The sequence below is a fragment of the Actinotignum vesiculae genome, from assembly GCF_051267215.1.
GTDB lineage: Bacteria > Actinomycetota > Actinomycetes > Actinomycetales > Actinomycetaceae > Actinotignum > Actinotignum schaalii.
The window spans coordinates 1-115,343 of the sequence record NZ_JBOZGG010000005.1; the positions used below are offsets into that span (position 1 = coordinate 1).

Annotated in this window: 81 protein-coding genes, 1 other RNA gene and 3 pseudogenes (1 of these 85 running past the window's edge); 26 read left to right on the top strand and 59 right to left on the bottom strand. The window is 62.2% G+C overall.

Annotated features, from left to right (window positions below):
- Positions 1 to 621: 621 nt before the first annotated feature.
- Positions 622 to 1,047, top strand: a complete 426-nt coding sequence (locus ACRQHG_RS03775) for a DoxX family protein (RefSeq protein WP_435719589.1) — start codon at positions 622 to 624, stop codon at positions 1,045 to 1,047.
- Between the two features lie 239 nt (positions 1,048 to 1,286).
- On the opposite strand, the gene ACRQHG_RS03780 is transcribed toward ACRQHG_RS03775, so the two are convergent.
- Positions 1,287 to 2,363 carry an inositol-3-phosphate synthase gene (locus ACRQHG_RS03780; RefSeq protein WP_435713682.1) on the bottom strand — a complete coding sequence of 359 codons (1,077 nt, stop codon included), beginning with the start codon at positions 2,361 to 2,363 and terminating at the stop codon, positions 1,287 to 1,289.
- A 292-nt stretch (positions 2,364 to 2,655) separates the two neighbouring features.
- Entirely contained in the window at positions 2,656 to 3,675 is a 1,020-nt protein-coding gene (locus ACRQHG_RS03785) for a Cna B-type domain-containing protein (protein ID WP_435713211.1), read from the bottom strand.
- Between the two features lie 240 nt (positions 3,676 to 3,915).
- On the opposite strand from ACRQHG_RS03785, the gene ACRQHG_RS03790 reads away from it, so the two are divergent.
- From ACRQHG_RS03790 to ACRQHG_RS03815, 6 genes are all read left to right on the top strand, one after another.
- Complete coding sequence (locus ACRQHG_RS03790; RefSeq protein WP_435713212.1) at positions 3,916 to 4,962, top strand: hypothetical protein; 1,047 nt, start codon at positions 3,916 to 3,918, stop codon at positions 4,960 to 4,962.
- 121 nt (positions 4,963 to 5,083) lie between these two features.
- A complete protein-coding gene (locus tag ACRQHG_RS03795; protein WP_435713213.1) occupies positions 5,084 to 6,052 on the top strand; it encodes a YxiH-YxzG fusion protein in 969 nt (322 codons plus the stop codon).
- Positions 6,053 to 6,312: 260 nt separating this feature from the next.
- Positions 6,313 to 6,686, top strand: a transfer-messenger RNA (tmRNA) gene (gene ssrA, locus ACRQHG_RS03800).
- Between the two features lie 91 nt (positions 6,687 to 6,777).
- Positions 6,778 to 7,119: a helix-turn-helix domain-containing protein gene (locus ACRQHG_RS03805; protein WP_435713214.1), complete on the top strand. Its 342-nt coding sequence runs from the start codon at positions 6,778 to 6,780 to the stop codon at positions 7,117 to 7,119.
- Positions 7,116 to 7,979, top strand: coding sequence for an ImmA/IrrE family metallo-endopeptidase (locus ACRQHG_RS03810; RefSeq protein ID WP_435713215.1), 864 nt, complete (start codon positions 7,116 to 7,118; stop codon positions 7,977 to 7,979). The genes ACRQHG_RS03805 and ACRQHG_RS03810 overlap by 4 nt, the downstream gene beginning before the upstream one ends.
- A gap of 194 nt (positions 7,980 to 8,173) precedes the next feature.
- On the top strand, positions 8,174 to 8,656 hold the full coding sequence (locus ACRQHG_RS03815) for a hypothetical protein (protein ID WP_435713216.1): 483 nt from the start codon (positions 8,174 to 8,176) through the stop codon (positions 8,654 to 8,656).
- An 84-nt stretch (positions 8,657 to 8,740) separates the two neighbouring features.
- On the opposite strand, the gene smpB is transcribed toward ACRQHG_RS03815, so the two are convergent.
- The 13 genes and pseudogenes from smpB to ACRQHG_RS03880 all read right to left on the bottom strand — a co-directional run bounded on the left by smpB (position 8,741) and on the right by ACRQHG_RS03880 (position 19,213).
- Positions 8,741 to 9,271, bottom strand: a complete 531-nt coding sequence (gene smpB / locus ACRQHG_RS03820; protein WP_026429507.1) for an SsrA-binding protein SmpB — start codon at positions 9,269 to 9,271, stop codon at positions 8,741 to 8,743.
- 15 nt (positions 9,272 to 9,286) lie between these two features.
- Positions 9,287 to 10,069: a hypothetical protein gene (locus ACRQHG_RS03825; RefSeq protein WP_435713217.1), complete on the bottom strand. Its 783-nt coding sequence runs from the start codon at positions 10,067 to 10,069 to the stop codon at positions 9,287 to 9,289.
- Positions 10,070 to 10,151: 82 nt separating this feature from the next.
- Positions 10,152 to 11,468: a murein hydrolase activator EnvC family protein gene (locus ACRQHG_RS03830; RefSeq protein ID WP_435713218.1), complete on the bottom strand. Its 1,317-nt coding sequence runs from the start codon at positions 11,466 to 11,468 to the stop codon at positions 10,152 to 10,154.
- A gap of 62 nt (positions 11,469 to 11,530) precedes the next feature.
- Complete coding sequence (gene ftsX / locus ACRQHG_RS03835) at positions 11,531 to 12,445, bottom strand: permease-like cell division protein FtsX (protein WP_435719591.1); 915 nt, start codon at positions 12,443 to 12,445, stop codon at positions 11,531 to 11,533.
- Positions 12,445 to 13,137 (bottom strand): cell division ATP-binding protein FtsE, encoded by a 693-nt coding sequence (gene ftsE, locus ACRQHG_RS03840; RefSeq protein WP_026429511.1) that lies wholly within the window; start codon positions 13,135 to 13,137, stop codon positions 12,445 to 12,447. Before ftsE ends, ftsX begins: the two co-directional genes overlap by 1 nt.
- A gap of 222 nt (positions 13,138 to 13,359) precedes the next feature.
- Positions 13,360 to 14,478, bottom strand: a pseudogene (gene prfB / locus ACRQHG_RS03845) (peptide chain release factor 2); the annotation flags it as partial.
- A 9-nt stretch (positions 14,479 to 14,487) separates the two neighbouring features.
- Positions 14,488 to 14,919, bottom strand: a complete 432-nt coding sequence (locus ACRQHG_RS03850; RefSeq protein WP_435710874.1) for a hypothetical protein — start codon at positions 14,917 to 14,919, stop codon at positions 14,488 to 14,490.
- 32 nt (positions 14,920 to 14,951) lie between these two features.
- On the bottom strand, positions 14,952 to 15,392 hold the full coding sequence (locus ACRQHG_RS03855) for a hypothetical protein (protein ID WP_435710876.1): 441 nt from the start codon (positions 15,390 to 15,392) through the stop codon (positions 14,952 to 14,954).
- Positions 15,389 to 15,823, bottom strand: a complete 435-nt coding sequence (locus tag ACRQHG_RS03860; protein WP_435713219.1) for a hypothetical protein — start codon at positions 15,821 to 15,823, stop codon at positions 15,389 to 15,391. The genes ACRQHG_RS03855 and ACRQHG_RS03860 overlap by 4 nt, the downstream gene beginning before the upstream one ends.
- Positions 15,820 to 16,032: a hypothetical protein gene (locus tag ACRQHG_RS03865; protein WP_435710880.1), complete on the bottom strand. Its 213-nt coding sequence runs from the start codon at positions 16,030 to 16,032 to the stop codon at positions 15,820 to 15,822. The genes ACRQHG_RS03860 and ACRQHG_RS03865 overlap by 4 nt, the downstream gene beginning before the upstream one ends.
- Positions 16,033 to 16,071: 39 nt before the next feature.
- Positions 16,072 to 16,965: a type II secretion system F family protein gene (locus ACRQHG_RS03870; protein ID WP_435719592.1), complete on the bottom strand. Its 894-nt coding sequence runs from the start codon at positions 16,963 to 16,965 to the stop codon at positions 16,072 to 16,074.
- A 14-nt stretch (positions 16,966 to 16,979) separates the two neighbouring features.
- Positions 16,980 to 18,005, bottom strand: coding sequence for a type II secretion system F family protein (locus tag ACRQHG_RS03875; protein WP_435713221.1), 1,026 nt, complete (start codon positions 18,003 to 18,005; stop codon positions 16,980 to 16,982).
- Positions 18,006 to 18,007: 2 nt separating this feature from the next.
- Positions 18,008 to 19,213: a TadA family conjugal transfer-associated ATPase gene (locus ACRQHG_RS03880; RefSeq protein ID WP_435719593.1), complete on the bottom strand. Its 1,206-nt coding sequence runs from the start codon at positions 19,211 to 19,213 to the stop codon at positions 18,008 to 18,010.
- Between the two features lie 197 nt (positions 19,214 to 19,410).
- Between ACRQHG_RS03880 and ACRQHG_RS03885 the strand changes: the two genes are divergently transcribed.
- Complete coding sequence (locus tag ACRQHG_RS03885; protein WP_435713223.1) at positions 19,411 to 20,469, top strand: phosphotransferase; 1,059 nt, start codon at positions 19,411 to 19,413, stop codon at positions 20,467 to 20,469.
- On the opposite strand, the gene ACRQHG_RS03890 is transcribed toward ACRQHG_RS03885, so the two are convergent.
- On the bottom strand, positions 20,417 to 24,247 hold the full coding sequence (locus ACRQHG_RS03890; RefSeq protein ID WP_435713224.1) for an ATP-dependent helicase: 3,831 nt from the start codon (positions 24,245 to 24,247) through the stop codon (positions 20,417 to 20,419). The genes ACRQHG_RS03885 and ACRQHG_RS03890 overlap by 53 nt on opposite strands.
- Positions 24,244 to 27,732, bottom strand: a complete 3,489-nt coding sequence (locus tag ACRQHG_RS03895; protein WP_435719594.1) for a PD-(D/E)XK nuclease family protein — start codon at positions 27,730 to 27,732, stop codon at positions 24,244 to 24,246. The genes ACRQHG_RS03890 and ACRQHG_RS03895 overlap by 4 nt, the downstream gene beginning before the upstream one ends.
- A gap of 196 nt (positions 27,733 to 27,928) precedes the next feature.
- Between ACRQHG_RS03895 and ACRQHG_RS03900 the strand changes: the two genes are divergently transcribed.
- Positions 27,929 to 28,153: a DUF3107 domain-containing protein gene (locus tag ACRQHG_RS03900; RefSeq protein WP_087070621.1), complete on the top strand. Its 225-nt coding sequence runs from the start codon at positions 27,929 to 27,931 to the stop codon at positions 28,151 to 28,153.
- A gap of 260 nt (positions 28,154 to 28,413) precedes the next feature.
- On the top strand, positions 28,414 to 30,105 hold the full coding sequence (locus ACRQHG_RS03905) for a DEAD/DEAH box helicase (protein ID WP_435713226.1): 1,692 nt from the start codon (positions 28,414 to 28,416) through the stop codon (positions 30,103 to 30,105).
- Between the two features lie 85 nt (positions 30,106 to 30,190).
- Here ACRQHG_RS03905 and ACRQHG_RS03910 read toward each other — a convergent pair whose 3' ends face one another.
- Together ACRQHG_RS03910 and ACRQHG_RS03915 are read right to left on the bottom strand one after the other, a co-directional pair.
- On the bottom strand, positions 30,191 to 30,817 hold the full coding sequence (locus ACRQHG_RS03910) for a MarC family protein (RefSeq protein ID WP_026429521.1): 627 nt from the start codon (positions 30,815 to 30,817) through the stop codon (positions 30,191 to 30,193).
- Positions 30,818 to 31,033: 216 nt separating this feature from the next.
- A complete protein-coding gene (locus ACRQHG_RS03915) occupies positions 31,034 to 31,873 on the bottom strand; it encodes a PHP domain-containing protein (RefSeq protein WP_435713227.1) in 840 nt (279 codons plus the stop codon).
- A gap of 150 nt (positions 31,874 to 32,023) precedes the next feature.
- On the opposite strand from ACRQHG_RS03915, the gene ACRQHG_RS03920 reads away from it, so the two are divergent.
- From ACRQHG_RS03920 to ACRQHG_RS03940, 5 genes are all read left to right on the top strand, one after another.
- Positions 32,024 to 33,550 (top strand): aminopeptidase P family protein, encoded by a 1,527-nt coding sequence (locus ACRQHG_RS03920; RefSeq protein ID WP_435713250.1) that lies wholly within the window; start codon positions 32,024 to 32,026, stop codon positions 33,548 to 33,550.
- On the top strand, positions 33,550 to 34,839 hold the full coding sequence (locus tag ACRQHG_RS03925) for a magnesium transporter MgtE N-terminal domain-containing protein (protein ID WP_435713228.1): 1,290 nt from the start codon (positions 33,550 to 33,552) through the stop codon (positions 34,837 to 34,839). The genes ACRQHG_RS03920 and ACRQHG_RS03925 overlap by 1 nt, the downstream gene beginning before the upstream one ends.
- The gene (locus tag ACRQHG_RS03930) at positions 34,832 to 35,473 is read left to right on the top strand and encodes a DUF1003 domain-containing protein (protein ID WP_026429524.1); all 642 of its coding nucleotides are present in this window, start codon (positions 34,832 to 34,834) and stop codon (positions 35,471 to 35,473) included. Before ACRQHG_RS03925 ends, ACRQHG_RS03930 begins: the two co-directional genes overlap by 8 nt.
- Positions 35,460 to 36,617 carry an Mrp/NBP35 family ATP-binding protein gene (locus ACRQHG_RS03935; RefSeq protein ID WP_435713229.1) on the top strand — a complete coding sequence of 386 codons (1,158 nt, stop codon included), beginning with the start codon at positions 35,460 to 35,462 and terminating at the stop codon, positions 36,615 to 36,617. Before ACRQHG_RS03930 ends, ACRQHG_RS03935 begins: the two co-directional genes overlap by 14 nt.
- Before the next feature lie 155 nt (positions 36,618 to 36,772).
- Positions 36,773 to 37,396 carry an O-methyltransferase gene (locus tag ACRQHG_RS03940; RefSeq protein ID WP_284889137.1) on the top strand — a complete coding sequence of 208 codons (624 nt, stop codon included), beginning with the start codon at positions 36,773 to 36,775 and terminating at the stop codon, positions 37,394 to 37,396.
- 217 nt (positions 37,397 to 37,613) lie between these two features.
- Here the strand turns inward: ACRQHG_RS03940 and ACRQHG_RS03945 are convergent, their stop codons facing one another.
- The 9 genes from ACRQHG_RS03945 to ACRQHG_RS03985 all read right to left on the bottom strand — a co-directional run bounded on the left by ACRQHG_RS03945 (position 37,614) and on the right by ACRQHG_RS03985 (position 46,885).
- A complete protein-coding gene (locus tag ACRQHG_RS03945; RefSeq protein ID WP_016442993.1) occupies positions 37,614 to 37,781 on the bottom strand; it encodes a DUF3117 domain-containing protein in 168 nt (55 codons plus the stop codon).
- Between the two features lie 55 nt (positions 37,782 to 37,836).
- Positions 37,837 to 38,619 carry an LOG family protein gene (locus ACRQHG_RS03950; RefSeq protein ID WP_026429527.1) on the bottom strand — a complete coding sequence of 261 codons (783 nt, stop codon included), beginning with the start codon at positions 38,617 to 38,619 and terminating at the stop codon, positions 37,837 to 37,839.
- Positions 38,620 to 38,677: 58 nt separating this feature from the next.
- The gene (locus ACRQHG_RS03955; protein WP_435713230.1) at positions 38,678 to 39,817 is read right to left on the bottom strand and encodes a mannose-1-phosphate guanylyltransferase; all 1,140 of its coding nucleotides are present in this window, start codon (positions 39,815 to 39,817) and stop codon (positions 38,678 to 38,680) included.
- Positions 39,818 to 39,819: 2 nt separating this feature from the next.
- Positions 39,820 to 41,118: a YihY/virulence factor BrkB family protein gene (locus ACRQHG_RS03960; protein WP_435713231.1), complete on the bottom strand. Its 1,299-nt coding sequence runs from the start codon at positions 41,116 to 41,118 to the stop codon at positions 39,820 to 39,822.
- 58 nt (positions 41,119 to 41,176) lie between these two features.
- Positions 41,177 to 42,013: an exodeoxyribonuclease III gene (locus ACRQHG_RS03965; RefSeq protein WP_435719595.1), complete on the bottom strand. Its 837-nt coding sequence runs from the start codon at positions 42,011 to 42,013 to the stop codon at positions 41,177 to 41,179.
- Position 42,014: 1 nt separating this feature from the next.
- Positions 42,015 to 43,034, bottom strand: a complete 1,020-nt coding sequence (locus ACRQHG_RS03970) for a bifunctional methylenetetrahydrofolate dehydrogenase/methenyltetrahydrofolate cyclohydrolase (protein ID WP_435713233.1) — start codon at positions 43,032 to 43,034, stop codon at positions 42,015 to 42,017.
- Entirely contained in the window at positions 43,034 to 44,440 is a 1,407-nt protein-coding gene (gene glyA, locus ACRQHG_RS03975; protein ID WP_435713234.1) for a serine hydroxymethyltransferase, read from the bottom strand. The genes ACRQHG_RS03970 and glyA overlap by 1 nt, the downstream gene beginning before the upstream one ends.
- 221 nt (positions 44,441 to 44,661) lie before the next feature.
- Positions 44,662 to 46,134: an amino acid permease gene (locus ACRQHG_RS03980; RefSeq protein WP_435719596.1), complete on the bottom strand. Its 1,473-nt coding sequence runs from the start codon at positions 46,132 to 46,134 to the stop codon at positions 44,662 to 44,664.
- Positions 46,135 to 46,363: 229 nt separating this feature from the next.
- The gene (locus ACRQHG_RS03985; protein WP_435713236.1) at positions 46,364 to 46,885 is read right to left on the bottom strand and encodes a holo-ACP synthase; all 522 of its coding nucleotides are present in this window, start codon (positions 46,883 to 46,885) and stop codon (positions 46,364 to 46,366) included.
- A gap of 190 nt (positions 46,886 to 47,075) precedes the next feature.
- On the opposite strand from ACRQHG_RS03985, the gene ACRQHG_RS03990 reads away from it, so the two are divergent.
- Positions 47,076 to 48,509, top strand: a complete 1,434-nt coding sequence (locus tag ACRQHG_RS03990; RefSeq protein WP_435713237.1) for a purine-cytosine permease family protein — start codon at positions 47,076 to 47,078, stop codon at positions 48,507 to 48,509.
- A gap of 113 nt (positions 48,510 to 48,622) precedes the next feature.
- On the opposite strand, the gene ACRQHG_RS03995 is transcribed toward ACRQHG_RS03990, so the two are convergent.
- Genes ACRQHG_RS03995 through ACRQHG_RS04015 form a run of 5 tightly spaced genes read right to left on the bottom strand, consistent with a single transcriptional unit; the run spans position 48,623 to position 57,710 of the window.
- The gene (locus ACRQHG_RS03995) at positions 48,623 to 49,816 is read right to left on the bottom strand and encodes a TIGR02679 domain-containing protein (RefSeq protein WP_435713238.1); all 1,194 of its coding nucleotides are present in this window, start codon (positions 49,814 to 49,816) and stop codon (positions 48,623 to 48,625) included.
- Entirely contained in the window at positions 49,813 to 54,006 is a 4,194-nt protein-coding gene (locus tag ACRQHG_RS04000) for a TIGR02680 family protein (RefSeq protein WP_435719597.1), read from the bottom strand. Before ACRQHG_RS04000 ends, ACRQHG_RS03995 begins: the two co-directional genes overlap by 4 nt.
- Before the next feature lie 15 nt (positions 54,007 to 54,021).
- Positions 54,022 to 55,161: a DUF2398 family protein gene (locus ACRQHG_RS04005; protein WP_435713240.1), complete on the bottom strand. Its 1,140-nt coding sequence runs from the start codon at positions 55,159 to 55,161 to the stop codon at positions 54,022 to 54,024.
- On the bottom strand, positions 55,158 to 56,669 hold the full coding sequence (locus ACRQHG_RS04010; RefSeq protein WP_435717801.1) for a DUF2397 domain-containing protein: 1,512 nt from the start codon (positions 56,667 to 56,669) through the stop codon (positions 55,158 to 55,160). The genes ACRQHG_RS04005 and ACRQHG_RS04010 overlap by 4 nt, the downstream gene beginning before the upstream one ends.
- An 18-nt stretch (positions 56,670 to 56,687) precedes the next feature.
- Positions 56,688 to 57,710 (bottom strand): variant leucine-rich repeat-containing protein, encoded by a 1,023-nt coding sequence (locus ACRQHG_RS04015; protein ID WP_435713242.1) that lies wholly within the window; start codon positions 57,708 to 57,710, stop codon positions 56,688 to 56,690.
- 214 nt (positions 57,711 to 57,924) lie between these two features.
- Here ACRQHG_RS04015 and ACRQHG_RS04020 point away from each other — a divergent pair, with 214 nt between their 5' ends.
- Positions 57,925 to 59,685 (top strand): zinc ribbon domain-containing protein, encoded by a 1,761-nt coding sequence (locus tag ACRQHG_RS04020; RefSeq protein WP_435713243.1) that lies wholly within the window; start codon positions 57,925 to 57,927, stop codon positions 59,683 to 59,685.
- A 254-nt stretch (positions 59,686 to 59,939) separates the two neighbouring features.
- On the opposite strand, the gene ACRQHG_RS04025 is transcribed toward ACRQHG_RS04020, so the two are convergent.
- From ACRQHG_RS04025 to ACRQHG_RS04045, 5 genes are all read right to left on the bottom strand, one after another.
- Positions 59,940 to 61,043 carry a DNA glycosylase AlkZ-like family protein gene (locus tag ACRQHG_RS04025; RefSeq protein ID WP_435713244.1) on the bottom strand — a complete coding sequence of 368 codons (1,104 nt, stop codon included), beginning with the start codon at positions 61,041 to 61,043 and terminating at the stop codon, positions 59,940 to 59,942.
- A 200-nt stretch (positions 61,044 to 61,243) separates the two neighbouring features.
- Positions 61,244 to 70,333, bottom strand: a complete 9,090-nt coding sequence (locus ACRQHG_RS04030) for a fatty acid synthase subunit beta domain-containing protein (RefSeq protein WP_435713245.1) — start codon at positions 70,331 to 70,333, stop codon at positions 61,244 to 61,246.
- Between the two features lie 153 nt (positions 70,334 to 70,486).
- Positions 70,487 to 72,091 carry an acyl-CoA carboxylase subunit beta gene (locus tag ACRQHG_RS04035; protein WP_435719598.1) on the bottom strand — a complete coding sequence of 535 codons (1,605 nt, stop codon included), beginning with the start codon at positions 72,089 to 72,091 and terminating at the stop codon, positions 70,487 to 70,489.
- 116 nt (positions 72,092 to 72,207) lie between these two features.
- The gene (locus ACRQHG_RS04040) at positions 72,208 to 73,962 is read right to left on the bottom strand and encodes an acetyl/propionyl/methylcrotonyl-CoA carboxylase subunit alpha (RefSeq protein WP_435713251.1); all 1,755 of its coding nucleotides are present in this window, start codon (positions 73,960 to 73,962) and stop codon (positions 72,208 to 72,210) included.
- 2 nt (positions 73,963 to 73,964) lie between these two features.
- The gene (locus ACRQHG_RS04045; RefSeq protein ID WP_435719599.1) at positions 73,965 to 74,948 is read right to left on the bottom strand and encodes a biotin--[acetyl-CoA-carboxylase] ligase; all 984 of its coding nucleotides are present in this window, start codon (positions 74,946 to 74,948) and stop codon (positions 73,965 to 73,967) included.
- 285 nt (positions 74,949 to 75,233) lie between these two features.
- On the opposite strand from ACRQHG_RS04045, the gene ACRQHG_RS04050 reads away from it, so the two are divergent.
- Genes ACRQHG_RS04050 through ACRQHG_RS04060 form a run of 3 tightly spaced genes read left to right on the top strand, consistent with a single transcriptional unit; the run spans position 75,234 to position 77,844 of the window.
- Positions 75,234 to 76,145, top strand: coding sequence for an ABC transporter substrate-binding protein (locus ACRQHG_RS04050; RefSeq protein WP_435710890.1), 912 nt, complete (start codon positions 75,234 to 75,236; stop codon positions 76,143 to 76,145).
- Positions 76,145 to 77,011 carry an amino acid ABC transporter permease gene (locus ACRQHG_RS04055; RefSeq protein ID WP_435710891.1) on the top strand — a complete coding sequence of 289 codons (867 nt, stop codon included), beginning with the start codon at positions 76,145 to 76,147 and terminating at the stop codon, positions 77,009 to 77,011. Before ACRQHG_RS04050 ends, ACRQHG_RS04055 begins: the two co-directional genes overlap by 1 nt.
- Positions 77,012 to 77,019: 8 nt before the next feature.
- Positions 77,020 to 77,844, top strand: a complete 825-nt coding sequence (locus tag ACRQHG_RS04060) for an amino acid ABC transporter ATP-binding protein (RefSeq protein WP_435710893.1) — start codon at positions 77,020 to 77,022, stop codon at positions 77,842 to 77,844.
- A gap of 140 nt (positions 77,845 to 77,984) precedes the next feature.
- Here the strand turns inward: ACRQHG_RS04060 and pgi are convergent, their stop codons facing one another.
- Positions 77,985 to 79,640 (bottom strand): glucose-6-phosphate isomerase, encoded by a 1,656-nt coding sequence (pgi, locus tag ACRQHG_RS04065; RefSeq protein WP_435710895.1) that lies wholly within the window; start codon positions 79,638 to 79,640, stop codon positions 77,985 to 77,987.
- Positions 79,641 to 79,869: 229 nt separating this feature from the next.
- On the opposite strand from pgi, the gene ACRQHG_RS04070 reads away from it, so the two are divergent.
- Positions 79,870 to 82,137, top strand: a complete 2,268-nt coding sequence (locus ACRQHG_RS04070; protein WP_435710897.1) for a 6-phosphofructokinase — start codon at positions 79,870 to 79,872, stop codon at positions 82,135 to 82,137.
- A gap of 142 nt (positions 82,138 to 82,279) precedes the next feature.
- Here the strand turns inward: ACRQHG_RS04070 and ACRQHG_RS04075 are convergent, their stop codons facing one another.
- The 15 genes and pseudogenes from ACRQHG_RS04075 to trpD form a co-directional block, all read right to left on the bottom strand.
- The gene (locus ACRQHG_RS04075) at positions 82,280 to 82,921 is read right to left on the bottom strand and encodes a hypothetical protein (protein ID WP_435710899.1); all 642 of its coding nucleotides are present in this window, start codon (positions 82,919 to 82,921) and stop codon (positions 82,280 to 82,282) included.
- A complete protein-coding gene (locus ACRQHG_RS04080; protein ID WP_435710900.1) occupies positions 82,899 to 83,141 on the bottom strand; it encodes a hypothetical protein in 243 nt (80 codons plus the stop codon). The genes ACRQHG_RS04075 and ACRQHG_RS04080 overlap by 23 nt, the downstream gene beginning before the upstream one ends.
- A 140-nt stretch (positions 83,142 to 83,281) precedes the next feature.
- Positions 83,282 to 84,232 carry a LysR family transcriptional regulator gene (locus ACRQHG_RS04085; protein ID WP_435710901.1) on the bottom strand — a complete coding sequence of 317 codons (951 nt, stop codon included), beginning with the start codon at positions 84,230 to 84,232 and terminating at the stop codon, positions 83,282 to 83,284.
- Between the two features lie 117 nt (positions 84,233 to 84,349).
- A complete protein-coding gene (locus tag ACRQHG_RS04090; RefSeq protein ID WP_435719600.1) occupies positions 84,350 to 85,510 on the bottom strand; it encodes a class C sortase in 1,161 nt (386 codons plus the stop codon).
- Positions 85,511 to 85,687: 177 nt separating this feature from the next.
- Positions 85,688 to 87,247: a SpaH/EbpB family LPXTG-anchored major pilin gene (locus ACRQHG_RS04095; protein WP_435710904.1), complete on the bottom strand. Its 1,560-nt coding sequence runs from the start codon at positions 87,245 to 87,247 to the stop codon at positions 85,688 to 85,690.
- A gap of 255 nt (positions 87,248 to 87,502) precedes the next feature.
- A complete protein-coding gene (locus ACRQHG_RS04100) occupies positions 87,503 to 90,394 on the bottom strand; it encodes a hypothetical protein (RefSeq protein WP_435710948.1) in 2,892 nt (963 codons plus the stop codon).
- A 45-nt stretch (positions 90,395 to 90,439) separates the two neighbouring features.
- Positions 90,440 to 91,342, bottom strand: a pseudogene (locus tag ACRQHG_RS04105) (BspA family leucine-rich repeat surface protein); the annotation flags it as partial.
- Between the two features lie 835 nt (positions 91,343 to 92,177).
- Entirely contained in the window at positions 92,178 to 93,503 is a 1,326-nt protein-coding gene (locus tag ACRQHG_RS04110; RefSeq protein WP_284903543.1) for a hemolysin family protein, read from the bottom strand.
- 141 nt (positions 93,504 to 93,644) lie between these two features.
- On the bottom strand, positions 93,645 to 93,914 hold the full coding sequence (locus ACRQHG_RS04115) for a DUF3017 domain-containing protein (RefSeq protein ID WP_026428220.1): 270 nt from the start codon (positions 93,912 to 93,914) through the stop codon (positions 93,645 to 93,647).
- A gap of 95 nt (positions 93,915 to 94,009) precedes the next feature.
- The gene (locus ACRQHG_RS04120; protein ID WP_435710905.1) at positions 94,010 to 95,413 is read right to left on the bottom strand and encodes an alpha/beta hydrolase; all 1,404 of its coding nucleotides are present in this window, start codon (positions 95,411 to 95,413) and stop codon (positions 94,010 to 94,012) included.
- A gap of 67 nt (positions 95,414 to 95,480) precedes the next feature.
- A complete protein-coding gene (locus ACRQHG_RS04125) occupies positions 95,481 to 96,920 on the bottom strand; it encodes a cell division protein PerM (protein ID WP_435710906.1) in 1,440 nt (479 codons plus the stop codon).
- Positions 96,921 to 97,053: 133 nt separating this feature from the next.
- Positions 97,054 to 97,851: a tryptophan synthase subunit alpha gene (gene trpA, locus ACRQHG_RS04130; RefSeq protein WP_435710908.1), complete on the bottom strand. Its 798-nt coding sequence runs from the start codon at positions 97,849 to 97,851 to the stop codon at positions 97,054 to 97,056.
- The gene (trpB, locus tag ACRQHG_RS04135; protein WP_435710910.1) at positions 97,844 to 99,091 is read right to left on the bottom strand and encodes a tryptophan synthase subunit beta; all 1,248 of its coding nucleotides are present in this window, start codon (positions 99,089 to 99,091) and stop codon (positions 97,844 to 97,846) included. The genes trpA and trpB overlap by 8 nt, the downstream gene beginning before the upstream one ends.
- Before the next feature lie 2 nt (positions 99,092 to 99,093).
- Positions 99,094 to 99,972, bottom strand: coding sequence for an indole-3-glycerol phosphate synthase TrpC (gene trpC, locus ACRQHG_RS04140; RefSeq protein ID WP_435710911.1), 879 nt, complete (start codon positions 99,970 to 99,972; stop codon positions 99,094 to 99,096).
- A complete protein-coding gene (gene trpD, locus ACRQHG_RS04145; protein WP_435710912.1) occupies positions 99,965 to 100,984 on the bottom strand; it encodes an anthranilate phosphoribosyltransferase in 1,020 nt (339 codons plus the stop codon). The genes trpC and trpD overlap by 8 nt, the downstream gene beginning before the upstream one ends.
- A gap of 665 nt (positions 100,985 to 101,649) precedes the next feature.
- Between trpD and ACRQHG_RS04150 the strand changes: the two genes are divergently transcribed.
- Genes ACRQHG_RS04150 through ACRQHG_RS04165 form a run of 4 tightly spaced genes read left to right on the top strand, consistent with a single transcriptional unit; the run spans position 101,650 to position 105,371 of the window.
- Positions 101,650 to 102,615 (top strand): metal ABC transporter substrate-binding protein, encoded by a 966-nt coding sequence (locus tag ACRQHG_RS04150; protein ID WP_435710914.1) that lies wholly within the window; start codon positions 101,650 to 101,652, stop codon positions 102,613 to 102,615.
- Between the two features lie 9 nt (positions 102,616 to 102,624).
- Entirely contained in the window at positions 102,625 to 103,368 is a 744-nt protein-coding gene (locus ACRQHG_RS04155) for a metal ABC transporter ATP-binding protein (protein ID WP_435710916.1), read from the top strand.
- 12 nt (positions 103,369 to 103,380) lie between these two features.
- The gene (locus tag ACRQHG_RS04160; RefSeq protein WP_435710918.1) at positions 103,381 to 104,418 is read left to right on the top strand and encodes a metal ABC transporter permease; all 1,038 of its coding nucleotides are present in this window, start codon (positions 103,381 to 103,383) and stop codon (positions 104,416 to 104,418) included.
- Complete coding sequence (locus ACRQHG_RS04165; RefSeq protein ID WP_435719602.1) at positions 104,415 to 105,371, top strand: metal ABC transporter permease; 957 nt, start codon at positions 104,415 to 104,417, stop codon at positions 105,369 to 105,371. Before ACRQHG_RS04160 ends, ACRQHG_RS04165 begins: the two co-directional genes overlap by 4 nt.
- Here ACRQHG_RS04165 and ACRQHG_RS04170 read toward each other — a convergent pair.
- The gene (locus ACRQHG_RS04170) at positions 105,319 to 107,934 is read right to left on the bottom strand and encodes a UvrD-helicase domain-containing protein (protein ID WP_435710920.1); all 2,616 of its coding nucleotides are present in this window, start codon (positions 107,932 to 107,934) and stop codon (positions 105,319 to 105,321) included. The two genes, ACRQHG_RS04165 and ACRQHG_RS04170, sit on opposite strands and share 53 nt — an antisense overlap.
- Before the next feature lie 162 nt (positions 107,935 to 108,096).
- Positions 108,097 to 109,476 carry an aldehyde dehydrogenase family protein gene (locus ACRQHG_RS04175; RefSeq protein ID WP_435710922.1) on the bottom strand — a complete coding sequence of 460 codons (1,380 nt, stop codon included), beginning with the start codon at positions 109,474 to 109,476 and terminating at the stop codon, positions 108,097 to 108,099.
- Positions 109,477 to 109,561: 85 nt separating this feature from the next.
- Between ACRQHG_RS04175 and ACRQHG_RS04180 the strand changes: the two genes are divergently transcribed.
- The gene (locus ACRQHG_RS04180; RefSeq protein WP_435710924.1) at positions 109,562 to 110,404 is read left to right on the top strand and encodes a DUF981 family protein; all 843 of its coding nucleotides are present in this window, start codon (positions 109,562 to 109,564) and stop codon (positions 110,402 to 110,404) included.
- A 183-nt stretch (positions 110,405 to 110,587) separates the two neighbouring features.
- On the opposite strand, the gene pflA is transcribed toward ACRQHG_RS04180, so the two are convergent.
- The 3 genes and pseudogenes from pflA to guaA form a co-directional block, all read right to left on the bottom strand.
- Positions 110,588 to 111,466 (bottom strand): pyruvate formate-lyase-activating protein, encoded by an 879-nt coding sequence (gene pflA / locus ACRQHG_RS04185; RefSeq protein WP_051278118.1) that lies wholly within the window; start codon positions 111,464 to 111,466, stop codon positions 110,588 to 110,590.
- Positions 111,467 to 111,469: 3 nt separating this feature from the next.
- Positions 111,470 to 113,860: pseudogene (pflB, locus tag ACRQHG_RS04190) on the bottom strand (formate C-acetyltransferase).
- 420 nt (positions 113,861 to 114,280) lie between these two features.
- Positions 114,281 to 115,343 carry the 3' portion of a glutamine-hydrolyzing GMP synthase gene (gene guaA / locus ACRQHG_RS04195; RefSeq protein WP_016443034.1) on the bottom strand. It continues 515 nt past the right edge of the window, so 1,063 of the gene's 1,578 nt are visible here — the last part of the coding sequence; its start codon lies beyond the right edge, outside the window; its stop codon occupies positions 114,281 to 114,283.

The following is a 115,343-nucleotide window of genomic DNA, read 5'->3' on the forward strand; positions in this document are numbered from 1 at the left end:
TCTTGTTTCACGGTAGTCATTCTGGTTTATCTCCTAGGTGGTTTTCACCCTCACACACAAACCATTAGACACTCTCTGCGGCCACGATCGTTGCAACCGTTGCCGGTATCGCCCGAAAATTCACGCTCATCCTGTCCATTACACGAAGGATTGATCACCGGAAGTGGTTGATCAGCCCGCCGTATAACTAATAGTTATCAATCGCCTTAACAAGCTACGGGAGGAACTACCTACTGTCCAGTAAGGTGAAACGTGATTCATCTCCGCCAAAGTTCCCAGACGGCTCCCAGCCTGAAAATATTTTGCAAATCTTTACACTTGGAAAATTGGCGTACTATGGCGCTAAAAATCCCCGAAAATGGCACCCCCCCCCCCGCATTTTTTCACGCCACCGTAGCACGGCCCCTTCTAGGACCCTAGACCTAAATTGTTGATTTGAAATAAATTTTCACAGATTAGTAAAGAACTTTATGTTATGAGCACCACACGAAAATTGACGAAAAGTACGCAATGTGTCCATGGTTGTCTAGCGACAAATTTGGCGAGGTAAGCGGCGCCAATTCGTCGCGCTTGTTCGCGAAATAATTGAATACAGCCTCATACCAGGTCTACGATCAAGTTATGTCACGCAAAGATCCCCAGCTCCTTACCGGCCTCCTCACCGGCATGGGAGCCCTGCACTTCATCGCTCCCGAGCCCTTCGATTCCATCATCCCGCCCCAGCTTCCCGGCGAGCCGCGAGCCTATACGTTGGCCTCCGGGGTCGCGGAAATGGTGACGGCCGGACTCATTGCGCACCGCCGCACCCGCAAGCTCGGCGGCGCGGCGGCCATCGCACTGTTCCTCGCCGTTTTCCCGGCGAATATCTACATGGCCTACCAGTGGCGGAATAAGCCCTGGCCGCTCAAGGCGATTGCTTATGGCCGGCTCCCCCTCCAGGCTGTGCTTATTAAGCAGGGGTGGAATCTTATGAAGATCGCTGAGGCGGAAGCTGGCGCCAAGGCTCATGCGAACGCGAAGGCGGATTCCGCGGCGACGAATCACTAAAGAAACGGTGGTGGCGCGAGTGGCCATGGGCCGGTGAGCTGCGGCGTCGTACCTACCTGCGCAGACGCGAGCTGTGCGAAAATTATTGCACAACTGTAAACAACGTGGCGGCCGTTCCTTGTAGGGGAAACGGCCGCCACGTTTGTTGAGATGAAATGCCGGGATGCCGGCAACGCCGGGGCGCTGAGGCGGGCCCGGCTCTGTAGCGGTTAGACAGGCTTAGCGCTATCTAGCCGGGCTTAGCGCTCCACTTCCCCGCGGATGAAGGCTTCCACCGCCGCGCGGGCTTCCTCATCGGGGCGCTGCTGCGCCGGCGACTTCATGAAATAGGAGCTGGCGGAGAGTAGCGGGCCGCCGATGCCGCGGTCGAGGGCGATCTTGGCGGCGCGGATTGCGTCGATGACCACGCCGGCTGAATTCGGGGAATCCCAGACCTCGAGCTTGTATTCCAGCTTGACCGGAATATCGCCGAAATTGCGGCCTTCCAGGCGCACGAAAGCGAATTTGCGGTCCTCGAGCCAGGGCACCCAATCGGAGGGACCCACGTGGATATCGTGCGGGTCGAGGTGCTGGGTGATATTGCTGGTGACCGCCTGGGTTTTGGAAATCTTCTTCGACTCCAGGCGCGAGCGCTGCAACATATTCTTGAAGTCCATATTGCCGCCCACATTGAGCTGGTAGGTGTGATCGAGGGAAATGCCGCGCTCCTCGAAAAGGCGGGCGAGCACCCGGTGGGTAATGGTCGCGCCGATCTGGCTCTTAATATCATCGCCCACAATCGGTACGCCCGCGTCCGTGAACTTCTGGGCCCACTCCGGGTTGGAAGCAATGAAGACCGGCATGCAATTAATCAGGGCGACGCCAGCATCGAGGGCGGCCTGCGCGTAGAACTTCGCGGCCTCTTCGGAGCCGACCGGGAGGTAGGAGACCAGCACATCGGCCCGCGATTCCTTGAGCGCAGCCACCACGTCAACGGGTTCAGCATCGGATTCTGTAATAGTGGCGCGGTAGTACTCCCCCAGGCCATCGAGCGTGGGCCCGCGCAGCACCTCCACACCGGTAGGTGCCACATCACAGATTTTAATTGTGTTATTTTCACTAGCGTTGATCGCGGTGGCCAGGTCAGCGCCGACTTTCTTGGCATCGACATCGAAGGCCGCGACGAACTCGATATCTCGAATATGGTAATCGCCAAATACCACGTGCATAAGGCCCGGGACCGTTTCGCTTTCAGATGCGCCGTGGTAGTAAGTCACGCCCTGCACCAGCGAGGACGCACAATTACCTACTCCCACAATGGCAACGCGAATCGACATACGGTTACTCCTTTGTAGTTATTGATGAAACGTGATTGTTTTTTCAGCCATCGGTGCGGCGGGCGCCGCGGTGAGCGAGACTGAACGGGGCACCTGTTCCCCCCATCACCAAGCCACTATGGCACTTAAATGTGCATTTGTGAAGAGACCTTGCGGGTGGATGTGGTTGAGTCGCGCGCGTGAGGTGGCGTAGGCGCGCGCGGGGATTCGCGGGTGTACGGGAAGTGGGGGGGCGACTTTTTGGCGTCGCCGCCCCACGATGAGTCACATTACTGTGCCGAGTCCGCGGCGCTTAGCTGCGCCGTCGTACCACCATCACTCCTCCCGCTGCCAGGCACGCGAGACCTGCCAGCGTCACGGCCGGGCCGGCCAGGGACGTTCCCGTTTTCACGAGCCGCTCGCGCGGCGTGGGCGTGGTTGTGGGAGTAGGAGTTTGCGAGGATGTTGGCGGTGTTGTTACGGGTGGAGTCGTTGCCGGCGGCGTCGGCGGAGTCGTTTCCGGAACCGACGGAGTCGGGGTCGGCGTGGGAGTGGGCGGCACGATAGAGTTCGTCACCACGAACCCGTCCGTCATATTGCCCGTCACGGCCGAGGTATACCCCTCAACGGCAACTTCCGCGATCTCGTAATTAATGAGATAACCACCCGCGCATTTATCCACTTCAGCGAAGGTGGCCGTCCAGCCTTCCGCTTCACCAACAGTCTTACGGGCGACTTCCTTGCCATCACCGAGCAGAACGAAAGTGATGTTCTCCGGGCGGGTCTGCTTAGCATTATCGTTATCTTGCCAGGCCTTCGTTGCCGAGACATCGGTGGCCAGGGTATTCGTGAACTTGAGGGTGCCATCCGGATTCATGCCCACATCGCTGCGGTACCCGGGCGTGGGAATTTCGGTGATATTGTACTCAACCTCGTTATCTCTCCAGGTAGGGCCGGCAAGCTCGTACCGGGGAACACTAAAAGTAAAATTCCAGTCGTCAACCGTTGAGGGATAATTGATGACCTCGAATTGGTCCTTGCTCGCCTCGTAGCGCGGATTGATCCAGATTTGTTCACTACGATCCTGATAGACCTTGAAGACCGCGTACTTGATCGTTTCCTTCGGCACGTCCGTGAGCAGATTGCCTTCGGCATCGCGCGTGAACTGCGTTCCCCACAGCTCCAGAGTGATGAAATCCGGGTGTTCCTTGGCCGGGCACTCTATCCGCGCGGCCGGACTATCGGCCGGTTGCGCTTGCGCGGAGGATGCGATCCCCAGCAAAGCCAGAAGGAGCGCTACCGCTGCAGCACCGAGTTTTCGCATATACGTCATCTTCGTCCTCCCTTCATCAGCTCAGCCATACCCGGGGCGCAGGACATCATCATCGCCGCATTCCGGTCGCGAAAAGGCGTGTTTTCTTGTTTTCGCGCGGCTGCTTGTCTCATCCTCGCTCATCGAAAACGTGACGTGCGGGCTCTAAGTCCCGCACTTTAAAAACGACGACGCAGCCACCTCCCCCACCAGCACATATGCCACGATGGCGCGGAAAAATTGATTATGAGAAACTGGAGTATGTCCGAAGAAATACGCGTCATCACGCCTAAATATCAAGCCACGCTGGAACCGCCGGTTATCGGAGCTGCGCTTGTGGAGGCATCTATTAGCTACGATGGATTACCGGTGGCGATCTGGAGCACTGCTGAGGACTTGCGTAAGTTTTTCGGGCGGTCAAACGGCGGTTGCACCGCCAACGCATATGTCGATGGAGTCGTTGACGCCCTGCTAACAAGGCATAATGCCGAGGGCAAGGTTATCCAGAAAACACCAATTTTCCGATTTCCCGTCTGTTTCCCCAGTATCCAATCCTTACCTTCGGGAGCTTTTCTTATTATCGGAGGACGATGCTGGTGGTCTGCAGAGGAGAACCGTACCGGCCACAATGCGTTCATCTACGACTTCGAAGGCAAGCTGATTAGAAGCGGAACTGTTGGGGATGCAATATACAAGGTTCAAGCGCTGAGCGATGGAACCTTCTGGACCAGCTACTTCGACGAAGGCATAGGCGACAACCTTGGTTGGGATCCACAGTTTCCAAGCAACGCGTCCAATCTGCGCTCTCGTGAACCATTTGAGGTCACCGGCCTCATTCATTGGAATAGCGAACTGGAACCGATATGGGTTTATCCCACCATGGAAGAACTACGCCCGCAATTCGGTGATCGAGGCGCTTTCTACGCAACGATGTTCCACATATCCTCCATGAATTTTGACGTGGATCAGACGGTCGTTCTTCCAAGTACATCGTGTTCCATCATTACTATTGAAAATCACGAAATTACCAGATACGTCGACACCCAAGGAGAATTCGAGGGGGTACCCGGCGTGGCAATCTCCGGTGACCGCGTCCTTATTTGGTCCTGGCGTGGTAAACCGATTATCACACTCATTGATATCAGCGACGGGTACCGAGTAGTTGAGACCTGCGAGCTACGTTATCCGAAGGAATTCGATACCGACTCGTTCTCATCTTCGAATTACGTCGGACCTACCATCCACGATATTGATGAGGATGGCGTCTGGATAACCCTGGATATCAACGACGTGTGGCCGGATGAGTAGCGTGAGCGGTGCGGCGTCGTCGTACCTTAGCGTGAAAAAGTGAAGCGAGGGAAAGGCTGAAGAAATGCGCGTTATCACGCCCCGGTACCAAGCAACTCTGCAACCGCCAGTTAAGGACGCTGTGCTTGTCCAAGCATCCATTAGTTATCACGGGTTGCCGGTGGTGATCTGGAGCGATGAAGAGGGATACGCGCGGTTCTTTGAACGTAACGAGAATTTTCCGCGGGTTTTCGTTTCCGAAGAAGCGGACGCAATTTTCGCGCTGCACAATGCTGATGGGACCATGCGCATCGCATCGGCACCCGTCGATCTGCCCGTTTCCGTTCCCTGTATCCAATACTTGCCTGACGGTACGTTCCTTGCCGTCGGCGCGCGATGCCGGTGGTCCAGCGACCGGCATGAAGCCACGCACAACGCCTACATCTATACAGTGGACGGGGAACTGGTGCGATCCGGCGTGCTCGGCGATGGTATCCAAGATGTTCAGGCCCTCAGCGATGGCAGCATCTGGACAAGTTATTTCGATGAAGGAATTCTTGATAACTTCGGCTGGGATTTCGGAGTCCGCGGGGAGAAAAGCGGCGAGGCGGAGAACCTCGCGATTGGATTTTGTGGGCTCTGCCGCTGGAATAGCGAGCTGAAAGCCGAATGGCTGTATCCTGACCGGCACGATGTGGAACCGGAGTTCGGTGAGGAGCTGGCCCGCCTGACCTTTATTGCCGATTGCTATGCCATGAATTGCACCGAAGAGCAGACGGTTATTTGCCCCTACTCAGACTTCCCGCTGGTTACGATCGCAGGGGATCGGATTACGCGGATTATTGATACCCGCAAGGAAATACCGCGGCTGAGAGGTTTGGCAGTTTCGGGAAATCACGTGTTGGCCTACGGCGATTACCGCGAACCTATCTGCGCCTTTGCGGATACGAGCAACGGCTATCACGAAATCACCCGCTGCCAGGTACAACACGCGGACGATGCCACGCTTCCGTATTATCCCGCCGGGTCCCGCGGTTCCGCCATCCACTTCATCGACAGCCTGCATCGGTGGTTTGTGCTGGATGTGGATGAGGTGTGGGTGGAAGCGTGAGGCTGGCCTGAGAATACTCCTGTGGCTAGTGTCGGAGCCGAGTTCGATTCCCGGCATCTCCGCCTAACGCTGCTCCCCTCTCCAACACATCTACGTTAACAATTTAAAAATAGGTACAGATTCATACTCCGAAATAGAATTCGGATCTCATTACATAGCAGCGGGAATAGCGCATGCGGCGCCGTCGTTGTAGACTAGTGAATCCACCGCGTTACTGGCGTTGAATGCCGTGCGGGTGGAACTGTTTGATAACAGCATACGGGGATGATCGGTTTCGACGGCGGTAGTTAGTCGGAGGGAAGCGGGCCGAGGATGTAGAGTCACCTCGATAACGCTCTCTGCAACCTATAGGTGCCAAGAACAAGAGCACCGATTTCGCCCTCGCTGCCTAAGCTAAGCGACCTGCGAAATCTGCTGAACTAGGTGTGCTTTCCGCCTAGACCTCAGCATCGTTGAGAAAGCCACTGGTGAGTACGTTTGCTACGGGCGTGCTCGCGACACCAACATAGATAGGTTCGTCAGGGCCTGGTTCGTGTGGAACCCTGGAGCCGAAAACAACTATCAACGAACTGCGCCCGGAGAATACTCCTTTGGCTATCGTCGGACCCGGGTTCGATTCCCGGCATCTCCACTTATGATGAGCACCCGCTCCGATTTTTCGGCGCGGGTGCTTACTTTTGCACGGAGGTTCTTGTAGAATCAGATTGTGGGGAGAGTGATTCAGTATGAGCGCTAATGAAGCTTGGATCGGCCAGCGTATTGCCGCCGCGCGTGCGTGCGTGGGAATGTCGCAGCGCGATTTAGCTGCAAGTTCGGGCCTGTCCCAATCCACAATCCACCGGATAGAGGCGGGGGAACGCCCGGCAGCTCTCATTGAGCTTTCCCTTATTGCTGATGCCTGCGGAGTTCTGGTTGATCATCTACGGGGTACGGACTCAATTCAGAGTGAGGTCCGTTATGCCGGCCGTACGGACACCGCGGGCGCTGAGGGTCTCTATGATTACCTTGTCTACGCTCTTGGTCTTGCCCGGCGCCTTGACGATATTGGAATTCCGGAGGCGGCATGAGCAACGAAGAAATTGCCCGGAAAGCTGCTGCGCAATTCCGCCAGGAACACGATTTAGGATCCGCACCGATTCTCAGCGTGACCCAGCTACTTGAACGCGTTATGAACGTTGGTGTCGCGTTTGTTGTTGGTGCCGCGCCTGGTCACGGGATGGTGGTGGACTGGGAAAATAAGCGGCTTGTTGCGGTGGGTTGTACGGATCAGCCCATGCAGCTACGTTCTACGCTTGCTCATGAACTTGGCCATCTGTGGCTAGGGCATCTTAACCGCCACATGAGCACTTCACAGGAATGGGGCACAGGTACTCCGCGGGAGGATCAGGCAGATGCTTTCGCTCGGCATTTCCTTATGCCAGCAGAAGCTGTAGCTGATGTCATGCAGGAAAAAGAACCCACTCTAGCTGTGTTATCGGATCTTGTTCACAGCTACCTGGTTTCGCCGGCGGACGCTGCCGTGCAGCTTCGTGAGAGTGGTGTTATCGACCAGAGTACATGTGAAGAATGGAGGGATATTCCCGCACCTTCACTTGCCGCGCAATTTGGATGGTTGTCCGAATACAAGCTCCTCGCTGCGCTGGCAGAACAACCACGCGCTCCTCAGAAACTTCTTGCTCGAGCGATTGAAGGCTATCGATGGGGTGCCATTGGCCCGGCCGCTATCGCGCGCCTGACGGGCAGAAATGATTACCACGTTCTGCTTAAAGAGTTGCGAGCAGCTGGAATCACTCCTGTTGAGATGCCGGATGTTACGGCTACTGCCCCTCACGATACCGGGGCGGAATTAACTGCTGAGGAATTGGCCCTTTTGACAGGTGAATCAGGCCGCACCACCCGGGAGCCGGCGATCTCAACGGGCGGATAGTTGCGATGTATATTCTCGACACGGGGCCGATGTAAGCAGCGGTCAAAAAGTAGCCCAATTCCGACGGCCGATCACTCCTTAAGTTCTGGAGCTCTCTGCCTGTGTGCCAAAAGAATAAGCGCACCGGGCCGAGGCGGAATACTGCGGGACTTGTAGCACCGCCCAGCTCAGGGAACCACAACTAAAATCAGAGTGTGAAACGGCAGATTATCTTAACCATGATCGCCGCCCTCGCTCTCACTGCGTGCGGCACCACTAGCAAGTCCAAAGAATCAGCACCAACGCCAACCCCGACTCCCGCAACAACAGCCACATTCAATAAATACAAGGGTAAAAGCCTCGAGGTGAGCATCATCGATAAAACACCTTTTGGCAACTCGAAAAATAATGGGGACGGCACCTGCACTCTGCTCGAGAACGTCGATATCGGTGTATACGAGCAAAGTGATACAAATCGGAATAACGTAATTGCCTTCGGTAGCGCCCCAGCGGGAACCCTGGGCGAGCTTCGGGATAATTTCTGCGCGTATTCGCCAATTCTCACCCTGCCCGCGAAAAGCTGGAACAATGGCGACGCATGGTTCATCGACTACATCACGCCAAGTAAAACCTTCATAAAAGCAATGCATGCGGATCGCACCGTCCGACTGGTCATCTCAGCGAACGGGCTGCGTTAGGTCAGGATGCTGCGCCTTCACAGGGCGACTTCACCAACCCCAAGATGCGCAGCTTCAAGCTGTGCCACTCATTGCAAGGAAACGCTACCGCACCAACCCTTCGCGGCGCCGGGCGGCAGACATCGCCCGCTGCGCCTCCCGGTCCGCTTCGCGCCGGCGGATCGTCTCGCGCTTATCCCATTCCTGCTTGCCCTTGGCCACCGCGATTTCCAGCTTGGCCAGCCCGCGCACGAAATACAGCTCGAGGGGCACAATCGTATAGCCCTTCGCCTCGACCGCGCGCGCCAGCTTCTCGATCTCGGATTTGTGCAGCAGCAGGCGCCGCTTGCGGGTGGGTGCGTGATTCGTCCACGTCCCCATCGCGTAAATCGGGATATTAATCCCGTGCGCGTACACCTGCCCGCGATCCACCTCAATCCAGCCGTCCACCAGCGAGGCCCGGCCCATGCGCAGCGCCTTCACCTCGGTCCCGGATAGCGACATCCCCGCCTCAAAGGTGTCCTCAATGAAATAATCGTGGCGCGCTTTCTTATTGCGCGCGATCACCTGATGCGCATCGGCCGCCGCTTTCGCCTGCTGGGCCGCGCTCAGCTTTCCTTCTTTTTTCTTCGCCACGCGGGCTTCTCCGTTCTAATCCTTGAGTTCGCGCTGATCCGTGATGAGGAACCACACAAAAATCAGGGTTCCGGACAGCAGCACCACCGCCGGCGCGCTCACGTCCAGCAGATGATCGGTGAAGAACGACGGCGCAGCTGCCGCATCGGTATTCACCGTCAAGGTGATAATCAATCCAATAACAAAAGTAGTCACGCCGGTAGCTACCCCGGCTACCGCGATCCCCCGCCGCGTGGCAATCGTATTAATCATGCGGCGTACCATCGCCAGCACAATGAGCGCCGCGAAACCAACCGCGAAAAGCAACGTTCCCACCGCGTAAGGCGAATCGGTAATAGCAGCCCGATCCCACACAAACCAGGCGAGCACCAATCCCAGCACCCCTGTGAGCACCTCGTAGGCGGTTGCCTTGCGCTGCCCACGCGCGTAGCGCTTCTCCAATTGCCGGCGCGAATACTCGCTCACATCAGTTTTCTGCTTCTTCTTCGCCGGCACGGATGCTTCCGCGGAGGTCGGAGCACCTGCGCCCTCGCCAGCCGGAACTGCCTTCTCGGTTTCCCTGGGTTTGGTAGCGGCACCGGGCTGAGCAACCGCCCCGTCCGCCCCAGCCGCCCCGTCCGCCCCAGCCGCCCCGTCCACTCCGGGCTGAGCAACCGCTCCGGCCGGTTTCTCTGTTCCAGATGAGCTGCCCGGCCGTTGCGGCGTCGTCGTACTAGAAACGCCCGGCGCGGTGTCACGTACGGTTGAGGCTGCGTCGGTGGTGGGAGCGGGATCGGTTGAGCCGTGTGCTTGTGTCATGACATCCTCTTCGTCAACTTCGCGTCAGGCCGCTCCTGGCGCCGGGCCATTTGGCCGCGCGAGGCGAGCGGGTAGCGCCGCGCTATTCGTAGAATCCGGGCAGGGACATCGGGTCGATGACCACGCCGTCCTGCCACACCTCAAAGTGTACGTGGCAACCGGTGACCATGCCCGTCATGCCGGTCCAGCCGATCACATCGCCCTGGCCCACGCTCTGCCCCACGGACACATTGAAACCGGAGAGGTGGTTATACACCACCACGTAGGACGAGCCGTTGATATAGCCGAGGTTGAGGATGACCTGGTTGCCGTGCGTGCCGTTGCCGGAGGCCGGGCGCACCGCCGCCACCACCCCGGCGGCCGCCGCGTATTGCGGATTACCGCAGGCCGAACGCAAGTCCACGCCCTCGTGCATCCACCAGCCGCCGTCGAAGGGATAGACCCGCATCCCGAAGGGCGAAGTCACGTAAAGCGGGGCCGGCACGGGCGGAATGAGCGCACCCGAAGCTGCCGGGGGCGCCGCCGGGGCACCTCCCCCGCCACCGCCCTGAGCTGCCGCTTCCGCGGCGCGCCGCCGGTTTTCTTCGTCAATGCGGGCGATCTGCGCGGCGGTATCATCGCGGGCCGCGTTCATGGCCGACAGCGAGTTCTGGAATTCCCCGCGCCGGGCCTCCAAAGCCTGGGATTGCTGGGTGACGGAAGCTTCCAGGTCCGCGAGCTCCTTGGTGCGGGCCGCGGCCTGCGCTTCCTTCGTTTTCTTTTCCGCCACCGCGGCATCGGCCTGGCTCTTGAGCTGGGAGATCTCCCCCTGCACTGCCTTTTGCCGCTGGGCGCGGGTCCGGTTCGCGGCCGTGGTTTGGGTGACGTCGGTGAGAGTTTGGGATTGCACCCGGGTGATCGCCTGGTTTGCGGACAGCGCATTGAAGAAATCCGCGCTCGATTTCGCGCCGATCAGGAGCTCCACGGTGGAAACCCGATTATCGCCGCGATATTCGGAACGCGCAATCTCGCCGAGGTTATCGCGCGTTTCGCTCAGTTTCTTCTCCCCCTGGGCAATCGAGGTGGTGATGGAATCGAGCTCCCCCTCGGCCGCATCCAGGCGCGCACCGATCTTTTCCTGTTCGCGCTGGGCTGCTGCGGCGTCGTTCTGCGCCTGCAATAACGCGGCCTGCGCCCCGGGGACCTGCGCCTGCGTTTCTTGCAACTTGAGGTAGACGTTCTGCAAATCCACGTCCACGCCCTCGAGGGAGGAACGCAGATTCTCAATTTCAGCTTCCTGCTGTTCTTGCTGGCGGACGAGGTCATCGCGGTCATCGGCACGCGCCGGCGTCGCTAACCCGGCAAGGCCCAGCGCCCCCGCAGCCAGCGCTCCCAACCATCGTCTGCTCCCGATTCTCACCGGTTCACCTTTCCTATCCGTATGCGGTACGACGACGCCGCGGCGCCGTCGCCCCACGTTCACTACACGCGCGCGTACCTGCGCAAAGCGATCCAGGATGCCAGGCCGGACACCACAACCGAACCGATGAGCAGCCAGGGCGCTACCTGGAGGGCTTCGCTGACGCCGATCACGCGAATCCACGGCAGCGATTGGGAAATCCAGTCCTCGAGCAGGAATTTCGCTGCCAGCCACAGCCCGCCGACCGCGAAAACTGCGCCGACGAGCGAGGCGATAATTCCTTCAAGGATGAAGGGCAGCTCAATGAAGAAATTCGAGGCGCCCACGTAGCGCATAATCCCCGTTTCGTTACGCCGCGACATTGCCGAGAGGCGGATCGTGGTGGGGATGAGGAGGAGCGCGGTGAGGATCATGACCGCGGCCAGCCCGCCGGCAATCGCGGTGAAGCGGTTGAGGGTGGCGAAGACCGGCTCGATTTGTTCGCGCTGGTCGTACACGCTCTGCACTCCGGGGCGGTTGCCGAGGTCTTCCACGAGGACCTGGTACTTTTCCGGGTCGTGTAATTTGACGCGGAAGGAGACCTGCATCTGGTCGGCGGTCACCGTGTCACGCCACACCGAATCGCCCATTTGTTCGCGGTAGTTCGCGAAGGCTTCTTCTTTGGTTTCGAATTCGTAGCGCTCCACCTGGGAGGCGAGCGGTTCGGTGGTCAGGGCGGTATCGATGGCCTTGATTTGTTCCTCGGTGGCTTCGTTACCGGCGCAGGGTTCGGTGGCGTCATTCGCCGCGCACATAAACACCGAGACTTCCACCTGGCTATACCAATCGGCACGCAGGTGGCTGATCTGGGTTTGGAGCAGCGCCGCCGCACCCACGAAAAGCAGGGAAACGAAAGTGACGAGGGAAACCGAGGCAGCCATCGCCTTGTTATTGATAAGTCCCTTGAATGTTTGGGACAGGACGAAACGACTGCGCATTAGTGTTGCCCTCCTCCGTACTGGCCGCGATCCTGATCGCGGACGATCACGCCGTTGGCCAGCTCAATAACGCGTTTACGCATCTGATTGACGACGGTGGCATCATGGGTGGCCATGACCACCGTGGTTCCCGAGCGGTTGATGCGATCCAGGAGGCGCATAATCGACAGCCCGGTATTTTGATCCAGGTTGCCGGTCGGTTCGTCGGCGAGGAGGATTTCGGGGCGATTGACCATGGCGCGGGCGATGGCCACGCGCTGCTGTTCCCCGCCCGAAAGTTCGTTCATGCGGCGACGTTCCTTGCCGTCCAGGCCCACCATTTCCAGCACTTCCGGCACTTCGGTGCGGATGCGGTGGCGGGGCGCGCCGATGACCTGGAGCGCGAGCGCCACGTTATCGTGCACGTTCTTATCGGGAAGGAGCCGGAAATCTTGGAACACCGTGCCGATGCGGCGCCGCAGGAAGGGAACGCGCCGCTGGGAAACAGTGGCGAGATCCTTGCCGAGCACCTCGATTTTTCCGGATGTTGGCCGTTCGGCAACGTTGATGAGCGAAAGCATCGTTGATTTTCCCGAACCGGAGGGGCCCACGAGGAAAACGAATTCGCCGCGGTCAATATCCGCGCTCACCGAGTCCAGCGCGGGTTTCGCGCCCTTCTGGTAGAGCTTCGTCACCTTGGTAAATGTGATCATAAACTTGCCCTTAGATTACTACTATCGTGCTTTACCCTACGGAACAGGCCGTAAAATCGCGCGGGACGCGCCGCGTACCCGGGGAAATTCATGCGTTTTCTCCCCCGCTTTCCCCACTTAGTCACCGGTTTTGTCGCCTGCCTTGTCGGTGGTCTTTTCGCTGGTCTTGCTGCCGGTTTTATCGCTGCTCTTTTCGCTCGCTTTTTCTCCGGCTTTTTCGCCGGCTTTTTCGCCGGTGGCGCGCCAGCGGATACCGGCGTCAATGAAGCCGTCAATATCGCCGTCGAAAATCGCGTCGGTATTCCCCGATTCGTACCCGGTGCGCAGATCCTTGACCATCTGGTAGGGCTGGAGCACGTAGGAACGCATCTGGTCGCCCCACGAGGCTTTGATATCTCCGCGCAATTCTTTCTTTTCGCGCGCTTCCTCTTCCTGCTTGAGGAGGAGCAGGCGCGATTGCAGAACCCGCATCGCGGCAGCGCGGTTTTGGATCTGCGATTTCTCATCCTGCATGGAGACCACAATCCCGGTGGGAAGGTGGGTGATACGCACCGCGGAATCGGTGGTATTCACGGACTGGCCGCCCGGCCCGGAAGAACGGAACACATCGATACGAATATCGGTATCGGGAATATCGATATGGTCGGTTTGTTCGATCAGCGGAATAACTTCGACGGCGGCGAAGGAGGTCTGGCGCCGCCCCTGGTTATCGAAAGGCGAGATACGCACCAACCGGTGGGTCCCGGCTTCCACCGAGAGCGTGCCGTATGCGTAGGGAGCGCTCACCTCAAAGGTGGTTGATTTCAGCCCGGCTTCTTCCGCGTAGGAGGTATCGAGCACCTTGGTGGCGTAGCCGCTGCGTTCAGCCCAGCGCAGGTACATGCGCTGAAGCATCTGCGCGAAATCGGCCGCGTCCACTCCCCCGGCCCCGGAACGAATCGTCACCACCGCATCGCGCTCATCGTATTTGCCGGAGAGCAGGGTGCGGATCTGGAGTTCTTCCAGCGCCTTTTCGGTGCTCGTCATCTCTTCGCCGAGCGCTTCGTAGAGTTCCCGAGCCGAAGCCGGATCCGAGAGTTCTTCTTCCTGCGCGATTTCAAGGAGCGCACCGGCATCGTCAATACGGGTGCGCATTTTCTCGAGTTTCTCCAGTTCGCTTTGTGCGTGGGAGAGTTTCGAGGTGACCTCTTGGGCGCGGGCGGTATCATCCCAGAGCCCGGGCGCGGAGGATTCTTCCGTCAGCGCGGCGATACGCGCGGTGAGGCCCTCCACATCGGTCACCGCTTCGATTTGGTGAAAAACACTGCGCAGATGGTCAAGACGTTCGGAAAAATCACTCACGGCATAAGGCTACCTCAGGTCAAGGCGCGCCCGGGCCTGCGCACGTATCGGCACGGGAAGGTCCAGTACCGGAAGCCGCACCGTTTTTTCCAGGGCGACGACGACGCCGGCGCTATCCGCGCCGGTATCTGGCAGCACGCGCTCCGCGGGGAACGTTGCGGCGGCGAGCTGGCGCACGATGGCCGGGCTGGGATGGCAATCGCTCAGGGGAGCGCTGCTGAAATAGCATTCTCGCGTGATCTCTTGGCTGATCGCGAGCGCGGCCGAATCGGCCTGCCCCTGGAGTACGTGCCGGGCGGTGAGGACGGTGGCGAGGTAGATGAAGCCTAAGCACAGCACGGCACTGAGCGCCCAGGTTCCCAGGCCTAGGATGAAGATATTGCCGCGTTCCCGGGGTGCTGCTTGTGTCTGCAGTGCCGGAGATTTCGCCAGGGCGTTCACGGCCGTGCCTCTCGAAAACGGTCCACGGTTGTTCACGGCCGCGCCTCTCGGAAACGATCCACGGTTGTTGATGCGCTCTGCTCGATAAGAACAGTGCGCCGGAAATAAACGAGCGGAACCGAGACCTCGACCGTGACGGTGACGCGCTCGCCCGGGCTTAGGCACGGGTGTGCGGAGCAGGAGATCCGCGGGGGCGCGCCGCTTAGGCCGGCGCCGCTAACCGCAGCATCGCTCACCGCGGCGTGGACAACCGCCCGTGCTCGCGCTGTTCCGCTGGCCGTGTTGTCCGCAGTTGCGAAACTGCGGGCTGCTTCCTGGGCTGCCTGCGCGGCGACCGCTCGGGCGCGGGTAATCCCGGTGCTTTCCACGGTAAACATGAGGAGCGGGAGAACAAGCACAATAAGGACCGCGAGGGCTTCCAAGGTGCCGTTTCCCTTTTCGCGGATGCTTCGGTGGTTCACCTGGTTTTTCATAACCGTACTTCTTTCGCGGGTGGTGGGTGGGCGTGCGCCCCGCGAGCGGTGAGGACGTGTGCGTGGGCTCGCAGCCCTACCCGGCTGGTTCCTAAGAGGGAGGAATATGTTCCCGTGATCTCGACTCGTAGGAAGTCCTCTTCCCCGATCCGGATCATGCTCGCGCTGGCTGTGCACTGACAGGAGGGTAGGCGCGCGGTGATGTCTGCGGTGGCCTGCGTGGCTATCTCGGGCAGGCTGAGCTGGCGTACCGCTCCCGCGCGCGCAGCCCGCGCCGCACAATCACGTACCTGTTCGATAGCAAAGACGCGGGCTCCGAGAACCGCGAGTGCCAGGGCAGCGAGGACCACCACCCCGGCGAGGAGGCAGAAATCAACGACTGAACTGCCGCGTTCGGAAGTGGGAGCAAAGGGACCACGTGCCGGTGTCATGAAAAACTCGAGATGCGTTCGATGGCGGTGGAGAAGAGATTCGTGAGGGCCGGGCCGGCTACTGCCCAGATAGCGAGCACCAGGCCGACGGTCATGAGGGTGACAAGTACCCAGCCGGGCACGTCCCCGCGTTCGCCGGAATCCGGAGCGGTCCACGTTGCGGTTGGTAAATCAGGGCGGATAAGCGCGCCGTGCGTACTCACTGGCATGAATGTTCCTTTCGCTAGATGGTTGGTTGTGGCGATGGTTTATGGGGAGTTCAAGGGAAGGAAGGTGAGTCGGGCCAGGCCCGGGTAGAGGGCGATGACCACGATGAAGGGCAGGATAAGGAAAACAACGGGGATCATCATGAGGATTTCGCGGCGGCCTCCGCGTTCGAGGAGTTGGCGGCGCGCGTAATCTCGTGCTTCTTCGGCTTGTACCCGCAAGGTGTCTGCGAGTGGGGAACCGTGGACGATTGCGGCAAGCAAGGCTTCACAGAGGCTTTGCAAGGCAGGGTTGCGTATCCGGTCGTTGAGGCGGCGCAGGGCCGTCGTGAGTGGGTCTCCGGCATAGACATCCCCGAGGGTTCGCCGCAGTTCTTTTCCCAAGGCTCCGCCGGCGAAGCTCGCAACGTATTCGATAGCTCCCACGATGCTGGTGCCCGCCCCCACCGCGATGCTCAGGAGGTGGGCAATATCGGGAAGTTCAGCGGTGATAGCACTGTCGCGGCGGCGTAGGCGCGCGGTGAGCTGAGAGTCCACAGCGAGGATGGCACCGATGAGGAAAAGCACGGGGCAGGCGGCCGCGAGCGCCGCGGGTAATCCGCGGGCGAGGCAGGCTAGCCCGAGCGCGATACCGGCTGCTCCGGCGAGTACTCCCGCGCGTAATTGGGCAAACCGGAAGTCTGCGACGTCGCCCTCCCCTAAACGGTGGAGGCGGCCCGTGACCGATGCGTGAGTGGAACCGAATTTTTCCGCGCCGCGCAGCATCATTCTGATGACGCGATGAGGCAGGCGCGGGCGGGCACCGCCCAGGTAGGGCGCGATGCGTGAGACCAGTGCGGGGCCTGGCCAGAGCCACCACCAGCCCAGGAGTACGAGGCCAGCCGCGGTGATGCTCCCGGTAAGTGCGGGAACAAGTGCGGGAAGGGTAAGAAGCATAGGAGCGGTCCCTTCTATACTGCGGCGCGGCGGGCGCGACTGGGACGGGGTGGCGAGGACAGGCTGGTCGACGGGCCGGCCGTTGCGGCCGCCGGCACAGTAGTCAGTGAGGATCCCGGTGATACTCCTGGTGAGGCTCCCGGTGATGTTTCCGGTGAGCCGGCCAGGACTCGTTGCTCTTCGGGGAGTCGGCCGAGGCGGAGCATGAGCCCGTAGGCGAGCAGTGTGGCGCCCAGGCCAACCAACAGGATGAGGGTGCCGGTTGGCGAGGTGAAGGCGTCCATCGTGCCTGGCCTGGTGGAGAGCAGGAGGAGAACGAGCCACGGGGCGAGTGCTGCCACCCGGGCCGCATTGACGGTCCATGATTGCCGGGCGAGGAGTTCGCCCCGGGCCCGGTTTTCTGCTCGCAGGGAGAGCGCGAGGGATTCCAGGACGCGAGGTAGATCGCGGCCGCCGTGGCGCACCGCGAGCCGAAGAATTTCGAGGACCCGGTCCGATACCGGATCGTGGAAGGAATCTTTGAGGCGGGTCAAGGATGCATCAAAACTTCCGGTTGTTTCTAGGTGGGTGGCGAAGGAACGCAGCGCAGGAGGTGCGTCTGGCCGGGTGGCGAGATAGAGAAGAGCTTCGGGGATAGTACGCCCGGCCCGGAGGGAGGACAGCAGCTTATCGATGCGGTCGGGCCAGGCAAGGCGCTGCGTATCCCGCGCTTTCCTACCGGCGTGACGGGAATGCCAGAACGGCAGCCAGAGCCCTACTACTCCCCCGGCGGCGGCGAGGAAAGGATGCCCGGTACCGAGCACGGCAGCTAAGGTCAGGCCGAGACCGCAGCAGATACTTATCCCGAGCTGGCGCCAGGAAATTGCGGCGCGAGCCGACCCGAGGCGCCCCGGTTGTCCCGGCCAGCGCGGGCCGTCCGGCGAGTGCGAGCCGCGCATCCTGCGCGGGCGATCCGAACTGCACACCTCCGCCGAACTGGATAGAGCACGAATAACCGTGAGGATTCCGGTGGTGAGTAAAGCTCCAACGATCAATCCCATGATCAGCTCACCGCCCGGGTAAGAATGCTTCCATCTGGCCCAAGGCCCATGACCTCCAGGATTTGAGCGACCCTGCGCTGCCCGCTGGCCGCCCGGGTTACGTGGATGACGAGGTTAATGGTGGCGGCAACGGTGGGCGTCACGAAGCTTGGCGTGATGTTTTCGCCGGCGAGGAGCGGGAGAATCTCCAATTTCGTGAGGGCTTCCCGCGCGCTATTGGCGTGAATAGTGCAGGCCCCGGGAATGCCCGCATTGAGGGCCACAAGAAGATCGAAGGCTTCCGCCCCGCGTACTTCTCCGATAACGATGCGGTCCGGGCGCATACGTAGGCTTTCGCGCACGAGGTCGCGGAGCGTCACCGCGCCGCGCCCTTCCAGGGACGGCGGGCGCGTTTGCATCGCAATAACGTCGGGAAGGTCAATGCCCAGCTCAAAAACTTCTTCAGCGCTGATAAGCCGTTCGGTTGGCGCTATCCCGCCGAGGAGCGCACGCAGGAGGGTGGTTTTACCGGCCCCGGTTGATCCCGATACCAAAATATTGCGCCCGGCGCTCATGGCTGCACTCAGGTAGTCTGCCTGCGCTCCTTCCAGCATCTGCACATTCACCAGATCGCTGAGCTTGCGGGCCCGGACCGTGTATTTTCTGATATTGATCGCCCAGTGTCGCGCGGTGATATCGGGGATGGCCACGTGGAGGCGTTCCCCGGTGGGCAGCTGGGCATCAACAAACGGGGTAGAGAGGTCCAGGCGCCGCCCGGAGGCATAGAGCATCCGCTCCACCAAGGTGTGGATCTCACTTTCTGCCATCGTGAGATCAATACGAGTGGAAACACCGGAGCGGGCCACAAATATTTTATCCGGGGCATTGATCCAGATTTCTTCGACCTGCGGGTCGTCGAAGAATTCTTGTAACGGTCCGTACCCGCTCAACTGGGAGATGAGGTGGGAGCGTACGCTCTCCGTATCCGCCAAGGCTGCGTGGTCCCCGCGCACTGATTCGTCATTAAAAGTGGTGAGGGTTTCTCCCACGATGGTTTCCAAGAAGGCGGCGTCACGGCGCGGATCAATTCCGCGGTGTCGAATCGTTTCCCGCACACGTTCTTCTATGCCCTGCCGGCTAGCGGAAGCAGCGCGATATGCACGGCTGGCCAGGTGCGGTGGGCGAGCCGAGGCGAGGCCCGCGGGCCGGGGATATGCCGTGTCGTGCATGGCACCTCCTTTGAATATTGGGGTGGTGATCGTGGTGAGCTGCTCTCACTTTAGGGTCTCCCGCGTCCAGGAAAAGCACCTAGCCGGCTGGCTGTGGATAGGGGATGCGTTTCGCGATCATGTGGATAGTTCCGGCAGCCGGTCTATATCCGGGGTGTAGGCAAGCACGTGGCTACGTTTTCGGATAAATTGAGGGGGTGACTACTTCTCCGCTCTATCTTGCTGCGCTTGCCGTCGGGGCTCTCGGCGTCGAGATTGTCTCCACGCGCCAACCGTTTGTTGAGACGGAAGATTTTGTTTCCGGGTGCGTCCTTGATTCTCAGGGGCGCCACTGGATGGTCAAAGTTCCTCAGAATGGCACGGCGGCGACGTCGTTAGAAGCCGAAGCGGCTCTGGCTCCCCAGCTTTTGGAGGAATTGCGGGCCGGGCGCCTGCCTTTCGATATTATGCGGCCGGCCGGTTTTGTCGATGCTGATACCGGGGGTCGCGCGGTGGTCTACCCGGAGCCTTTTGGGCGGGCCCTGGTTTTCGAAGCTCTTGGTGAGGAAGAAGTGCGGGAGATGGGACGCACTCTTGCCGCGATTCACAGCATTGACCCGGATGTGGTGGCTCGTTCTGGGTTGCCTGTCTATACGGCTGGGCAGTGGCGCGCGCGGGTGCGGGCCGAGCTGGAGGCAGCCGATCAGGAAACGTCCCTTCCCACGATTTTGCGCCAGCGCTGGATGGATGTGCTGGATAGTGACGAGGTGTGGGATTTTGAAGAAACGGTTGTCCACGGTGATGTAGCTTCCGATAATTTCTTGTGGTCGAACGGCTCGGTTGCGAGCGTGCTCGGTTTCGGTGAGGCGCACGTGGGCGATCCGGCCCGCGATTTAGCGGCGATGCTTGTTCTTGATGATGAACAGTGGCCGAGTTTTATTACTTCTTATGAGAATGCGCGCTCGGTTGAGCTGAGGGAAGCGGATTACACCCGTATTATTTTCACGTCGGAGTTCGCGATTATTCGCTGGCTCATGTACGGGATTCGTACGGGCAGCATGGAGATTAGGAACGACGCCGTCCAGATGCTCGGCGCGCTGGCCGAGGACGTACGTGAGGCCCCGGATTTGCTCCCCGCTCCCCCGGCATCGGAGCCGGCTTTCACTGAAAGTGCTTCCGATGCCGAGGCGAGCGGTGCGGATGAGCTGACCGGGGAGACCGCGGTTACTGCTCCTGATTGGGCAGACCCGCACGAAGCAGAATTTCCTCCTCGCTGAGCTTTCCCGCCCGTAGTTCTTCAGCCCTATTTCCCCGCAGGTAGACGAAGGACGCGTCAATATCCGCGAGGGGGATGCCGTGCGCCCGGGACCAGGCAAGCCGGTAGAGGGCAAGCTGGAGCTCCCGAGCAGCTTTCGTTTCCCCGTAGGGGCGCCGCCCGGATTTCCAGTCCACGATAGTCACCGGGGCACGCCCGGGTACCTGTGAGGTGTCGAAAACAGCGTCGAGTGCGCAGTGGACAACATGCCCCCCGATGACCACGCCGAGTTGCTGCTCGATGGCGAGCGGCGGATAGCTGGCCCATTCGGATGCTTCGTAATTCTCATACATACGCGCGATTTCTTCTGCGCTGAGAACGGGATCATACTCGAGGGGATCCTCGCTATCAATATTGAGCACGGCGGCGCTCGCGTAACTATCAGCGATTTTTTCGTGCAGGATCGTCCCCAAACGGGCAGCTCGCGAGGGCTGGCGGGGAACCGGGCGGCGTTTATTGAGCAGATATTCTTCGCGGTGTTCAGCCCGGTAAACCAGCTCGGTGGCGGTGTAATGCCCGCCGGCCTCGGTGTACTCGGATGTTTCGGCTTGCTGTTTGCGTGCGATGAGCCGGCCGATGACCTGGGTGAGTTCGGCGCGCTGGTCAGCGTCGAGAGTTTCCGCTTCGATAGGGAGGCTGCGGGCCAGGTCACGCGGCCAGGCAAGCAGGTCGGGCGCTTCGAAATAATGCGGTACCGGTTCGAGGGCCGGCGGGTACACAACGTCTTCCCCGAAAATATCGACGAGCTCATCCACGCTCAAGCTGTCCGGTGCTATATCCGGGAATTCTTCCGGCAGCTGCACGGAGGAAACCGTGGCAGGCGAGGCAGCCAGCACCAGCTCCCCGCGGGCGGCAGCTTCCCGCACCGCGCTCAGGAAGCACGAGGGCTGCCGCGTTTCAACGCCGAGTGCGTTATCACTCCCATCTGCCGTGGTTTCGGCAGCGTTTTTCTTCGCTTGCTTTTCTGCTTTCTGTACCCGGCCGGACACATCTTTATCATCTTGGAAACAGTATCCGGCCAGTAGGAGCTCCCGGGTGGAACGGGTAAAGGCCACGTAGGCGAGGCGCCGCATTTCTTCGCTTTCGTGGTACGCCAATTCGTCGAGGAACCGCGCGTAGGTATTCGCGACGGTGATTTTATCGAGGTCGCGCGCACCGGCCAGCGTGAATTGGGGTAGGTACGGATAGTCGGTACGCAGGGGGTACGGGAACATACCGGTATTGCGCGGCCAGGCTTTCACTCCTTCGGTCACTTCGGAGAATTGGCCTTTCACGAGTTCAGGTACGACGACGAGGTCACGCCATTCCAAACCTTTGGCAGCATGGACGGTCATCAGTTGGATAACCCCGGGGGTAACGTCGACCGCGCTCTCCACCCGCGGAATATCTGCCCCGGATTCTTCTTCCCCGCCGTGTTCTTCGGTTTCCACCACATCGAGCCATTCCACGAATTCGCGCATACCACGCTGGCTATCACCGTGCGCATAGGTGCGGGCCAGGGAGATGAATTGGTCGATGGAGGTACGGACCCGCTGCCCGCCTTCACTGCGGGTAGCAGCCGCGGTATCGAGGCCGAGGAGGTGGACGGCCCGATCAATCTGATCGCCCAAAGAGTTATGCAAACCTGAACGCAAGGATGCGAGCATGGCATTCAAGCATCGCAAGCGCTCCCAGCCAATGCCGGAGAATTCGACGCGCGCGGATCGGGCTGCCTGCCTGAGCTCAGCTTCGCCCGTTCCCTCCAACTCCGGCGTATCCGCGTGCTCACCAGGGGTGCTTGGGGTGCTTGCCAGGAGCATAAGCGCGTGGAGTGCCTCGCCCAGATTGGCTTCGTCACGACTGTTGAGAAGGGGTTGCTCGGTGGCCGATGCACCCTCTGCGCCAGGCTCGCCCTCGTGGCCTGGGGCGGCGTCGTCGTTAATAAAACTGGCACGCACGTCGCTATCGACTTTGGTGACCGCCACGGCCGCGTAGCGACGCGCCCAGCGTGAAAGCGCGCGGATATCCGCCACCCCAATATTCCAGTGGGCAAGTAGGCGCGCGAGGAGGTCGCCGCGGGCCGGGTTGGCGGCCAGGCCGAGGGCGGCCCGCAGGGTAATGATTTCCGGGCGCGCCACCAGCGATTCCCCACCCACGATCTCAAATGCGAGGGGCTGGGGCACTGTGCTTCCGGGGTGAGCAGCAGATTCTCTGGCAAGCTGACTGTTGAGTTCGCGCAGGGCGGCGGCCATCATATCGATATAGGAGCGTTTGCGGCACAGGACGGCGATCTCGGCCCCGCGCGGTGCTTCACCGCGAGCGCGCCGTTCTTCGTTTTCCGCGGCTACCCGCTCGCGTACCGCGAAAATATGCCGGGCGATGCTCCGGTAGGAGTCTTCGCGCAGCAGGGTACGGATTTCGCTGACGCGCCCGGCTCCCGCTCCGGGCCGTTCCCGCAGCCGCAGCGGCGCGATATCGGCACTATCCCCCGCGCTCCCCGCCGTTCCCGCGCTTGTTGGGGCGGGCCTGAATTCGGGTGGGAAATTCGGGTGGTCGCGATCTTCGCGTAGGAACGTATCCCGTTCTAAGGGAGTGGCGACGGCGTTGCCTGCCGCGAGCACGGCTCTATCGTTACGGAAAGCGGTGGAGAGCTGGAGTTTCTCTACGTGCCCGAAAATGCGGGTGGTGTGGCGTGCGAAGTTGGTGAGGGCGGCGGCGCTGGCGCCTCGCCACCCGTAGATGGCCTGGTTCGGGTCGCCTACCGCGGTGATCGATAGGAAACCGTCGCGTTTCGCGGTAAGGGCGCTGAGGAGGAATTGTGCCTGGTTTTCGTCGGTGTCTTGGTATTCGTCGAGCAGGATGAGGCGATACCGGGAGGAGATTTCCTTGGCGATTTGGGGATAGCGGGTCATGATACGCCCGGCGATGGCGACCTGGTCGGCGAATTCGGTGACGTTGAGTTCTTTTTTGAGCTGCAGGTAGGACTCCACTAGCCCGAGCACGACTTGTTGCTGTTTGGGTACTGCCGCTCCCCCTTTCAAATTGGTGAATTTCTTGGAGGCATCCGGGTACCAGCAGCGTGCGCTCATGATGCGTGTTGAGTCGGCACATAGCGTTTCCAGGGCGTGATCTTGGGCGGTGAGGAAAGCGCGGGCTTCTGCTAGCTCTACGCCATTGGTGAGGATTCCTTGGGCGAAAGTGAGGGCATCGTTGATGAGGCTGGAGCGGCTGCGTTCGGCCAGGACCGCGGTACTAGCGCTGCTGGGCAGGGCGCTAACGACCTGGTCCATGAGCTGGACGCGTTCGGCATCCGTGATGAGGCGGGCGGTGGGATCAGCTCCGACCAGCATGCCGTAGGCTCCGGCTATGTCATTCGCAAAAGAGTTGTAGGTGGATATGACGGGACGGCGCATGGCGCTTCCCGCGTTGCTTCCTTCCGGGGCGAGGAGGCCGAGTTTTTCCAAGCTGGTGTTAACTCGTTCAGCTAGTTCCCCGGCGGCTTTCCGGGTGAAGGTGAGTCCGAGGACTTCATCCGGGCTCACGTTGCCGCAGGCCAGGTGGTAGGCGATCCGGTCCACCATGGTTTTTGTTTTACCTGATCCGGCTCCGGCAACCACGAGGATGGCTGGGGCCGTGGAGGTGATGACCCGGCGTTGTTCCGCGGTGGGTGGGTGTTCTTGGCCGGCGAGGATGCGGTCTAAAGCGGCATCGGGTTCCACTGGCGCCTGCGCTTCAACGTATTCGTGGGGGGTGGGTGTCATGAGAAGATCCGTCCTTCTTGCGTGAGGGGACTAATGGATTGAACCCGGTCATTGGCTTCTTCCAAACTGGGAGAGACCGGTACGAAGCCGCTCACCGCGATCTGGGCGGCGCTGCGCACCCGATCTTCCGCGCGAGCTGCGCTCCCCTCATCAAGAGGTGCCTGGGTGAGAACGGAGGGGCTGTGCTGTTTCTTCAAGAAATTATGCGGGTGGACGTACACGAGTTCCGCACCGGCAGCCGTGTGTTTTTCGTTGAGTGCCCACTGGTAGACCTGGAGCTGGGCGTGGTCCTCCGCTTGTGCCTCGCTGGGCTTATATTTTCCGGTTTTCAGGTCAATGACCCGGGCTCCTTCCCCGCGGTTGACGAGGCGGTCAATGGAGCCGGATACCCGTACGGGCGGGGTGCCGGGTAGCTCGCGGCTAATCCGATGTTCCACGCCTAGCAAGGTGTCCTCCCGGTGGGAATCAAGATAGATATAGAGGTTATCGACCATGTCACTGGCTTGATCGAAGAGGAGTTTGTCGTAATGGGAAGGAGTTTCGGACAGTTTTTCAGGCCAGAGCTCTACCAGACGGGCGTGCATCTGCTCCTGATTTGGTTCCTCGGCGAATTCTTCCGCGATACGGTGCACTAGGGTCCCGATGGAGGCGCTTTCGGTGCCTTCTTCCGAGCGCAGGCCCACCGCGGAACAGAATCCGTCAAGCGGGCAGGCAAGAAGGGATTCCACCGCTGAGGGACTCACGTAGACCGGGCCGGGTACCGCTGCCTCGGTTGAGGTGGCGAGTTCATCCATCCAGGTGTGCGGATCCGCCGCGCTAAATCCGGCGCTGCGCATTTTCTCCAACGCGGCCCGTGCGAAATCGCTGGATTCTCCCCCGGCACGTAGTGCCCGGCGCAGTACCCCAACGGTTTCCTCACTGCTGAGGAGCGCGGGTGGGATCGGTTGGGCAACGAGGGGACGGTGCCCGAGAGGAAGGGTGATACCCCAGCGTGGATCGCTCAGTGAGCGCACGGTACGTGGAAGATTGGGACCGCTCCTCAAAGCTCCCACTCCGGCACCTGCACCTACGCCCGCGCCTGCACTAGTACTTGTTCCGGCTGAATTTTCCGAGATATCAAAACCGAGCAGGGGGAAGAATCGCGAGGGGGTATCTCCCATACTGTCCGTGGTGGTCACGAGGAGACTGCACCGGGCCCGCGTGACCGCGAAATGTAATTGGCGTAGTTCATCAGCGATGACCGCAGACGTGGAATCACGATAGACCACACTGCCTGCGCTAGCCGCGGTTCCTGCACTAGCCGAATCGCTTGCACCAATCGCAGTGCCTGCATCAACCCCGGTGCCCGAACTGGCCCCACCGGCGAACCTTCCGGTCACAAGTTCACTAAGAAGTCCGGTACCCGTGAGGGCATCACGCGGGCGCGGATTAGGCCATACGCCATCCACCACGTGCATGAGGACAATATGATCCCATTCGCGCCCTTGAGCTCCCGCGGGAGTGAGGAGGGAAACGCTATCGGCTTCCGCCCCGCCCCGAGCGATGGAATCTTCGGGGAGTTCTTGGGAGCTCACTTCTTCCAGGAGAGTATCCACCGTGACAGCCGGGTCACGATCCGCCATGCGTTGCGCCACCCGGAAGAGGGAAATAACCGCATCGAGATTCCGGTTGGCCCGATCCGCATCCGGGCCGTGCCCGAGGGCTAATTGTTGCCATTCTTCGGATTTTCCAGCTCCCTCCCACGCGGCCCACAGCACTTCTTCCGCTTGCATGGCGCAGGCCTCCCCCGCTTCCCGAATTCGGGCGAGCAGAGCGCGCAGGGGTTCGAGTTCCGCTGCGGTGGGCCCACCGCCACCCAGGACTGCCCCGGTGAGAAGCTCCGCTTCACTGCCACGCTGCCCGGAGAGGAGAGCTTGGGCGCGCAGCCACCGGCCTACCCTTTTGATTTCGAGGGGGTCCATTCCGATGATGGGTGAGGCGAGTAATGCCGGGATATCAACGCCCTCAGGGGTGGCGAAGGCGTGCGGGCCGCTGGTGAAAGCAGCGCGGATGAGATCAAAGAGTGCGGCGACTGCCGGTTCGCGATGCAGGGGCTCATCACTAGCCAGAGGCGCTACCGGTATGCCGCGCCGCACGAGTGCATCGCGGATCCGCCCGTGTTCACTGCGCGCGCGGGTAAATACCGCCATCTGCGCGTAGGGAGCACCGGTGCGCAGGTGTACTTCTTCCAGGTAGGAAGCCACGTAGGCAATTTCTTCTTCCATGTGTGCGAAGCTGGCTCCGCGCAGTGCATCACTCCACGGATCGGTTGGCCCGCCGGGCAGTTGATCGGATATACGCGAACTTGACGCTTCTGCATCCACCCTGGCACCGTCACCATTACCACTGGTATGACCGCTGCCATGATCCGGGAGCGCTGGCCCGGCAGCGCGGTGGGCATGCACGCCCCCACCCACCGGGAGGGCCTGCTCAATGCGTTGGGCTTGGCTAATAAGGGCGGGGCCGCCGCGATGCCGCACATTGAGGTAAACAAGATCTGCATCCAAGCCGCGCGGAGCCGGATAAGCAAGATCGCCCGGGAGGGAATGCACCCCGCCGCGGAAGCCCTGAACCGCGCTATCGGGATCACCGGCCACGATGATCCGGGTTCCCTGATCACGCATCACCCGCAAGAGGGGAAGCATGGAACGCGGAGCATTCTGGGCATCATCAACAAGGACCATTGCCCAGCGCGGGCGCGGCACCGGGACCGTACGACCCGCTGCCGCCAGGTGTTCTTCCCACTCCGAGAGCATATGGGTAGCCGCACCGACGAGCTGGCTGTGATCAAGACGATCCGGGCTAGCGGCCGAACCGGCCAGCGCATCCCCCAAAGTGCGCACCTCATCGTACCGGCGCATAAGCGCGCCGGCCAGGCGCCACATCTGTGCTTGGAGTTCGGGCACGCTCCCGTTTTCTGCCCAGGCTTCCAGCTGGCTAGCATCCAGACCGAGTTCGCGAGCGCGAGTGATAAGGTTGCGTAGCTCTTGGCGTAATCCGGGAAGATCACGCACATCCTCGGTAACAAAATCGGGGAAATGGATGCCCGAGTATTCATCACTAAGAATCTCACGCACGATGCGATCCTCATCAGGACCAGAGATCAATTCGGGGTTTTCCCGCCCCAATGCTTGGGCATAGCGCTGCACAATGGCGTAGGCGAAAGCAGAAAGAGTGCGAACCTCCAGATTTTCGGGCCGCACCCCGGCCGCCAAGGTGAGCAGGTGTTGGAGGCGCGCTGCGGCCCGCCGATCCTGGGTGATGACCGCAATATTTCCTTCCTGAAGAGCCGCGCGGGCAATATGGGCGAGGACGGTGGTTTTCCCGCTTCCGGGCGCGCCAATAATGCTCAGTGTGCCCGGGGCTAATCCGCCCGCGGACCGTGCCAGAGCCGCGCTGACCGCTGCCTCTTGTGAGGCATCGAGTTGTTCGACGATCCTGTCCACCACGATCCTTTCTTCGCAGGTGCGTTGTTAGGATTAACCATACGAGAGGCTTACGACAAAATTTTTTGTCGTAAGGGGCCGCTACTGTGGAGGCATCGCAAACGCTACTGTGAATGCATCGCGAAGATGAGCTATCCGGCTCTCTCGCGGCGGTGCCCTACGGCTCCGCATCCCTAGAGTATTCAAGGAGAAACATATGGAAATCGTTATTGGTTTTCGTGAAACTACCCGTGATCTGATTTTGGAAACGGATGCCTCGGTTGAGGAATTGCGCGCGCTTGTCGATGCCAGCCTGGGTGGAGAAGGCAAGCCTCTGCGCATTACCGCGAAGAAGAACCGTGAGGTAACCATTCCCGCTGATGCTATTGCTTTCGTGGAAATCCGCGAACAGGATACCCGCCGGGTTGGCTTCGGTCTCTAGGAAATTCGTGGTGCGCGGGAGGTCGCAGCGGAATGGTCGGGTTAGTGCCGTAGAATAGCCGGGAGCCTGGAGGCCGTGTACACCGCCTCCAGGCGTGATTGATATGTGTAGCTGCCCGGTCGCTGGGGATTGTCGCGATCGGCTGCTACCTCGGGTGGTGTGCTCGGTCGCCGGTGCGCAATCGGCTGATGTGGCATATATCGCAACTGCTGCACCCACCCCTAGCTCGTGCGCGCAAGCGCACGCAGAAAGGACAGCATATGGCTTCCGGAGTGATTGATTCCTCCCGCGCTCATGAACCCACCGACACCTCCCCCGCCGCTGATATCACCGGCACAGGTGAAGGCCTCGAAACCAAGTCTTTCGCAGATTTCGGCGTTTCCGAACCCATCGTTCGTGCCCTGGAAGAGCACGGCATTACCCACCCCTTCCCGATCCAGGCCCTCACTCTTCCCGTCGCCCTGACCGGGCACGACATTATCGGGCAGGCAAAAACCGGCACCGGGAAAACTCTCGGTTTCGGTATCCCGCTCCTCGAAGTATCGATAGGCCCGGGAGAAGAAGGTTGGGAGAATATCCCGCCGGCAGATCAGGGTAAACCCCAGGCACTCGTCGTGCTTCCTACCCGCGAGCTGGCCAAACAGGTTGCTTTGGAGCTGCGTAACGCCGCCGCCCACCGCGCCTTGCGTATCGTCGATATTTACGGTGGGCGTGCCTATGAACCCCAGCAAGAAGCCCTGGCTAAGGGCGTTGAAATCGTGGTGGGCACCCCGGGCCGCATCATTGACCTCATGAAACATGGCACCCTCGTGCTCAGCCGGGTTCGCACCGTGGTCCTCGATGAGGCCGATGAAATGCTCGACCTCGGTTTTTTGGACGACGTCGAAAAAATCCTCTCCGCCGTTCCATCTACCCGTCACACCATGCTCTTCTCGGCAACCATGCCCGGTCCCGTCATCACCATGGCGCGCCGCTACATGACTAAACCGACGCATATTCGCGCCCATACCCCCGGTGATGACAGCGCCACCGTGAAAAATATTCGCCAGGTTGCCTACCGGGTCCACGCCCTGAATAAAGACGAAGTGGTTGCGCGGATCCTCCAGGCCCGCGGCCGGGATCGCTCCATTATTTTCTGCCGCACCAAGCGCAACGCGGCCCGCCTGGCCGATACTTTGCGCGAACGCGGATTCGCGGTGGGATCCCTGCATGGGGATCTGGGCCAGGGAGCCCGAGAACAAACCCTGCGGGCCTTCCGCAAAGGCAAGATTGACGTGCTTGTTGCAACCGATGTCGCCGCCCGCGGTATTGACGTGGACGATGTCACCCACGTCATCAACTACCAGTGCCCCGAAGATGAAAAGATCTACATCCACCGTATCGGGCGCACCGGCCGCGCCGGAAATAAGGGCACCGCGGTCACCTTCGTGGACTGGGAAGATATGCCCCGCTGGTCGCTTATCAGCAAGCAGCTCAACCTCGGGATGGCCGATCCGGTAGAGACCTACCACACTTCAGATCACCTCTACACCGATCTTGATATTCCCACCGATGCCGGCTCTACCCTCCCTGAATCCCAGCGGGTACTGGCCGGCCTGGATGCCGAAGAGATCGAGGACCTCGGCGAAACCGGCCATTCGCGGGGCGGGCGCAGGAATTCCCAGCGTCGCTCGGCCCGCCAGGGCGGGCGCCGCGGCCCGCGCGAACGCGGGAGCGAGCGGCGCTCTTCTCCCACCCGCGGATCGCGCCATGCCACATCCACGGGCACAACGACGGAGGGGCAGCGCTCGGGAAGCGGGCGTCGTCGTACTGAAGAAAAAGAGCAGCGCAGCGCTTCCGGGCGCACCCGCCGCAAGCTCGGCACCCCTCGCACGCGGGCCGAAACTCCCGCGGTTAGCGAGCAGGCAGGAACGCAGCGGCGTCGTCGTAAACTCTCCCGCAAACTGGACTAACGCGGATTAACAGGATCAGGCGGGCACCTCCACATTTCCCGGAGGTGCCCGCCTGAACTTTAAGAATTGCGCGGAAAAGAAGAACCTACGCGGCGCCCGGCCACACGGAAACCGCGCCGGCAATAATAAGCTGCACCGAAATAGCGGCCAGCAGCATCCCGGCAATGCGGGTGAGGAACACCGTGCCGCCTTCGCCGAGGAGCCGGTGCATGGGCGAAGCGAAACGCAATACCACCCATTCAATAATGTGCAGCAGGATAAAGGCGGCGATAATCGCGAGGATGCCGCCCAGGGTATCGCCGGATTCCTCCACCTTGATCATGATGGCGACGATCGCGCCGGGGCCGGCCAGCAGCGGAATACCCATGGGAACCAGGGCGATATTCACCGAAGAAGCCTTCGCCTCTTCTTCTTGCGGATTGGATTCGTCCTGCATGAGCTGGAGGGCGACGAGCAAGAGCAAAATACCGCCCGAAATCTGCATGGCGGCGGTGGTAATACCCAGCAAATCCAGAATGTATTTACCGAAAACCGCGAAAATCGCCAGCACAATCGCGGAGGTGAGGACCGATTGCCAGGCCGCGCGATTGCGTTCCTTATTGGTATTACGCGCGGTGAGCGCGATGAAAACCGGGAGGTTACCTAGCGGGTCGGCGATAACGAACAGGGTCATGAAGGTGGACAAGAAGATCGTGACATCAAAGACGGCCACGGGGCAGTACCTCCTGATTCTCCCCGGCGACCAGGTCCTCCACATCCGCAGGAGCGGTTTTACACCGAGCCGGACTTATAACGACACCATCCTAGGACATCCCCGCGAGAATCGAAAAGACATCCTGAAAATTTTCACGGCCGCGCCCGCGCCGGGTAGGAATGGCGCTCGCAGGTACCCGGCTCCCGCCGGAACGCTACGGCAGTGAAGCGCGTTTTAACCTAGCACAGGCAACGCGGTACCGTCGACCAGTTCGGCGATAATATCCGGGCTCGTGGTGTATTGCCCGAGCCGATTCGTTTTCCCGCGCCCGTGATAATCACTCGCCCCGAAACCGCGCAGTTGCAAACGCGCCGCAATGCGTTCCAGGCCCGGTACCAGCGCCGGATCGTTTTCCGGGTGGCGCAGCTCCACGCCGAATAGCCCGGCCGCGGCCATCTCCTCAAACGCGCGCTCGGGCACCACTTTATTGCGGGCGGGCGCCACCGGGTGGGCCAGCACCGCTTTCCCGCCCGCCGCCGTGACCATCCGGATTGCCTCGCAAGCCTGCGGCGCGTAATGGGACACATAGTAAGGCCCGTGCACGGAAAGATAGTGGGTAAAAGCCGCGCTCCGGGTGGGAACCACGCCGGCTGCCACCAGGGCATCGGCAATATGGGGCCGCCCGACCGTCGCCCCCGGAGGCGTATGAGCCACCACATCATCCCAGGTGATAGGCACGTCCACGCTGAGCTTTTCCACAATGGCCCGGGTGCGGGTGAGCCGCGACGCCCGCGTGGTAGCGATATGCTCCTGAATCGCGCCATCATGCGGATCGAAAAGATACCCGAGGATATGGCAGGTGATCCCTTCCCATTTCGTGGACAACTCCATGCCACGGATAAGTACGACGGCGCAGGAGGCCGCCGCTGCGGCGGCCTCCTCCCATCCGGCCACCGTATCGTGGTCGGTCAGCGCAATTCCGGCCAGGCCGATACTCCTGGCTTCCTCCACGAGTTCGCGCGGAGTGACCGTGGAATCGGAAGCGGTGGAATGAGTGTGGGTATCGATGGCCATGCTCTCCAGCTTAGTCGGGGCCGGGCGGGGCGCGGGGCCACGGTGCTGCGCCTGGGCGCGGCGCCGGCCGGGGCGCCGCCCCGCACCCCAGCGCTGCCCGCGGCGCCGGAAAAGTTCGCGGGGCTTTTTATGTCGGCAAAGGGTGCGATAATGGACGGTATGACTACCAAGGGACAGCACGATCAGGATACTGCGCAGCAAAATTTGCGCGCCCGCGGAAATAACCGTTCTCAGCAGCCCAGTAACCTCGAGTTTCGGGAGTTCATGGGCTCGGATTGGGGGCCCCGGCCCGAACCGGCACCGCGCACGGAAGTGGCAGATTATTTGCCGGCCCGCCACACCGCCCTTTCCGCGCTTTTCCCGGGTGAACGGCTGGTTATCCCGGCTGGCGAAACAAAGGTGCGCGCTAATGACACCGATTACCGCTTCCGCGCCCACTCTGCTTTCTCACATATGACCGGCCTGGGCGGGGAACAAGAACCCGGCGCGGTTCTTGTTTTCAATCCGCGTGAAGAAGGCGGGCATGATGTCACCCTCTACTTCTACCCGCGCGCCTCGCGTTCCTCGGAAGAGTTTTATTCGGATCCGGCCCACGGGGAATTCTGGGTGGGGGCGCGTCCCTCCCTGGAAGAAGTCAGCCGCGCCACCGGTTTGGCCACCGATTCCCTGGATAATCTCCCCGATGCCCTCGCGAAGGATCTCGGGGAAGGCCAGGTGAGTATCCGGGTGCTCGCCGAAGCATCGGAACAGATCACCGCGCAGGTAAATGACTTGCGTGCCGCGGCCGGGCTCTCGCAGGATTCCGCCCAAGATGTGGAGCTGGCCCAGGCCCTCTCCGAACTTCGCCTCATTAAAGATGATTTTGAAGTGCGGGAAATGCGCAAGGCGGTGGAGGCCACCCACTCCGGTTTCGATGAGATTATTCGTAGCCTGCCGCGCGCGGTTGCCCACCATCGCGGGGAACGCGTGGTGGAAGGCGCGTTCTTCGCCCGCGCCCGCGAAGAAGGCAACGGCCTGGGATATGACACCATCGCCGCCTCCGGCAACCACGCCAATACTCTCCATTGGATGACGAATGATGGTGAGGTCCGCGAAGGTGACCTCATCCTCGTGGATGCCGGGGTTGAACTCGATTCGCTCTACACCGCGGATATCACCCGCACCCTCCCGGTCAACGGCACCTTCACGGAAGAACAGGCAGAGGTCTATAACGCCGTGCTGGAAGCTGCTGAGCGCGCCCTGGAGGTGGCCGGCACCCCCGGCGTGAAATTCAAGGATGTGCACGCCGCCGCCATGGAAGTTATTGCCGCGTACCTGGAAAAGTGGGGGATGCTCCCCGGCACTGCCGCGCAGTCCCTGGCCCCCGAAGGCCAGTACCACCGGCGCTGGATGCCGCACGGCACCTCCCATCACCTCGGCTTGGATGTGCATGATTGCGCAGCCGCCCGCCGGGATATGTACCTGGATGCGGAATTGAAACCGGGGATGGTCTTCACCATCGAACCGGGGCTCTACTTCCGCGAAGATGACCTCAAGGTTCCCGAACGTTTCCGCGGAATCGGGGTACGCATCGAGGACGATATCCTCATCACGGAAAACGGCGCTGAGCGCCTCTCGGAAGATATACCGCGGACCATCGCCGATATCGAAGAATGGTTCACGCGGGTGCAGCGCTAATGAAAACCTCGCAAAATTCTCGCGTTTTTATTGGGCGGCTGGCCGGTACCCCCGTCTACGATCCCATTGGCGACCAGGTGGGTACCGTCCATGATGTCGTCGTGGTGTTCCGCGTCAAAGGGGTACCGTCCGCGGTCGGGCTCACCATTGATGTGGTGGGCCGGCGGCGGGTCTTCCTGCCCATTACCCGCGTCACCTCCATCGCGAACGGCCAGGTCATCATTACGGGTGTGCTCAATATGCGGCGCTTCCAGCAGCGCAGTTCGGAAACACTCGTCATGGCCCAGCTCATTGACCGCGAAGTGGTGGTGCGAGAAACCGGTACCCGCATGAGCGTCGTAGACGCGGCCATTGAGCCGCTGCGCGGGCGCGAATGGGGCCTCACCCAGGTGTATGTGCGCGGAATCGGCACGAATTCGCGCCATTCGGAAATCCTCAAGGTGAGCGAAGTAGCCGGCCTGTCCACCGCGAGCCACACCCAGGGAGCCGCTTCAATCGTCTCCCAGCTGGTGGATCTCAAGCCGTGGGATATTGCGGAAATTTTGCGTGATCTACCCGAAGAACGGATGCAATCAGTCGCCCGGGAGCTCACGGACGAAAAGCTCGCGGACGTCCTGGAAGAACTCGGTGATGAGGACCGCGTCACGGTGCTGGCCGGCTTGGACGTGGAACGTGCCGGTGACGTTCTGGACGTGATGCAGCCCGACGACGCGGCCGACCTCATGGCCGATCTGCCTTCTGAAACAGCCGCGATCCTCCTCGACTCCATGAGTGAAGGCGAAGCGCAGGATGTGCGCCGCCTCCTCACCTATGACGAGCGCACCGCCGGTGGTCTCATGACCCCCAACCCGGTGATCCTCGGCCCGGATGATACGGTCGCCCAAGCTCTGGCCGCAGCCTCCCGCCCGGATATTCCGCCGGCGCTAGCCGCGGTAGCTTTTGTGTGCCGCCCACCTTTGGAAACTCCCACGGGGCGGTATCTGGGCGCAGTACATATCCAGCGGGCGCTGCGCGAACCCCCGACCACGATGCTCGGTTCCATTCTGGATCGCAATACCGAAGGTGTGGATCCGGAAGCCCCCATCGGTTCGGTCACCCGCGAATTAGCCACCTATAACCTCACCGCTGTCCCGGTAGTAGACCAGGGGCTCCTCCTCGGGGCGGTCTCCGTTGATGACGTTCTCGACCACCTCCTCCCCGAGGATTGGCGTGATATGGACGATTCCTGGGAGGGCACGGATTCCGAAAACGCCGCCGCATCCACGACGAACGAGGTGAACCGTGGCTAATGATTTCAATGAACCACTCGAACGCCGCAGCCGCTTGTTTCGGCGCCGGCGCCGCAAGGATCCGGAAGCTGCCGGGCGCGCCGCGGAAAGCATTGCCCGCTTCCAGGGCACCGCGAGTTTCCTGGTTTACCTGACTATTTTCGTGGTGGCGTGGCTGGCGTGGAACACCATGGCCCCCGAAAAATGGCAATTTGATTCTGCTGAATTCGGTTTCACCGCGCTCACGCTCATGCTTTCCTTGCAGGCCTCCTACGCTTCACCCCTCATCCTGCTGGCCCAGAACCGCCAGGATGCGCGTGACAAAGTGAGCGCTGAGCAGGACCGCCAGCGGGCGGATCGGAACCTGGCGGATACCGAATACCTCATGCGTGAAATTGCGGGTTTACGCGATGCGGTGGGCGATATGGCCACCCGTGATTTTGTGCGGTCGGAATTGCGCGATTTACTCCACGAACTGGATGACCGCAATATTGACCGCGCCGCCGAACGCGAAGAACGCATCCGCGAATTGCAAGAAGAACTCGATGCGGTCAAAGCCCAGCGCGAAGCCCGTGATACTCCCGTTGATCCGGGAGATGACCACGCCCGCGCCGCGCTTGACCGCCCTAGGGAGGAGCCCGGTGCCCACGAGTGATCCTGTTTCCAATTCGGTGCCGCGCTCACCCGCGGCCACTGCCCTCACCAAGGATCGGGTTCTGGAAGCCCTCTCCGGGGTTATCGACCCGGAGCTACGCCACCCGATTACCGAACTGGATATGATCCACGGGCTGCGGGTAAGCCCAGAAGGTAATGTCACCCTCACGGTGCTTCTCACCACCGTGCACTGCCCGCGCCAAGACGTCATCGAAAAAGAAGTCCGCGAAGCCATTTCCCCACTTGAGGGCGTAGGTACTATCACCATCACCATGGGTGCTATGACGCCTCTCCAGGTACAGCACCTCCAGCAGAAGCTGCGCGGGGGGCGCACCACCCGGGAGATCTCTTTCGCGCGCCCCGACTCCCCCACCCGCGTTATCGCGGTGGCCTCCGGAAAAGGTGGGGTCGGTAAATCCTCCGTCGCCGCGAATCTCGCGGTTGCCCTGGCCGCCACCGGCCAACGCGTAGGCCTCATCGACGCCGATATTTACGGTTTTTCCATCCCCGGGATGATGGGAGTGGATACCCCCGCCCAGCAGCTCAACGGCATGATCATCCCCCCGGTCGCCCACGGCGTGAAAGTCATGTCCATCGGCATGTTTGTGCCCGGGAATACCCCGGTGGTTTGGCGCGGCCCCATGCTCCACAAGGCCCTCGAACAATTCTTCGCGGACGTGTACTGGGGGGATCTCGATTTTGTTTTCCTCGATTTACCGCCGGGAACGGGCGACGTCGCTATTTCTTTGGCGCAGATGCTGCCCCGCGCGGATATCCTCGTTGTCACGACGCCGCAAACTGCCGCCGCGGACGTGGCTGAACGGGCCGGTGCAGTTTCCAAGCAAACTGAGCAGACCGTTATCGGCGTCGTCGAAAATATGTCCTACCTGGAACTACCGGACGGAACAAAAAATACTATTTTTGGTTCCGGTGGCGGGCAGCTCGTCGCCACGAATCTCAGCGCAACCCTCGGGTATCCGGTCGAGCTGCTCGCCCAGATTCCGCTGGAGCCGGCGCTGCGGGAAGGCTGCGACGCGGGAACGCCATTCGTCCTCGATATGGTGGACTCTCCCGCGCGAGATATTCTGCGCGGCCTAGCAGCGCGTATCCAAGAGCTACCGCGGCGCGGCTCGCCGGCTGACTAGTCCAGCGCAGGCATCCGGCTAACCCGCCGCGCACATCCTACGGATCAGTCTACCGCACGCCCTGCCGCTTAGCCCGGCGCGCGTATCCCGCGTCATGGCACAGCGCACTATGATAGAAACACTGCTGCGCACGATCCCTGTTTTGGAGGAGGCTTATGTCCGATCGGACCCTAGCGTGGACATACGCTGAAGACGCCGTTATCGAGGGGGATATTACCCGGGCGGCCCGCGCCACCGCCGCAGAATTTTCCATCCGCTGCGTGAGCCCGGCCTGCGGGAACTTCCTCACCGTGCTGGCGGCCTGCGCGAAGGTCACGAACGCGGTGGAAATCGGGACGGGCAGCGGAGTTTCCGGCCTCTACCTGCTGCGCGCCGGGGATATTCACCTCACCACGATTGACGTGGAGTCCGAAGCCCAGCACGTGGCCCGCTCGCTTTTCGCTCGGGCTGGGGCCAGGCCCGGGAAAGTGCGCATTATTAACGGGCGCAGTGCAGATATTTTGCCGCGGCTGGCGGCCCGCTCCTACGATATGGTTCTTGTCGACGGCGATCCCCTCGAGGCTGCCGGCGACTGTGAAGAAGCCTTGCGGATTTTGCGACCCGGCGGTCTGCTGGTGGTGGCTGGCGCCCTCCAGGGCGGCAAAGTGGCTGATCCGGCGCGCCGCGAAGAACCCGTCGTCGCGATACGGCACCTCATTAAGGCGCTCATGCGCGCCGAAGAACTCGATAGCAGCCTGGTGCCCCTCGGCGATGGCGTGCTGGTCTGCCGCCTGCGTTAACCGAACCGCCCTCCGGATCTAACCGGGCTGCCCTTCAGATCCAACCGCGCCATGCTTGAGCACGCCGGTTTCCGAACACATACTATCCGCTGGTTCCTGAACACATAGTTTCCGCCGGTTTCCGAGCACTCCGCGCGCTCCGGACGCATAGCATCCGGGGGCCGCGCCCGCTGGCTGGCCCCCGGATAGGTAGTAGGTACAGATAGGTTGGTGGTGGTTACTTCTCCACGCTTGCGAGAGCTTCTTTGAGGCTGACGCATTCTTCGTCGTTGAGTTCCAGGACGAGGCGTCCGCCGCCATCCACCGGAATACGAACCACGATTCCGCGCGCTTCACGTTCGACTTCCAGCGGCCCATCACCTGTGCGTGGCTTCATAGCTGCCATAGTGGTTTCCTTCCTGTTCGCCGCAACTATGCGACTAACGTCACCCCTAATTCTACTAGAAGTCTGCCACCTGTTCGCGGCGAGCTTGTCGCGTGGCTTGTTCCGCCGTGAGGGAGCGCTGACCTGCGATAAGAGCGTCCACAGCTTCGCGAGCGGTATCCACCACGGTGAAAATATTCGGATCTGCGGGCGAAATCATACCTTCGCTGACGAGGCGCCCGCGGATCCACTCCACGAGGCCGCCCCAGAAATCGCTGCCCACCAGCACCACCGGGAATCCGGCGACTTTACCGGTTTGTACCAGGGTGAGGGCTTCGAAGAGTTCGTCGAGGGTGCCGAACCCGCCCGGGAGCACCACGAAGCCTTGGGAATACTTGAGGAACATTGTTTTACGCACGAAGAAGTAGCGGAATTCAATGCCGAGGTTCACGTATTCGTTGAGGCCCTGTTCGTGCGGGAGTTCGATCCCGAGGCCGATGGAGAGGCCGTCATTAGCCGCTGCACCTTTATTGGCGGCTTCCATAATCCCCGGCCCGCCCCCGGTAATAATGCCGAAGCCTTGCTGGCTGAGGATATCGGCGGTTTCTTCGGCCACCCGGTAGTAGCGGGACTCACGCCCGGTACGCGCCGACCCAAAAATCGAGACGCAGGGCGGCACGTGGGCGAGCGCCCCGAACCCTTCCACGAATTCGGATTGGATGCGCAGCACTCGCCACGGGTCGCTGAGGGTCCAGTCCCCGTTGCTGCGGTTGGAGAGCAGCTTGGTATCCGCGGTGACGGGCGGAATCTGGGTGCCGCGCCGGGTTTGCGCCCCGCGCCGATAGTCGCGTGTGTTCATGGTTTCTATTGTCCTTCGCTGCCTGCGCGCCTTCCACCCCGCTACGCGGAGCGGAAAACTATCTCAGGTCCGCTAGCCCGGCCGCGTCCAGACCGTCGACGGCCTTTTTGACGTCCTGTGCTTTCTCCCGCGTGGTCACCAGGAGTGCGTTTTCGGTATCAATAACGACGGCGCCCGGCACCCCCACCACAACAATGGGCTTCGCCAAGCTGTACACCAATGAATCCGGCGCATCAATGGTAAGCACCGGGGCTCCCGTGCTTCCCGGAACCCGCTGGGCGGTGAGCTCGCCGGCGGGGATGCCTTCGGCGAGGGAATCGTAATCCCCCACATCGGACCAGCCCATATCAGCGGGAACCACGGCCACCCGCCCGGCCGCCGCGGCCGGTTCGGCTACCGCCCGGTCAATGACTTCCTTCGGGATGGAGGCCCATAGTTCTTCTACCTGCGCGGATTGCTGGACCGAGTCCAGATCCCACAGCTGGGCTAGCTGGCGCAGCGGGGCCGCGATATCGGGGCGGTATTCGGTGAGCATATCCATAAGGGTGGCCGCGCGGGCCACGAAAATCCCAGCGTTCCAGTAGTAGCCACCCTGCGCGAGGTAGCTTGCCGCGGTATCCGCATCCGGTTTTTCCACGAATTTTTCTACCGCTAAGGCGGTGGTATCGCCCTCGAGCGGATCACCGGCGAGCGGCCCACTGGCGAGCGCCCCACCAGCGAGCGACCCGCCGGCGCGGATGTAGCCGAATCCGGTAGCCGGCCCGGTCGGGGTAATCCCGAGGGTAACCAAGTAGCCGTGCTCTGCCGCGCGCAGCGCGGTGCGCACGGCAGCGGTGAAGGCCGCAGTATTAGAAATACGGTGATCGGCCGCGAAGGATCCGACCAGGGCATCCGGGTCGGAGCGGTGAGCGAGCGCGGCGGCGATGCCGATGGCGGCCATGGTGCCGCGCGGGCTCGATTCAACCACGTAGTGGAGGGGCGTGTGGATATCGGCGAGTTGCTCGCGGACGGCCGCGGCGTGGGCGCTGCCCGTCACGGTGTAGATACTGGATGCGAGCGGGGCGAGCCGGGTCACCGTATCGTGAATCATGGTGTGCCCGGATCCGAAATCGACCAGGAATTTCGGGTGGCTGGCCCGCGAGAGTGGCCACAGCCGTGAGCCGGCTCCTCCGGCGGGGATAATCGCATGGAATGTCACGCCTAGCTGTCCTTTCGCTGCGAGCGGGCGAGTTCGCGTTGCCCGTTCACGTAGTGCGCGCGAGCTTCCTCAGCTTTGAGCTGCGCCTCACGCGCCTTTGATTCTAGCTTTTCGGCCCGGCGGCGAGCCAGGTTCCCGGCCAAACCGCCCCAGTCGGGAAGTTCTTCTTCCTCATCTTCGGTGGCGTTATCCGGTTCGGGCAGCAGGGATCCGGTAATGGGATCATGCGGCCACGTGAGTGTTTCCGGAACGGAAAGAGTGACGTAATTGGGAGTGGTAGTAGCCCGCAGTTCTTCCGGGTCCTGCGCCACGTAGGCCCGCGGCGGGTTCGCCATATAGGCGGAGACCATGAGCACAATACGGGAGGCGAGGTTGAGCCAGAGCAGCAGCGTGGCGATAGCGGCGAAAGGCGCGAGGAGCGGGTTCCCGGACACACTGGATACCGCGGACGTACCGATTACCCGAATGAGGGAAAGGAGGAGCGCGCCGAGGGCCGCCCCCGTGATGAAATCGCGGCGGGGTACCCGTATCCCGGAGGTGAAGCGAATAATGAACATGATGACGAGGGCATCAACGGTGGCCGCGAGCAGGAAGACCGCAATTTTGGTTCCGAATTGCACGAGGGCTCCATCTAACCCCAGGTGGGTGAGGAGCAGGGTTCCTACCGAGCCGACGAGGGAGCCGATGATCGCGGAGGTGAGGATCCCCAGGGCGAGCACCACGAAGCCCGCCAGCCGGAAGAGGATACTCACCACGCCGTTTTCGGTTCGCTGATTCACCCCGAACATGGCTCCGATGGCAGTGGAGAGCCCGGCCATAATGGACATGGCCGTCCACAACAGCACGGCTCCCGCGATGATGGTTGCCACCACCGAGGTTCCCGAGAGGATGAGATCATCAGGGTTGATGAGCCCTTCCCCGGAGGAATCCTGGAGGATGCCAGGCAGGGCAGCATTGACGGCATCCACCACGGTTTCCCGCAGCTGCGCGTTCCTGCCGAGGGTGGCCATAAACACGGTCCAGGAAATGGTGAGGGCCGCGGTGATGGCGAAAAGCGCCGAGTAGGCGATTCCACCGGCGAGCAGGCCCCCGCGGGCTTTACCGTAGCGGCCGATCCCCCGCATGATGCGCGTGCCTTGCACCCATTCAACGAGGGCTTTTCCTTTATGTACGACGCCGCCCATGCCGCTTTCCGCCACCCGGCCCCCGCTAGGTACACCGCGCCGGGCGGCTTGCCGCCCGCGCCGATCCACCCCGAGAGCCCGGGAAGTCCTATCCATTACTGTGTTCTGCTGTGTCACATAGCCATGGTACGTGAGGCCTACGACAAAAACAGAAGTTTTTGATTCCTCAACGAGCTTAGCCTTCGAGTTGGTAGTCCACCGTGAGCGGGGCGTGGTCGGACCAGCGTTCCGCATAGGAGGCTGCCCTCCCGATGGTGAAGCTTTGTGCGGTGGCGGCAAGCGCGGGGCTGGCCATATGGTAATCGATACGCCAGCCCACGTTGTTATCGAAAGCTTTGCCGCGCTGGCTCCACCAAGTGTAGGGGCCTTTACCTTCGTGCCCCTTGTGTTCCAGCAGGGCGCGTTGCACATCCACCCAGGGTCCGCCGAACCATCGATCCAGGTAGGCGATTTCATCGTCGAGTACCCCGGAGGTGCGGTTGTGGTTGGATTTCCAGTTCTCAATATCGGCTTCGGTGTGGACGATATTGAAATCCCCGGCGACCAGGGTGCGTGCGGCCGGATCGAATGGCGCTAAGCGGGCGCTTACCCGTTCCAGGTGGGCGTATTTTGCCGCCATCTTTTCTGGGTTATCCGCAACTCCCGAATGCAGGTAGGCGCTCACCACCCGTAGCTGGTAATCCGGGAGTTCCACTTCAAGCCAGCGCCCGCTATCCACCGGTGCTTCTTCAGTGACGGGCTTTCCATCCGCGCCCACACCCAGGTGATCCCTGACTTCACCCACATCGATGCCTTCCCGAACCGCGACCGCTACTCCGGCCCGGCCTTTGATATCGGAAACGGCCGTGTAGATGCGGTATCCGGTGCCCGCGAAAATGTCTGCGGTAATATCCGCGGGGGCACGCACTTCTTGAAGCAGGATGAGATCCGCGGCGGTGGCTTCCACCCAGGCTGCGATTCCTTTGCGCGCGGCCGCGCGAATTCCATTGACGTTGACGGTGCTTATCCGCATCTTATTCCCCTTCATGCCCTGCCCCGAACTGTTCCGGGAGGATTTGTGCTGCTGCGTGCTCTCCTGCTGGGCCCTGCTGGTCGGTTGCGCGCTGCGCCGGCGCGTCCGGACAGGCTGCGCCGTGCTGCGCTGCCGCGGCCTGCGCGCCCGCGCAGCGTTCGGCCATATTGACGACGTTGCTGAGCAGCATGACGCGGGTCATCGGGCCCACCCCGCCGGGATTGGGTGATACCCAGGCTGCGTGATCGCGCACGGCCGGGGCCACATCCCCGAGGGTGCGCCATTTTCCTTCCGCGGTGCGCTCCCGGGTGACTCCCACGTCAATAGCGACGGCGCCGGGGGCCACCCATTCCGGGCGAACGAAACCAGCCTGGCCCACCGCGGCGATAATGACATCAGCGCGCTGGCATAGTTCGGGAATATTCGGGGTACCGGTATGGCAGAGCGTGACGGTGGCATTGATATTTTTCCGGGTGAGGAGAAGGCCGATGCTTCTTCCCACCGTGATTCCGCGCCCGAGAACCACTACGTGTTTGCCGGCAAGGCTGAGCCCGTGGCGTTCGATCAGCTCCACGATGCCGGCCGGGGTGCAGGGCAGCGGGGAGGTGAGCTGGCCGCTCACGCCGGCCACCAAGCGCCCGAGGTTGATCGGGTGGAGCCCGTCGGCATCTTTATCCGGGTCAATGGCTTCGATGAGGCGGGCTTCGGGTAGCCCGGCTGGGAGCGGGAGCTGGAGGATGTACCCGGTGCAGGCCGGGTTGGTATTGAGATCGCGCAGCGCAACGGCCACTTCTGCCGCGGTGGCGCTTGCCGGCAGTTCCACTTGCAGGGAGGCGATACCCACTTCCGCGCAATCGCGGTGTTTACCGCGCACATACGCCGCGGAGGCCGGGTCATCACCCACCAGCACGGTGCCGAGCCCGGGAATGTAGCCGCGAGCGCGCAGGGCTTCCACCCGCACCCGCAGTTCATCTTTGATAGCGGAGGCAACCGCGCGCCCATCCAAAAGTTGCGCTGCCATTACTCGCCTTCCCCGATCTGTGCACAGGTGCTTCCAGGGGTGGCGCTAGCTGCGTGCCCACCGCAGCAGCCGTTTCCGGATGCGCCCGATGCGCCCGATGCGCCCGGAGCCCCAGAACCGCCCCCAACTTGATCGAGGCCGGCGTAGAGCGGGAAACGGTCCGCGAGCGCGCGCACCCGGGCACGCAGCTCCTCCACCGGTGCGGCGTGCCCGCCGATGAGGGCGCGGGCAATAATATCGGCAACTTCCGTGAATTCTTCCGGGCCGAAGCCGCGGGTGGCCAGCGCCGGGGTGCCGATGCGCAGCCCGGAGGTGACGAAGGGCGGGCGCGGGTCATAGGGAACCCCGTTGCGATTGACGGTAATACCGATGCTGCCCAGCAGGTCCTCCCCTTCCCGGCCGTTGATCGCGGCATTGCGCAGATCCACGAGGACCAGGTGCACATCCGTGCCCCCGGAAATAATCGAGATGCCGGCCTGAGCCACATCGGGTTCCGTGAGCCGCGCGGCCAGGATCTGGGCGCCTTCCAAGGTGCGGCGCTGGCGCTCACGGAATTCTTCTGTGGCTGCGTAGCCGAGGGCCACCGCTTTCGCGGCAACCACGTGCATGAGCGGGCCGCCCTGGTTACCCGGGAACACCGCGGAATTGAGCTTTTTCCCGTATTCTTCCCCGCGGGCGGAGAGGATCATTCCCGAGCGGGGCCCGCCCAGGGTTTTGTGAATGGTGGTGGTGACCACATCCGAATACGGGAGGGGATTGGGATGCAGCCCGGCGGCCACCAGGCCGGCGAAATGGGCCATATCCGTCCAGAGCACCGCGCCGACTTCATCAGCGATGGAGCGGAAAGCCGCGAAGTCTAGGTGGCGCGGGTAGGCGGACCACCCGGCGATAATCATGGCGGGGCGTTCGCGCAGCGCGGTTTCACGCACCTCATCCATATCGAGAAGATAAGTTTCCGGATTGACGTGGTAGGCGGCCACCTCATAGTTACGCCCGGAGAAATTGAGTTTCATGCCGTGGGTGAGATGCCCGCCCTGATCAAGGGCCATGCCCAGTACTTTGCCCCCGGGTTTCACCATCGCGTGATAGACAGCAGCATTCGCCGAGGCCCCCGAATGGGGTTGTACGTTCGCGTAATCAGCCCCGAAGAGGCTTTTTGCCCGCTCAATGGCGAGGGTTTCGGCCTTATCCACCCATTCGCAGCCCCCGTAGTAGCGCCGCCCGGGATAGCCTTCCGCGTACTTATTGGTGAGAACAGAGCCCTGAGCTTGCAGAACCGCGCGGGATACGAAATTCTCCGACGCGATCATTTCCAGGCCTTCTTGCTGGCGGCGCAATTCTCCGGTGAGAATTGCGGCAACTTCCGGGTCCGCCACGGCCAAAGGTTCATCCAGTGGTGTACTCATGTCTCTCCTCCACACCTTCCACGCCTTCGCTGTTAGGTCGACAGTCTACCGCGGGGGTGCGACACAAAAATTGCAGCGAAGCTTTCCGGACCACGCGGGCCGTTGCGGCGTCGTCGTGCTGCACAAGGAGGGGAACGACGACGCACGGCCCGCGAACAGCGAGCACCCGCGCAAAAGGGCCGCGCCGCGCAACAACGCCGCGCCGCGCAACAACGCAGCGCTTAGGAAATCTTGGGGGCGCTCAGATCGGCGTGCGCCAAATCCGCGGCGGGGCTCTTCGTGACGAGTTTGTGGCCCCACCACAGGCCGAAGAAAAGCGGCAATCCGATATAGGAGGAGAGCAGGTCGAGCGCGCCGCCGCCGGAGGTAATAATGAGGTAGCTCTGGCCCACGATCACCACCGCGCACATCACCAGCGCCACGATGGGGCCGGCCGGGTAGAACCGCGCTTTGAAGGGGAGTTCGTCGAGGCTGCGGCCCTGGGCGATGAAAGCGCGGCGGAAATTGTAATGGCTCCACGCGATCCCCATCCACGTGATAAAACCGGCCAGACCGGAGGCATTGACGAGCCAGGCATAAGCTTTGCCGTCGCCCATAAAGGAGGAGATGAAGCAGGCGGTGGCCACCAGAATCGTGATGATCATGGCGTTGAGCGGGACGCCGCGGCGGGTCAGGCGCGCCAGGAACTTCGGGGCGCTGCCCTGTTCGGCCAGTGCGAAAAGCATGCGGGTGGATACGTAGAGTCCGGAGTTCCCGGCGGAAAGCACCGCGGTAAGAATAACGGCGTTCATAACCGCGGCCGCGAAGGCCACCCCGGCCCGCTCGAATACCAGGGTGAAGGGCGAGACGGCGATATCGGAGATGTCGGTGCGCAGCAGATTCGGGTCGCTATAGGCCACCAGAGTGCCCACCACCACGATCGCGCCGATGTAGAAGATGAGGATGCGCCAGAAAATTGTGCGGGTGGCGCGCGGGACGGTGGTTGCGGGGTCGCGGGCCTCCCCCGCGGCGATGCCCACCATTTCGGTGCCCTGGAAGGAGAAACCGGCCACCATGAAGACCGCGAGGATTCCCGCCCCGCCGTTCACGAAGGGCGCCTCGCCTTCCGTCCAGTGCGCGAGTCCCGGGCTGGCCCCGAACACGCCGGCGATCATGAGCAGGCCCACCGCAATAAAGGCAAGGACCGTCACCACTTTAATGAGGGCGAACCAGAATTCGCCTTCCCCGTAGGTGCGGACCGAGAGCGCGTTGAGCAAAATGAGGAGGGCCAAAAAGACCGCGGACCACACCCAGCCGGGGGTGTCCGGGTACCAGTACTTCATGACGAGCGCCGCGGCGGACAGCTCGGCGGCCACGGTGATTGCCCAGTTGTACCAGTAGTTCCAACCGGTGGCGAAACCGAAGGACGGGGAAACGAAACGCCGCCCGTATTCTTCGAAGGAGCCGGCGACCGGCAGGTAGGCCGCCATTTCGCCCAGAGATTGCATGAGGAGGTAGACCATCATGCCGATGAGCCCGTAGGCCACCAGGGCTCCGCCCGGGCCGGCCTGGCTGATTGTTTCACCCGAGGCCACGAAGAGCCCGGTGCCAATCGCCCCGCCCACCGCGATCATGGTGAGGTGGCGGGCGTGCAGGCCGCGTTGCAGCTGCGGCTCGGCGGATTGCTCAGGTTGTCCAGCTTGCTCTGGTGCCACGTTTTCTCAGCTCCTTCATCGCGGCGCCCCTGTGGGCGGGCCCGCTCCCCGCGGTGGCCGCGCCACCGCCTCAGTGCTTCGTTCGTACCGGCACACGGTAGTGTACGCTGCCACCGCGGCGCTATTGCTTCTCACACAGCGAGCCGCGGGTCTATTTCCGGCCGGTTTGGGGTGTAGTGGCGGCTTCTTCGGGGTGTAACGCGGTTTAGGGTCGGGTGTAGCTGCGGTTTTAGTGCGCGCGTGCGGCCCGCCGCGCCTCACTATTGTTCTGATATTCGATAAGAACGACGGCGCTGGCCACATTGCCATCATGACTCATCGACACATGAAGATTCACGCTCCCGAGGGTTTTATGGACCGCCCCGGCTATCGGTGCCCCGAGGATAATCGCGGGGCGCCCCCAGCGGTCATTGGTGATCTCAATAGCATCCCAATGCCCCTCGGGCAGCACCGGTTGGGAGCCGTACAGGGCCGCCGACCACGCCTTAATAAAAGCTTCTTTGGCCGCCCAGCGCGCTGCCAGATGCGGGGCGAGCTCCGTGGCCGGGATAACGGTGTCAAATCCGGCTTCTTCCGCGGCCGGGGTGGCGAAGGCCCCGGCGGCCTCGGTGCGGGTATGGCGCTGGGCCCGGCGGATCGCGTAGCGCATTTCCCGCGCGGTAAAAACATTGCGGAAGCGGGAGCCGGGTAAATCCAGCTGCTGGGCGAAGGCATCAATGGCCACAGTATCGGTTCCGATTCCCGCTATCACGGCGTGCTCCTTCCCGGTGACGTATCCGTTTGGCCAGCTCAGAGCCAAAGTGGCGCCGTCGTTCCTATGACTTTCGCTCCCGTGTGGCTTTTCCCTTTTATGGTAGACGAGGCCGCCGCTCCCTGTCTGCTCTTCCCGAATTTTGCTTTTCCTCTACCATTCGCCGCTGAGCTGGAGAAAAATAGTCCCTATGGCATCGATAGAGACAACCGGTATCGAAATAGTCGACGATAGTGAGCGCACCGCGAAACCCCGGCATCTGTTCCTGCCGTGGTTCGCCTCGAATATCTCCGTTTTCGGGATGAGTTACGGGGCGTGGGTGCTTGGATTTGGTATTTCTTTCCCGCAGGCGCTGGTCATCACGGTGATCGCCGTGATTCTGTCCTTCGCTATTTGCGGGGTCATCGCGCTGGGCGGCAAACGCGGCTCGGTGCCCACGATGGTCATGTCGCGCGCGGCTTTCGGGGTCAGCGGCGCGAAAGTTCCGGGCATTATTTCCTGGCTGACCTCCATTGGTTGGGAGACTTCGCTGGCCATTACCGCAGTTCTAGCCACTAATACGGTGCTGGCGCGGCTGGGCTGGGCCGGGGAAGATTCCACCACGGTCAAAGTGGTGGCGGCGGCCATTGTTGCCACCCTCATCGTGCTGGGCGCGGTGGCCGGGTACCACATTATTATGAAAATGCAGGCGGTTCTCACCTGGATCACCGGCATCACCACCATTATCTATATCATTTTAGTTTTCCCGCATCTCGACGCCGCCGCGCTTTTCTCTCACTCTTCCGGCTCTGTTGCGGCCATGCTCGGCGCTTTCGTCATGGTGCTCACCGGTATGGGCCTGGGCTGGGTGAATATCGCGGCGGATTGGTCGCGCTACCAGAGCCGGCAGGCGCGCGGCAGCCATATTATTTTCTGGAATACCCTGGGTGGTTCCCTCGGCCCGGTGGTTCTCATTAGCTTCGGGCTGATGCTGGCCGGTTCGGACGACGCGCTCTCCGAAGCCATTGGCTCCGACCCGGTCGGGGCGCTGGCCACCATCCTCCCCACCTGGTTCCTCCTTCCCTTCCTCCTCACCGCGATTCTTTCGCTACTCTCCGGCGCGATTAACGGTATTTATTCTTCGGGGCTCACCCTCCTGACCCTGGGGATTCGGATTCCGCGCCCCCTCGCCTCCCTCATCGACGGCGTCATTCTCACCGTGGGAACCGTGTACGTCACGTTCTTCTCGCCCACATTTATCGGCCCCTTCCAGTCCTTCCTGGTCACTCTGGGGGTACCGCTTGCCGCGTGGACCGGCATCATGATGGCGGATATTACGTTGCGTAAGCGTGATTACGACGACGCCGCACTCTTCTCTCCCACCGGCCGCTACGGCAAGTACAACATGACCTCGCTGGCCATCCTGGCGGTGTGCTGCGTGATCGGCTGGGGTTTGGTGGTCAACGGCTTCTCCGATGCCCCCTTCAATGATTGGCAGGGCTACCTCCTCCCCCTCATCGGCGGGGTGGACGGACCGCTCGGCTCGGGCAATATCGGGGTGATCCTGGCTCTCATCATTGGTTTCGTGGCCTACTACGGGCTGTGCGGGGCGCGGGTGCGCCGCCAGGAAGCGGATATGCACTAGCGCGTGCCGGCGAGAAGGGTATGTTTTTCCGGGATGTACTGCGGATGTCGTACATGCGAAGTACATCTCGGAAAACAGATTACCCTTCCCCAGGGGGCATCCTGCTGGGCTGCTTAAAGAGCCAGATCGCTCATGAGCTCCTCGATGAGTTCTTCTTCGTATCGGCTTTCGCCTTCCGGCATGCGCCAGGTGGTGGTATTGGGAAGTTCAAGCATTTTTCGCACGAAGCCCCAGCCGGCGGCATCGCCGTCCGCCCGGACATGCAGCCTGGCGCATGCGGATACCTGGGTGAGGAGCTGGACCGCGGCCTGGCTAAGATTGCCGTAGGTGCAGATGAGGGGCCGGGTGGCCGGCCCGAAGCGATCCGCGGCGGTTTCGATGATCGAAGGATTCTCGCATACGTACACATCGGAAATATCCGAGCGCAGGCGCAGCCCGGAGCCCTGCTCGGAACCCTCGCTAAGCCCGGAACCCTGGCCCAGCCCTGATCCCGCGCCAAGACCCGAGTCCGAACTCAGTGCTGATCCCACACCAAGCCCGGAGCCCAGGCTGCGCAGGGTCAGCCATATGGGCTCACCCGCCACGGCAGCTAGGCGCGCCGCGGGAGTCTCCCCCACCAGGGGAAGATTAAGAACCAGCACTTGGGAAGAGACCCCGTCGCAGGTGATCCCCACTCCGGCCCAGGCCTGATGCCAAGCGGCGGCGTCGGCCAGCGGATCGAGGTAGGGTTCCGCGCCGAGCGCGGCGGCGGTGCGCGCTACGGCCTGCCCGAGCGGCCGGGAGCGGTCCAGGGCGTGGGCGTCGGAAAACAGCCCGGCAGCCAGCACGGACAGCAACTGGCCTTCGAACCGCGGCAGTTCGTGGATAACCGCGGCGATTTCCTCGGCGCGCTCTCGCCAGGACGGGGCGCGGCCCAGAATAGAGAGAATCACGCTCTCCTGCGCTATCCCGAGCCCCTGCAAAATCCGGGTACCGGCCGCGCGATCCAGCGCCACGCGCTCGCGGGCGGCCTCTTTTTCCGCGGTGATATCACGCAGCGGGCCACCCAGGTAGACCAGCAGCTCCTCAAGATCCGCCCCGTTATCACGCAGGCTCGCCCGCAGCTGCCGCGCCTGAAGTGGCTTATGCCCGCGAGCCCACCCGGCCGGGATGAGCCGCTCCACCTGGATACGTTCCGCATCCGTGAGGCCCTTGCCCAGTTGCGAACGTTCCGCCAACTTGCCTTTCTCGATTTTTTCCCGCGCCTGGCCGAGTAACTTGCGCGGCCCGGGCAGATTCGCCCACTCCAGGATATGAGCGGGAATCACAGCAGCATCCCCTCAGCTTCCGGTTCCCCCACGGGAGATGGGCCGGCGTCGTCGACCCAAGAACACGGCAATTCAATGGACTCCAAAGTATTGCCCGCCCACAATTCGAGGGTGACGTCCGCGCCTTCGAGGGGCGCGGGCGCCCGGACCACCTGGTAGATGGCGGCGGCCGGGACTTCCTTAATATTGACGAGGCGGCCGGGGCCAACGAGCAGCACGTCCAGGTCGAAGTCGCGGAGCATACTCATCATGACGCCCTTATTGGTGTCGTCCAGGCCGTCGAAAGCCTCATCGAACCAGATCGGGCGCGGAGAATTTTCCGTTTTTAGGTAGAGCGCGGCCAGGGTGCTGATAAGCGGCGCCATGAGCATCACGGCGCGGGCCCCGCCGGAAAGCTCCGAGTACGAACGCGTGGTCAGCGGCCCCCAATTGCCCTTATCGAAGCGGCGTTCCAGGTTAATCTCATACCAGGTGCGGTAGTCGAGGCGCCGCGCCAATTCATCGGTCCAGTCGTTGAGGGCCTGGTCCTGGGCGCTACGTTTGGCCTCGTCAATCTTGTTTTTGAGGGCGGCACGCACCTGATCCTGGACCTCTTTTTTGAAGAGCGTGGAGCCGGTGACCGCGTTGAGCAGGTCAGCATTCGCGCCGGGCTGGAGTTTCACGCGCAGGGTGGTTTTATCGGTGCCGGTGGGGTGCTTGGCGAGCACCGTGTTAATACCCGCCACGATCTCCTCCGCCTCGCCAATCTGCTCACGCAAGTACTCCAGGAAGGTCGAACCGAGAAGCTCATCGAGGGTTTCGCGTTCGCGCATACCGTAGGTGGTGGCGATATCGTCCACGGCTTTGCCCAGGCGCACGATCGACTCGTCGATGCTCACGCTCTGGCCGTTGGAATCGATGCGGATATCGATCTCGAGGAGCGGGCGGTCCACCCGAGCCGTCACGGTCCTGCCGCCGTCTTCAAGTTTGGCCCGCAAATCCCGGATAGCATCCTCGGCTTTGCGCCGCAGCTTATCGCGGGTGGCGTAGTTATCGGCGCGCTGATCGGGGCCTTCTTTCCAGCCCCGCACCGTGACTTCGCGGCGAACCGTTGCCACCTGCTCGCGCACATTCGTAATAGCCGAAGACTCGCTTTCGGGTAGCTCCAGCTGGATTCTGCGCGCCAGACCGGCATCGATAAGCTCGCGGAAGGCAGCGTAGCAGGTATCGCGGTTCGCGAGGGCGCGCTCGCGTTCCTCGGTCACGCGCTCCAATTCATTACTGGCGCGCTCCAGGTTGACGAGGGCCTCAGAATGCTGTTTCTGGGCCTGCTCGCGTTCGGCTTCCAGCCGGGTGATCCGGGCCGCGCATTCCTCAACCTGCTCCAGAATGGCCACGTCACTCTGATTCGCGGTTTCTTCCAGCACCCGCAATTTTTCGCTGTGGGAAGCCAGGGATCGCGCGGTTTCCGCCAGGCGCTGGCGGGCCTGCTCGAGGTTCGCGCGGGCCTCCTCCAGGCGCCGCTGTGCTTTTTCCAGCTCGCCGCGCGCGGATTCTTCGGCAAGGAGTACTTGGCGCCACGCATCCAGGTGGCGCAGCCCCCGCTGCAAGTGCTCCCGCAAATTATCCAGGCCGTCCCGGTCTTTGGGCAGGGCATGCTCCGCAGCGTATTGCGCGAGCTCGGCCTGGTGGTTATCGCAGCGGGTGCGGGCTTCTTCCGCTTCCTTCTGTTTCGCCGCGGCCTCGGATGTATCGGCCCGGGCGCGCTCATCGTCCTTATTCCAGGCGGTTAGCAAGTTTCGCAGCCTCATATCACTGGGGGCTTGCGCGTACTGGGTATCAAGCTCAGCGCCGCGCCGCTCCAGTTCTTCAACCTGGCTGGTATGCGATGCGATATCTGCCAGTAGCTGGTCTTTTTGGGTGGCCAATTCGGCCAGCCGGCGCCGGCGCTGCGCGGCCCGGGCTTCTTCGCCCAACCATTCGGCTACCTCGCGGACCGGCAGCGCGGTACCGGCCAGGCCGGCGGCCTGCCAGCGCCCGTCCACGCTAATGGCCAGGCCCTGCGCGGGCATCGCCGCGCCCGCCGGCACCAAAGCCACCCCCGCCAGCAGATTATCCGCCTGCCGGCCCAGGGCGCCCGCAGATTCGCCAGTTTCCAGGGCATCGGCCAGCGTTGGGCCACCGGTGCTGGCCGGGAGGGGCGCGAGGAACGTGTCGGCGTCGTCGTATATACCGTTTTCCGCAACCCAGGCGTCGAGGAGACCGGCGGCGGCAAGTGCCGCTTCAATATGGGCGAGGTCGGCGGGCGCGATGCCCGCGCGCGGGTTGAGGAGCTGCCACAGGGCGGCGCCGGGCGCGCCGTGGCGCGAACGCCGGCGCCACAGCTGCGGGGCGAGCGGGGCCTGGACGCCGGTGGATTCCAGCGCGGCCACCTCGGTATCGATCTGCGTGACCTGATCGCGTAGCCGGCGAATCTCCCCGAGTTCACGCTCGGTGCGGGCCTGAATCTCATTTTTACGGGGCTGGTACCAGTCGCGACGGATCGCTTCCGTGAGAGTGCCGGCCGGGCAGGGGTAGCTGGTGGGGAGCTGGCTCAGCCACGCCTCGCTGAGCTTCGCGCCGGCCTGCTTCGCCTCGGAGTTCTGCGCCTCGGCGCCATCCGCATCAACGCTACTCGCCCACTCGGTCACGCTGCTGGAGAGTCGTTCGTATTCTTCTTCGACCCGATTCCAGGATTCTTCGGCGCTGCGCTTGCTTTTCTCCGCGCGGGCCAGGGCATCGCCCGCGGTATTTTCCAGCAGCACCGCCTGCTGCGTGGCCTGCTCAACAACCTTGAGCAAGGTGCGTGCCTGCCGCAGCTCCCCTTCGCGTTCGTCGTGCCATTGGCGCAGCCACGCGATATCGACGGACGTTTCGCCGGTATAGCCCGCCGCACGGAAGGTGCTCACGGCGGTGTCTTTCGCATCCACTACGCGGCGTTGGGCCTGATCCAGGTTCGCGGTGCGCTCGCTCACCTCGCCAGAATCGTGTTCTTCACGCTGGCGGCAGCGCTCCACATCCGCGTTATCGCGCTCGTGCTGGGCAGTGTCAACCCGCACCAGTTCCCGCAGGGAACGCACCTGCGCCGCGCGGCTTTCCGCATCGCGGTAGGCGGCCGAATTGCGCAGGGCCTCATGCTGAGTTCTGGCCTGATCCAGCTGGGCACGCACCTCCTCCAGCGCGCTATCCAGGGTCTCTTTACGTTCCCGGTTCTCCGCTAATTTCGCGCGGGAATCGTTTTCGTTCCGGGTGACCTTATCGAGTTCGGAACGCGATTGCGCGGCTTCGTCCGCCGCGATGCGCAGCACCGCTTTAGTCCACGGCCACCAGTGAGTCTTAATGAAATCCTTAACGTCGCCGAGGGCCTTTTTGGTGGTATCGAGGTCTTTACGGATGCCATCGAGGGCATCCCAACCCTGCGCCAGTTTGGTTATCTCGGTGGTTTCCAGGGCCGGCAGCGCCTCGCGCAGCTTATCGGTCACGAATTTAGATTCCAGCTGCGCCCCGAGTTTCGGGGTGCGGGTGACCTTGAGGATGCGCCCGATTGCTTCCAGTTTCTCCCAATCGCAGCTGAAGAGTTTGCGCGCCACGGTTTTCCGGTAGGAGGTCGCATTATCGTGGACCTGCCATCCAGGGGCGGTTATTTCTTTCGCGGCGTTCACGGTTCGCCCGGAAAAGATCGCGAGGTCCCCGCGCACCCGGCTGTCCTCGCAGGTACACCACTTGGCTTGGAACCGGGTATTGCCCTCCCGCCAATAGGTGTAGAGCAGGGTGGTGAAGAAATGGGGCTGCCCGTCAATAACCCGGCCGTATTCCACCCAGAGCCAGCCGTGGTAGAAGGAGAGGTCGCTGGTGCGCCGGTCGGAGCCTTCGTGGGTGGGCCGCACGTAGTAGCCGAATTGTTTCCCGGACCGCCCCAAGGTGTCGATTTTATCCGGGGAGGTATCGCCGAGCAGCGGAATGAGCGTGGTGAGGGCCATGAGGGTGGATTTCCCGGTTTCATTGGCTCCGAAAAGCTGGGCCCAGCCGTCCGCGAACCAGTATTCCACGGCTTCGAATTCCCACAGGTTGACCACTCCGGCGCGCAGCACCTGCCAGCGGTCCAGGCGGGGCATGGGGAAGCCGCCGTTTTGCCAGGCTTCGCGCCAGGCTTTCAGTTCATTCGCCTCCATGGCTCCTTGCTCCTCCTAAAACAAACTTTCGTCGACGACGGCGTCTTCTTCCAAATCAGCTCCCCGGTAGCGCGCCGCGAGCGGGCTCAAGCTCCAGCCTTCGGGCCCCGCTTCCAGCAGGCCGGTCTCGCGCAGCCGTTCTTCGGCTTTCTCCGCCAGGACCCGCGGTGATTCTTGGAGCTCTTTGGTGAGCTTCGCCCCGAAGGCGGCGTGAATATCCGCGGCCACCCGCTCAATATCGGCACGCGATACCCGCCGCCAACTACCTTCCGCGCCGGGCGCCAGGCGGTCAATAAAAGCCAGGCAGGCCCAATCGAGCGCGGTGCTGCTCGGGAACAGCACATGGACGGCGCCCGGGAAGTTGCGATCTTGCGGAAGGGAGAGAAGGGCGACGTCGCTCCGTATTTCCACGATACCGCCGGTCATTTCTTCTACGAGCGCCATGATTCGGCCACGTTGGGGGCCGTACAGGTAGGCGCGTTCTTCTTCGGTGAGCTGTTCGGGGTAGAGAGCTTGCTGTTCGATGAGGGCACGCATAATCACTTTGCGCCGGGTATCTGTTTCTTCTACCGGGGATAATCCCAGATCCACATCGTCGACGTTAATAAGCATCATGAGGCAATCGCGGTGGATGCGGTAGCCGGCCCCGAAACCGGAGCCTTCCCGGGCCCAGGTATCGAGCCGGATTTCATCGGTGAGCCGGCTGAGTACCCCTTGGTCGCACAGCCATTGCACCGCGGCGATGAATCTTCTTCGATGCGCGAAAGTATCGGGATCGTAGGGCCAGCCGTTGCGACTCGCGGAAGAATTGCGGACCTGGTCGGAGAGCTCTTGCAGGGTGATGGAATCCCCCTGCTGGTCTTCCAGACTGGCCGCCGCGTAGAGGCGCAGCAGCAGCTGGCCGCGATCCGGATGTGCGCCCACCGGCACGGAGTTTTTCCCGTCCAGCGGAGTGCGGCGCAGCCGGTAGCATTCGCCCACGTGGCCGATCCGGTAGCCGAGCCGCTCGCACCACATCTCCAAGTCTTTAATATGGCGACGCACCAATTCGGTCAGCTCTGGATTGGTCCACGGTGCCACCACGGGAGAACACAGCAGCCCGATGAAGGCCAGCTGTTTTTCGGCTCGATCCGAGCTAAACATCGTGACGCTCATCGAGTGAACTCCACAATTCCATTGGCGAGCACCAAACGCCCGGCTTCCGTTTCGATGACGGCCGAGCCTTCCGTCCGGGTGAAACGCAGGCGCCATTTACCATCTTTGGTACGGGATTCGCGCACGCGGGTGTCCTTTTTATGCCGGCGCGCCCCGGAAATCAAGTCAAGAAGCAGATCGGCCTGGGTGCGGTTCAAGGTGCCCCATTCACTCAATTCGCTCCCGGATTTCTTCGCCAGGGCTTCCGCGGCGTCGGCAATATCGAGGTTGCGCTGGGCAGCCAAGAGTTTTGCCTTGCGGATATTATCTTGGCGGTTGATCATTTGCGCCGGCCGGCCCCGTACCGCGCGCGGCCCGCGCACCCGCAGCTTGCGACTAATGGGAACCGGCGGTGTTTCCCAAGCGGATTGTTGATGCCCGGCAGAGATATCCGGGACGGTATCGGTAACGTGCCTGGTGGAGTACAAACCCGTCGTCGCACACCATATATCCCAGACCGTTTCCTCATCGGGAGCCTGTTCGAGGCGCTCGGCAAGGCGCAGGAGATCGGCTTTTCTGGATATTGTTCCGCTCACGGCCAGGAGGGCGCGGTGGCCCTGGATGGTTGGGGCGACGGCGTCTCGAATTTGGCGGCGCAGCCGTTTGGCTTGGGAAGCCGACCCCGTAAACCAGTTATCAAGAACATCCAGCACGCGCCACAGCTGCCGGGCGGTGGCGAGCAGAGTTTCTTCCGCAGCTTTCGAGCCGTGGCGCGGAATCGCCATGGCTTTCCACACGGACATATCGGTGGCCTGGAGCTGGGCAACGAGCCGGGAGATGCTTTCACTGCACGCATCTACCCCGGAGCCCCACACTTCCGAATAGGCCAGGATCGTTTCGAGGGTCGTCACGATTTTGTCACGGGTGGGTTCCCCACCGAGCGCGGAGGCGAGCCGCGATTGCCATTGGGAAGCGGTCTCCCGCATATCGGAAAGCGTGCTTTCCACCTGCGCGAATGACTGGCTGGCTTCCGGATATTCCGCGTGCTGGACCTGCTCGAGGGTTTCTTCCAAGAGCTTGGCGAGGATAGCCGGGGCCAGCAGCGATGCCGTGGACTGGGTACCCAGGTCGTTTTCTATCGCGAGCGCGGCTTCGTGGAATTTCGAGCCGGCTTCGGTGAGTTGGTAGCGGTACCTATTGCGAAGGAAATCTTCTTCGGTTTCGGCGTCATCCTGCCAGGCGGTGCAGGTGCCCCACTCGACCAGGCTCGCCATGCGCGCATCAAAATTGAATTCTTCGAGGAAGCGCTCGGCTCCCTCTGTTGGAAGGTAGCCGCGCACTAACTCGAATAAATCGTGATGGCTTACCCCGGTGAGGGTGAATTCACGTTGTTCGTACAGTACCTTGACGATCAGCCGGTACTGCCGCGCCAGCTCGCTGGTGAGGAAGCTGGCGGCTTTGAGCGCGGCAGGCAGATCGAGGCCCGCCCACGCGGGAATATCCCCGGTGGGCGTGTCCGGCTGAGTCATCCCAGCACTCCTTGTCATTTAGTTCTTTTTGACCACCACTACGATAGCCCAGATGGAGAAGGCAATATTCACGATGGTGGCGAGCATAAGGAGAATGAAACCAGATCCAAGGTTGGCGAATCCGGAGATGTCAGGAAGTTTGGACAGAGCGTTCATGATTCCGATCAACCACAGGAGTCCGAAGAGTAAGCCCACCCCGCCGGCGGTGGCCATGGTCCACTTCTTCTTGATAACCAGCGCGAGCGTGGAGAAAACAGCCGCGATGAGGTAGCAGAGCAGCACCATCCAGCCGATTTCCGAATCGGCGGTCATGAGGCTAACGGAGAATCCAAAGCTCGAAACCAGAGGCAGGAAAACGGAGAGCATCGCGAGCACCTGAGCGCCGATGAGCACAGCCGGAATAATCACATGCCACTTGGAAGCGCGCCCCGCGGAGGCAGCCGCGAAGCTCTGGCGCATGGCACCGGCCTGCTGGGCGACCGCCGGAGCCACCCGGTTGCTCACGAAGTCCTTGGCCCCGGTGGCGAATTGCTTGAGACCTTCTTTCATATCCCCCACGGAATTATCTGCAGCGCCCGGCCCGGCCACCGCGCCCTGGGCGACGGCCTCCTGGTATTCCCGCAAGGTGGGTTCGCGGCCGTTATCGAGTTGGAAGCGGGCCTGCCACTGCTCGGCGGTGAGCGGTTGCGGGGCCTGTTGCGCGTGCGCGGCGGGCTGCTGGAACTGGGGTTCGGGTTGCTGATACTCACCGGCCGGCTGCTCCGCAGCGGGCTGTTCTTCCGACTGCGCTGCCGGTTGCGCTTCCGGTTGCTGGGTCTGCGCGAACTGTGGGGCCTGCTGCGCCTGGCCTTCGGCCTGGCGCTCGCGAATCCAAGCAACCAGCGCCGGGTAGCACTGCGGATGGACCGCGATAGCATCCCACAGGTCGGGGCGCTGGGCCGCAATATCGGCAAGATCCCGCGCGGTAATCTGCGGGTCGCCTAAGTTTTCGAGGGTCATTGTGCGCGGATCGTACATCATAGCGGTTCCACTTTCTCCCATAGAATTTCCGTACCGCAAAAACGCGGACGAAAACCCCGTGTAGCTACCAATACTTTCTACGGTTAATATACGGAGTTTTCTCCTGTAGCAACAGTATCCCAGTTACCCTAGGTACGTGGAGTTTATGAAAAACTCTACAGGTACGACGGCGGGGCTCATCACGCGAGTTCCACCTTCCACGTCACCGTACTCCATCTGTGAGGAAGGACCTCTTATGACTAACGGACCTGACCACTTCCCACCGTCCACGCCGGTGCCGCCACCTCCGCCTCCGCCGCCCTCCGCGCCAACGCCTTCCGCGCCGAGCCCCGAGGAAGCGGAGCTGACCCGGACAATTCCGCCCGTCGAGGAGATGCCGGCAGCACAGCCTGAGGCTACTCCGGCGCATCCGCTCGCGGTCCCGGTTCCTCCCCCGCCTCCCGCACCGCCGGCCCCCGCGCATGCCGCAGACGAGCAGCCCGAAGACGATTTCTCTGAAGGCAACTGCTCCGAGGTCGGTCAGCCCGACGAGCAACATGCCGAAGAAGCTACCCCGCAGCCCGATCCAGAAGCCACACTCGCCGCTACAATCCCTGCGGCGGATTCGCCCGCGCCAGCGGCGCCGTCGCCCCTATCCCCACGTGAGCCGGAAGCGTGGATCACGGCCGATGTTGATGCGGGCGCGCCCACCCGTACCGCGCTTCCGCGGATGCTCGAGGAGATTCCGAGCGCGGGCAGTGCTGGGGCCGCCCCGGATGCGGTACCGGCCCCGGGTTATCCGCCCGCTCCCGGTTATGCGCCGCAGCCCGGTTACGGCGCCCCGCCGCAGGGCTACGCACCTCCGGGCGGGTACGGCACCGCGCCGAGCCCGGCCGCCGGCCGCGGAATGCCGGGCGGAATGTACGCTACCGCCCCAGCCCCGTCGCTCCCGCGGGAGAAGAAATCCCATAAGAAATTGTGGATTAGCCTAGTGGTTTTGCTGGTGCTCGTCGTGGCGGGAGTTATTGGTTTTAAGGTGACGGCTAGTAAGTTCGCGCCGGAGAAAACGGCCGAGGCCTACCTTTCCGCGATTGTGGACGGGAAGGCCAGCGCCGCGCTCGAGGTGTACGACCCGAATGTGCGCTCCGGCGAACGCCTGCTCCTCAGCGACGAGATTTACAGCAAGGCCACGAATCGGCCCACCGATTTTGAGGTCATTTCTGCCTTTAAGCAATCGCAGCCGGGCGGGAAAAATACCGTGCGCGTGAGCGCCGAATTCACCATCGATATGAAGAAATATCCGGTTGATCTCACTCTCAGTGAGCGCGGCAAGAAATTCCTGTTCTTCTCCGAGTGGCAGGTCACTGATGCGCCGCTGGGGACCTTGGTGCTACGTTCCGCAACGCCGCAGCTCAGCGTCAATGGGGTCGACGTCGATCTTTCGACCACGGTGGACCCGGCCGACAAGAGCGAGCGCGCCAGCGGGTACTATTCGCTGCCCGCTTTCCCGGGTACCTACACGGTGGGTGCCCAGGGCGGAGACACGTACGTGAGTTTCGGGGAGACGGAGAGCGTAACCGTTCCGGTTCTTGACTTGAGCTCCCCGGCCGTCATTGAACCGAGCTTCACTCCGGAGGTGGCCGCGGAAATCCAAAAGCAGGTGAATGCGCGGTATGAGGCGTGCATGCCCGCCGATACCTTCGAGGTGAAAGACTGCCCCGAATTGAATATGAGCGATCCTGTTTTCCAGGCGGTGACGGAGATTCGGCGCTCGTGGAAGGAAGAACCCAAGGTCGAGGTGGAGGCCTCCAGCCTGCGCTACGAGGATGGCGCTTATGTGGGCACCGCCAAGGTCAAGGGCAAGGCCATTATTAATTACAAGCAGCGCTACAGCGAGAAGGATCCCTGGAAGGAATCGGAGTGGCCGGTCAATATCTGGGTGAACCGCACCCTGCGCTTCGAAGTGAAGGACGGGGCGATCACGGTAGATTTCTCCAAGGATAATTACGGCTGGTAAAGAGGCTTATGACGGCCTGTAGGTAGCCCGGATCCGGTCCGGTGCTGCATATGCCGGGCCCGGTGCCGCACGACGGGCCGGGCCCGGAGCCGGCCACCGGACCTGGTATATGTTTTCCGAGATGTACTGCCGATGTCGTAATGCGAAGTACAGCTCGGAAAACACCTCGTGCCCCCGCAGGTGCTGATGTGACTCCTGAGGTTCGGCTATAGACGTCAGCTCACCTTATAGAACTCAGCTCGACTTCTATGACCTCAGCTCACCCAGGACTTCAGGAGACTCGTTATCTCGCTTCGAATACCCTCGGGTGAGAAGCCCTCATCCACCTCGAGGTTTTCTATTGCTACGTGCCCATCTTTCGCCCGCGCCGCCACGCGCCCGATAATCCGCTCATCACACAGAATCGGCATCCCGAAATACCCGAACTCCCGTTTATGCGCGGGCTTATATGCCTCGAGCCGATAGTCTTTCCCGAAGAGTTCACGCTGGCGCGAACGCGTCCAAATAAGCGAATCGAAAGGAGAGAGCAGCGTAATACTGCCCGTCTCCCACGTGGCGCCATGCAGTTCCTCCATGAAGGCCTCATCAGCAAGCCACGTTCCGGCCAGCCCGCGCACCTCAACCGGTACATACCCGTTCGCGACACAGCGCTCGCGAATATTCGCACTTTTCGGGAACCTGAAATAATCCACCACATCGTCAAAGCGCGCGATCCCGAGAGCGCGCAGAGCTAGCGCAACGGTACCGTTCAAACTCTCGTCCTCATCGAGCAGCTCCGAACTCGGTAAACCCGCTTGCTCGGGGGTGCAATAGATTCTTTGCCACTTCTCGTCTCTGCTGATTACCGCGAGGTCGCCGATGCTCAGTAACCATTCGCAGGCGGTTTTGACCGGGCTGCTGCGTTCCCAGCCCTGCCCCACCGCGCGCCCGAGCTGCGAATGCGCCGTGGGTCCGTTCTCGCGTATGCGCTCCAACACGGCCCGCGCCACATCGTGATCGACCTGGGGACCGGATAACCCGTATTGTTTAATGCGACGACGACGCCAATGGAGCAAGGGCCATATTGACCTGGGCATAAGTGAATGCGCGTGGCCCCAGGTTTCGAAGAGGCCGGTAGAACTCTCGTGTAGCAACGGCAAGCTATCTTTATCCACTCCGCGGGCGAGCAAAACCAATTCTTGGGATCTGCGCACGGCCTGTAGCGAATCAATTTGAACGCAGCTGAGGCGCTGGAAAACATCGGAAATGGAAGCACCGGCGCTGCGAGCTTCCGGGGCGAGCCCCTGCGCCGTCACCGCAATTTTCCGCGCGGTTGCTATGTCAATGCGATACCGCGGTTCACTATCAGGATTCACCATCACGGTATTGAAACATCCACGACCGCCCGGAAGCAAGCACGTGCATAGGTAGAAGAAAATGCGCGCCGAGCCACAAGCAACGCACACACAGATAAGAAGCCAGCGTGCACATAAAACGGGGCGGGGTGGTTCGTCATGAACTACCCCGCCCCGCTCTTATGGGATGGATCCGCCCTGCTCTAGCTCTGCTTTAGCCTGCTTTAGCGCAGCTGGTACTTTCCGTTCACGAGGCGGTAGCGCGGATCGAGGAGGAGCGCCGCTTCGCCTTCGTGGCGGTCCCCGGCGAAGCGCTCGTCCACCGAGGTTTCGGTGTAGAGCGGCGCGTGGCCAACCATTCCGGCAACCAGATGGCGTGCGCCTTCCAGCAGGCGCATATCAGCGCTCTCCCGCCACAGCTGGGCTGCCTTCGCGCCGTTGGTGCGCGCGATAGCCGCCTCGAAAGCCGCCGGATGCACGAGCATCATGAGCGCGGAAACATGCCCGAAGCCGAGCGAGGTCAGCACGGCCGCCTTGATATCGCCCACCTCGAGGACCTCGCGCGGCCACACCAGGTAGCTGCGTTCCTCGAAAGCCGGATCGGAGCAGTCCAGGGCCTTATTCCCCGGGATCTTCCCGGTGGCGAACATCTGGGTGATGCCAGCCATCTGGAAGAGCGCCGCCCCGCCCTTGGAATGCCCGGTCAGGGTCTTCTGGGAGACCACGTAGAGCGGGTTACCCGCGCTGCGGCCCAGCGCCGTGAAGAGGCGGTCGTGAAGTTCCGCTTCGTTCGGGTCATTCGCATTGGTGGAAGTGTCGTGCTTGGAAAGCACGGCGACGTCGTCCACACTCACACCCAGATTGCGCAGGTTCGTGGCCAGCACGGAGTTCTCTCCGCCCATGCCCGCGGCCAGCGCTCCCAGGCCCGGTGCCGGAATCGAGGTTTGGATACCGTCCGCGAAGGAGCGAATATAAGCCACCACCCCGTAGACGGGCAGCCCCATCTGGGCGGCCACGTCCCCGCGGGCCAACAGCACCGTGCCGCCACCGCAGGCTTCCACGAAGCCACCGCGGCGCAGATCGCCAGCGCGGGAGAAGAAGCGCGGGTTGATGCCCTTCTTCGCCATGGCGGCAGAATCCGCCGTCGCATTCATATCACCGAAACCGATGAGGGACTCCACCTGCACGTCATCAATCGCACCCGAGACCACGAACTGGGCCTTGCCGGTGGCGATCTTATCCACGCCTTCTTCCACGGATACCGCGGCGGTCGCGCAGGCGCCGATGGGGTGAATCATGGAACCGTACCCGCCCACGTACGCCTGCATGGTATGCGCGGCGATCACGTTCGGCAGGGTTTCCTGGAGGATATCCTGCGGGTAATCCTTACCCAGGAAGCGATCCACGTACAGGCGGCGCATGGAGGTCATCCCGCCGAAGCCGGTGCCCTGCGTGGAGGAAACATCCACCGGGTGCACGTATTCGAGCAGCTCCGCCGGGGAGAATCCGGCCGAGAGGAAGGCATCCACCGCCGTCATGAGGTTGTAGATAGCCATGCGGTCCGCGCTCTCCACCAGCGATGCCGGGATCCCCCACTTGGCCGGATCGAAATCGGTGGGGAACTGCCCGCCCACGCGGCGGGTGAGGGTGGTACGGCGCGGCATGTAGGTCAGTGCCCCGGCCTTGCGGGTCACCCGCCATTCGCCATCCTCCTCGAAGAAGCTGGTGAAGCTCGGATCCGCTTCGGCGTGGGCGCGGGCTTCCGCTTCGCTACCCACCGTGAAGGTCACGTCCTTCTCCAGGTAGACCGGGGCGATATCGGTGGTCCCGATATCGGCCAGCGGCCCGTCATCCACGAAGGCGCGGATACCCGAACGTGCCACAACTTCGTCGCGGTAGCGTTCGAAAATATCCTCTTCGGGAACCAGCTCGCCCTCGGGGGTGTACCAGCCCGGCTTCGGAGTGTCGAACCAGGTGAGCAGGCCCATCATCCAGGCCAGCTCCAACACCCCGGCCGGGGTGAGGTCCACATCGCCGTCGCTTTGAATCCCGAGTTCGGCTTCCCACCGGGTACGCGAGCTGCCCCACGGGCCGGTTTCGCCCAGCCCCACGATGACCACGAGGTCCTCGGGCTTGGCGCTGCCGCTTCCGAAAGCACCCAGGTCCATGGTCGGCTGGTGGATGCTCACCGGGCTGGGCAGGGCCCGCACGCTCGGCGCGGCCTCCGCGGCCGGCGCGGGGGCGGCCGGCGTGATGCTCGCGGCCAGTTCGGGCAGGTTAATATCGCCCAGCCCGCCGGTCATATCGTGGATGACCGGCGCGGTGCGGGCGGCCGCCACCGATTCGGGGGTGAAGAGGGTGAGCAGTTCGCGCCCGGCTTCCGCCGTGGACCAGGTATGCACGCCCTTGGCTTCCACGGCTTCCACGAGCGGATCGTTCCCGCCCATGAGGCCGGTGCCGCGCACCCACCCGATCTTCGCGTGCGCGATGGTGGTGCGCTGGCCCCACGGCTCCACGCGCCACTTATTGACCACGGCATCGAGCGCGGCCTTGACTTCGCCGTAGGCGCCGTCCCCGCCGAAGGAGCCCCGGTTCGGGGAACCCGGCAGGATCACGTGCATGCGATGGTCGATGGCGGCATCGGTGCCCAGGCTCGCGAGGGTGCCGATGAGGCGTTCCACGCTCCACAGCAGCACGCGGGCCTGGTTTTCCGCTTCGGGGCCGGCATCGCTGAGGTAGCCGCTCACCCGCGGCGCCGCGAAGGGCACCAGGAGGTCAGGAATGAGGGCCGGCTTGACGAGCTTCGAGGTGGCACCCACCGTTTCGCGTTGTTCGGCGCCGATCCACGCGGTGATCGCGTCGACGTCGCGGAAGGAGGCGAGGTTGGCGGGGATGAGCCACAGTTCGGCACCGTTGATGGCGTTCTCGCGGTAGAGCTTCTTAGCGAAGTTCAGGCGCGCGGTGGAGATACGCGAAGAAGTGGCGACGACGGTTGCCCCGCCGGCCAGCAACCCGGCCACCACCGCACCCGCGATGGAGTTCTCCGCCATACCGGTCACCACCGCAACCTTTCCGGCGTAGATCCCCGGGGTGGTATCGCGGGCAGCGCGAGCGATCTTCGTCAAGCGCGCCGCCAGCTTGGGATTGCGGGCCGCCTGCCATTCGGCCTGGCGGGCCACTTCTTCCCCAACGCCGGTGAAATTGGCGCTCACTTCGCGCCCGAAGGCAATCTTGGCCACGTCCTCGCGGGCGGTGGCCCAGCGGTCGCACAGGCGCACGGCCTGGGCCGGATCGAAGCGCGGGGTCACGAAGTCTTCCCAACCGCTGCCCAGTTCCGCGCTCATCGCTTCGCGCAGGGCCAGGTCATCAGCGGCCGCGGGTGCTTCGGGGCGCTCGTTGTGGCCGAGGCGCGCGAGCAGATCGCGCGCGGTTCCGGCCAGGATCGCGTCCATACGTTCGGCATACGCGTCGAGGGCAGCGGAATCGACGACGCCGCCCGCCCCGCTCCCGGTACTCGGGAGCGCAACGTTGATGCCGTGGGCCGCGCCCACCGCCCGCACCGCCGCGTCAATGAGCTCATCGAGCTGGGCGGCCGAGGTGGGAGCCAGCGGGAGGGTGGCTAGTTCGTCACCGCGCACCGACTTACCTTCGCGGGTACCCAGGAGGATGGTTGCGGTCACGTGGGCCACCCAGCCTTCGCCGAGCTGCCAGGTGTCCCGCACCCGCTGGGCCACCCGGGCCGGCTTCGCGCCGGCCGCACCGGTGAGCGAACGCAAGCGGTCCGCGATGGCTTCGCGCAGCACGCTGCCGAAGGGCTTATAGGAGTGGGCGGCCTGATCCACCTGGGAGACCAGGGTGGCCAGCGGTGCTTCCGCGGCACCGTCCATGGAGGCCAGGTCGAATTCGGCGGTCATATCCATGAGGATCTGGTTGCGCTTGGAGGAAACCCCGTTGGTGAGGGTTTCTACCGAATCGGCATCGCCCATCTGATCCAGGCGGATCTTCGTGGACCAGGCCAGCAGGACGCGCAGGGCGTCCCCGGCCCGGAAGGGCAGATCCGCGGCCGGTTGGCCATCGCCAGCCGGAGCCGCGACGGGTGCCGGGGTTGCTGCAGCTGCGGCGGCCGGAGTTGCCGCAGCGGCGCCAGCAGCAGCCGCATCCGGTGCGGGAGCAGCAGCGGATTCCGGAGCGGCAGCAGCGGTTTCGGGTGCCGCAGCCGCGGCGCCATCCGCGCCGTTCGCCGCAGCGTCATTCGCGCCGACCGCAGCCGCCGCGCCGTCCGAGAACCCATCCTCAGCCACCGGGGCGCTGGCAACATCCTCATGCAGAACCCGCTTGGCATCGCGCTGCACGTTGTACACGCTCACGTGGCGCTGTGCGTGCTTGGGCAACGCGAGGGTGCGGGTAGCCATATTCGCCAGCGTCGGCGAAGCGGCCAGGCCGATTTCCACGATGTCTTCCACCCCGGCCTCAATGAGGTAATCCTGGGTTTCAATCCAGCGCACCGGGGAGGCAAATTGCCAGGCCAGCAGCTCGATCAGGAGTTCGCGAGCGGTCCCCACCCGGTCGCGCTCCAGACGCGCGGGCAGATCAGCGCGGATCTCACGCACAACCTGGGAGGGAACCACCTCAAGGATAGCATCGCAGAATTCTTCGGTGAGCTCGAAGGGGCGGGCCACCAGGTTAGGCAGGTAGCGCCCTTCAAGAATTTCGAGCTTAATATCCGCGGGAACGATAGCACGCAGGGTATCGCCAAATTCGGCTACGCCGGTGCGCAGCACGCTGGAATGGAAGGGCACGTCAATACCGGGAACCAGCATGAAGGGGCGCTTACCCCCGGCCTGCCGGGCCCGCTCATTAGCGTCCTTTTCCAGAGCTTCCAGGCCCGCCACGGTTCCAGCCACCGCGTACTGGGCGCCGGCCAGGTTGTAATTGACGATCTCGAGGAATTCCCCGGAAGCGGCAGCCACCTGCGCGACGTAGTCGCGCACGGCGTCGTCGCCCACCCCAAATTGGTTGGGACGCAAGGCGCCCATACGGTAATTCGAGCGGCCCTGCTCATCGCGTTCCACCAGGTGATGCATGGTGGTACCGCGCCGGTACACGATTTCCAGCACATCCTCGAGGCTGAAGACCTGCGAGTAGGCGGAGAGCGCATTGTATTCACCCAGGGAATGCCCGGCGAAGTAAGCACCGCTTACCAGTGAACCCTGTTCACGCAGGCGTGAGGTCTGGGCGAAGGCCACGGTCGCGAGCGCCACCTGGGTGAATTGGGTGAGGTTGAGGACCCCGTCCGGGTGGCGGAAGATCTCGTCACGCACCCGCAGTTCCACCGGGTTATCGCGCACCACCGCGAGGATGGAGAAACCGAGGGCGGAACGGGTATGGCGGTCGGCGCGTTCCCACACCTCACGCACGGCAGCCGAAGCGGCCCGGTCATCGAGGGTCATGCCGCGGGCCTGGATGCCCTGACCCGGGTAAACGTAGGCGGTCCGCGGCGCGCTCACGGTGCAGGAGGCCTGCGAGACCACGGTATCCCCGCAGCGGGCGGTCACGTCGAGGGCGAGCCCGCCCCCGCGCACCCGGCCCACGCGCTCCACGGTAATATCCACCGCGTCGCCGAGGTTGACCATGCCGAACATGCGGTAGGTCCACCCGGTGATATGCATGGGGGCGCGCCCGGCCACCGGATCGGCAACCGCGTGCTGGGCGGCGGCGCACAGCCACATGCCGTGCACCAGCGGGGCGTCCATTCCCGCCACCAGCGCGGCGTTGCGGGATACGTGAATCGGGTTGAAATCACCGGAAACAATGGCGAAAGCCGTCATATCGGTGGGGGCCTGCACGGTGACCTTGCGCAGTACCGAGCGGGGGGTGTCGATAATATCGGCATCCACTCCCCCGCGGGCGGCCGGCTCGGAGGGCAGTTCCGTGGTGGTGGCGCGCCCGCGCATGGCGAAGCGTTCCTGGAATTCCAGCACCACGGTGCCGTCCTCGCGCGCAACATTCGTGCGGATGGTCAGCACCCGGCCGGCCGAAGATTCGGCCACAGAAGCAACCCAGGAGCGCGCGGTGAGCTGCCCGGCTTCCAGGATCTCCTCCACCGGCACATTCACCTTCTCGAGGTGATCAAGATGCACGCCGGAGAGCAGCCCTTCAATAATCGGGTAGCCATCGGCTTCGCCCGAACCCATCGCGGAGTAGATGGTGGGCCAGCACGAACCGAGCAGCGCGGAAGGCACGGCCGCCGGGGTACGCCCGGCCGGCGCGGTAATCCCCGCGTGCAAGGTGTTGATCTCCGGGGAGACCGCGAAGGTGAGGGTGGCAACGCCGTCGATCATCTCGGGTTGCTTCGTGATGGGGGTGCCGCCCAGGGTGGTGGTTCCCACCCCGGACATCGCGGCGAGCACCTCGCGCATAGCCGCTTCCAGGCGGGCATCATCCACCACGGGCAGCCCGCCGGTGGCCACCGATTCGGGCAGCAGCAGCGGGATGCGCATATGCCGCACCACGTGCTGGTGCGCCTGGGTGCCATCCCAGAGGGTATCGAGGGGCACGAAGATTTCCAGGCCCTCCGGGGTATCGCGGATTTCCGCTTCCGGAATGAGGTGGGCCGGGTTGGTGGCCAGGTGGCCGTGCCACACAATGAAGGGGGTTTCCCGCAGGAAGGTTTCGCGGTCCCGTGCCGCGCGGGAGAAGGCCGGCTGGGCCTGCGCCCCGCTCGCGCTCACCCGGGCCACAGCGTCTTCTTCGTAGCGGCCCAGGATATCGGCGATGGGTTCATCGACCTTGGTGATAGCGGCAACCGACGTGGGCCCGGGAATAATACGGACCTGATCCGCGGTGTAGCGCGGATTGTGGGATTGCCACAGGGAATCCGAACCCCAGAAGCGCAGCACCTGCTCATTGATGACCGGCACGAAGGGAACCGGCTTGGGGTACTTGGAGGCCAGGGCCACGAACCAGGCTTCGTCCTGGGCGAGCACGGTGTGTTCTTCCGCGCTCGGGTAGGCGGCGAGGAAGCGCTGAAGTGCTGCCTGCGGATCGGCGGCGGCATCGGCCTGGGTGGGGAAGAGCGTGGGAACATCCCCGCTTTCCGCTTCGCACAGGCGCGCTTCGAAACGCTGAAGCATTTCCCAGAAGCGGGTTTGGGTGGGTTCATCGGCCCAGGGCACGGTCAGTTCCACGTAGCGGCGCAGCGCCTGCGCGTAGGTCATCTGCGCGATATCCCCGAAGTAGGGCTTCGCGGTGGCGTTGATCGCGGTGATGATTTCCTCGCGGCGCGCGGCGATGGCCTCGGCATCCCCGTCCACTTCCACGAGGAGGCGGGCGGCGCGGGCGGCCGCGTTTTCCACATTGTAAATATCGGCGTGCAGGGAGGACTGGGTGGAACAAATACCACCGCGGGTGGAGCCGGCCGCCACCCAACCGCCGTTATCGTCCGGGCTCACGCCGGGCGTATCGACAAGCAGCTGCTTGACGTCCGGGTTCGTTTTCGCTTCCTTCGCGGCCATGGCCGCGGTTCCGATGAACACACCGTCCACGGGCATGGGGCGCATGCCGTAAGCCTCGGCCCACGTTCCGGTGAGGAACGACGACGCCCGCTCGGGAATGCCCAAGCCGCCACCCACGGTAATAATGAGGCCGGCCTCACGCATCTGGCCGTAGGTCGCGATAAGCAGGTCTTCCAGGTTCTCCCAGGAGTGGTGCCCACCGGCGTGGCCGTCTTCCACCTGGGCGATAAGCGGGGCGCCCGGGCAGGCCTTGGCAATCTCCACGAGCTGGCGAATCTGGGCCACGGTGCCGGGCTTGAAAGCAATATAGGGGAAACCTTCGGCGCGCAGGCGCGCGATAAGTTCGAGGGCTTCGTCCTTTTCGGGAATGCCGGCGCTAATGACCACGCCGTCCAGGGGCGCACCGGCGGCGCGCTGGCGGGAAACCAGCCGGCGCGAGCCGAATTGAAGATCCCAGAGGTAGCGGTCCAAGAACATGGTGTTGAACTGGGCTACCCGGCCCGGTTCCAGGTGCTCGCGCAGGGTGGAGAGGTTCTCCGCGAGGACTTCTTCGGAGACCTGCCCGCCCCCGGCGAGTTCGGTCCAGTAGCCGGCGTTGGCGGCGGCCGCCACGATTTCCCCGTCCACGGTGGTCGGGGTCATTCCGCCGAGCATAATCGGGCTGCGCCCGGTCAGCCGCGAGAAAGCGGTATCCAGGTAGGTGTGGCCCTTGATCTGGCGCAACTGCGGGGCGTATTCGGACCAGTCGCGGGTGCGGGTCACGCGCGCCACCCCGGTCACCAGGTCATCGCGGGCCGCGGCGGTGGAGGCATCCACGTAGCTCACCCCGGTACCGGCCAGGTTTTCCAGGGCGATGGTCTTGAGGTTCGGGCCCGGGCCCAGGTCCACCACGAAACCGGCCGGGGTGCCGCCCTGCCCTGCTTCGTCCAGGGCGGCGGCGAATTCCGCGGTCCAGTCCAGGCTGGCGGTGAGCACGGCGCGGGCTAGCTCATCGCTGCGCTCCACGTTGAGGGAGCAGCGAGCCGCCCAGGCATCCACGAGGGCCACGGCCGGTTCGAGGAGCGGGGAATGGAAGGGGGCTCCCACGTTGAGGAATTCGCACACCGGGTGGAGGGCTTCCCCGCCGGTGAGTTTATCGGCGCGGGCGCGTGCTTCCCGTTCGGCTTCGCGTTCGATGAGGGCCACCAGGGCGGTGAGGGCGGCCGGGCGCCCGGAGACCACGCAGGCTTCCCGCGAGTTAATAATGGCAACATCCGCATCCGGGACCTTGGCGGCCAGGCGGCGCAACAGCGGGGCGCCTACGCCCCGTACCGAGAGCATGGGGCTGGCGTCCTTGCTCGCGGTAATCCCGAGTTCCCCGCTGACCTTGGAGGCGGCCGCCCCGATGAGGCGGGCGAGGGCGAAAATACTGGCCGGTTCGCTGGATTCCACCATGGCGGTGGCCAGCACGCCCTGGGAGTGCCCGATGGTGGCGGTGGGGCGCACCGCCAGGTCGCGGTAGGCCCCGTACTGGCTGAGCAGGATGCCGGGGACCGAGGTGTGGGGAGCACGCCCGGCGCTGGCCGGGCCGCGCAGCCCGAGCAGGTCGAGGCGCCCGGCGGAAATCACGGTGAGTTCGGGGAGCACCGGGGCGAGGATTTCCTCGGCCGCCGCGTCCACGGCGCTCAGGTCGGCGCGCAGCCGTGCGGAGGTGAGCAGCTCATCTAATTCGGCGCGCCAGGGGGTGCCCTGGCCGGCGAATTGGAGGATCCACGGGGAAGCCGGCGGGGTGGCCGTCAGGGATTCATACACGCTGGTCATAGTGTTCTTTCTGCTAGATGCGGGAGGTCCCGCGAGGCAATTCTTGAGAAAAATGGAAAGATCGAAGGGTGGGCTCTGAGCGCCGTGGTCTGGGCCCAGGCTCTACGGCGCTGGAACGTTCCGGATGAACGCCCACGCGCTCGGGGCGGGCCGCTACATGGGAATATTCCCGTGCCGGCGCTCGCCGGGATGCGAGCAGTCTTTGGTGGCGAGGATGCGCAGGGATTCAATGAGCACCCGCCGGGTATCTTCGGGGGCGATAATGCCGTCCAGCTCCCCGCGTTCCACGGAGAGGAAAGGATTGACATTCTCGCGGGTGTACTCTTCGATGAGCTGCTGGCGCACCGCCGCCACATCCTCACCGTTCTGTTCGGCTTCCCGCAGGCGCCGTCGCCCTGTAATAGCGACCGCGCCCTCGGCGCCGAGCACCGCAATTTCCGCACCCGGCCACGCGAAGTTGAGGTCCCCGCCCAGGGACTTCGAACCCATGACGATATAGGCACCCCCGTAGGCTTTACGCAACACCACGGTGACGAGGGGCGTCGTCGCATTCGCGTAGGACCAGATAAGCTTCGCGCCGCGGCGAATAATTCCGGCCTGTTCCTGTTCGGTGCCGGGCCGGTATCCGGGCACGTCCACGAGGGTGATCACGGGCACGTGGAAAGCATCGCAGAATTGCACGAAACGCCCGGCTTTTTCGGAGGCGTCCACGTCCAGGGTGCCGGCATCCACGAGCGGCTGATTGGCCACGATCCCCACGGACTGCCCGGCCAGCGCCGCGAATCCCACCACGATGGAGCGGGAGAAATGCTCCTGGACCTGCACGAATTCCCCGTAGTCCACGAGGTTCGCGATGACGTCGAGCATATCGTAGGGCTGCTTGGTGGAGGCGGGCACCAGATCGGAAAGGTGCCGGGCGCACTGGGTATCCGTGGCCGTTTCCTCGTAATCCCAACGCGGCAGCTCCGCATCGCAATGCGCGGGCAGGTAGGTGAGGAGGGTGCGGGTGTAATCGAGGGCATCGTCCTCGTTCGCGGCCAGGTAGTGAGCCACCCCGGATTGGAAATTGTGGAGGGTCGCCCCGCCCAGGTCATCGAAGGAGACCTCTTCCCCGGTGGTCGCCTTGACGACGTCCGGTCCGGTCACGAACATATGCGCGTTATCGCGCGTCATAATAATGAAATCGGTGAGGGCCGGCCCGTACACCGCGCCGCCCGCACAGGGCCCCAGAATAACGGAGAGTTGCGGGATAATGCCCGATGCCGCGATCGTTTTCTTAAAGATGCGGCCGTATTGGGACAGGGCGACGACGCCGTCCTGGATGCGGGCGCCACCCGAATCAAGCAGAGACACCATGGGGATGCGCAGCTCGAGGGCTTTGTCCATGAGGGCCACGATTTTATCGCCTTCGGCCTCCCCCAGGGTGCCTCCGGATACGGAGAAGTCCTGGGCGTAGACCGCCACGAGCTGGCCGTCCACCTGCCCAATTCCGGTGACCACCGCGGCGCCCCGGAAGCCGCGCCCCAGGTTCCCGCCGGCGAACTGCCCAATTTCGGTGAAGCTACCCTCATCGCACAGCAGGGCGATGCGCTCCCGGGCGGTCTTTTTACCGTGGGCGTGCTGGCGCTGCGCGGCGCGTTCCTCGGCCTGCCGGGCCAGGTCGTTTTGGTATTCCGCAAAACGCACCCGGTCCACCTGCTGGGCGCTGTGATCCAGGGTTTGCCATTCGTGGGCGGAACGTAATTCAGTCAGCGACATGATTCTCCTTCGCTACTTTCGGGCAGGGGCTCGCGTGGTGACGCATAATCGCGCGCGGGCGCATAATCGCGCGCCGGCACGGACGCATAACGCGCGGGCAGGAACTGGGCTGGTTGCTAGGCATCGGCGCCCACCACCCGCACGAGGGGTTGGAAGGCTGCCACGGTGGCCCCGGCCCGCACTTCCACGTCGGTCACTTCGCCATCGCGCGGCGAATACACGTAACTTTCCATCTTCATGGATTCGAGGACCACGAGCAGATCGCCTTCGTGGACCTTATCCCCCGGTTCCACCACCACGCGCACCACAATCGCCTGGATGGGCGAGTTCACCATTCCGCTCGGATCGGTCAGGTCCTGGGCCGGCATCGCGGTGCGGGAGGCCGCCTGGGAGCGGCGCGGTTGCAGGGTGCGGCGGGCCACGTGCGAGCCGGTGGCGATGAGCGCGGCCGGGAGGGTCATGCGCATGCGCCGCCCATCCACTTCAATAACGAAGGTGTGGCGCGGTTCTTCGTCCTTAACGGGCGCCGGGGTGCTGGCGGCCTGGGTATTTTCGTAACGCGGGAGCACGGTATCTTCCAGCCAGCGGGTGGACGGAATATGCCCGGCGAATTCTTCCATGGCCAGCACATCGCGGTACATGGCGCAGGGGGTGGCCACCCCGGTGATCTGCAATTCTGCGAGGGCGCGGCGCGAGCGGGCAATGGCCTGCTCACGGTCCGGGGCGGTTACCACGAGCTTGGCGAGCATGGGATCAAAATCGGCGGTCACAATATCGCCTTCTTCAATCCCGGATTCGATGCGCACCCCGTGCCCGAGCGGCCAGCGGATTTTCTCGATGGTTCCGGTGGAGGGCACCATGCCGGTGGCCGGGTCCTCGCAGGTAATCCGGAATTCGAAGGAGTGGGCGCGCGGGGCGGGAACTTCGGAGAGCTCGCCGCCGGAGGCAATGAGGATCTGTTCGCGCACCAGGTCCATGCCCGTCACTTCTTCGGAAACGGTGTGTTCAACCTGGAGGCGCGGATTCACTTCCAGGAAATTGACCCGCCCATCGGGCTCCACCAGGAATTCGCAGGTCCCCAAACCAACGTAATCCACCGCTTCGAAAAGCCGGCGCGACCATTCGGTCACGATTGCTTCCGCGTTGCCGGGCAGCAGCGGGGCGGGGGCTTCTTCGATGAGTTTCTGGTTGCGGCGCTGGGCCGAACAATCACGGGTGGAAATCACCGCGAAATTCCCGTGGGAATCGCGCGCCGACTGCGTTTCAATATGGCGAGCGGTGCGAATAAAACGCTCCACAAAATAGGAATCCAGGTCCGCCCCGTGGGCCGCGAAGAAGCGGTCCAGGTCAGCGGCTTCATTATGGATGGTGATGCCACGCCCGCCCCCGCCGTCGGCCTTCTTCGTAACAATCGGAAAACCGAAGCGCGCCACGAACTCGTCCACGCCGGCACGCCCCTGCACCGGGTCAGAGACGCCGGGCACCGGGGCCACGCCCACCGATTCGGCCAGGCGGCGCGCCTGGATTTTATCGCCGAGGCGGTGGAGCACCGCGGGGGCCGGGCCGATCCACGTGAGCCCCGCCTCGATAACCGCGGTGGCGAATTCGGGAACTTCGGAAAGAAAACCGTAGCCGGGATGCACGGCGTCCGCGTGGGAACGCTTGGCAATCGCGATGATTTTCTCAATATTCATATAGGTATCGGCGTAGGCGGTGCCCTCGAGCGCGTAGGCGCTATCGGCATCCTCCACGAATTGGGCTTCGCGATCAGCGTCCGCATAGACCGCCACCGTTTTTATCCCCATATCGTGGGCGGTGCGAATCACGCGCTCGGCGATTTCGGAGCGATTGGCAACCAGAATTTTTTTCATCACTACTTTCCTTCCGAGGGCGCAACCTGACCCAGGAGCGAGACTTCTCCGGTGGAAATACGCACGTCACCGGCAGTGGTGGCGACCACGAGGGCGCCGTCGGCTAAAATCTGCACCCCGCGCCCGTGCACCGGAGTATCGCGCGGGCGGTTGACGGTAATGCCCTCGCGCAGGGTTGCGCAGGTGGCATTGAGCTCGGCTAGGAGCCCGGAGCGTTCGGCCGCGCTTGCGGAGCGTTCTGCCGCGCTGGCTTCTGCATCGGTCGCCTTTGCATCGCTCGCTTCCAGGTGCCGCGCGCGCGTTTCGGGTACGACGGCGCCGCTAGCTGCCGCATGACTTATTCCGCTCTCACAGGCACTCACCAGGGCGGCCAGCCGGGCCCCGAGTTCGCGCAGGTAGGCGGCGGCTACCTCATCGCGGCTGGGAACCGGGAAGCCGGCGGTGGCTAGCGAAGCCGAGGTGGGAGTGGGAAGTTCTGCGGCGCGCAGCCCCAGGTTGATTCCCACCCCGAGCACCACGCCAATATTCCCGGCCACGTCCGTACTTACCACTTCGCCCAGCAAGCCCGCCAGTTTCGCGGCGTGCGGGCGGGTAACAATATCATTGGGCCAAGAAATCGCCACGTCAGCCCCGAGCTTTTCGAGGGCGGCGCGCGCGGCCAGCGCCCCGGCGAAGGTCACCCAGCTCAGCTCCGCGCGCACCACTTCCGGCACCGCGATGAGTACCGAGAAAAGCAGGGAGCCATCTTTGGTGGCGAACCAGGAGCGGCCCATGCGCCCGCGCCCATCGCTTTGCTCATCGGCGATAAGGCCGCACACCAGCCCGGGTGCGGGAGCGCCCCCGGAGTTGAGCCAGAGTTCGGCCAGGTCATCCTGGGTGGATGTGGTCAGCTCGGTATGCAGGAGCGCAGCACCGGGGAGCCCTACCTCCCCCAGCGCGCTCGCGGTACGCGGAAAGAGCACGTTCCCTGAATGCACGTGACTCATCTCAGCCTTCTTCCCGGCGGGGCAGCCCGCCGCTAACCTACTAATGCGTAACCTTACGTAATCGTAACTTACGGATTCGTAACATACTCGCTTGTTTGAGGCGCGCCGCCGTTAGTCCTCTCACATCAGCGCCGCGCAAAGCCCGAAAATACGCCAAAGCGGCCGTTATCTACCCGCATATTCACATTTTTATACATGCACACGTATATTTACTGGCTATACTTGGGATTGTTCCGAGTAATTTCCACCCGAACACTGAAAAAACATTCACCGTAGGGGAAGAAAATGAAGAAAACAATCGCGCTGCTTGCTGCCGGCCTCCTCACGCTGGGCGCCTGCTCCAATGATGAGGCTGCTTTGACGGATTCCACCGCCGCGGCCGATCCGGGCGAGTCCGGTTTCGCTGTTGATGGCATCGCGGCAGATTCCGCCGTCGCTGCCCTAGTGCCCGCGGATGTTACCGCACGCGGGCAATTACGCAACGGCGCGTCTACCGACTACGCTCCCGCGGAATACCGCAAGGCAGACGGGCAGACCCCCACCGGTTACGATATTGATCTCACGCGCGCCATCGCGAAGAAAATGGGACTCAAAGACGGCACCACCACGCACGTGGAATTCGATTCGCTTCTCCCCCAGATCGGCACCAAATTCGATGTGGGCCTGTCCACCTTCACCGTCACCCCCGAGCGTGAAGAAGCTTTCAATATGATCACGTATTTCGAGGCGGGTTCCGAATACGGGGTGCCGGCCAAGTCCAGTGATTTCACTCCGGATGACCCTTGCGGTTTCACCATCGGCGTGCAAACGGGTTCCTCTCAGGAGGAAGCCCTCAAGGAAGCCACCGCCGCCTGCGAAGCGAAGGGTGCCAAGCCGATTAAGATTATGTCCCTCCCGGATGTGCCGCAGATCGTGACCCGGGTGGTTTCCGGCCAGTACGATGCTATTTTCGCTGATTCGCCGGTGCTCGGTTACGCGGTGGCCCGCTCAAATGGGCAGCTGAAGACCACGGGTGATATTTATGATTCGGCCCCGGTGGCTATCGCGGTGGCCAAGGATAATCCGGAGCTCGCTAAGGCGGTGCAGGCCGCGCTGCAATCCCTCATGGATTCGGGTGAGCTCAAGGAAATCTTCGCGCATTACGGCATTACCGAAGGCGTGCTGAGCACCGCCGAGATCAACCCCCAGGTGCAGTAATGGAGAAGATTCATCCGCAAGCCCGCGTGAAGATGAGCAATATTGTGTGGCTCATCGTCATGGCGGTGCTCGGGGCGATGGCGCTTAATGCGCTCATCACCAATGATGCTTTCCACTGGGATGTGGTGGGGCGTTATCTTTTCGATTGGCGGATCCTGCGCGGTATCGTCTACACCCTGGTGCTGACCGTGCTCGCCATGGTTATTGGCATTATTTTGGCGCTGACCATGGCGGTGCTGCGCGAATCGAGTAACGCGGTGCTGCGCGCAGCTGCCCGCTTCTATATTTGGTTCTTCCGCGGCACCCCGATCTACACCCAGCTCATGTTCTGGGGGTTGCTGCCGTCGCTCTATCAGAAGCTATCGCTGGGGATTCCTTTCGGGCCGGAGTTCTTCACGTTCCAGACCGACCGGGTCATCACCCCGTTTATCGCGGCGATTATCGGGCTGGGCCTGAACGAAGGCGCCTACCTGGCGGAGATTATTCGCTCCGGTTTGGGTGCGATTGACCCGGGGCAGCGGGAAGCCGCGGTGGCGTTGGGGATGCGTTCGGGCACGATTATGCGGCGTATTATTTTGCCGCAGGCCATGCGTATTATTATTCCGCCCACCGGGAACGAAACTATCTCGATGTTGAAAACAACGTCGCTGGTTCTCGCCGTCCCCTTCACCCTGGACCTCACTTTCGCGGCCCAGGATTTGGGTTCGAAAACCTACCTGCCGTTCCCCTTCCTCGTGGTTGCGGCAATCTGGTATCTGGTTATTACCTCGCTGCTCATGATGGTGCAGCATCGTATTGAACGCCATTTCGCGCGTGGTTTTGACGGACGTACGGCGACGACGGCCTTCCTGGACGTCACCCCCTAAGGAGAACAATGACTCACGCCATGGTGGACGTGTGCGACGTCTACAAATCTTTCGGTGATCACACCGTTCTCAAAGGTGTTAATCTCACGGTGGAGCGCGGTGAGGTGGTGGTGCTGCTCGGGCCCTCCGGTTCGGGTAAATCCACGCTGCTGCGCTGCCTGAACGAGTTGGAAACTATTACGGCCGGGCGGATCTACCTGGATGGGGAGCTGCTGGGGATGACCGAGCAGCCCGCCCCCACCGGGTGGCGCGGGGTGCTGGCCCGCCGGGCCGGTGCCGTTACTTCGCAAGGGACCTGGCTGCGCCAGCGCAGCGAGGCGGAAGTGGCCGCCCAGCGCGCCAAGGTCGGGATGGTGTTCCAGCGTTTCAATCTTTTCCCGCATATGAGCGCGATGGAAAATATTATGGAGGCGCCCGTCCAGGTGGCCCACCGCCCGGAAAAGGAGGCGCGGGCCGAGGCCCTGGAGCTGCTGGAGCGGGTGGGCTTGCGCGATCACGCTAATCATTTCCCGGCGCAGCTTTCCGGCGGGCAGCAGCAGCGCGTGGCTATTGCGCGCGCCCTGGCCATGCACCCCGAGCTCATGCTGTTCGATGAGCCTACTTCGGCGCTCGATCCGGAGCTCGTGGGTGAGGTGCTGTCCGTGATGCAGGATTTGGCGCGCGGGGGCATGACCATGGTGGTGGTCACCCACGAAATCGGTTTCGCCCGAGAGGTGGCCGATAAAGTAGTGTTCCTCGATGAGGGCATGATTATCGACGAGGGAACCCCGGCGCAGGTGATCGATAACCCGCGCTCGGAGCGCACCCGCGATTTCTTCACCAAGGTGCTCTAGAAAAACCGCCGCAGCCCCGCCTTTCGGTCTATTACCTCGCTACGGCAGCTACATAAACGGTGCCGGCCACTCCCGTTATTAGGGGTGGCCGGCGCTGTTTTCGTACTATTGCCGCACGGTGCTACTTCCGGTGCGCGGCACTACTTCCGGTGCGCGCGGTAGTACTCGATGAGCTGGCGGGTGGAAGCATCCTGGGCTTCCAGGGCCGCCGCGTCCCCGCTAATCGCCGGGGTGAGTTCCTTGGCCATCTGCTTGCCCAGTTCCACGCCCCACTGGTCGAAGGAGTCGATACCCCACACCGCGCCCTGGGTGAAGGTGATGTGCTCGTAGAGCGCAATGAGCTGGCCAAGCACCGAAGGGGTGAGGGCCGGCGCCATAATCGAAGCGGTCGGCTTGTTCCCGGGGAATTCCCGCGCGGTCACGATCTCCTCCGGGGTGCCTTCCGCCCGCACCTCGTCCAGAGTCTTCCCGAAGGCCAGGGCCTTCGTTTGCGCGAAGAAGTTGCCCAGGAAGAGCTCATGCTGATCGGCTTCCCCATCTACCAGCGCGAAAACAGGATTCGCGAAGGCGATGAAATCGGCGGGGATAAGCTGGGTGCCCTGGTGGATGAGCTGGTAGAAGGCATGCTGGCCGTTGGTGCCCGGTTCACCCCAGAACACTTCCCCGGTATGGGTGGTGACCGGGCTGCCGTCCCAGCGCACCCGCTTCCCGTTGGATTCCATGGTCAGCTGCTGAAGGTAGGCCGGGAAGCGGTGCAGGTACTGCGCGTAGGGCAGCACCGCGTGGGTGGCCGCCCCGAAGAAATTGACGTACCAAATATTGAGGAGCCCCATGAGGAGGGGCACGTTCTGCGCGGCCGGCGCGGTCGCGAAATGCTCGTCAATCGTACGGAACCCGGAGAGGAATTCTTCGAAATGTTCCGGGCCGATGGCAATGGCGAGGGAAAGGCCGACGGCGCTATCCACCGAATAGCGCCCTCCTACCCAATCCCAGAAACCGAAGGCATTGGCGGGCTCAATTCCGAATTCCGCCACCTTCTCCAGGTTGGTAGAGACGGCCACGAAGTGCTTGGCCACCGCGCCGGGATCTTGGATGCCGCGCGCGGCGAGCTGGGCGAGGAACCAGGAGCGGGCTTGGCGGGCATTGGTGAGAGTTTCCAGAGTGGTGAAAGTCTTGGATGCCACGATGAAGAGCACGGTTTCCGGGTCCACCCCGCGCAGGGTCTCCCCCACATCGGTGGGGTCAATATTGGAAATGAAGCGGCATTCCAGCCCGTCCTTGACGTACGGGAGGAGTGCTTCGTAGGCCATCACCGGGCCCAGATCCGAACCGCCAATACCGATATTAACCACGGTGGTGATGGCCTTTCCGGTCACCCCGCGCCAGCTGCCTTCCCGCACCTTGGTGGCGAAAGCGTACATCCGCTCAAGGACTTCGCGTACATCGGCCACAACGTTGTGCCCGTCTACTTCCACGGTGTCGTCGGCGGTGCGCCGCAGTGCGGTATGGAGCACCGCCCGATTTTCGGTCACGTTAATCCGCTCGCCACGCAGCATGGCATCGCGCCGCTCGGCAACCCCGGTTTCTTCAGCGAGTTCCAGCAGGGCATCGCGAACGTCATCATCCAAATAGGATTTGGACAGATCCACGAAAAGATCACCGGCAGTGAAACTCAGCCGCTCGGCACGCTGGGGATCCGCAGCGAAACGGGCCCGGAAATCAGCGGTGAATCCGTCATGAAGGTCATGCAGCCGCGCCCAGGCGCGCGTGGTTGTGGGGTCAATGGGGTGCGACATGGTTATCCTCATCCTCGAAGTAGTCTTTATCTCGTAGTGTAATCAACTTTGCGGCCCCGCGGCGCGCCCGCCTACCCGAGTAGCGGCACGGGCGCGGGCACGTGCACATCGCCCCGGCTCCCGTGTACCCCGCGGCGCGCCGCTACCACATCTCGCGGGCGCCCCGCCGGACTCTAGCACCACACATGAGCCCACCATCTTTGACACAATGATCTTCGGAGGAGGAACCATGTCAGATCACGCAGATCCCGTATCCCTTGCCATTCTTACCTCGGGTGGGGACGCCCCGGGCATGAACCCGGTAGTGCGCGCCGTGGTGCGTACCGCTTTACACGTGGGCGCCCGCCCCTTCGCAATTCGCGAGGGTTGGCGCGGAGCTATCGATAATCTTATTGAGCCCATGGCCTGGAGCGATGTGTCCTCCATTCTGGATAAGGGCGGCACGGTGATCGGCTCGGCCCGCTCTACCGAATTCCGCGAACGGGACGGGATGCGGAAAGTGGCCGCGAATCTGGTGCGCGCCGGAATTGACCGCCTCGTGGTTATCGGCGGTGATGGTTCCCTCACCGGGGCTGATACCTTGCGGGAGCGCTGGAGTGGGCTCCTCGAAGAACTGGTAGAAGCCGGGGAAATCGAAGCCGATCTTGCCGCGCGCCACCCTGAGCTTCATATTGCCGGGGTGGTGGGCTCCATCGATAACGATATGGTCGGCACCGATATGACGGTGGGAACCAATTCGGCCCTGTGCCGCATTATTGATGCTATTGACGCTCTCACTTCCACAGCCGCTTCCCACCAGCGGGTATTCGTGGTGGAAGTGATGGGGCGGCGCTGCGGCTATCTGGCCCTCATGGGTGCGATGGCCGGCGGTGCCGATGATGTCATCATTCCCGAGCTTCCCCCCGAGGACGGCTGGGAAGATGCCATGTGCGAAAAGATCCGTTCCGGGCGGGCGGCCGGGCGGCGCGATTCGATTATCGTCGTGGCCGAAGGCTGCATGGATCGGCACGGTGAAAAGATCACCGCCCAGCGCATCCAGGCAGCTATTAAAGAACGCACCGGGGAGTCTCCACGTATTACCGCGCTCGGTCACGTGCAGCGCGGCGGCACGCCGTCCGCTTATGACCGCTGGATGTCCACCCTGCTCGGCTACACCGCCGCCCTGGAGGTGATCCGGGCCGAACCGGGTGAAGAATCCTGCATTATCGGGATTCGTAATAATCGGCTCCAGCGCCTGCCGCTGGTGGAGACGGTCGCCAATACCAAGAAGGTCATCGATTACCTGGAAGAGGGCGATTACGAGGCGGCGGTGCGCTCGCGCGGCACCAGTTTCTCCCGCATCAAGTCCCTTTTCGAAACGCTTTCTTCTCCGCTGGGTGAGGACCGCTATTTCAAGGACGGGTGGCGCCCGCGGGTGGCCGTGCTCCACGCCGGCGGGCTCGCCCCGGGAATGAATGCGGCCGCGCGCAGCGCGGTACGGCTGGGGCTAGATCGCGGTTTTGAGATGCTCGGTGTGGAGGGCGGTTTCCCCGGCCTCATCCGCGGGGATATTCGCCCACTGAGCTGGGGCGATGTGGATGGCTGGGTTTCGCTGGGCGGCGCGGAACTGGGTACTGCCCGCTCGGTTCTCGGTATCGAGGATTACTTCGGGCTCGCGCGCTCCATCGAAGCCAATGGCCTGGACGCCATTATTATGATCGGCGGCCTGGCCGGCTATGAAACCGCGTGGAATATGGCGAAAGAGGCGGACCGCTACACCGCTTTCCGCCTCCCCCTCATCTGCGTGCCGGCCTCGATTGATAACAATCTGCCCGGCCACGACCTGTCTATCGGGGTGGATACCGCGCTCAATACCAATGTGGAGACCATCGATAAGATTCGCCGTTCCGCTTCCGCTTCCCGACGTTGCTTCGTGGTGGAAACGATGGGCCGCAAGTGCGGTTACCTCGCGCTTATGAGTGCGCTATCCACCGGGGCTGAGCAGGTCTACCTGCATGAGACCGGGGTGGATCTGGCGATGCTCACGAAGGAAAGCGAGCGCATGAACCGGGCCTTTGATGGCTCCCGTTCCCTCTACCTCGCTATTCGTAATGAGGATGCGTCCAAGTACTACACCGCGGACCTGCTGCGGCGGGTTTTCCAGCAGGAGGGCCACGGGGCTTTCTCGGTTCGTTCCACGATTATTGGCCACCAGCAGCAGGGCGGTATTCCCACCTCCTACGACCGTACGCTCGCGGTGTCGCTCGCGGCCCTAGCCATTGATGAGGTGACCGCGCAGCTGGAGAAGAAGGAGCGGGTGGGCGCGCGCTATATCGGCCAGCACAATGGCAAGCTGGAGTCACATCCGATTATGCGCATGGACGAAGAGATGGATATGAAGAACCGGGTGCCCTTGGATCCGTGGTGGATTTCCGCGCTCCCCGTGCTCTACACGGTGGCGGCCCGCGAAGATACCACCCCGCTGGAGCACCTGGCGATTTACGACGATAACCGCTAGTCGCGTTTACTTGTAGCGCGGTGCTTGCGCCCGCGCACGGTGGGGGCGACGACGCCGCTAGCTGGCAGCGCCCCACCTCTCGCTACTGCGTGCCTAATCCTCGGCCTCTGCGGCCCGGTCGCATTTTATTAGCGCGGGTGGTTCACTCTTCGAGAGCTTGGAGAGCGGTGGCGCGGTGATGCCGCACTACGGATCGCACCTGAATCTGTTCCCAATCCTCGATGCCTTGGTCGAGTGCTTCGCGTGCTTGTGGTGTGCACGCCACCCCGAGCTCGTCAATGACTAAAAGGAGGATTTCTTCCAGGCAGGGCCGGAACCAGCGCCGGCCCATCGTGAAATGAATATCGGCAACGTGGGGAGTGCGGGCCTCGTTCTTGATGCGCCGGCGTGAGCGGCGGGAATGAGTGCCACTCAGGACCAGGGCGTGTGTCCATTCATCGCGGTGGGAATGGATCTGGATATGCGCGCAAGGAATATTCGAACGTGGTGAGCGAATATAATCCCAGCGCACCAGCGGCTCGCTGCTTTTTGCTCCTCGGATGACCGAGAACGTTGATTCATTGACGCTGAGTAAACCGGTTTCTGGATTAAGGAAAACCTCGTAATCAAAACGGACAAAAAGGAAACGATCAACGCGAATATCGCCAAACAATCTTTTTCGCGGAAGATCTCCTTTTGTGATCGTCTGTTTTATCAGCGAAAAGCCGGGGGCGATCAGCTCCCCGATCCGCTGCAGATGTGCCGCAAAATCATCGGCACGCTCATCCAATAGTGTGTTCACCACGGCAATACTCCTCAAAGCGGTCCAGGCCTATCATCTCGAAATAAGCGTCGGACTCTTTTGGTCCGAGCTGGTAGTTATCGGCACGCCAGTCGAATTCTTCCCGGGTCATTCTGACTTCACGCAAGATTTCCTCCTTGCGTTCGAGGATTTCTTCCAGCGAGTTGTAAACACGATCCGGAATATCCAACTGGTCCTCATAAATATCCTCGTAAATGTCCATGTGTCTCACTCCTTCAATCGCCTCATGGCGGCGTAGTTGCTTGTGCTTATTCGTTATTCTTGCATGACGCCAAGGCACAGCAAAGAGCCAATTACAACACTGTGGACAAGGGGGACGTTTCGCGATTCTGTGGATAACTTCTAGCTGGCTGCGCTCCCGCCGGCCGCCCCCGCGCCGGCCGTGGCTGCGCGTACTGCTTCCAGGAATATCTCCCCCACTCGGCTCAGACGTGCTTGTTTATCCCAGGCAAGCACGCAGGTCAGGCCCACCAACCAATCCAGCGGGATAAACACCAGGCCCGCACCGGAAGACGCCACTCCCGACCCGGCACCAGTGTCCCCGCCCAGGCCCGCGCCCCCGCTCAGCGTCATATTCTCCAGCACGATAGCCTCACCAACCCCGGCCTCCACCATCACCCGGGCCCCGCGACTCGTCCCGTACCGGCCTACTACCGTCAGCTGGTTTTCCTTATCCAACCAATATCCCAGCTCCCGACTACGCTCCTTCGGCATAATCAAGGACCGCTGGGTAATATCCGCCCGCCGAACCGTCCCACGCCCCACCACGTCACTATCCGTACGCACCAACAAGCCCCACCGATCCTCACCGCGGAGCGCGAGGGTTTCCCAAGCTGTGCAATCCCAAGAATCATCCAAAACAGCGAAAGAAGCCGTACCCTCAGCAAGCATCCGGGTGGCCGCTTCACGCCCGCACAACGTGACTTGGAAACTAATACCCGGGTAGCGGGCCCGCACCTGACTCATCACCGGCGCCAGGCTATCCAGCGCGCTGCTTTCCCGGCCGGCGATCACGATAGTTCCCTGCGGGTTATCCTCCAGATTCTGCAGCTCCGCCACCGTACTATCCACGAGCCCGAGGATCTGGTGACTGCGCTCCACCAGGTAGCGCCCAGCTTCGGTGAGTTCTCGCCCGCGCCCGACCCTGCGGGTAAGTACTTGGCCGACTTCTTCTTCCAAGAGCTGGATACGTTTCACGACCGCCGCCGTGGTACACCCGCATTTGCGGGCCACCGCGTCCATGGTGCCCAGTCGCGAATAAAGAATGAGGGTTTCTAATAATTCCAGTCTCACACCGGTACCTCGTTGTATGTCGTGATGCTAAATGGTCTAAATCAGTGAGGGTTGTACGACGCCGCAGCACCCCGCCGCGTGCTCCAGGCTGCCACGTTGGCCAGCGCTACGGTGCAGCTAGCGGAGCATGTGTCGGGGCAACATATCCCGCCTGGAGTCCTCCTCACGCCGGGCGAGCGCCGAGCGTGCCACCAGGAACGCAAACAGCAAAGAGATAAGGATGGCGAGCACGAAGAGGGTCATCCACCACGACCATTGTAACCCGTCCACCGCCGGCACTTCCACCGGGTCAGGCAACACCCGCTCACCCGTCACCAGCAGCCGGTGCGAATTCACCCCATACGGAGTACACGTAAGAAGAGTGGCTAGGTCACGCCCGGGTGCGCGTACCAGCAGGCTTGGGTCGTGAGGGTCGACGACGTCTACTCTGACCACGCGATACCCAAACACTTGACCCTGGATTTCGAAGAAAAACTCATCCCCGATACCCAGATCGGTGAGCCGGTCAAACATGGTAGAGGTCGGCAGTCCAGTATGAGCCGTCACCACACTATGCCGGTTTATACCGCCGACTGGTATATCGGTCCCGAACATATGCCCGGCACCCCGCTGCAGAGTCTCAGGTGAGGTGCCGTGGTAGATCGGGAGTTTCACCCCGATCTTCGGGATTTTCACGATCCCCATAATCCCATCCGGCTGATCAAGCACCCGAGCGTATTCCTGGTAGGCCGGCAGGTCGGTGGCTATATCGTCAAGATAAGGGTCAAGGACCGCCATCCCCTGGTGGCTCGCGTTATAGGCGTGAGCCCGCTCAATATACGAGTTCCGTAGTTCCTGGGATTGGGTATTCACTTGGCCCTCATAGGCACGGGAGACTACTTTGGATTGCCAGTTATTCCACACCGTCGAAGTCACCGGATAAGCCAGGCACAGGATCCCGATGAGGATCATGGCCAGCGGGGAGAGCCGGCGTTTATCCTCTTTCGGGTCGGTGTAGAACAGCAGGCTCGCCAGCCCGCTTTCTTCCCCCACACGCGCCGCACGCCGCCCACGAACCACACCAGCGGCAGGGCCGCGCTGTGCCTTGGGTTCCACATGATGTACTGGCGCAGCAGCCGGTTCGGGCTCCACATGAAGCGCCACCTTAGGTGCTTCCCCGGATCCTGCCCTGCGTACCGTCTTGGATTCCGTTTCGAGGGCTGGCTTTGATTCCGCGGGGTTGGGTGTCGGGGCGTTGAGGGCACGCCGCCCACGCACCGCGCCCGTTTCGCCGTTCATGTCCCTACCCCCTTCCCTGGCGTGGCTTTTTACTAGCGCTAGCCGTGCAATTCGTATTGCGCTAGTCGTGCAGAATTAACTTGCGCTTGATAGATTGTGGGGCCAGTCGGACTGACCGGCCCCACAATCTTCGTTACCTACTCAGGCTGGCAAACCTGAACCGTTAGTTTTTCCTGTTTATGCGTTGTTTTTACGCGAACGCAGGTGCGTCACCGCACCGCTCGCCACCAGGCCAGCGCCAAGGAGGGCGAAGATACCCACCCCGATAGCACCGGTCTTAGGCAGGTCGAACCACTTACCAGAATCCTTCGTCGGAACATTCTTAATACCAGTCTGGAAGACCTGGCCGGCGTTATCGGTTACGGTGACTTCGGTGATCTCATCCGAGCGAATGAACTTCGCGGGGGCTTCGACCTCAACCACGTAGAAAGCCTCACCCTTCTTCGCCTTAAACTTCGGGGTCAACCCATCATCGCCGGTCACCTTGGTACCGAAACCAACCGAAGCACCAGAGCAGTTAGTACGATCCTTCTTCGCTACACAAGCCTTAGCGTCATCCTGGTTGGCGAAGGCCACGAACTTCGCGCCCGCAAGCACACTTCCATCCGAAGCATCCGTCTTGGCGATCTGGAAATCGTAGAACTCAATAGTCGGGAACGGATTCGGGCCAGGACCCGGCTCGGGTCCGGGACCGGGGGTCGGACCGGGTTCGGGAACAATCGGGCCGGGAGTCGGTTCGCTATCCGAGTGCCCGGGGATGAAACCAAACTTATTAGAAACCGAATCAAGAGCAAGATCAGCCTTGAGGGTGAAGGTCAGGTCCACGGTCACCACCGGAGCCTCCGACGCAGTCGCCTTAGCCGCGATAGTGTTGAGACCGTCATCAGTGAAATTCACCTGGAGGCGAGTACGCCCAGCTTCCACACCATCAGTTGAGGTAGCAACGTTGTACTGCGATTCCGCAATTACTTCGCCGCTCACCTTGACAGCCTTGACCGAAGTCTTATCGATCACGGTGTAAGCATCAGTCATCGCATCGTCGAAAACCGCGAAGCCCTTAATATCAGCCCCAGTGATTGGGCCCTTCTTATTCAAGGTCGCCGAAATCGTGTAGGAAACATCATCGCCCGCACCCACAACCTGTTCGAAAGCACCAGTCTTCTTCACAAGGTCACGAACATCCGTATTCTTCGGGGTGACCGAAACATCATAGGTGTACTTCTGGTCCGCAGAAGAGGTTCCCGTGATTTCCGGGACCGTCATGAAGAACGGCTTAATATCCGAGGTATACCCAAGCGGCACCTTCGATTCCACAATCTTGTAAAGACCAAGCGGAAGGCGATCAAAAACTGCCTTACCTTCACCAGTGGTTTCGACCTTGTAAACAGCGGTCGTGCTGAGCTTCGCCTTCGGGCTATCGGGATTCGCGTTGAGGTCCTTGATTGAACCCGCCACGGTCTCCCAATCAGCCATCTTCTTCATATCACCAAGGGTGACATCCCCGAGGGCATCCACCTTCGTGACCGTGAACTCAGCACCGTTCACAGGCTTGTGCGTTGCGGCGTCCTGCTTCGTGATCGTAATCGACCCCGTCGTGGGAGCACCCGCAGCCCACGGAGCAACCGACGCCGGATCGCCTGCCGGTTCGGGTGCGGCGTTAGCCACCCCGATACCCATTCCCGTCAGTGCCAGCGCACACGCCGCCACCAACGCTCTCAATGACTTCTTACGAGCCATACTTTTTCCTTCCCAATAATTTCAGCACCACAAGAAGTACTGACCAACACGCCCGGCCAACGCCAAGCGCTTGTTGTTGAACTTGTTGAAAAACTGCCCCTACCGGGCCGGTCCCACCTATCTCGCCAGGGAACCGAGGGCGCGCGTAGTGGTTGTTGCGTGGCCACACGCCCACCCTCGTCTCCCTTTTTGCTTGCGCTCGATACCACGCGCCCTCTTGGTTTATTGAGAGCGCATGTAGGTGGTAGCAATAGTTCACGCGCGGCGGCCCACCCCCTTCTTCCGTCGGGTCTGAGCCCACCACCAGCCACCGGTGACCCCCACGATCAGAAGCGCACCCAGGCCAGCCGTGCGGTTCATTCCAGCCCCACCCGTCTTCGGAAGCGCAGGCTGCACAACCTCAACCGTGAGCGCCTTGCGTGCCCACCCCACGCCTTCCACAGCGTTCGGCCCCGTAGCCGCACCGGTGAGCGGGTCGATAGTGATACCGGGTTTCGTGGCATACACCCAACACCGATACGTGCCGAGCTCGGCTTGGGTGGCATTACCATCCACCTCACCAACCGTCCGCGCACCGCTCCCCGCAAGCTCAACGCCATCAGGTGCTTGCTTCACGCGCACCAACTCCACACCCACAGGTAACGCATTGCGCTCGCCCTCAGCCTGGCCGTCATGCTTCGGGGCGCACACGGTCTGCAGGCTGATCAACCCCGCATCCGTCGTAGAGGTGGCCTCCACGCTTAGCGGCTCGAGAACCGGTTGGCCCTTCACCACCGTGAGGGTGTCTTTAGAAACCGTGAGGGCAACATTCACGCACTCCCCCAGCTCGCGCTCATCCATGTCCCGCTCACGCGTCTCAGTCCGCTTCGAAGCCTTCGCGGTATCCAAAACCCACTGGCGCTTACCCGAGTCCCACTTAGGCGGAGTCGTCGTCACAGTCCGGGTTTGCTTAACCTTCCGCGTTGAGCAGTCCTTAGCCCCCTGCTCGGTCGAGTCCTGCCAGTCACCTTCCGTGACCTTATCCACCGGCCGCGGACTGCACTCCTTGTGCTCGTCATCGTTCATCTCCCGCTGGCGGGTTTCAGTCTTTGTCGACGACGCAGCCGTATCCAAGACCCACTTCCGCTGGGAAGAGTCCCACTTAGACGGTGTCGTCGTCACGGTGCGAGACTGCGTGACCTTGCGGGTATTGCAATCTTTGGAGCCGTCCACCCAATCCGAATGTGTGACTTGAACCGGGAGCCTCGGAGTACACGCCTTGTGCTCGTCATCGTTCATGTCCCGCTCGCGGGTTTCAGTCTTTGTCGACGACGCAGCAGTATCCAAGACCCACTTCCGCTGGGAAGAGTCCCACTTAGACGGGGTCGTCGTCACCGTCCGCGACTGCGTTACCTTCCGGGTATTGCAATCCTTCGCGCCATCAACCCAGTTAGTTGCGGTCACCTGGGCCGACGGCTGCGGCGTGCACTGGCGGTGTTCACCATCGTTCATGTCACGCTGACGCGTCTCGGTCTTCTTCGAAGCCTTGCTCGTGTCGAGCACCCACTTACGCGAAGAAGAATCCCACCGATACGGTGTCGTGGTCACTGTCCGGGACTGCGAAACCTTACGAGTATTACAATCCTTGGCCCCATCAACCCAATTAGTTGCGGTCACCTGGGCCGGCGGCTGCGGAGTACACGCGCGATGCTCGTCATCGTTCATCTCCCGCTCACGCGTTTCAGTCTTTGTCGACGACGCAGCACTGTCCAAGACCCACTTCCGCTGGGAAGAATCCCACTTATACGGGGTCGTGATCACCGTCCGCGACTGTGTGACCTTGCGGGTGTTGCAGTCCTTCGCGCCATCAACCCAATTCGTTGCCGTCACCTGCGGATTCGGCTGGGGGCTACATGCACGGTGTTCGCCGTCATTCATATCCCGCTGCCGCCTCTCGGTATTCTTCCTTGCTTTCGCGGGGTCGAGGACCCACTTGCGCTGGGACGAGTCCCACTTATGCGGGGTTGTCGTCACCGTCCGCGACTGCGACACCTTCCTCGTGTTGCAGTCTTTCGCACCGTCAACCCAGTTAGTTGCCGTCACCTGGGCCGGTGGCTGCGGCGTACATGCACGATGCTCGCCATCATTCATGTCGCGCTGGCGGGACTCGGTTTTCTTCGTTGCTTTCGCGGTATCGAGGACCCACTTGCGCTGGGACGAGTCCCACTTATGCGGGGTTGTCGTCACCGTCCGCGACTGCGACACCTTCCGAGTATTACAATCCTTCGCACCGTCAACCCAGTTAGTTGCGGTAACTTGCGCTGGCGGCTGCGGCGTACAAGCCTTGTGTTCGCCGTCATTCATCTCGCGTTGACGCGTCTCAGTCTTCTTAGTTGCTTTCGAGGTGTCGGGCACCCATTTACGCGAGCCAGAATCCCACTTATGCGGTGTCGTGGTCACGATGCGAGACTGCGTGACCTTCCTCGTGTTGCAGTCTTTCGCACCGTCAACCCAGTTAGTAGCGGTCACCTGGGCCGGTGGCTGCGGCGTACATGCACGGTGCTCGCCGTCATTCATCTCCCGCTGGCGGGTCTCAGTCTTCTTGACTGCCTTCCCGGCATCAGGCACCCATTTACGCGAGCCAGAATCCCACTTATACGGCGTTGTCGTCACGGTACGCGACTGCGTAACCTTGCGGGTATTGCAGTCCTTGGCCCCGTCAACCCAATTCGTTGCCGTCACCTGGGCTGGCGGCTGCGGCGTACATGCGCGATGCTCGTTATCGTTCATGTCCCGTTGGCGGGTCGCGGTCTTCTTAGTTGCAGCGGCATTATCGGGCACCCACTTACGCGAGCCCGAATCCCAACGATGCGGTGTCGTGGTCACCGTACGAGACTGCGTAACCTTCCGGGTATTACAGTCCTTCGCGCCATCAACCCAATTCGTTGCCGTCACCTGGGCTGGCGGCTGCGGCGTACATGCACGGTGCTCGCCGTCATTCATGTCGCGCTGGCGGGACTCGGTTTTCTTCGTTGCTTTCGCAGTATCAAGGACCCACTTGCGCGAGGAAGAATCCCACCGCTGCGGGGTCGTGGTCACCGTACGCGACTGCGAAACCTTCCGAGTATTACAGTCTTTCGCACCATCAACCCAATCCGTTGCCGTCACTTGAGCCGGAGGCTGCGCAGGTTTTTCTTTTACAGTTAAGGTTGAGGGCACAAATCTCAATGAGTAGGTAGAAAGTGCCGAACGCTTGAGTCGAAGCGCTCCCTGGCTGATTGGGTATTCACCCGGACCCATGCCATTTGAATATGTTGTTTCAAGTTCACCTTCTAGTTGGTCACCAAGTCCTGACGGCGAAATCTCGTAGGTCAAGTTTGGTGATTTTTCGCCTGCATAAATAATAATCGGATTGGCTTTCACCGTAATTTCTTTAATGTCCATAGGACGGAGAAGATAAATGGCATTATCTTGATATACCGAAAAATTATAATTAGGAATGAAAAAGTTCTTCACCTGATCACCAGGTATATTCGAGCTAAGAGGTTCGGTATCCCCCTCTTTAACGATTTCATAGAAAACATCTGAGTCGAAGGATGCGATTGTATATAGCGACCTTAGTTGCTCAAATTGTTCTCCCCTCAGTCGCAGTGTTGTACGACTGCTGGTAAAGAAAATCCATTCAGCGGTTCTTCTTCTGTCGAGGATTGTTCCATTTTGAGGAAGCGTCCAGTTAGTTATATCGATAAATGTAGCGTTGGGCGCGTCAAAAAACATCCACTGAAATTCAGCACTCCAGTGCGGCTTCCAGCGAGAGACATCCGGATTAGCACCCGAGCCCGTAAACATTCGCACAAAACTCCTGCAATTTCCAACATCCCAGTTAGAAACGTCCGGATTAGCCTTATGAGCATCCATAAACATCTCCCTCATATTCCTGACTCGGGAAGTGTTGATTCCATTAGCAGGGAGATCAATTTCCGCATCAACACAGTCTTTAAATAGGGCAGTAGAGCTCTCGGGAAAGATTATTTCTTTACCACCATTTAGAGTGAAAACTATTTTCTTAGGCTCAGTTTCCCCGCCGGTATCACAGTGTTGTTTTTTCAGATCCATCCACTGTTTACGATTGAGTTCACCGTGGCCGGCGACGGTGAGTGTTTTTGTGGTGGAATCCCAGGTGGCGGTGAGGTTGGGGCCGACGGGGATACCTGCTGCGCGCTCCGTTGCGCTCGTTTCTCCCCCATCGGAAGTGTCGGGTGACGCGAGGCTAGGAGCGGCTACCCCCCCCCCGCTAAAACAGCAAGCGCGGCAATAACGGCAGCCGCTCGTTTGATCAGCTTCACTACTAACCCCTCACCAATTGATACTGTTACAGGCAGATCTCCCACCCCCGTCGCGAAACCATTTTCACGTTCAATAAGGAATAGGAATGAGTACGACTGCATAGTCGCTTTCTTGATTTACCTTAGCTAATTTCTACAGTTTCCACCACGGGTAACGTTCAGGATAATTCCAGCACGAACCACGCAGTAGTCAGACTTTTCTGCTTATTTATGCGGTAACAGGTAGCTACTTGTGACTAAAGTCTCGAGCGGAAACGTCTTTTGTAACCAAAATTCAACAGATCGGAAACGAGCCCACTATAGCTCGATTACTTGCCGAATGCACCGTCGATTTATACATAATAATTAGTTTTCTATGCGGCCTGGCAGTGACTATTTCTATATATTATTTTCACTGTCGCGAAAATTAGAAACGCTCATAACGCCATAAAAATGCTATTTTTTGGCGTTTGCGCACCGCTAGACGAAATCTCCGTTCAGCTCCGTGAAGGTCTATCCAGAATTCAACGGAACCGCGACCGCTGGCAGCGGGGGCTTCCAGCTGCCGCCTGCGAGTCTCACTCCCCGCGCGATTCAGCTCCCCGCGTGATCCGCTAGAGCACCAGCTACCGCCCGGCTTCGCTATGGCCTTCCATCCGGGCCATGGCAATGTCCTCCGATTCGGTCACCTGGTCCACCCGCACCCGGTCGATGCGCCGCCCGTCCAGGGATTGCACGGTGAGTTCCACCGCGCCCAGGCGGGTGGAATCCCCTACCTGCGGCATGCGCCCGAGCTGGGCGATGATATAGCCGGCCAGGGTATCGAAAGGCCCCTCGGGTAGCTCCACCCCGAGCATTTTGAGCACTTCGGGGCGGGTGGAGAGCCCGTCCATATCCCGCACTCCCCCGTGCACCTGCACCTTGGGAACCTCGCGGTCGTACTCATCGCGGATTTCGCCCACGAATTCTTCCATCACGTCCTCAATGGTGACGATGCCGTCCGTCCCGCCGTATTCATCCACCACGATGGCAAGATGGGCATGGGCTTTCCGCAGATCTGAGAGGGCTTCCAGCACATCCTTACCCGTCGGGAAAAAGGTCACCGGGCGCACCAAATCGCTCACCCTTTGAGCCGTGGGAGCGGGAGCGAGCATATCGCGAATGTGCAGGAAGCCGATCACGTCGTCGTCGTTCCCACCGCGGCGCACCGGATAACGCGAGTGCTCCAGGGCTGTAACAAGGGGGCGTGCTTCGTCTAGAGAAAGTTCCGCGTCTAGGAATTCCACTTCGGTGCGCGGCGTCATGACCTCCTGCACCGTGCGGTCTGAAACGGACAGCATCGAGACGACCATATCGCGTTCCTCGGTGCCAATCGTTTCCTGGCTGGCCACGAAGGCGCGCAGCTCCGCCACCCCCATTTCTTCGCGCTGCTCTTTCGGGTCACGGCGCAGCAGCCGCAGCACCCCGTTCACGCTCACGCCCAGGAACCAGATGACCGGGCGCAGCACCGCGGTAATAAAAGCGAGGGGCCGGGCAGCCAGCGTGGAGATCGTTTCCGCCGATTGCAGGGCGATACGCTTGGGCACCAGCTCCCCGAACACAATGGAAATATAGGAAATCACGAGCGTGGTGAGCACAAAAGCCAGGGTGGTGGCCCCGTTTTCCGACATCCCCCACGCTCTGAACGTGGGCGCGATCTCCGGGGCAATGGAAGCCGCACCGAAGGAGGCGGAGAAGAACCCGGCCAGGGTCACGCCCACCTGAACAGCGGAAAGAAACTGGTTGGAATCCGCGGTTAGGCGCTGGATAGTTTTCCCGGAGGCGGAATTCTCCGCCATCTCGTCGATCTGCGTTTGCCGCAGGGAAACCAGCGCGATTTCCGAAGCGGCGAAAAACGCGCCGATCAGCGTGAAAACAACAACCCAGATAATGTTCATAGCTAAGGGACTCACTCCACCAGTATGGACGAGCCCGCGCCCACCGGCCCCACCGCGTCTCAGAAACAAGCGGCAAGCGAACACGGGAAAGGTGTGGTGGCACGGCGACGGCGCAGCGCCTGCGTGGTGGCGTGCCGGGGAGCTGCGGCGTCGTTCTTAAATAACGGGGGGCGTGAGGGCGAAACGCGCCAGGAAAAAGAGGGCTGCGGCCAGGAGGAGGAGAGTGGCGGCGTCGGTGATGCGCGAACGCACCGAGGGGACGTAGCCGGTGGGCAGCGTCAGGCGCGCCACCGCGAGGATCACGAAGCTGCCCGCGAGCGCGAGGATGGCCACGCGCGGGTCGGCGAGGAAGGCGAGGGCCACGATGATGCCGATCCAGGCCGCGCAGGCCCAGTAGACCAGCGGGTGGGAAAAGTGCGCATTCACGTGAGCCAGTATAGCCCGCGGCGGGGCGGCCACTGCCGGTACGGTGGTAGCTTCCCGGCGCGGAACGCTCAGCCTGCGAGGGCGCCTGCCCGCCGCTACATGGTGAAGAGATGGAAGAAAGCGCCGATAAAGCGGATGTCTTCGACCGTATGCGTTTTGAGATTGACGGTGAGGAGCAGGGCCACGATCCCCCAGGCCACCGTCAGGCTCACCCAGGCCCAGCGCCGTATCCGGTAGCGGCCTTTGCCGCGCGGTAGGGCGTGCCGGCGGGTGTGCACCGCGTGCCGGGGCACGTAGCGGGGGCGGCGCACCAGGGCCCGCCCGCGCACAATACTCCCCGCCGCCAGCAGCGCGAAGACCAGGTAGGCGCCGGCCACCGTGGTTTTTTGGGTCATCCACCCGCGGGTGGCCACCACGCTTTTCGCTCCGCCCGCCCGATCACCATTCCACCAGTCCAGCGCCCCGGGAAGCTGTTTCTTCCAGGTGTCCCAGGAATGCCCGCCGTTCGGGTCGAGGTGTACGGTGGTTTTCAGGCGCGGGTTCTTGACTTCCTCCAGGCCACGCGCCAGCTCCACCGGGTCGTTATCGGTGCGGGTGCCGGTGAAGTACATGGACTGCGGCCAGCTCGCCTTTTTCATGAGGTTGGTGACGGTGAATTGTTCGCGCAGGCCGGGAGCCTGGGTCAGGCCGATAACCGGCACGTTGTACCCGGAAAAGGAAATCACCGAGGCGAAGGTTTGTGGGTTGTACAGCCCGAGCACCGGCGCGCACCAGCCCCCGTAGGACGCCCCGGCAATGGCCCAGTCGCGCCGATCCGCCGAGACCGAGAAATTCTTGCGCACCATCTGCACGATATCGCGATTCACCCAGGTTCCCACCGCGGGCCGCCCAGATAGATCCACGCAATCGGGCTGTTGGTTATCCACGTTGAGGGAGGGAACCACAACGATCGTATCCGGCGCACTCGCCGGCATCGTATGCTCCAAATCCAGCACGCCCGGAATTTTCTCCGTCTGGGAAGGGAAGCCCTGGATCATGACGATCACCCGGTAGGTGCGCTCCGGGGAATAATCCGGGGGCAGGTAGACCCATACGGGCAGCTCAAGGCCGGATTCGGGGCCGCGGAAAACCGTTCCCACCACCCCGTGCCCGGCCGGGGTGAAATCGGCTTTCCATTCTTTGCCTTCCGGCATGGGGATCTCACCGGATTGCCCGGCGTACTTAGGTAGCTCGCTCGTCACTGCGGTCACGGAAGCCTTGCCGCCGCTTTTCGTGAAAATGGTTTTGACGTCGCTCCACGTACTTGCGTACTGCAAGTTGAGGTTCATGCCCACCCCAATAGCGACGACGCCGCATACGGCTGCCACCACCATGGCAAGCACCGGAATCGCGGTAGCCAGGCGGCGGGTACGCGGGATGGTGCGCACCCCCAGCGCCAGGAAAGCCAGCGAGCAGAGGCCGGCAGCCAGGAGCGCCCCGTGCGTATTGGGTTGAAGCATAGGCAAAATTTTAGGCCGCCCGGGCGCCTTCGCGCGCCGTTATTTCACTCTATGCCCAGCTCTCCTGTTATTTTTCCTCACTTTTCCCACGCTCTTCCCAGTCAGCGGCGGCGGGCTGAGAAGATGCTGGTTCCGGAGCGATCGCGGCGGTAGGAACCGAATGCAGGGTGGTGGACGGCGCGGCTGGCGCCGTGGCGGCCGGTGCCGTCGGCGCAGCCGGCGCGGTGGCGGCCGTGGGCGCGGTGGCGCTGGCGTCCGCGGTGAGGGCGCTCTCTCCGCCCGGCGCTTCGGAATGCTCCGGTGCGGCCTGCTCCATCGCTGCATCGCCAGGCGTCACGGTGGTGGCGAAAGTGGGCGCTGCGGAGTGGGCGGCGGCGTCGTGCTGCTGTGGGGCGGGGCGCAGGGCGCGCCGTACCCGGTAACGTTCCCACAAGGCGCGCACCCACGTCCAGAAGTCGCGCGCGCCGTAACCGAGCGCGAAAGGCAGCAGCACCGTGAGCGCCACGCAGCCGGTGAGGAGCGGGGCGCGAGTGCCGACCTCGAGCATGCGGCCCGGGCCGATCCCGCCGGTGGCGAATTGCCCGGCGAGGGCCACGAGCACCAGGAGTTCCAGGGCGCCCACTGCGGCGCTCACCCAGTCGCGCGGGCGCAGCGAGCGGATCACGCCCCAGGCCAGGCCCGTGAGGATGGGGATGATGAGGAGCCAGGCGGGGCGCAGGGCCGGGTCGGGCAGCAGGCCGAAAACGGGAAGGCCGGGGATGGGGGCGAAACTGCCACCCAGGGCCGAAAAGACCGCGCCGCTGCCCACCGTGAAACCGGCGCCGGTTACGTAAGCCAGCGCCCATACCGCGAGCGCGGGGGCGAAGAGCAGCTGGGTGAGGGTGAAGAGAATCGTGCCGGTGAGGTCGGTGAGATAGGCGGCGTGCAGGGCCTGGGCGCGCCCGAAGCCGAGCACCGCCGCGGCAAGAACCAGGAGGAGGCTCAGGGCGGCCAGGGTGGCGGCCAGCGGTGCGATGAGGCGCCAGCCGCGTTCGAGGATGGCCACCCCGGGCCAGGCCGGGCGTTCCAGCCAGGCGCATTGGCTGGCGGCGAAGCCGAGCACCGCCCCGCCCACGAGGGCGTGGAGCAGGGATGATTGCGGGAGGGAAAGCAGGCAGATCACACCGGCGCTGCCCGCTCCGCTCAGCGTGGCGATGGCTACGTCCCACCAGTCTTCCACCACGATGGCGCGCAGGAAACGCACCGTGAGCCAGGCGATGAGAGCGGTCAGGAGCAGCGGCATGAGGCCGATATGCCCACCCGCGGTTACGAGCGGCGTGCCGAGGGCGAGCAGCCACAGGGAGCCGCCCAGGCGTGCCGCGCCCTGCCAGGTTACGTCCCCGAGCAGCGGGGAGGCCGCGGTGAGGGTGTATCCGAGCAGGCAGATGAGCACCACCGTGATCCAGGTGAGGACCACGGGCTGGATAACGGCCAGGGCGAGCGCCACGCGGCGCGAATACGTTAACATCCCTTCCATGGTGGCGCGCGATGGGTGCCGGGCCGCGGAAGAGGGCCCGGCGTGTTGCTCACCGCACCATCTTCGCGCGGCCGCTGCGCGCGGAGCCTGCGCTCCGCTACGCGCACCGGCACCTTCGCGGCGCTTAGCCGAGCGCGCCCTTGAGTTCGCTCACCCGGCCGGCGATATCCGCGGCGATTTCCTCCGCGCCCTTTCCAGCCGCAGCAAGTTCGTGAATCCGAGAAACCAGGGCCGATCCCACGATCACCCCGTCGGAGAGCGCCCCCATGCGGGCGGCCTGCTCCGGGGAAGAAATCCCGAAGCCAATCGCGCAGGGAGTATCCGTGACCGAGCGGATTTTCTCCACGATGGCCCCCACATCGGTGGTGATATTCGAGCGCATGCCCGTCACCCCCATGGAGGAGACCACGTAAAGGAAGCCGCGCGCGGCCCGCGCAATCGCCTCGATCCGATCCTCGGAGGTAGGCGCGATCAGCGAAATGAGATCAACGTTATGCGCAGCCAAAGCCCCCTCGAATTCGCCCTTTTCTTCGAAAGGCACATCGGGGAGGATCACGCCGGAGACCCCAACTTCCGCGCAGCGGCGCGCGAAGCGCTCCGGTCCGTAGGAGAAGACCACATTGGCGTAGGTCATGATGACGAAGGGGCATTCCAGATCCGGGCGCACCTGGCCGATCATCTCGAAAATCTTGTCCGTGGTGGCTCCCCCGCGCAGCGCCCGCTCCGAGGATGCCTGGATGACCGGGCCCTCGGCGGTCGGATCAGAGAAAGGCACGCCGAATTCAATGAGATCTGCACCGGCCCGGCCGGCCGCGCGGATGATGTGCGCCGTCGTACCTAAATCTGGATCCCCGCAGGTGAAGAAGGGAATAAAAGCTTTGCCGCGGGAAAAAGCCCGGGCGATGGGTACCTGTTTAGTCATGGATATCTTCTCCCCGGTAGCGCGCGATGGCCGCAACGTCCTTATCCCCGCGGCCCGAGAGGGTGACGATAATAATCTTGCCCGGCATCTCCGGGGCGATCTTCATGGCGTGCGCGAGGGCGTGCGCCGATTCAATCGCGGGAATAATCCCCTCGGTGCGCGAAAGGTATTCGAAAGCCTCCACGGCCTCCGCGTCGGTGACCGGTACGTATTCCGCGCGCCCGATATCGTGCCAGTAGGCGTGTTCGGGGCCAATCCCCGGGTAGTCCAGGCCGGCCGAGATGGAGTACACCGGGGCGATCTGCCCGAATTCATCCTGGCAGAAATAGGATTTCATACCGTGGAAAATGCCTTCGGTGCCGGTGGCGATGGTCGCGGCGGTATCCGGGGTATCCACGCCCCGCCCGGCCGCTTCCGCGCCGATGAGGCGCACGCCCGCGTCACCTACGAAGTTATAGAAAGAACCGGCCGCGTTCGAGCCGCCGCCCACGCAGGCGATCACCGCATCGGGCAGGCGCCCTTCGGCTTCCAGGATCTGGGCGCGGGCCTCGCGGGAAATAACCGCTTGGAAATCACGCACGATCGTGGGGAAGGGATGCGGGCCCATAACCGAGCCGAGGCAGTAGTGGGTATCGCTGACCCGCCCGGTCCATTCGCGGAAGGCTTCGCTGGCGGCGTCCTTGAGGGTGCCGGTCCCGGATTTCACCGCGACCACATCCGCGCCCAGTAGCCGCATCCGGTACACGTTGAGGGCCTGGCGGCGGGTATCTTCCTCCCCCATGAACACCACGCATTCCATATTGAACAGCGCGGCAGCGGTGGCGGTGGCGACCCCGTGCTGGCCGGCCCCGGTTTCCGCGATGAGGCGGGTTTTGCCCATTTTCTTGGCGAGCAGCGCCTGGCCGAGCACGTTATTGATTTTGTGGGCGCCGGTGTGGTTGAGGTCCTCGCGTTTGAGGTAGATTTTCGCGCCGCCCAGATCGCGCGTCATCCGCTCCGCGTAGTAGAGGAGGGAGGGCCGGCCCGCGTAATTATTGAAAAGATCGGTGAGTTCGGCATTAAATTCTGGGTCGTCGCGGTAGTGCCGGTAGGCGGCGTCCAGCTCTTCGATGGCCGGCATGAGAGTTTCCGGGATGAACTGCCCGCCGTGGATGCCGAACCTGCCCGGGCGCTCGGGCGCGCCGGTTTCCGGCGTGGAGGTTCCCGAGGTGGAGCTTTCCATCGTGTGTCCTTCGGTCATGGTTATTCTTTCTCCTGTGCGGGGGCGACGACGCGCGCCGCGGCCTGGCGCCACTGGGCCAGTACTCCTACTTTATCGGCGCTGCGCATGAGGGCTTCGCCCACGAGCACCGCGTCGGCACCGCCGGCCGCGAGCGCTTCCACGTCCGCGGCCCCGCGCACCCCAGATTCGGCGACGACGAGGGCAGTGCTCTCGATACGGGCCCGCAACTGGCCCGCGGTGGTCAGATCAACCGAAAAATCTTTGAGATTGCGGTTGTTGATTCCGATGATGTGGGCGCCGGCCGCCTGGGCGGAGTCAATTTCCGCAGCGTCGTGGGTTTCCACCAGGGCGGATAGCCCAAGGGAATGCGCCAGCTGGAGGTACTCGCGCAGGGTTGCGGTATCCAGGAGCGAGCAGATGAGCAGCACCGCGCTGGCCCCCAGCGTTTTCGCCTGGTAGATCTGGTAGGAATCCACCACGAAATCTTTGCGCAGGCAGGGGGTGGTAACCGTGCGGGTGATTTCCTCCAGGTAGCTATCCGAACCGAGGAACCACTGCGGTTCGGTCAGCACAGACATAGCTTCCGCCCCGGCCGCTTCGTAGGAGCGGGCAATATCGAGGTAGGGGAAATCTTCGGCGATGATGCCCTTCGAGGGCGAAGCTTTTTTCACTTCGCAGATGAAGCCGAGCCCGGGGCCGCGCAGGGCGGCCTCGAAGGGGAAGCTGGCCGGATCGCTCCCGGGTTGGCTCCCGGCGGCGGGCGCGAGTGCTTCGGCAGGCGCAGGCGCGGCGGCAAGCGCTTCGGCGAGTTCGCGCATGCGGGCCGCGGGGATCTGTTCTTTATCGCGGGCCACCCGTTCCCGGGTGGCGGCGGCGATCTGCTCGAGGATATTAGGCACGCGAAGCCTCCACGAATTCGTCAATCTTGCGGTAGGCGCTGCCATCCTCGATGAGGTCGCCGGCCATATCCACACCCGCGGCAATGGAGCGGGCCTTGCCGGCGATATAGAGCCCGGCACCGGCATTGAGCTGGACCACGTCACGCTTGGGGCCGGTGATCTTCCCGGAAAGGATATCGCGAGTGATCTGGGCGTTTTCTTCCGGGGTGCCGCCGAGCATATCGGCCGGGGTGGCCCGGTTGAAACCGAACACATCCGGGGACATTTCGAAGGTGCGGTATTCGCCGTTACGTACTTCGCAGACCGTGGTGGGTGCGGAGAGGGAAATCTCATCGAGCTTATCCTGGCCGTAGACCACCAGGCCGTGGTGGACGCCCAGGTCATTGAGGACGCGGGCGAGGGGCTCGACGAGGTATTCATCGTAAACGCCGAGGACCTGGTATTCGGGGTGGATCGGGTTGGTCAGCGGCCCGAGGATATTGAAGACAGTGCGGAAGCCAAGCTCCTTGCGGATCGCCCCCACGTTCTTCATGGACTTGTGGTAGAGCTGGGCGAACATGAAGCACATGCCCACCTCATCGAGGAGACGCCGGCAGGTATCCGGATCCTGGTTGATATTCACCCCGAGGGCTTCCAGGCAGTCGGCGGTACCGGACAGCGAGGAGGCGGCGCGGTTGCCGTGCTTGGAGACCTTGACTCCCCCGGCGGCCAGCACGAACATCGAGGTCGTGGAAATATTGAAGGAGTGGGCGTTATCCCCGCCGGTTCCCACGATTTCCAGGGTGGGGAAAGGAACCTCGAAGTAATCGGCGTGTTCGCGCATCGCGGTGGCGCAGCCGGAAATCTCATCGGTGGTTTCTGCCCGCGCGTTCTTGGTGGACAGCGCGGCGAGGAAGGCTGCCGTCTGGGTGGGGGTGCTTTCCCCGCCCATGATCTCATTCATAACGGTATAGGCCTCGTCATAGGTGAGATCCTGCTTGGACACAACTTTAATAATGGCTTCTTTAATCATGACAACTCCGTACGTTGGGAAAGTTTGGGTGGACTGCGGTGCTGAGCGGGCCGCGCCATCGCCCCCGGGCGGCTTTCCACCAGCGGCAGCGCAGCTGGGCGCGGGTGGAGGCAGCCATGGCCGCCGCCGCGGCGGCAGTAGCCGGCGTTGCGGAAGGCGCCATGATGGAGACAGTGAGTGTGGTGGAGTGCCGGCGATGCGTGGATAGGGCATCGGGGACATGGTGCTCAGGTGAATGCGGTAGGTCCCGTTGCACGGGATTCTCCTCTCAGGTGGTTGGGGCGGCGTGGTTGCGCCGCAGGGGCACGCTTCTTAGGCGCGCCACCATCGCCAGGCCGCACCGGCCTGACCCTGTACCTTGAGATCCTGCTGCATAGCTGTGAGCTTAGCCCACCCCGGGTGGCGCCCCCGCCCCGGTCCATCATGCGGACAGGTAAGGGCGGCAGCCAGCTGGCGGCGTCGTCGTACTACCAGAAGTGAGCCGGCGTGCCGCAACTACCAGGCACGCAATTATTATTATTGACTTTTCACCCAGAGATTCCCGGGATTTTTCGCGACGTTTCGCAGATTCACCCTAGTGCTTTATGCGTGCATCGGTTAACATATTCAGGTCCCGAGTAAAGAAACCCATACCTTACATGCTTTCGTGATTGAAGAAGGACACCATGAAACATTCTGTTAAGTTGGCCGCGATTGCCGCGGCCGGGGCTTTGGCACTCGCATCCCTGACCGGCTGCGCCACCGATAATAAGGGCGCATCCGAATCGCCGGCCACCGACTCCTCAAAGGCCGCGGGCCTGTCGGTGGTGGCAACTACCGGTTACCTCGAAGATGTTATTCGCAACGTCGCTCCCGAGGCTAACGTAACCACCTTGGTCAAGCCCGGCGGTGATCCTCACACCCAGGAACTGACCACCCAGGACACCCAGGCCATTGAAAAGGCCGATCTTGTGGTGTGGACCTCCCACGATATGGAACACAAGATGATGGGCCAGCTTGAGAAGCTCGGCGACCGCCAGATCGCGGCCGCGGAAGCCATCCCGGAGGATAAGCTCCTCCCCTGGGAAGAAGACGGCAAGATCGAAGGCCACGACCCGCACGTGTGGAACTCCCCGGAGAACTGGCAGTACGTGGTGACGGCCACCGCCACCAAGCTCGGTGAGATCGACGCCGCGAACGCGGACCTCTACAAGGCCAACGCGGAAGAATACAACAAGAAGATCGCCAAGGCCGCCGATGAAGCCAAGGCCAAGTTCGATAAGATCCCGAAGGAAAACCGCGTGCTCATCACCGGGCATGACGCCTTCAACTACCTGGGCGCTTCTTTCGGTATTGAAATTCACGCCACCGATTTCGTTTCCTCCGAATCGGAAATGTCCGCGGTGGAGCTCAACGAGCTCGCCACCCTCATTGCCGAGCGCAAGGTTCCGGTGATCTTCCAGGACAACCTCAAGAACCCCGAAGTCATTAAGCACCTCCAGGACGCGGTGCGCGAAAAGGGCTGGCACGTTGAGGTCTCCGATAACGAGCTCTTCGCCGACACCCTCAGCTCCGAAGCGCCCACGAATACCTACCTGGGTGCTTTCAGCTACAACGTTGATTCCATCGTCAGCGCGCTGTCGCAGAAATAGGTGATATCTATGGGATCCGCTACCACGCTGGCCTGTCAGATTGACCACCTGAGCGTCGCCTACCAGGATACGATCGCGGTGAGCGATGTTTCGCTCCGCGTCAGTCCAGGCCAGGTGGTGGCGCTTCTCGGCCCGAACGGCGCGGGGAAATCCACCGTCATGAAGGCGGCCCTGCGCCTCGTTCCGGCCCTCGCCGGGGACGTCAGCTTCTTCGGCGAACCACTCCCCCGGGTGCGTTCACGCATTGCTTACGTGCCGCAAACCGCCACCGTGGATTGGGATTTCCCGACCACGGTGGGCGACGTCGTGCTCATGGGTACGTACGCCCAGCTGGGCTGGCTGCGCCGCCCGGGCGCACGCCAGCGCGAAGCCGCCGCAGCGGCCATGGAACGCCTGGGAATTTCCAATCTTGCCCACCGCCATATCAACGAGCTGTCCGGCGGCCAGCAGCAGCGCACCTTCGTGGCGCGCGCCCTGGCCCAGCACGCCGAGCTCTACCTCATGGACGAACCTTTCGCGGGTATCGATATCACCTCCCAGCAGGCGATTATGACGCTGCTGCGCGAGCTGGTTGATGAGGGGAAAACCGTGATGATCGTGCATCACGATTTGCAGACGGTCCCTGATTTCTGCGATAGCGTTGTGCTGCTCTCTAGCGGCAAATTGGTGGCGAGCGGAAACGTGGAGGAGGCTTTCACCGCGGATAATATCGCGCGAGCCTACGGCCTTTCCATCGCCCTCGAACGCAAGTGAGGGCGCGGCGCGATGATTGATTTTATTTCCCCGCTGGAATTGTGGGGAACCTATATTTTCCGCACCATGCTCATCGGAACCACCCTCATCGGGGTGTTTTCCGGTATCGCTGGCTGCCTGCTTTACCTGCGCCGCCAGTCCCTGGTATCCGACGTTATCGGGCACAGCTCCATCCTCGGTGTGGTTGCCGCCTTCACGGTGGCCACCCTGCTGGGCATGGATGGGCGCTCGATGGTGGTCCTCGTGCTGGGGGCGAGCGCGGCGGCGATGTGCGCCGTCGTTCTCACCAATATCATCGTGGCGCATTCGAAAGTGAAGGCGGACGCGGCTATGGCCATCTGCCTCTCGTTGTTTTACGGCGGCGGGATGGTGTGCCTACGGCTCCTCACCCATTCCCACCTGCCCAATCGCGGCGGGATCGACAGCTACATGTTCGGCAACGCGGCGAATGTACGCGCCGGGGACCTGGTGACCATCGCGGTATTCGGGCTGCTCACCGTCGCGGTTATCCTCGCTTTCTTTAAAGAAATCAAATTGGTGACCTTCGATCCGGTGACGGCGCAATTGCAGGGCTTCAGCCCGCGCGTGCTCACGCCGCTCATGCTGGTGCTCGTCACCATCGCTATCGTGATTGGAATTAAGGGCGTGGGGCTTATCCTCATGGTCGCTTTTGCGATTATGCCGGCCGCGGCCGCGCGCCAGTGGACGCACCGCATGTCCTCCATGATGGTGCTGGCCGGGATTTTCGGTGGGGTTGCGGGCGCGGCGGGCGCGTACCTGTCCGTGTGCCTGGGCAAGGTTCCCACCGGCCCGATTGTGGTGCTCCACCTCTTTGTTATTTTCGCGTTCTCGCTGTTGGCCGCGCCGCGCCGCTCCATTGTGGTGGTGGCCCTGCGCCAGCGCCGCTTGCGCGGTGATCTTGCCACGCGGGCGCTGGCTTCCGCGGAGGTTCCGGTTCCTGCGGGTGCGCAAGGATCGGCGACGACGCCGGCGCCTACGGCGCCGGATGCTCTGGCAGCCGGGGGTGCTTCGGAGAGGAGCGGGCAATGAGTTTCATTGTGGCAGTTATGTTGCTCGCGGTGGTGACCGCGGTGACCTGCGCGCTTCCGGGGGTGTTCCTGGTGTTGCGCGGGCAGTCCATGCTGGTGGATGCGATGTCGCACGCCGTGCTCCCTGGGATTGTGGTGGGCACGATTCTGTCTGGTTCCACGCATTCCCCGATCATGGTGGTGTGCGCGGCGCTCATGGGTTTGGTGGTGGTGCTGGGTGCCCAGCAGCTGGATCGCACCCGGTTGCTCACCGGGGATGCCAGCCAGGGCGTGATTTTCCCGGTGCTTTTCGCCCTGGGTATTTTGCTGCTCTCGACCACGCTTTCCCGTATCCATATTTGCCAGGACACCGTGCTCACCGGGGATCTCAATCTCATGGCTTTGAGCCCGGAACATATCATTATCGGCGGTTACGATATTGGCCCGCGCACCATGTGGCAGCTGCTCGCGGTGTGCGCGCTCAACGCGATTTTCATCGCGGTGTTTTTCCGGGTTCTCAAGACCGATACTTTCGACGGTGATTTCGCTGCGACTATCGGCTTCCCGGTGCGGGCGGTGGAGCTGGGGCTCATGATGTTGGTGTCCCTGACCGTGGTGGCGGCTTTCAATGCCGCGGGCGCGATCCTGGTTATTGCCCTCATGGTGGTGCCGGCGGCCACGGCGATTCTTTTCGCCCGCTCGCTGCGCCACCTCCTGGTGCTCACTCTCCTGATTGCGGTGGCCGAGGCGCTCCTCGGCTTCGTGCTGGCCCTGTATCTGGATTTGGCGACCTCGGCGATGATGGCTTTCACCGACGGGGTAGTGTTCCTGAGCGCGCTGGCCTGGTACAAGCTGAGCGGGCGCGCGGCGGCACGCAGCCACCGGCGCACCCTGAGCGTGCCGGCCGCTGCCGCGAGTGCCGCTACTTCTCCACTTTCGTCAGCGGAGCGAAACGCAGCATCAAGCGTTTCGTGACCGAGCCGAAAGCGACTTTCGCGGTGGTGGACTTTCCTCGGCCCTCGAAGCCGAGGATGGTCCCCCGCCCAAAGGAGCGGTGCTCCACGGTGTCACCCACCGCGAAGCCTTTGGTATCCGCTGCGGTATCGGCCGCGCTAGGTGCACCCGCCGCGCTAGTTGAGCCCGCTGCACCACCCGAACCGCCAGCTGCTTGATGCGAACTTCCGGCAGAATCAGCGCGAGAGGCCGAGTTAGCGGTGGCGGGCACCCCGAGTTTCCCGGGTTTGAATGTACCTGAGCCGATGATGGGCCCGGCGTCGTCGTCAAAGAAAGAAGGCGCGCGCCGCTCACGGCGCCCCCACCCGTAACCGGAACCAATACCGCCACCGCGCACGAGATCCTGGGAGGATTGTTCCCGGCGCCAATCAATAAGTTCGGGCGGGATTTCTTCAATGAAACGCGAGGGCGGGAACTCCTGGGGTGCACCCCACGAAGAGCGCGCTGCCGCTCGCGAAATATAGAGGCGTTCGCGCGCGCGGGTAAAGGCCACGTAGGCGAGGCGGCGTTCTTCGGCGAGTTCGCGCCGGTCATCCAGGGAACGCATATGCGGGAAGGTGCCGTCTTCCAGGCCGGTGACGAAAACAACCGGGAACTCCAGACCTTTGGCGGTGTGGACCGTCATGAGAGTGGTTTCCCCTTCGGATTCGCTCCCCTCGGGAAGCCGATCCGTATCCGAGACCAGCGAAATCTGGTCCAGCCACTCCCCCAACCCGGCATCCGGATTTTGAGCGGAAAACTCCACCGCGACCGCGTGTAATTCGGCCAGGTTTTCCACCCGGCTGAGATCCTGCGGGTCTTTGGATTCCTGTAGCACAGCCAGGTACCCGGATTCATCCATGAGGTAATCGAGGATATCCGCGGGTTTACCGCCCGCGGCGGCATCCTGACGCGCGGTTTCGAGGATGCGAGCCAGATCGGCGACGGCGCTGCGGGCCCGAGCCGTCAGCCCCGCAACTTCGCCGCGCTCCGGATTGGGGGTAGCCACATCGGCCACCGCGGCACCGAAGGAAATATTCCAGCGTTGGGCGTGGGTGGCCAGGTGGCCCTGCGCGGTATCCCCCACCCCGCGTTTGGGTTCATTGATGATGCGGCGCAGCGAAACGGTATCATCCGGATTGGCGACCGCGTGCAGGTACGCGAGGGCATCCTTGATTTCTTTGCGCTCATAGAAGCGGGTACCGCCGATGACCCGGTAGGGAATCCCGGAGCGCACGAACATTTCTTCCAGGGCCCGAGCCTGGGAATTGGTGCGGTAAAACACCGCCACATCCCCGTAACGCACCCCGTTATTATCCCGGAGCCGGTCAATTTCTGTGACAACGAAATTGGCTTCGTCGCTTTCCGAATCGGCCACGTAGCCGGTGATCTTTTCCCCGCTCCCCGAATCCGTCCACAGCTTTTTCGGCCGGCGCCCTTCATTATGGGAGATGACGGCATTGGCGGCAGAAAGAATATTTTGGGTGGAGCGATAGTTTTGCTCGAGGACCACGCTGGTGGCATCCGCGAAGTCTTTCTCAAAATCCTCAATATTGCGGATAGTGGCGCCGCGGAAGGCGTAAATGGACTGATCGGCATCGCCCACCACGGTGAGCGCGGAGCGTTCCGGGCCCTGCCCGGCCAGGGTGCGCACCAGGACGTATTGGGCGTGGTTGGTGTCCTGATATTCGTCCACCAGGATGTGGCGGAAGCGGGTGCGGTAGCGTTCGGCGATCTCCGGGTGGGAGGTGAGCACCTCCACCGTGCGCATAATAAGATCATCGAAATCCAGCGCATTGGCGCGCTCCAGGCGATCCTGGTACGCGGCGTAGGCCTGGGCCAGCACCTGGCCGTCCCTATCGGTTGCGGCCGCGGCCTGCGCGGCCGGGGTAACCAGTTCATCCTTGAGATTAGAGACCTGGCGGCTGAGCATTTTGGGCGGGTAGGCCCGGATGTCAATATTTTCTTCCCGGCACACCATGGTCATGAGGCGCTGGGAATCCGCGGCATCGTAAATGGTGAAGGTGGAGCGCATCCCGAGCGCGCGGTGTTCGGCCCGCAAAATCCGCACGCAGGCGGAGTGGAAGGTGGAGATCCACATGCCGCGGGCCAGGCCGCCGAGCATCCCCTCCAGGCGTTCGCGCATTTCCCGCGCCGCCTTATTGGTGAAGGTGATGGCGAGGATATTGGCCGGGTGGGCCTGCCCGGTGGCGATGAGGTAGGCGATACGCGAGGTCAGCACCCGGGTTTTCCCCGAGCCGGCCCCGGCGACCACAAGCAGCGGGCCGCCGCTGTGAATCACGGCTTCCCGCTGGGCGCTATTGAGGCCGGTGAGAATGCGCGCCGCCGCACCCGAAACCTCCGGCACGCTCGCAGCCGCCGGCGCACCCGCAGCCGCTGCCCCGCCCTGACCAGTAGGCGCACTTTCAGCGGCCTGAGCCGGTGCGGGCACACCCGGGCGCCGCCCCACGGTAGCCCCGGCTTGCTGGGCGGCCGCCACGCGTTCCCGCAGCCGCGCGATTGTTGCTTTGTACGATTCCTCCATAGCCCTTCTAGGGTACGACACCACCCCGACACAAAAAACGCCCCCGAGCTTCGCGTTTCTCTCACTCCGGGCACCGGCCGATGGCATGCGGCACCTACCTGCCCGGCCGGCCCCGCGCCAGTTAAGCTGCGCCGTCGTACCAACGAAGCTGCGCCGTCGTACCTATCGCGCCGGATGGACGCGCACCGCATGCTCGTTCGTGAAGGCACGCAAACCCCAGGCGCCCTCCTCGCGGCCGTAACCGGAACGATTAATTCCACCAAAAGGCCAGGTGGGCGCCGATTCGCGGTGCTTATTGATAATGGTCATCCCGGCCGCCAAACGCGCCGCGAAACGCTGCGCCTTCTCCAGATCCTGGCTCCACACCGAGGACTGCAAACCGTAGGCGGTGCTATTGGCCAGCTCGAGGGCTGCTTCCTCATCCGCCGCCCGGTAGAGCGCCACCACCGGCCCGAATAATTCGTTGCGAGCGATATCGTGGTCCGTGGGAATATCGGTGAGCAAGGCCGGGGTCATAAAGGCGCCCGGCCGGTCAATTTTGTGACCTCCGTAATGGCGGTGCGCTCCAGCGGCGACGGCGCTCGCCACCCGCCGCACCACCTCGTCCCTCGCCGCAATCGAGGACAGCGGCCCCATATCCGTGGCCGGGTCATCATAGGGACCCACCACGATGCTCGCGATCTCCGCGCGGGCCGCCGCGAGGAATTCCTCGAAAACACTATCCAGCACGATAATGCGCTTATTCGAGGTGCAGACCTGCCCGGCGTTGAACACGCGCGTGCGCACCGCCGCGCGGGCTACCGCGGCGATATCGGCGGCGTCCAGCACCACCATGGCATCATTGCCGCCCAGCTCCAGGAGGGAACGTTTCGTGTACTTCCCGGCCAGCTGCGCAACCGAGGATCCCGCCCGCTCCGAACCGGTCAGCGATACTCCTTTGACGCGCGGGTCCGCGAGGACTTTCTCCGTATCCGCAATATCCAGGTAGATATTCTGGTACACCCCGGCAGGCAGGCCGGCTTCGCGCAGCAGCGCCTCGAACGCAGCCGAGGAACGCGGGCAGATCTCCGCTTGTTTCATGAGAATCGTATTGCCGACCATGAGCTGGGGCAGCGCGAAGCGGGCAATCTGGGAATAGGGGAAGTTCCAGGGCATGATGCCCAGCAGCACGCCCAGCGGCTGGTGGAGCACGTAGGTGGGGATGCCATCCCCGGCATCCAGCGCGGTGGGTTCCAGGTAGCGCGGCGCGTTATCGGCGAACCAGTGGGCGTGCTGGCTGACGACGGCGAGCTCGGCGACGCCATCGCGCACCGGTTTGCCCATTTCCCGCCCGATAATATCGGCGAGCTCCGCCGAACGCTCCGTGATGAGCTCCCCGAAGCGGTGCAGGACCGCGGCGCGGGTGGCCATCGGGGTATCGCGCCAGCTGGTGAAGGCATCCCAGGAAGCGCTGATCACGCCCGGGATCGCGGCGGCGGGCAGGGAGGGGAAGCATTCTTCCACCTCGCCGGTATTGGGGTTATGCACGCGGTAGTGAGTCATAAGCCTAGCTTACTGTGTTGTGGCCCACTGTGCCGGGCAAACCCGGCTATCATGGGGACATTAGTCCTAAATTGAGAAAGGAGTGGTGAACGTGGGAGATTTCTTCACCGGGGAAAGCGCCCCGGGAATGATTGATTGGGCGTCGATGCCCACCTACAACACCATTATGGCCATCGCGGCCGGGGTGGGCCTGATCTTGGTTGGCCGGCTGCTGGTGCACTTGCGCAGCGCGGTTCCAGCGGGAGCGGTGGGAGCTGGCGATGCCGCGGGCGCAGCTGGCACTACGGGAGCTGGCGCCGCAGCATCCGTGCACGTAGCCGGCGCGGATGCCGATAAGGCCGTGAGCCTGGACGGCTACACCCTCGGCTTCTTCGTGACCGGCCTGATCCAGACGCTGACCGGCCTGCACATGTGCCTCACCTGGCCGCTGGCCGCCGGCGGCTTCCCCTTCGACAATATTATCTTCGGGGAAACCTGCCTCGGCTTCGGCGTGCTCCTGCTCGCGGCGAGTTTCATCCTGTGGAAGCGCGGGGATCGCATCCTCGCATCCAGCTCGCCTTTCCACACTTTCGCGCGGATCGCCCGCCCGGTCTCCATTTTCGCGCTGGCAATGGGCTTGGCCCTGCTTGCGATTATGTGCGCCGGGATGGTCTACCAGTTCTTCGCCGCACCTCCCCAGGAGCCGATTTCCGGGTCCTTCGCTGCCTACCCCTGGCTCGAGTCGATTGCCCTCTCCGCGGTCTTTGGCCTGGCCGGTGTGGGTGCGATTCTCTTCTTCGCCGCGGTGCGCCCGGATGCCCGCGGGCAGGTGCGCGGCGGCGTGGTGAGCGCCGCCTACTGGTGCCTGGTCATCAGCGGGGTCATCTTCATGCTCTTCGGTGCCATGAACTTCTATACCCATATCGGGCTCGTGGTCAATACCATGTAGCGCTGCCAGGCCGGCGCGTGGCCCGGTGGAGCTGCGGCCGCCCGCGGTGGCCGCAGCGGCGTCGTCGTACCTCACGTTTCTGGTACGACGACGCAGCACCGTTCCATCAGTGCACCACGCAAGCACGCACACAAAAGGGCCGCATCCCTTTCGGGACGCGGCCCTTGGCGTCATCCGTAGCGTTTAGAAAGCCGGGGTGTTGAGCCCCAAGCGCCGGAAGTGCTCCCGCGCTTCTTCCACGGCTTGTGGTGACGGCGGTACGACGTCTTCCAGTTGGTAGTCGTAGCCAAGTGAATGCCACTTGTCTCGCCCCATCTGGTGGAACGGTAGAACTTCAACGCGGCTCACCGCGTTCTTCCACCGTGCAACGATCTTCGCAACGTTCTCCACGTTCTCCGGATCGTCTGTCAGCCCGGGCACGAGTACGAAACGTACCCAGATTTCCTTGCCCGCGGCAGCCAATCGATCACCAAAATCAATGGTCGGTTGCAGTTCGCGGCCGGTCGTGCGCTTATATACTTCCTCGGATCCCGATTTCACGTCGAGCAACACCATGTCGATGTAACTCATCATTTCATCGTCGACGTTACGGCCGAGATAACCGGAGGTATCGATACACGTATGGATTCCCATTTCCTTGGCGCCACGAAGCACGGTCTTGAGGAAGGCGGGTTGCATTAAGCATTCGCCACCCGAGATCGTGATTCCGCCACCCGTCGCCTTGAACATGCGACGGTAGCGCTTCCAGCGCCGCAGCAATTCATCGGAATCCACCGGCTGACCGTCCTTCATGATGAAGGTGTCAGGGTTATGACAGTACAGGCACCGCAGGGGGCACCCTGCCATGAAGACTGTCATTCGGGTCCCGGGCCCGTCCACCGCGGTCACAAGTTCCCACGAGTGGACGGAACCGAGGGTTCCCTCGCGCATCTTGCGAAGCCGTTCTTTGCGTTCGATGTCGTCAAGGACATCGATGCCTCCCAGACCGGCCCCCTGCAACCGACCGGTCGGCGCTTCGAAATCTTGAAGGCCGACCGGTGCTAGTCGCAACTCAGCAGACAATGGTTATGCCGAGTGATGGAAGGTACGCGACAGAACGTCGAGCTGCTGTTCGCGGGTCAGCTTCACGAAGTTCACGGCGTAGCCGGAAACGCGAACGGTCAGGTTCGGGTACTTCTCGGGGTGATCAATCGCGTCCTCGAGGGTGGAGCGATCCAGCACGTTGATATTGGCGTGGTACAGACCCTGCACCCCACCGTTATCTTCGCGAGCAGCCTTCATCGACTCGAGACGCTCTTCGTAGGTCTTAGCCATTTTTTACCTTCTTTTCTTTGTTGGGGGTTGAATCTTAGAGTTTTAGTCTTCTTCAGCCATGAAGCCGGCGTCCATAATTCCGACCAGGTTCTTGACCTGCTCATCCTTATTGCGGCCGAGGCCAGCCGGCGTAATGGTATTCGTCAAGGAAATACCATCGAGGGCATCCTTGTAATCCAGCTTACCAACGGACATCATGGAGGCCACCATACCGTGGGTATCCATGCCGTTCTCCGGGTTCGCGCCCGGGGAGAACGGGGTGCCAGCCTTGTGGCCGGACGGGAAGGAACCCGTGGCCTTGCCGTACACCACGTTGGAGGTAATGGTCAGCACCGACTGGGTCGGGATGGCATCGCGGTACATCGGGATCGCCTTGATCTTCGCCATGATGGTGTGAACCACGGTTGCCGCGATGTCATCAGCGCGGTCATCATCATTACCGTAGATCGGGAAGGTGCCTTCCGTCTTGTAATCGACAACGAGGCCGGTTTCGTCGCGAACCGGGTAGACCTTCGCGTACTTGATCGCGGAAAGCGAGTCCGCCACGATGGACAGGCCGGCAATACCGCAACCCATGGTGCGGATGATCTCCGAATCGTGGAGAGCCATCTCCACCGCTTCGTAAGCGTAGCGGTCATGGCAGTAGTGGATGATGTTGAGAGCTTCAACGTAGGTGCCAACCACCCAGTCGAGCATCTCTTCGTACTTCTGCCAGACTTCGTCGAAGTCGAGCGGGCCGTCGCCTTCGAGCGGGGTGAACAGCCCCGGTTCGGTCACCTGCTTGCCGGTCATTTCATCGCGGCCGCCGTTGATGGCGTAGAGCAGGGCCTTAGCAGCGTTCACGCGAGCCCCGAAGAACTGCATCTGCTTGCCCACCCGCATCGGGGAAACGCAGCACGCGATGGCAGCGTCGTCGCCCCACTGGTTACGAATCTGTTCGTCAGATTCGTACTGGATGGACGAGGTTTCGATGGAAATGGCCGCGCAGAATTCCTTGTAGCCTTCCGGAAGCGCCGGATCCCAGAAAATGGTGATATTCGGTTCCGGAGCCGGACCCAGGTTACGCAGGGTCTGAAGCAGACGGAAGGAGGTCTTGGTGACGAGGGTACGCCCGTCATCACCGAAGCCAGCATCCGACCAGGTGGCCCAGTAGGGATCACCGGAGAAGATCTGATCGTAATCGATGGTGCGCAGGAAGCGGACGATACGCAGCTTCATGACGAGGTTGTCAATCATTTCCTGCGCGTCGGTTTCCGTGATAGTTCCGGCGGCCAGATCGCGCTCGAAGTAAATATCGAGGAAGGCGGAGAGGCGGCCGATGGACATGGCCGCGCCGTCCTGGCTCTTCACGGAAGCGAGGTAGCCGAAGTACAGCCACTGCACGGCTTCACGCGAGTTCTTCGCCGGGCCGGAAATATCGAAGCCGTAGATTTCACCGAGGGTCTTGAGCTTCTTCAGAGCCTTGATCTGCTCGGCGTGTTCCTCACGGAAACGAGCCCAGTGCTCGGAGAAGGGCTGATCGGCCACGGAATCCTTCATGGCCTGCTTCTCTTCGATGAGCTTATCCACACCGTAGAGGGCCACGCGGCGGTAGTCACCAATAATGCGGCCACGGCCGTAGGCATCCGGAAGACCGGTAATAATATGCGAGGAACGGGCCGCGCGAATACGCGGGGTGTAAATATCGAAGACCGCGTCATTGTGGGTCTTGCGGTAGCGGGTGAAGATCTTCTTGATCTCCGGGTTCACTTCCTTGCCCGCTTCCTTGATGGCGGTTTCCACCATGCGCCAGCCGCCATTGGGCATCATCGCGCGCTTGAGCGGAACATCCGTCTGCAGGCCGACGACGACGTCGTCGTCTTCGGAAATGTAGCCGGCGGGGAAAGCGTCAATATCGGCCGGGGTGTCGGTGTCGACGTCGTACACGCGACGGCGGCGCTCCTCGGAGAGGTAATTTTCCTCAAGAGACTCCCACAGCCGGGTGGTCTTCTCCGTCGGGCCGGCCAGGAACGAAGCATCCCCTTCGTAGGGGGTGTAGTTCTTCTGGATGAAGTCACGAACGTCAATGGCTTCATTCCAGGTGCCGGACGTGAAACCCGCCCAGGCTTCCTCTGTTGGGGTATCGGTAGCAGTGCGCTCCATGTGCGTCTAACTCTCCTTGTGTCGTGTCAGTACCCGTTATTATCCAAGCATAAAGCAATTTACAAGCGGAACAGATGTTCCGTAAGAAATTGCCGCACGCTTGCGTCCGCACCGTATCCACGCCTTCGCGTGAATCGCTACGGCACCGAGGTAACAAGTCCTGATTCTTTTACCTGTTGTCCGTATCAATCGGTCAGGCACAAGCGACTCTCGATTGTATTGTCCGGCACGGGCGGCGGGCGTATATCACTCGCTGTCCGCGCCTACATTTATCCTAACGCGCTTGCGCGAAAAAACATTCCCAGACACGTGAGATGAGCGGCGCACATTCCCGCGGCGCCCCCGGCGGGCGCGCCGACACGCGACTTCACGTCGCCACCCCTCTCACATGTGTGAGGAATCACTTTTTAGCTGCGAATGTTACTCCCATTCAATTGTTGCCGGAGGCTTGGAGGTGACGTCCAGAACCACGCGATTAACTTCCGCCACGGAGTTCGTGATGCGATTGGAAATATGGGCGAGCACATCGTAGGGAACCCGGGCCCAATCGGCCGTCATCGCATCCTCGGAAGAAACCGGGCGCAGCACGATGGGATGCCCGTAGGTGCGGTGGTCACCCTGCACGCCCACGGAATGCACCTCGGCCAGCAGCACCACCGGGCACTGCCAAATTTCGGCGTCCAGCCCGGCCGCGGTGAGTTCTTCACGGGCGATGGCATCGGCTTCGCGCAGGATGCGCAGATTATCTTCGGTGACTTCACCGATCACGCGGATCGCCAGGCCCGGCCCCGGGAAGGGCTGGCGGGCCACGATTTTCTCCGGCACGCCCAGTTCGCGCCCGATGGCACGCACCTCATCCTTGAAGAGGCTGCGCAGGGGTTCGATGAGCTCGAAATTCATATCTTCGGGCAGGCCGCCCACATTGTGGTGGCTCTTAATATTGGAGGCGCCTTCTCCCCCGCCGGATTCCACCACGTCCGGGTAGAGCGTACCCTGCACGAGGAATTTCACGTCTTCCCCGCCGCCGAGCTTATCTACCAACTGGCGCTGCGCGCTTTCGAAGGAGCGGATAAATTCGCGCCCGATAATCTTGCGCTTCGTTTCCGGATCGCGCACGCCGGCCAGCGCGGAGAGGAAGCGCTGGGATTCATCAATGGTGAAGATGCGAATGCCGGTGCTTTCCGCGTAATCGCGTTCCACCTGCTCGCGTTCGCCGGCGCGCAGCAGCCCGTGGTCGATAAAGAAGCAGGTGAGCTGGTCACCAATAGCTTTGTGCACGAGCGCCGCGGCAACCGAGGAATCCACCCCGCCCGAGAGCGCGCAGATCACCTGCGCGGAGCCGACCCGCTCGCGAATCTGAGCCACCTGCTCATCAATAATGGAGGACGGAGTCCAGTTCGGGCTGATTCCCGCGCCTTCGTAAAGGAAGTTTTCCAGGGCGGCCTGGCCGCGCTGAGAGTGGAGCACTTCCGGATGCCATTGC

What these genes read in the sequence shown, in the direction of transcription:
- ACRQHG_RS03775 (WP_435719589.1), top strand. Translation starts at nt 622, where the DNA reads ATGTCACGCAAAGATCCCCAGCTCCTTACCGGCCTCCTCACCGGCATG.
- ACRQHG_RS03780 (WP_435713682.1), bottom strand. Translation starts at nt 2,363, where the DNA reads ATGTCGATTCGCGTTGCCATTGTGGGAGTAGGTAATTGTGCGTCCTCG.
- ACRQHG_RS03785 (WP_435713211.1), bottom strand. Translation starts at nt 3,675, where the DNA reads ATGACGTATATGCGAAAACTCGGTGCTGCAGCGGTAGCGCTCCTTCTG.
- ACRQHG_RS03790 (WP_435713212.1), top strand. Translation starts at nt 3,916, where the DNA reads ATGTCCGAAGAAATACGCGTCATCACGCCTAAATATCAAGCCACGCTG.
- ACRQHG_RS03805 (WP_435713214.1), top strand. Translation starts at nt 6,778, where the DNA reads ATGAGCGCTAATGAAGCTTGGATCGGCCAGCGTATTGCCGCCGCGCGT.
- ACRQHG_RS03810 (WP_435713215.1), top strand. Translation starts at nt 7,116, where the DNA reads ATGAGCAACGAAGAAATTGCCCGGAAAGCTGCTGCGCAATTCCGCCAG.
- ACRQHG_RS03825 (WP_435713217.1), bottom strand. Translation starts at nt 10,069, where the DNA reads ATGACACAAGCACACGGCTCAACCGATCCCGCTCCCACCACCGACGCA.
- ftsX (WP_435719591.1), bottom strand. Translation starts at nt 12,445, where the DNA reads ATGCGCAGTCGTTTCGTCCTGTCCCAAACATTCAAGGGACTTATCAAT.
- ftsE (WP_026429511.1), bottom strand. Translation starts at nt 13,137, where the DNA reads ATGATCACATTTACCAAGGTGACGAAGCTCTACCAGAAGGGCGCGAAA.
- ACRQHG_RS03855 (WP_435710876.1), bottom strand. Translation starts at nt 15,392, where the DNA reads ATGAAAAACCAGGTGAACCACCGAAGCATCCGCGAAAAGGGAAACGGC.
- ACRQHG_RS03860 (WP_435713219.1), bottom strand. Translation starts at nt 15,823, where the DNA reads ATGACACCGGCACGTGGTCCCTTTGCTCCCACTTCCGAACGCGGCAGT.
- ACRQHG_RS03865 (WP_435710880.1), bottom strand. Translation starts at nt 16,032, where the DNA reads ATGCCAGTGAGTACGCACGGCGCGCTTATCCGCCCTGATTTACCAACC.
- ACRQHG_RS03870 (WP_435719592.1), bottom strand. Translation starts at nt 16,965, where the DNA reads ATGCTTCTTACCCTTCCCGCACTTGTTCCCGCACTTACCGGGAGCATC.
- ACRQHG_RS03875 (WP_435713221.1), bottom strand. Translation starts at nt 18,005, where the DNA reads ATGGGATTGATCGTTGGAGCTTTACTCACCACCGGAATCCTCACGGTT.
- ACRQHG_RS03880 (WP_435719593.1), bottom strand. Translation starts at nt 19,213, where the DNA reads ATGCACGACACGGCATATCCCCGGCCCGCGGGCCTCGCCTCGGCTCGC.
- ACRQHG_RS03890 (WP_435713224.1), bottom strand. Translation starts at nt 24,247, where the DNA reads ATGACACCCACCCCCCACGAATACGTTGAAGCGCAGGCGCCAGTGGAA.
- ACRQHG_RS03900 (WP_087070621.1), top strand. Translation starts at nt 27,929, where the DNA reads ATGGAAATCGTTATTGGTTTTCGTGAAACTACCCGTGATCTGATTTTG.
- ACRQHG_RS03905 (WP_435713226.1), top strand. Translation starts at nt 28,414, where the DNA reads ATGGCTTCCGGAGTGATTGATTCCTCCCGCGCTCATGAACCCACCGAC.
- ACRQHG_RS03915 (WP_435713227.1), bottom strand. Translation starts at nt 31,873, where the DNA reads ATGGCCATCGATACCCACACTCATTCCACCGCTTCCGATTCCACGGTC.
- ACRQHG_RS03920 (WP_435713250.1), top strand. Translation starts at nt 32,024, where the DNA reads ATGGACGGTATGACTACCAAGGGACAGCACGATCAGGATACTGCGCAG.
- ACRQHG_RS03925 (WP_435713228.1), top strand. Translation starts at nt 33,550, where the DNA reads ATGAAAACCTCGCAAAATTCTCGCGTTTTTATTGGGCGGCTGGCCGGT.
- ACRQHG_RS03940 (WP_284889137.1), top strand. Translation starts at nt 36,773, where the DNA reads ATGTCCGATCGGACCCTAGCGTGGACATACGCTGAAGACGCCGTTATC.
- ACRQHG_RS03945 (WP_016442993.1), bottom strand. Translation starts at nt 37,781, where the DNA reads ATGGCAGCTATGAAGCCACGCACAGGTGATGGGCCGCTGGAAGTCGAA.
- ACRQHG_RS03950 (WP_026429527.1), bottom strand. Translation starts at nt 38,619, where the DNA reads ATGAACACACGCGACTATCGGCGCGGGGCGCAAACCCGGCGCGGCACC.
- ACRQHG_RS03965 (WP_435719595.1), bottom strand. Translation starts at nt 42,013, where the DNA reads ATGCGGATAAGCACCGTCAACGTCAATGGAATTCGCGCGGCCGCGCGC.
- ACRQHG_RS03970 (WP_435713233.1), bottom strand. Translation starts at nt 43,034, where the DNA reads ATGGCAGCGCAACTTTTGGATGGGCGCGCGGTTGCCTCCGCTATCAAA.
- glyA (WP_435713234.1), bottom strand. Translation starts at nt 44,440, where the DNA reads ATGAGTACACCACTGGATGAACCTTTGGCCGTGGCGGACCCGGAAGTT.
- ACRQHG_RS03990 (WP_435713237.1), top strand. Translation starts at nt 47,076, where the DNA reads ATGGCATCGATAGAGACAACCGGTATCGAAATAGTCGACGATAGTGAG.
- ACRQHG_RS04000 (WP_435719597.1), bottom strand. Translation starts at nt 54,006, where the DNA reads ATGGAGGCGAATGAACTGAAAGCCTGGCGCGAAGCCTGGCAAAACGGC.
- ACRQHG_RS04005 (WP_435713240.1), bottom strand. Translation starts at nt 55,161, where the DNA reads ATGAGCGTCACGATGTTTAGCTCGGATCGAGCCGAAAAACAGCTGGCC.
- ACRQHG_RS04010 (WP_435717801.1), bottom strand. Translation starts at nt 56,669, where the DNA reads ATGACTCAGCCGGACACGCCCACCGGGGATATTCCCGCGTGGGCGGGC.
- ACRQHG_RS04015 (WP_435713242.1), bottom strand. Translation starts at nt 57,710, where the DNA reads ATGGGAGAAAGTGGAACCGCTATGATGTACGATCCGCGCACAATGACC.
- ACRQHG_RS04020 (WP_435713243.1), top strand. Translation starts at nt 57,925, where the DNA reads ATGACTAACGGACCTGACCACTTCCCACCGTCCACGCCGGTGCCGCCA.
- ACRQHG_RS04025 (WP_435713244.1), bottom strand. Translation starts at nt 61,043, where the DNA reads ATGGTGAATCCTGATAGTGAACCGCGGTATCGCATTGACATAGCAACC.
- ACRQHG_RS04030 (WP_435713245.1), bottom strand. Translation starts at nt 70,333, where the DNA reads ATGACCAGCGTGTATGAATCCCTGACGGCCACCCCGCCGGCTTCCCCG.
- ACRQHG_RS04035 (WP_435719598.1), bottom strand. Translation starts at nt 72,091, where the DNA reads ATGTCGCTGACTGAATTACGTTCCGCCCACGAATGGCAAACCCTGGAT.
- ACRQHG_RS04040 (WP_435713251.1), bottom strand. Translation starts at nt 73,962, where the DNA reads ATGAAAAAAATTCTGGTTGCCAATCGCTCCGAAATCGCCGAGCGCGTG.
- ACRQHG_RS04045 (WP_435719599.1), bottom strand. Translation starts at nt 74,948, where the DNA reads ATGAGTCACGTGCATTCAGGGAACGTGCTCTTTCCGCGTACCGCGAGC.
- ACRQHG_RS04050 (WP_435710890.1), top strand. Translation starts at nt 75,234, where the DNA reads ATGAAGAAAACAATCGCGCTGCTTGCTGCCGGCCTCCTCACGCTGGGC.
- ACRQHG_RS04055 (WP_435710891.1), top strand. Translation starts at nt 76,145, where the DNA reads ATGGAGAAGATTCATCCGCAAGCCCGCGTGAAGATGAGCAATATTGTG.
- ACRQHG_RS04060 (WP_435710893.1), top strand. Translation starts at nt 77,020, where the DNA reads ATGACTCACGCCATGGTGGACGTGTGCGACGTCTACAAATCTTTCGGT.
- pgi (WP_435710895.1), bottom strand. Translation starts at nt 79,640, where the DNA reads ATGTCGCACCCCATTGACCCCACAACCACGCGCGCCTGGGCGCGGCTG.
- ACRQHG_RS04070 (WP_435710897.1), top strand. Translation starts at nt 79,870, where the DNA reads ATGTCAGATCACGCAGATCCCGTATCCCTTGCCATTCTTACCTCGGGT.
- ACRQHG_RS04080 (WP_435710900.1), bottom strand. Translation starts at nt 83,141, where the DNA reads ATGGACATTTACGAGGATATTTATGAGGACCAGTTGGATATTCCGGAT.
- ACRQHG_RS04090 (WP_435719600.1), bottom strand. Translation starts at nt 85,510, where the DNA reads ATGAACGGCGAAACGGGCGCGGTGCGTGGGCGGCGTGCCCTCAACGCC.
- ACRQHG_RS04095 (WP_435710904.1), bottom strand. Translation starts at nt 87,247, where the DNA reads ATGGCTCGTAAGAAGTCATTGAGAGCGTTGGTGGCGGCGTGTGCGCTG.
- ACRQHG_RS04120 (WP_435710905.1), bottom strand. Translation starts at nt 95,413, where the DNA reads ATGCTTCAACCCAATACGCACGGGGCGCTCCTGGCTGCCGGCCTCTGC.
- ACRQHG_RS04125 (WP_435710906.1), bottom strand. Translation starts at nt 96,920, where the DNA reads ATGTTAACGTATTCGCGCCGCGTGGCGCTCGCCCTGGCCGTTATCCAG.
- trpA (WP_435710908.1), bottom strand. Translation starts at nt 97,851, where the DNA reads ATGACTAAACAGGTACCCATCGCCCGGGCTTTTTCCCGCGGCAAAGCT.
- trpB (WP_435710910.1), bottom strand. Translation starts at nt 99,091, where the DNA reads ATGACCGAAGGACACACGATGGAAAGCTCCACCTCGGGAACCTCCACG.
- trpD (WP_435710912.1), bottom strand. Translation starts at nt 100,984, where the DNA reads ATGATTAAAGAAGCCATTATTAAAGTTGTGTCCAAGCAGGATCTCACC.
- ACRQHG_RS04150 (WP_435710914.1), top strand. Translation starts at nt 101,650, where the DNA reads ATGAAACATTCTGTTAAGTTGGCCGCGATTGCCGCGGCCGGGGCTTTG.
- ACRQHG_RS04155 (WP_435710916.1), top strand. Translation starts at nt 102,625, where the DNA reads ATGGGATCCGCTACCACGCTGGCCTGTCAGATTGACCACCTGAGCGTC.
- ACRQHG_RS04160 (WP_435710918.1), top strand. Translation starts at nt 103,381, where the DNA reads ATGATTGATTTTATTTCCCCGCTGGAATTGTGGGGAACCTATATTTTC.
- ACRQHG_RS04165 (WP_435719602.1), top strand. Translation starts at nt 104,415, where the DNA reads ATGAGTTTCATTGTGGCAGTTATGTTGCTCGCGGTGGTGACCGCGGTG.
- ACRQHG_RS04170 (WP_435710920.1), bottom strand. Translation starts at nt 107,934, where the DNA reads ATGGAGGAATCGTACAAAGCAACAATCGCGCGGCTGCGGGAACGCGTG.
- ACRQHG_RS04175 (WP_435710922.1), bottom strand. Translation starts at nt 109,476, where the DNA reads ATGACTCACTACCGCGTGCATAACCCCAATACCGGCGAGGTGGAAGAA.